General features: G+C 54.3%; 104 protein-coding genes and 5 pseudogenes (1 of these 109 cut by a window edge). 55 read left to right on the top strand and 54 right to left on the bottom strand.

Features of this window, described 5'->3' with window-relative positions; translation table 11 throughout:
- The first annotated feature begins 155 nt into the window (after window positions 1-155).
- Entirely contained in the window at window positions 156-3032 is a 2877-nt protein-coding gene (locus tag AC2FLB_RS09305; protein ID WP_496709123.1) for an autotransporter family protein, read from the top strand.
- 119 nt (window positions 3033-3151) lie between these two features.
- Here the strand turns inward: AC2FLB_RS09305 and AC2FLB_RS09300 are convergent.
- The 5 genes and pseudogenes from AC2FLB_RS09300 to AC2FLB_RS09280 form a co-directional block, all read right to left on the bottom strand.
- Window positions 3152-3259, bottom strand: a pseudogene (locus AC2FLB_RS09300) (IS6 family transposase); the annotation flags it as partial.
- 7 nt (window positions 3260-3266) lie between these two features.
- Window positions 3267-4256 carry a HupE/UreJ family protein gene (locus tag AC2FLB_RS09295; protein WP_496709122.1) on the bottom strand — a complete coding sequence of 330 codons (990 nt, stop codon included), beginning with the start codon at window positions 4254-4256 and terminating at the stop codon, window positions 3267-3269.
- The gene (locus AC2FLB_RS09290; RefSeq protein WP_496709121.1) at window positions 4253-5083 is read right to left on the bottom strand and encodes a peptidyl-prolyl cis-trans isomerase; all 831 of its coding nucleotides are present in this window, start codon (window positions 5081-5083) and stop codon (window positions 4253-4255) included. Before AC2FLB_RS09290 ends, AC2FLB_RS09295 begins: the two co-directional genes overlap by 4 nt.
- A 160-nt stretch (window positions 5084-5243) precedes the next feature.
- Window positions 5244-7166 (bottom strand): DUF3604 domain-containing protein, encoded by a 1923-nt coding sequence (locus AC2FLB_RS09285; protein ID WP_142640387.1) that lies wholly within the window; start codon window positions 7164-7166, stop codon window positions 5244-5246.
- Between the two features lie 476 nt (window positions 7167-7642).
- Window positions 7643-7903: pseudogene (locus AC2FLB_RS09280) on the bottom strand (IS110 family transposase); the annotation flags it as partial.
- A gap of 5 nt (window positions 7904-7908) precedes the next feature.
- On the opposite strand from AC2FLB_RS09280, the gene AC2FLB_RS09275 reads away from it, so the two are divergent.
- From AC2FLB_RS09275 to AC2FLB_RS09235, 9 genes are all read left to right on the top strand, one after another.
- The gene (locus AC2FLB_RS09275; protein ID WP_425595932.1) at window positions 7909-8193 is read left to right on the top strand and encodes a transposase; all 285 of its coding nucleotides are present in this window, start codon (window positions 7909-7911) and stop codon (window positions 8191-8193) included.
- Between the two features lie 117 nt (window positions 8194-8310).
- Window positions 8311-8826 (top strand): ferredoxin-type protein NapF, encoded by a 516-nt coding sequence (gene napF / locus AC2FLB_RS09270; protein WP_496702283.1) that lies wholly within the window; start codon window positions 8311-8313, stop codon window positions 8824-8826.
- Window positions 8823-9116 (top strand): chaperone NapD, encoded by a 294-nt coding sequence (locus AC2FLB_RS09265; RefSeq protein WP_282027935.1) that lies wholly within the window; start codon window positions 8823-8825, stop codon window positions 9114-9116. The genes napF and AC2FLB_RS09265 overlap by 4 nt, the downstream gene beginning before the upstream one ends.
- Window positions 9113-11605, top strand: a complete 2493-nt coding sequence (gene napA / locus AC2FLB_RS09260) for a nitrate reductase catalytic subunit NapA (RefSeq protein WP_496709120.1) — start codon at window positions 9113-9115, stop codon at window positions 11603-11605. Before AC2FLB_RS09265 ends, napA begins: the two co-directional genes overlap by 4 nt.
- A gap of 27 nt (window positions 11606-11632) precedes the next feature.
- Complete coding sequence (gene napG / locus AC2FLB_RS09255; protein ID WP_496709119.1) at window positions 11633-12451, top strand: ferredoxin-type protein NapG; 819 nt, start codon at window positions 11633-11635, stop codon at window positions 12449-12451.
- Window positions 12448-13365, top strand: coding sequence for a quinol dehydrogenase ferredoxin subunit NapH (gene napH / locus AC2FLB_RS09250; protein WP_496709118.1), 918 nt, complete (start codon window positions 12448-12450; stop codon window positions 13363-13365). Before napG ends, napH begins: the two co-directional genes overlap by 4 nt.
- 12 nt (window positions 13366-13377) lie before the next feature.
- Window positions 13378-13815 carry a nitrate reductase cytochrome c-type subunit gene (locus AC2FLB_RS09245; protein ID WP_496702553.1) on the top strand — a complete coding sequence of 146 codons (438 nt, stop codon included), beginning with the start codon at window positions 13378-13380 and terminating at the stop codon, window positions 13813-13815.
- A gap of 29 nt (window positions 13816-13844) precedes the next feature.
- Window positions 13845-14546, top strand: coding sequence for a NapC/NirT family cytochrome c (locus tag AC2FLB_RS09240; protein ID WP_496702551.1), 702 nt, complete (start codon window positions 13845-13847; stop codon window positions 14544-14546).
- 13 nt (window positions 14547-14559) lie between these two features.
- Window positions 14560-14817, top strand: a complete 258-nt coding sequence (locus tag AC2FLB_RS09235) for a hypothetical protein (RefSeq protein ID WP_496691457.1) — start codon at window positions 14560-14562, stop codon at window positions 14815-14817.
- A 1002-nt stretch (window positions 14818-15819) separates the two neighbouring features.
- Here the strand turns inward: AC2FLB_RS09235 and AC2FLB_RS09230 are convergent.
- Window positions 15820-16491, bottom strand: coding sequence for a GntR family transcriptional regulator (locus tag AC2FLB_RS09230; protein WP_496691456.1), 672 nt, complete (start codon window positions 16489-16491; stop codon window positions 15820-15822).
- A gap of 117 nt (window positions 16492-16608) precedes the next feature.
- Here AC2FLB_RS09230 and AC2FLB_RS09225 point away from each other — a divergent pair, with 117 nt between their 5' ends.
- The 4 genes from AC2FLB_RS09225 (at window position 16609) to AC2FLB_RS09210 (ending at window position 20658) form a co-directional block, all read left to right on the top strand.
- Entirely contained in the window at window positions 16609-17607 is a 999-nt protein-coding gene (locus AC2FLB_RS09225; RefSeq protein WP_496691455.1) for a TRAP transporter substrate-binding protein, read from the top strand.
- Between the two features lie 78 nt (window positions 17608-17685).
- Window positions 17686-18171, top strand: coding sequence for a TRAP transporter small permease (locus AC2FLB_RS09220; RefSeq protein ID WP_496691454.1), 486 nt, complete (start codon window positions 17686-17688; stop codon window positions 18169-18171).
- A gap of 10 nt (window positions 18172-18181) precedes the next feature.
- Entirely contained in the window at window positions 18182-19465 is a 1284-nt protein-coding gene (locus AC2FLB_RS09215) for a TRAP transporter large permease (RefSeq protein ID WP_496702296.1), read from the top strand.
- A 47-nt stretch (window positions 19466-19512) separates the two neighbouring features.
- Window positions 19513-20658, top strand: coding sequence for an alpha-hydroxy acid oxidase (locus AC2FLB_RS09210; protein WP_496709117.1), 1146 nt, complete (start codon window positions 19513-19515; stop codon window positions 20656-20658).
- A 24-nt stretch (window positions 20659-20682) separates the two neighbouring features.
- Here AC2FLB_RS09210 and AC2FLB_RS09205 read toward each other — a convergent pair whose 3' ends face one another.
- From AC2FLB_RS09205 to AC2FLB_RS09145, 13 genes are all read right to left on the bottom strand, one after another.
- Complete coding sequence (locus tag AC2FLB_RS09205) at window positions 20683-21096, bottom strand: methylglyoxal synthase (RefSeq protein WP_496691451.1); 414 nt, start codon at window positions 21094-21096, stop codon at window positions 20683-20685.
- Window positions 21077-21595 (bottom strand): 2,4'-dihydroxyacetophenone dioxygenase family protein, encoded by a 519-nt coding sequence (locus AC2FLB_RS09200; RefSeq protein WP_050606110.1) that lies wholly within the window; start codon window positions 21593-21595, stop codon window positions 21077-21079. Before AC2FLB_RS09200 ends, AC2FLB_RS09205 begins: the two co-directional genes overlap by 20 nt.
- Before the next feature lie 9 nt (window positions 21596-21604).
- Complete coding sequence (locus AC2FLB_RS09195; RefSeq protein ID WP_496691449.1) at window positions 21605-22306, bottom strand: SDR family NAD(P)-dependent oxidoreductase; 702 nt, start codon at window positions 22304-22306, stop codon at window positions 21605-21607.
- Complete coding sequence (locus tag AC2FLB_RS09190; RefSeq protein ID WP_496709116.1) at window positions 22303-22929, bottom strand: 2-dehydro-3-deoxy-6-phosphogalactonate aldolase; 627 nt, start codon at window positions 22927-22929, stop codon at window positions 22303-22305. The genes AC2FLB_RS09195 and AC2FLB_RS09190 overlap by 4 nt, the downstream gene beginning before the upstream one ends.
- Window positions 22926-23846, bottom strand: coding sequence for a 2-dehydro-3-deoxygalactonokinase (locus AC2FLB_RS09185; protein ID WP_496709115.1), 921 nt, complete (start codon window positions 23844-23846; stop codon window positions 22926-22928). Before AC2FLB_RS09185 ends, AC2FLB_RS09190 begins: the two co-directional genes overlap by 4 nt.
- Complete coding sequence (locus tag AC2FLB_RS09180; protein WP_496691446.1) at window positions 23827-24516, bottom strand: RraA family protein; 690 nt, start codon at window positions 24514-24516, stop codon at window positions 23827-23829. Before AC2FLB_RS09180 ends, AC2FLB_RS09185 begins: the two co-directional genes overlap by 20 nt.
- A 12-nt stretch (window positions 24517-24528) precedes the next feature.
- Window positions 24529-25560, bottom strand: a complete 1032-nt coding sequence (locus tag AC2FLB_RS09175) for a C-terminal binding protein (RefSeq protein WP_496709114.1) — start codon at window positions 25558-25560, stop codon at window positions 24529-24531.
- Window positions 25553-26047, bottom strand: a complete 495-nt coding sequence (locus AC2FLB_RS09170) for a lactoylglutathione lyase family protein (protein ID WP_496702311.1) — start codon at window positions 26045-26047, stop codon at window positions 25553-25555. The genes AC2FLB_RS09175 and AC2FLB_RS09170 overlap by 8 nt, the downstream gene beginning before the upstream one ends.
- 22 nt (window positions 26048-26069) lie before the next feature.
- Window positions 26070-26858 (bottom strand): SDR family NAD(P)-dependent oxidoreductase, encoded by a 789-nt coding sequence (locus tag AC2FLB_RS09165; protein ID WP_496709113.1) that lies wholly within the window; start codon window positions 26856-26858, stop codon window positions 26070-26072.
- Window position 26859: 1 nt separating this feature from the next.
- On the bottom strand, window positions 26860-27861 hold the full coding sequence (locus tag AC2FLB_RS09160) for an ABC transporter permease (protein ID WP_496709112.1): 1002 nt from the start codon (window positions 27859-27861) through the stop codon (window positions 26860-26862).
- Window positions 27858-29381, bottom strand: coding sequence for a sugar ABC transporter ATP-binding protein (locus AC2FLB_RS09155; protein WP_496709111.1), 1524 nt, complete (start codon window positions 29379-29381; stop codon window positions 27858-27860). Before AC2FLB_RS09155 ends, AC2FLB_RS09160 begins: the two co-directional genes overlap by 4 nt.
- An 84-nt stretch (window positions 29382-29465) precedes the next feature.
- Window positions 29466-30500, bottom strand: a complete 1035-nt coding sequence (locus tag AC2FLB_RS09150) for a sugar ABC transporter substrate-binding protein (RefSeq protein ID WP_058276292.1) — start codon at window positions 30498-30500, stop codon at window positions 29466-29468.
- Window positions 30501-30526: 26 nt separating this feature from the next.
- The gene (locus tag AC2FLB_RS09145; RefSeq protein WP_496709110.1) at window positions 30527-31411 is read right to left on the bottom strand and encodes an SMP-30/gluconolactonase/LRE family protein; all 885 of its coding nucleotides are present in this window, start codon (window positions 31409-31411) and stop codon (window positions 30527-30529) included.
- 92 nt (window positions 31412-31503) lie between these two features.
- Between AC2FLB_RS09145 and AC2FLB_RS09140 the strand changes: the two genes are divergently transcribed.
- The 8 genes from AC2FLB_RS09140 to AC2FLB_RS09105 all read left to right on the top strand — a co-directional run bounded on the left by AC2FLB_RS09140 (window position 31504) and on the right by AC2FLB_RS09105 (window position 39245).
- A complete protein-coding gene (locus AC2FLB_RS09140) occupies window positions 31504-32175 on the top strand; it encodes a GntR family transcriptional regulator (RefSeq protein WP_496691439.1) in 672 nt (223 codons plus the stop codon).
- 136 nt (window positions 32176-32311) lie between these two features.
- Entirely contained in the window at window positions 32312-33877 is a 1566-nt protein-coding gene (locus AC2FLB_RS09135; RefSeq protein ID WP_496691438.1) for a sugar ABC transporter ATP-binding protein, read from the top strand.
- Between the two features lie 26 nt (window positions 33878-33903).
- Window positions 33904-34866, top strand: coding sequence for an ABC transporter permease (locus AC2FLB_RS09130; RefSeq protein WP_496691437.1), 963 nt, complete (start codon window positions 33904-33906; stop codon window positions 34864-34866).
- A 56-nt stretch (window positions 34867-34922) separates the two neighbouring features.
- Window positions 34923-35918, top strand: coding sequence for a substrate-binding domain-containing protein (locus AC2FLB_RS09125; protein WP_496691436.1), 996 nt, complete (start codon window positions 34923-34925; stop codon window positions 35916-35918).
- Between the two features lie 52 nt (window positions 35919-35970).
- Window positions 35971-36873, top strand: a complete 903-nt coding sequence (locus AC2FLB_RS09120) for a hypothetical protein (RefSeq protein WP_496702345.1) — start codon at window positions 35971-35973, stop codon at window positions 36871-36873.
- Complete coding sequence (locus AC2FLB_RS09115) at window positions 36861-37670, top strand: NAD-dependent epimerase/dehydratase family protein (RefSeq protein WP_496709109.1); 810 nt, start codon at window positions 36861-36863, stop codon at window positions 37668-37670. The genes AC2FLB_RS09120 and AC2FLB_RS09115 overlap by 13 nt, the downstream gene beginning before the upstream one ends.
- 346 nt (window positions 37671-38016) lie before the next feature.
- Window positions 38017-38721 carry an ArsR/SmtB family transcription factor gene (locus AC2FLB_RS09110; RefSeq protein ID WP_496702349.1) on the top strand — a complete coding sequence of 235 codons (705 nt, stop codon included), beginning with the start codon at window positions 38017-38019 and terminating at the stop codon, window positions 38719-38721.
- An 80-nt stretch (window positions 38722-38801) separates the two neighbouring features.
- Window positions 38802-39245: a YqfO family protein gene (locus AC2FLB_RS09105; RefSeq protein ID WP_496702351.1), complete on the top strand. Its 444-nt coding sequence runs from the start codon at window positions 38802-38804 to the stop codon at window positions 39243-39245.
- A 188-nt stretch (window positions 39246-39433) separates the two neighbouring features.
- Here the strand turns inward: AC2FLB_RS09105 and AC2FLB_RS09100 are convergent, their stop codons facing one another.
- A complete protein-coding gene (locus AC2FLB_RS09100; protein ID WP_496702353.1) occupies window positions 39434-39721 on the bottom strand; it encodes a hypothetical protein in 288 nt (95 codons plus the stop codon).
- A 356-nt stretch (window positions 39722-40077) separates the two neighbouring features.
- Between AC2FLB_RS09100 and AC2FLB_RS09095 the strand changes: the two genes are divergently transcribed.
- From AC2FLB_RS09095 to AC2FLB_RS09075, 5 genes are read left to right on the top strand one after another with little or no spacing between them, the layout of a single operon-like run.
- A complete protein-coding gene (locus AC2FLB_RS09095; protein ID WP_085822351.1) occupies window positions 40078-40698 on the top strand; it encodes a glutathione S-transferase family protein in 621 nt (206 codons plus the stop codon).
- Window positions 40699-40731: 33 nt separating this feature from the next.
- Window positions 40732-41400, top strand: a complete 669-nt coding sequence (locus tag AC2FLB_RS09090) for a cupin domain-containing protein (RefSeq protein ID WP_271952720.1) — start codon at window positions 40732-40734, stop codon at window positions 41398-41400.
- The gene (locus AC2FLB_RS09085; RefSeq protein WP_496709108.1) at window positions 41400-42083 is read left to right on the top strand and encodes an SDR family NAD(P)-dependent oxidoreductase; all 684 of its coding nucleotides are present in this window, start codon (window positions 41400-41402) and stop codon (window positions 42081-42083) included. The genes AC2FLB_RS09090 and AC2FLB_RS09085 overlap by 1 nt, the downstream gene beginning before the upstream one ends.
- Window positions 42084-42086: 3 nt before the next feature.
- A complete protein-coding gene (locus AC2FLB_RS09080; RefSeq protein WP_496709107.1) occupies window positions 42087-43145 on the top strand; it encodes a flavin monoamine oxidase family protein in 1059 nt (352 codons plus the stop codon).
- A 3-nt stretch (window positions 43146-43148) separates the two neighbouring features.
- Window positions 43149-43718, top strand: coding sequence for a TetR/AcrR family transcriptional regulator (locus tag AC2FLB_RS09075; RefSeq protein ID WP_142640372.1), 570 nt, complete (start codon window positions 43149-43151; stop codon window positions 43716-43718).
- Between the two features lie 509 nt (window positions 43719-44227).
- On the opposite strand, the gene AC2FLB_RS09070 is transcribed toward AC2FLB_RS09075, so the two are convergent.
- The 5 genes from AC2FLB_RS09070 to AC2FLB_RS09050 all read right to left on the bottom strand — a co-directional run bounded on the left by AC2FLB_RS09070 (window position 44228) and on the right by AC2FLB_RS09050 (window position 50043).
- Entirely contained in the window at window positions 44228-44980 is a 753-nt protein-coding gene (locus AC2FLB_RS09070) for an outer membrane protein (protein WP_496709106.1), read from the bottom strand.
- Window positions 44981-45050: 70 nt separating this feature from the next.
- On the bottom strand, window positions 45051-46295 hold the full coding sequence (locus AC2FLB_RS09065) for a DUF3179 domain-containing (seleno)protein (protein WP_496702510.1): 1245 nt from the start codon (window positions 46293-46295) through the stop codon (window positions 45051-45053).
- A gap of 60 nt (window positions 46296-46355) precedes the next feature.
- Window positions 46356-48023, bottom strand: a complete 1668-nt coding sequence (locus AC2FLB_RS09060) for a sulfatase-like hydrolase/transferase (protein ID WP_142639690.1) — start codon at window positions 48021-48023, stop codon at window positions 46356-46358.
- 102 nt (window positions 48024-48125) lie between these two features.
- The gene (locus AC2FLB_RS09055) at window positions 48126-49763 is read right to left on the bottom strand and encodes a sulfatase-like hydrolase/transferase (RefSeq protein ID WP_142639693.1); all 1638 of its coding nucleotides are present in this window, start codon (window positions 49761-49763) and stop codon (window positions 48126-48128) included.
- A 1-nt stretch (window position 49764) separates the two neighbouring features.
- A complete protein-coding gene (locus AC2FLB_RS09050) occupies window positions 49765-50043 on the bottom strand; it encodes a hypothetical protein (protein ID WP_142639695.1) in 279 nt (92 codons plus the stop codon).
- A 135-nt stretch (window positions 50044-50178) separates the two neighbouring features.
- On the opposite strand from AC2FLB_RS09050, the gene AC2FLB_RS09045 reads away from it, so the two are divergent.
- Window positions 50179-51483 (top strand): tetratricopeptide repeat protein, encoded by a 1305-nt coding sequence (locus AC2FLB_RS09045; RefSeq protein WP_496709105.1) that lies wholly within the window; start codon window positions 50179-50181, stop codon window positions 51481-51483.
- A 900-nt stretch (window positions 51484-52383) separates the two neighbouring features.
- On the opposite strand, the pseudogene AC2FLB_RS09040 reads toward AC2FLB_RS09045, so the two are convergent.
- Window positions 52384-52590 (bottom strand): annotated as a pseudogene (locus AC2FLB_RS09040) (isochorismatase family protein); the annotation flags it as partial.
- A 145-nt stretch (window positions 52591-52735) separates the two neighbouring features.
- On the opposite strand from AC2FLB_RS09040, the gene AC2FLB_RS09035 reads away from it, so the two are divergent.
- Window positions 52736-53959 (top strand): YbfB/YjiJ family MFS transporter, encoded by a 1224-nt coding sequence (locus tag AC2FLB_RS09035; RefSeq protein ID WP_496709104.1) that lies wholly within the window; start codon window positions 52736-52738, stop codon window positions 53957-53959.
- Between the two features lie 97 nt (window positions 53960-54056).
- Here the strand turns inward: AC2FLB_RS09035 and AC2FLB_RS09030 are convergent, their stop codons facing one another.
- Window positions 54057-55709, bottom strand: a complete 1653-nt coding sequence (locus AC2FLB_RS09030) for an NAD-dependent malic enzyme (protein ID WP_496709103.1) — start codon at window positions 55707-55709, stop codon at window positions 54057-54059.
- A gap of 123 nt (window positions 55710-55832) precedes the next feature.
- Window positions 55833-56627, bottom strand: a complete 795-nt coding sequence (budA, locus tag AC2FLB_RS09025) for an acetolactate decarboxylase (protein WP_496709102.1) — start codon at window positions 56625-56627, stop codon at window positions 55833-55835.
- 178 nt (window positions 56628-56805) lie between these two features.
- Here budA and AC2FLB_RS09020 point away from each other — a divergent pair.
- Window positions 56806-57283, top strand: a pseudogene (locus AC2FLB_RS09020) (IS6 family transposase); the annotation flags it as partial.
- 454 nt (window positions 57284-57737) lie between these two features.
- Entirely contained in the window at window positions 57738-58691 is a 954-nt protein-coding gene (locus AC2FLB_RS09015; protein ID WP_496709101.1) for a helix-turn-helix transcriptional regulator, read from the top strand.
- 46 nt (window positions 58692-58737) lie between these two features.
- Here AC2FLB_RS09015 and AC2FLB_RS09010 read toward each other — a convergent pair whose 3' ends face one another.
- Window positions 58738-59304: a recombinase family protein gene (locus AC2FLB_RS09010; protein WP_496691418.1), complete on the bottom strand. Its 567-nt coding sequence runs from the start codon at window positions 59302-59304 to the stop codon at window positions 58738-58740.
- Window positions 59305-59413: 109 nt separating this feature from the next.
- Here AC2FLB_RS09010 and AC2FLB_RS09005 point away from each other — a divergent pair, with 109 nt between their 5' ends.
- The 5 genes from AC2FLB_RS09005 to AC2FLB_RS08985 all read left to right on the top strand — a co-directional run bounded on the left by AC2FLB_RS09005 (window position 59414) and on the right by AC2FLB_RS08985 (window position 64941).
- The gene (locus AC2FLB_RS09005) at window positions 59414-60871 is read left to right on the top strand and encodes an NCS1 family nucleobase:cation symporter-1 (RefSeq protein WP_496709100.1); all 1458 of its coding nucleotides are present in this window, start codon (window positions 59414-59416) and stop codon (window positions 60869-60871) included.
- A gap of 222 nt (window positions 60872-61093) precedes the next feature.
- Entirely contained in the window at window positions 61094-62527 is a 1434-nt protein-coding gene (locus AC2FLB_RS09000) for an NCS1 family nucleobase:cation symporter-1 (protein WP_496691416.1), read from the top strand.
- Window positions 62528-62874: 347 nt separating this feature from the next.
- A complete protein-coding gene (locus AC2FLB_RS08995) occupies window positions 62875-63549 on the top strand; it encodes a phosphatidylserine decarboxylase (protein WP_496709099.1) in 675 nt (224 codons plus the stop codon).
- Window positions 63550-63561: 12 nt separating this feature from the next.
- Window positions 63562-64308, top strand: coding sequence for a CDP-diacylglycerol--serine O-phosphatidyltransferase (pssA, locus tag AC2FLB_RS08990; protein WP_496709098.1), 747 nt, complete (start codon window positions 63562-63564; stop codon window positions 64306-64308).
- Window positions 64309-64317: 9 nt separating this feature from the next.
- A complete protein-coding gene (locus AC2FLB_RS08985) occupies window positions 64318-64941 on the top strand; it encodes a class I SAM-dependent methyltransferase (protein ID WP_496709097.1) in 624 nt (207 codons plus the stop codon).
- 149 nt (window positions 64942-65090) lie between these two features.
- On the opposite strand, the gene AC2FLB_RS08980 is transcribed toward AC2FLB_RS08985, so the two are convergent.
- On the bottom strand, window positions 65091-65387 hold the full coding sequence (locus AC2FLB_RS08980) for a hypothetical protein (RefSeq protein WP_496709096.1): 297 nt from the start codon (window positions 65385-65387) through the stop codon (window positions 65091-65093).
- 441 nt (window positions 65388-65828) lie between these two features.
- Here AC2FLB_RS08980 and AC2FLB_RS08975 point away from each other — a divergent pair, with 441 nt between their 5' ends.
- Window positions 65829-66341, top strand: a complete 513-nt coding sequence (locus tag AC2FLB_RS08975; protein WP_496705331.1) for a cold shock domain-containing protein — start codon at window positions 65829-65831, stop codon at window positions 66339-66341.
- Window positions 66342-66441: 100 nt separating this feature from the next.
- On the opposite strand, the gene AC2FLB_RS08970 is transcribed toward AC2FLB_RS08975, so the two are convergent.
- From AC2FLB_RS08970 to AC2FLB_RS08905, 14 genes are all read right to left on the bottom strand, one after another.
- Complete coding sequence (locus AC2FLB_RS08970; RefSeq protein WP_496709095.1) at window positions 66442-67263, bottom strand: PP2C family protein-serine/threonine phosphatase; 822 nt, start codon at window positions 67261-67263, stop codon at window positions 66442-66444.
- 175 nt (window positions 67264-67438) lie between these two features.
- A complete protein-coding gene (locus AC2FLB_RS08965; protein WP_496691409.1) occupies window positions 67439-69259 on the bottom strand; it encodes a serine/threonine protein kinase in 1821 nt (606 codons plus the stop codon).
- Window positions 69260-69360: 101 nt separating this feature from the next.
- On the bottom strand, window positions 69361-70998 hold the full coding sequence (locus AC2FLB_RS08960) for an OmpA family protein (protein WP_496709094.1): 1638 nt from the start codon (window positions 70996-70998) through the stop codon (window positions 69361-69363).
- 82 nt (window positions 70999-71080) lie between these two features.
- Window positions 71081-72694 carry a phosphate ABC transporter substrate-binding/OmpA family protein gene (locus AC2FLB_RS08955; protein ID WP_496702397.1) on the bottom strand — a complete coding sequence of 538 codons (1614 nt, stop codon included), beginning with the start codon at window positions 72692-72694 and terminating at the stop codon, window positions 71081-71083.
- Window positions 72695-72910: 216 nt separating this feature from the next.
- Window positions 72911-73744, bottom strand: a complete 834-nt coding sequence (locus AC2FLB_RS08950) for a type IV pili methyl-accepting chemotaxis transducer N-terminal domain-containing protein (RefSeq protein ID WP_496709093.1) — start codon at window positions 73742-73744, stop codon at window positions 72911-72913.
- Between the two features lie 370 nt (window positions 73745-74114).
- A complete protein-coding gene (locus AC2FLB_RS08945; RefSeq protein WP_496709092.1) occupies window positions 74115-74831 on the bottom strand; it encodes a glycoside hydrolase family 25 protein in 717 nt (238 codons plus the stop codon).
- A gap of 21 nt (window positions 74832-74852) precedes the next feature.
- Window positions 74853-75491 (bottom strand): tail fiber protein, encoded by a 639-nt coding sequence (locus AC2FLB_RS08940; protein WP_496702479.1) that lies wholly within the window; start codon window positions 75489-75491, stop codon window positions 74853-74855.
- Window positions 75488-78784, bottom strand: coding sequence for a hypothetical protein (locus tag AC2FLB_RS08935; RefSeq protein WP_496709091.1), 3297 nt, complete (start codon window positions 78782-78784; stop codon window positions 75488-75490). Before AC2FLB_RS08935 ends, AC2FLB_RS08940 begins: the two co-directional genes overlap by 4 nt.
- Window positions 78785-78789: 5 nt before the next feature.
- The gene (locus AC2FLB_RS08930) at window positions 78790-79470 is read right to left on the bottom strand and encodes a hypothetical protein (protein ID WP_496691403.1); all 681 of its coding nucleotides are present in this window, start codon (window positions 79468-79470) and stop codon (window positions 78790-78792) included.
- 41 nt (window positions 79471-79511) lie between these two features.
- Entirely contained in the window at window positions 79512-80819 is a 1308-nt protein-coding gene (locus AC2FLB_RS08925; RefSeq protein WP_496709090.1) for a hypothetical protein, read from the bottom strand.
- A 36-nt stretch (window positions 80820-80855) separates the two neighbouring features.
- Window positions 80856-81449: a hypothetical protein gene (locus AC2FLB_RS08920; RefSeq protein WP_496709089.1), complete on the bottom strand. Its 594-nt coding sequence runs from the start codon at window positions 81447-81449 to the stop codon at window positions 80856-80858.
- Window positions 81450-81472: 23 nt separating this feature from the next.
- Complete coding sequence (locus AC2FLB_RS08915; protein ID WP_496709088.1) at window positions 81473-82072, bottom strand: hypothetical protein; 600 nt, start codon at window positions 82070-82072, stop codon at window positions 81473-81475.
- A 73-nt stretch (window positions 82073-82145) separates the two neighbouring features.
- Window positions 82146-82772: a hypothetical protein gene (locus AC2FLB_RS08910; RefSeq protein WP_142640307.1), complete on the bottom strand. Its 627-nt coding sequence runs from the start codon at window positions 82770-82772 to the stop codon at window positions 82146-82148.
- 210 nt (window positions 82773-82982) lie between these two features.
- Window positions 82983-83603 carry a helix-turn-helix transcriptional regulator gene (locus tag AC2FLB_RS08905; RefSeq protein ID WP_282021703.1) on the bottom strand — a complete coding sequence of 207 codons (621 nt, stop codon included), beginning with the start codon at window positions 83601-83603 and terminating at the stop codon, window positions 82983-82985.
- Between the two features lie 382 nt (window positions 83604-83985).
- Here AC2FLB_RS08905 and AC2FLB_RS08900 point away from each other — a divergent pair, with 382 nt between their 5' ends.
- Window positions 83986-85008, top strand: a complete 1023-nt coding sequence (locus tag AC2FLB_RS08900; protein ID WP_496702413.1) for an Ldh family oxidoreductase — start codon at window positions 83986-83988, stop codon at window positions 85006-85008.
- Between the two features lie 64 nt (window positions 85009-85072).
- Complete coding sequence (locus AC2FLB_RS08895; protein ID WP_496709087.1) at window positions 85073-87379, top strand: Tex family protein; 2307 nt, start codon at window positions 85073-85075, stop codon at window positions 87377-87379.
- A gap of 38 nt (window positions 87380-87417) precedes the next feature.
- On the opposite strand, the gene AC2FLB_RS08890 is transcribed toward AC2FLB_RS08895, so the two are convergent.
- The gene (locus AC2FLB_RS08890; RefSeq protein ID WP_496691398.1) at window positions 87418-88677 is read right to left on the bottom strand and encodes a replication initiation protein; all 1260 of its coding nucleotides are present in this window, start codon (window positions 88675-88677) and stop codon (window positions 87418-87420) included.
- A 580-nt stretch (window positions 88678-89257) separates the two neighbouring features.
- Between AC2FLB_RS08890 and AC2FLB_RS08885 the strand changes: the two genes are divergently transcribed.
- From AC2FLB_RS08885 to AC2FLB_RS08865, 5 genes and pseudogenes are all read left to right on the top strand, one after another.
- Complete coding sequence (locus AC2FLB_RS08885) at window positions 89258-90643, top strand: AAA family ATPase (RefSeq protein WP_496709086.1); 1386 nt, start codon at window positions 89258-89260, stop codon at window positions 90641-90643.
- Window positions 90636-91703 carry a ParB/RepB/Spo0J family partition protein gene (locus AC2FLB_RS08880; protein WP_496709085.1) on the top strand — a complete coding sequence of 356 codons (1068 nt, stop codon included), beginning with the start codon at window positions 90636-90638 and terminating at the stop codon, window positions 91701-91703. Before AC2FLB_RS08885 ends, AC2FLB_RS08880 begins: the two co-directional genes overlap by 8 nt.
- Before the next feature lie 288 nt (window positions 91704-91991).
- Window positions 91992-92674 (top strand): IS6 family transposase gene (locus tag AC2FLB_RS08875; RefSeq protein WP_496709084.1). Its coding sequence is split into 2 segments (ribosomal slippage): window positions 91992-92277 and window positions 92277-92674, totalling 684 coding nucleotides; the frame shifts between segments, so codons are not numbered across the junction.
- 201 nt (window positions 92675-92875) lie between these two features.
- Window positions 92876-93064: pseudogene (locus tag AC2FLB_RS08870) on the top strand (LysR family transcriptional regulator); the annotation flags it as partial.
- 54 nt (window positions 93065-93118) lie between these two features.
- Window positions 93119-93763: a LysR substrate-binding domain-containing protein gene (locus AC2FLB_RS08865; RefSeq protein ID WP_496691631.1), complete on the top strand. Its 645-nt coding sequence runs from the start codon at window positions 93119-93121 to the stop codon at window positions 93761-93763.
- On the opposite strand, the gene AC2FLB_RS08860 is transcribed toward AC2FLB_RS08865, so the two are convergent.
- From AC2FLB_RS08860 to AC2FLB_RS08845, 4 genes are all read right to left on the bottom strand, one after another.
- Window positions 93674-93982, bottom strand: coding sequence for a DDE-type integrase/transposase/recombinase (locus AC2FLB_RS08860; protein WP_496709083.1), 309 nt, complete (start codon window positions 93980-93982; stop codon window positions 93674-93676). The two genes, AC2FLB_RS08865 and AC2FLB_RS08860, sit on opposite strands and share 90 nt — an antisense overlap.
- A 446-nt stretch (window positions 93983-94428) precedes the next feature.
- A complete protein-coding gene (locus tag AC2FLB_RS08855) occupies window positions 94429-95097 on the bottom strand; it encodes a hypothetical protein (RefSeq protein ID WP_496689454.1) in 669 nt (222 codons plus the stop codon).
- A gap of 3 nt (window positions 95098-95100) precedes the next feature.
- Window positions 95101-96501, bottom strand: a complete 1401-nt coding sequence (locus tag AC2FLB_RS08850; protein WP_281995033.1) for a selenium-binding protein SBP56-related protein — start codon at window positions 96499-96501, stop codon at window positions 95101-95103.
- An 81-nt stretch (window positions 96502-96582) separates the two neighbouring features.
- The gene (locus AC2FLB_RS08845; RefSeq protein ID WP_282021716.1) at window positions 96583-97341 is read right to left on the bottom strand and encodes an IclR family transcriptional regulator; all 759 of its coding nucleotides are present in this window, start codon (window positions 97339-97341) and stop codon (window positions 96583-96585) included.
- Window positions 97342-97428: 87 nt separating this feature from the next.
- On the opposite strand from AC2FLB_RS08845, the gene AC2FLB_RS08840 reads away from it, so the two are divergent.
- Window positions 97429-97584, top strand: coding sequence for a hypothetical protein (locus AC2FLB_RS08840; protein ID WP_496703007.1), 156 nt, complete (start codon window positions 97429-97431; stop codon window positions 97582-97584).
- Between the two features lie 485 nt (window positions 97585-98069).
- Window positions 98070-99896 (top strand): BCCT family transporter, encoded by a 1827-nt coding sequence (locus tag AC2FLB_RS08835; RefSeq protein ID WP_496709082.1) that lies wholly within the window; start codon window positions 98070-98072, stop codon window positions 99894-99896.
- A gap of 69 nt (window positions 99897-99965) precedes the next feature.
- On the opposite strand, the gene AC2FLB_RS08830 is transcribed toward AC2FLB_RS08835, so the two are convergent.
- Together AC2FLB_RS08830 and AC2FLB_RS08825 are read right to left on the bottom strand one after the other, a co-directional pair.
- Window positions 99966-100115: a hypothetical protein gene (locus AC2FLB_RS08830; RefSeq protein ID WP_496709081.1), complete on the bottom strand. Its 150-nt coding sequence runs from the start codon at window positions 100113-100115 to the stop codon at window positions 99966-99968.
- 151 nt (window positions 100116-100266) lie between these two features.
- Window positions 100267-101028: a helix-turn-helix transcriptional regulator gene (locus AC2FLB_RS08825; RefSeq protein WP_281972993.1), complete on the bottom strand. Its 762-nt coding sequence runs from the start codon at window positions 101026-101028 to the stop codon at window positions 100267-100269.
- A gap of 128 nt (window positions 101029-101156) precedes the next feature.
- On the opposite strand from AC2FLB_RS08825, the gene AC2FLB_RS08820 reads away from it, so the two are divergent.
- The 8 genes from AC2FLB_RS08820 to AC2FLB_RS08785 all read left to right on the top strand — a co-directional run bounded on the left by AC2FLB_RS08820 (window position 101157) and on the right by AC2FLB_RS08785 (window position 111681).
- Window positions 101157-103133: a CocE/NonD family hydrolase gene (locus AC2FLB_RS08820; protein ID WP_496709080.1), complete on the top strand. Its 1977-nt coding sequence runs from the start codon at window positions 101157-101159 to the stop codon at window positions 103131-103133.
- 21 nt (window positions 103134-103154) lie between these two features.
- Window positions 103155-104720, top strand: a complete 1566-nt coding sequence (locus AC2FLB_RS08815) for an ABC transporter substrate-binding protein (RefSeq protein WP_282021720.1) — start codon at window positions 103155-103157, stop codon at window positions 104718-104720.
- 86 nt (window positions 104721-104806) lie between these two features.
- The gene (locus AC2FLB_RS08810) at window positions 104807-105745 is read left to right on the top strand and encodes an ABC transporter permease (protein WP_271948705.1); all 939 of its coding nucleotides are present in this window, start codon (window positions 104807-104809) and stop codon (window positions 105743-105745) included.
- Window positions 105746-105757: 12 nt separating this feature from the next.
- A complete protein-coding gene (locus tag AC2FLB_RS08805; RefSeq protein ID WP_496703015.1) occupies window positions 105758-106615 on the top strand; it encodes an ABC transporter permease in 858 nt (285 codons plus the stop codon).
- Window positions 106612-107592 carry an ABC transporter ATP-binding protein gene (locus AC2FLB_RS08800; protein WP_496709079.1) on the top strand — a complete coding sequence of 327 codons (981 nt, stop codon included), beginning with the start codon at window positions 106612-106614 and terminating at the stop codon, window positions 107590-107592. The genes AC2FLB_RS08805 and AC2FLB_RS08800 overlap by 4 nt, the downstream gene beginning before the upstream one ends.
- Window positions 107589-108512, top strand: a complete 924-nt coding sequence (locus AC2FLB_RS08795; protein WP_142636099.1) for an oligopeptide/dipeptide ABC transporter ATP-binding protein — start codon at window positions 107589-107591, stop codon at window positions 108510-108512. The genes AC2FLB_RS08800 and AC2FLB_RS08795 overlap by 4 nt, the downstream gene beginning before the upstream one ends.
- An 11-nt stretch (window positions 108513-108523) precedes the next feature.
- The gene (locus AC2FLB_RS08790; protein WP_496709078.1) at window positions 108524-110170 is read left to right on the top strand and encodes an amidohydrolase; all 1647 of its coding nucleotides are present in this window, start codon (window positions 108524-108526) and stop codon (window positions 110168-110170) included.
- Complete coding sequence (locus AC2FLB_RS08785; RefSeq protein ID WP_496709077.1) at window positions 110167-111681, top strand: M81 family metallopeptidase; 1515 nt, start codon at window positions 110167-110169, stop codon at window positions 111679-111681. Before AC2FLB_RS08790 ends, AC2FLB_RS08785 begins: the two co-directional genes overlap by 4 nt.
- 151 nt (window positions 111682-111832) lie before the next feature.
- On the opposite strand, the gene AC2FLB_RS08780 is transcribed toward AC2FLB_RS08785, so the two are convergent.
- From AC2FLB_RS08780 to rpoN, 3 genes are all read right to left on the bottom strand, one after another.
- Entirely contained in the window at window positions 111833-112720 is an 888-nt protein-coding gene (locus AC2FLB_RS08780; protein ID WP_496709076.1) for an MBL fold metallo-hydrolase, read from the bottom strand.
- Window positions 112721-113034: 314 nt separating this feature from the next.
- Window positions 113035-113508, bottom strand: a complete 474-nt coding sequence (locus AC2FLB_RS08775) for a GNAT family N-acetyltransferase (protein WP_496709138.1) — start codon at window positions 113506-113508, stop codon at window positions 113035-113037.
- A 115-nt stretch (window positions 113509-113623) separates the two neighbouring features.
- Window positions 113624-114982: an RNA polymerase factor sigma-54 gene (gene rpoN, locus AC2FLB_RS08770; protein WP_496709075.1), complete on the bottom strand. Its 1359-nt coding sequence runs from the start codon at window positions 114980-114982 to the stop codon at window positions 113624-113626.
- 125 nt (window positions 114983-115107) lie between these two features.
- Here rpoN and AC2FLB_RS08765 point away from each other — a divergent pair, with 125 nt between their 5' ends.
- Window positions 115108-115343: the 5' end (the start) of a hypothetical protein gene (locus AC2FLB_RS08765; RefSeq protein ID WP_496705258.1), read on the top strand. The gene runs 733 nt beyond the window's last position; 236 of the gene's 969 nt are visible here — the first part of the coding sequence; the start codon lies at window positions 115108-115110; its stop codon lies off the right edge, out of view.

Below are 115343 nucleotides of genomic sequence, written 5' to 3'. Positions count from 1 at the left end.
TCCTACGAATTTCCAACAGCAATAGGTCATCCTATGCAATGGAAAATTGGTAGATTGCATACATGTTAACGATTTATTAACGGTTCGTAAGCGGAGCCGATTGCAAAAACGCGACGAGTTTCGAGAAAAAACAAGATAATCTAACGGGATAGTAAATGACTAATAATGAGTCGAGGGCGAACGCCCCCAAGCTCCGTGGCGGGCGTATTTTCAAGTGGAAAGGCCAAATTGTCAGCGCGGCTCCAGCGGCGTTGCTGGCGCAAGTATCAATGGTTGCCCTGATGGCCGGGGACGTACATGCGGATACGATCTCGAATGTGGTGACGACACCCCAGGTTTTCTCGACCGATGCGGATCACAAAGTAACGGCAAGCGGCGCGATCGAGATAACTTCTTCCACCGCTGCAGCTTTGACGATCACGACCGATTACTCAAGCACGTTCACGAATAACGGGACAATCTCGGTCACGGCAACGGATACCGATACTGCGACGGCACTTTTGCTGGACGGAAATTTGCAGCAATCCGGTGCTTTGGTGAACAATGGCACCATTTCTGTAGATGTCACCGGGTCTGATCCTCAGGATATCTATGGCTTGCTGGTGAACGGTGACGCCGACGGGGTAATCCAAAACACCGGAACGATTGATGTCGACGTGTTGTCCACGGATGGCGATATCGAGGCCTGGGGTATCTACGTTGACGGTGACGTTTCTGAAACAGGTAAGATCGTCAACACCGGGACGATCAAGGTTGATGGGCTGATCACCGACGGAAGCACCGCATCAATCTACGGTATTGCGGTCGACCGCGACGTCGCGGGTGTGATCAGAAACAGCGGCACGATTGATGTCCGCGCCAGATCATTCGCCGATGATTATGCCTATGCCTGGGGCATTTACGTGCAAAGTGACCTGGAAGAAACCGGTCAGATCGTGAACTCGGGAACAATCAAATCGGTTGCCATATCGACCAGTGACAGTACCGCGTCTGCCTATGGGATCGAAGTCAATGGCAATGCGCACGGTGTGATCCGCAATACCGGCACATTGGAGGTTCTGGCCTCTGCCCCGTCGACCTATGAGGCGATTGCCTATGGAATTTTGGTCGATCGTGACCTGTCCGGTCAGATCGATAACAGCGGTACCATCGAGGTAACCGCAATCGGTGTTGAATCCGACGCTTCTGCTTTCGGCATTTACGTCGATGATGACGTATTGTCCGGCGCGTCCGTACATAACAGCGGTACAATTGAGGCCTTTGCCAGCGCGGATACCGATGACGTAGCATATGCGGGCGGGCTTTACCTTGAGGACCTTGTTGACGGGATCGTGGTAAACTCGGGCACGATTACGGCCACTGCTTTGTCTCTCAACACCGCGGACGAGGCGACCGCGACGGGCATTTATGCCGGGGATGACGTTTCCGGTGCAATTCGTAACTCGGGCACTATGACGCTTTTCGCAGAAGCTGCCGAAGATTCTGCAGAAGCCTCGGGGTTTTATCTTACCGATGACCTAAGCGGCTCTCTGGCAAACTCGGGTGAGATTACAGCGACTGCGATTTCGCATGACACCTCTGCCGAGGCCTATGGGATTTATGTTGATGAAATCGTAACCGGTGACATCAAGAACACCGGAAGCATCACCGTCACCGCCAATGGTGCGCAACAGAATGGTGGGCCACCGCCAAACGCATCCGAGGCATTCGGCGTGTACGCCGGCGACATGCAGGGAACGTTCTCGAACACGGGCCCGATTACCGTGCACGCGACCGGCAGTTCCGGCACCCGTGCAGCCGGTATTCAGTTCGACAATTTCGACGGAACGATTCATGATCTGGGGACCATCAGGGTTTCGGGGAATGATGAGGTCTACGCTGTCTACCTTGGAACCGGCACGGGGACGCTGAATGTCGATACAATGGACGACGTTGAGGGTCTGATCCGCGTTCAGGACCATGACGTGAACCTAGAAGCCAAAGGCGGCAGTGGCGTGTTTGCGTTCGAAGATGCCGCGCCGGGTACGGGTACCTTCAAGACCACCGTGTCTGACGGGCAATCCGCTTGGTTCGTGCAGGACAAGGGCGGCGCGGCCCCGATCTATTCTGTGGTCGACGGCAATGACATTGCACCATCGGGCGATGTCGCGGCCTTCTTCGGCAGCATTGTCGGCGGCAGTGGCAATGCGCTTAGCTATGGTCAGGGACCGCAGGTCGCGCAGGGCGCAACTTTCGCTGGTTTCCGGCCCTTCGCAATGATCGACGCCCAGTATCGAGAGTTCGAGAGCGGCTCGAACGATGACACCGACGTGACGATGTTCAGCGGAAGCGCCGGGTATACGGGGCAGATGGACAACGGAGTGTCTCTGGCTGTTGCCATGGGCGTGTTCACTTCGGATGGTGACAACAGCACCACCGACTTTGACACAAATGGCTTCTATCTTGATGCCGCAGTGGGTCGTCAGTTTGGTGCCTACACGCTGGATGCCGGATTCGGCATTGGTTGGCTCACGACTGATCGTAGCCGGTCGATCTCGGGCAGCTCTGATGCTAAGGCCGATTATAACAGCAGGCTGTTGACGGCGAATATCGGGGTCGAGCGAGCATTCGACGTCAGTGAGGATTTCGGTTTGCTTGGTTTTGCCAGCGCCCGTTACACCAACCAAAAGGATGACGGCTATACCGAGACGGGGTCATCTGCGAATGCCACCGTCGGCGATATCACCACCGAAGTTGTCGAGGCCCGTTTGGGGGTTGAGGCATCAAAGGACCTTGAAAACGGCGGTGTTCTCAGCGGTCAGCTTGGCGGCGTGTTGCGGCGCGACCTAGGCAGTTCCGAGGGCGACGTAACCGTCTTCTCTCAGACCGAGTCTCTGGCCTTTGCGTCCACCGACTTTACCGGCGCCAGTGTCGTGGTCGGATACGAGCAAGATCTCATTCAGGACATGCGGCTTGAACTGACGGCGGAACAGGAAATCGGCAGCGACGCTCAGGGGCCATTCCTGCGCGCCGGACTTCGCTGGTCGTTCTAGATCTAAAGAGCACTGCGGCACCCAGAGCGGTGCCGCAGAAATCGGCTCCAAGCTGAACTATGTCGGGCTCTGTTGCAAACTTTTGAGCATGGTGAGCTGATTGAGCGATCGCATCGGTGTTAACCGGCTAGTTCGGCGCATTGTTTGAATGGACAGACTCCTGGCGTGAGTTGACCTTTCCGGATCATGTGCGCAGTTTCGATTCCAGCTGGAGTTGCTGATGCTGAAAGCGCTTCAGAAACCACTTATGCGTTCTATGAGCCAGTACATCGATACCGAACCGATGCCATAGGCTGTAATCACAGTCGCCCTTTGGCTAACTGGACGTGCCATCAACCGCCAGATCGCGACAAGAAGTGCCAAGGCCCCGACAAAACTCAACTGGCCGGCCTCGACGCCCAGGTTGAAGGCAAGCAAGGCCGCAGGAATATCGTTTGAGGGTAGTCCGATATCGGCCAAAGCGCCTGCAAAACCAAGGCCATGCAAAAGCCCAAACCCGAAACAAACGATCCAGGGCTTCTGCTTTGAAAGTCGGAAACGCCCGTCGCCACCCTTAACAATTTCCATCGCCAGAAAAACAATAGAAAGCGCTATGATGGCCTCAACCGGCGGACCGGGGACATTCAGAAAACCTAGCGTTGCCAATGCCAGTGTTATTGAATGCGCCAGTGTGAATGCTGTGACTGCTCCCACCAGTTTCCACGGATCACGGACCAAAATAAACAACGCGAAGACAAACAGCAGATGATCCCAACCTTCCAGGATGTGTTCAAAACCCAACTGGAAATACGCGGTGAAAACAGACCATGTGGTCTGTTCAGAAGGTATGTTCTGAACGGCCGTCTCTGGTGTGAACCGAAGCGTCGTGGGCACAGCCTGCAGGGGCTGCACACGGACCAATACGTCGTTCTTTTGAACCTCCAGACCTTCTATCTGGATGGGTTGGCCCGCAATATCCCCGCGGCACTCGATAACCCAGGAAGAAACCCATGCTCTGCCATCGGAAATTGGGGTAGGGCCGCGCGCCGGGGTGCAACCATCCGGCGCCATGACATCGATCGCCATGGCTTGACCATTCACATCGGGTTTTCGCCAATGAACGCTCCAGGTGTCCGATGTGATTTGGCGAATTTCCAAGTACCCCGGATCAAGCGCATGCGCCGAGGCATTTCCTGCGACCCACGCAATCAGCAACGCAATCAGTAGGCCAAATACAGCTTTCATTTGGTTTGACCTGAGAGAGCGGGCACTATGATCTCATAGTTGGCAGCAAGAATCCCATATTGCGCTTGCGCCAGATCTTCGCTCATCACGCGACGCCAATCCCGCAGCACGGCATCGTGAATTTCTGATAATGGGGGTATTTGACTAGGTTCGATGTCTTGCACCTGAACTAGATGGACTCCGTAACCCGACTGGATCGGGCCAGCCCACTGACCTTTATCCAATGTTGTAAGACCCTTGGAAAAGCCAGATCCAAAGACCGAGTCTATCACTCTGGTCGCAGTCAAGGGCATAGATGCGGGCAGCAGTGTCGAGCCGCCCAGGTCGGAAACCTCATCTCCCGCGCGCAGGGCGGCCAATACCCCCTCGACTTCAGCTTTGTTTGGCTCCTCACCAATAAAGACCTGAATGAAGGCCAGCTTGCTGGGCGTCGCATAGCGCTCCGAGTTGTTTTGCAAAAAGGCCTCTAAATCTTCGTCTTCCGGAACAACAGACGTGGCGATCGCTTCGGTCAGGAAATCCATTTTTTGACTGAGACGAGACCGGATCACAGAGTCTCCGCGATCAAGGCCAAGCTTTCTTGCTTCTCTGACCAGTACCTCTTCGCGAATTGTTGCATCGGTCAAAGCTTGCAGCTCGGCACCGCTTGGGCGCCGTTTCCACCGTGCTTCAAACTGATCAGACAAAAGCGCGATATCGTTTTCGTCGATTGTTATTGTCCCAAAATCTTCGACAGTCTCGTTTTCCGGCGCAACCATTTGGAACCAAATGAAAATAGCTGCTCCAATCAGGAAGAAATGGAACAGGGGTTCTTTCAATATTCGCATGAAAGCTCCTGCATGAAACGGGCTCCGGTTTTACATATCGATGCTGACATCAGTCGATTGAGCATTGCAAGAAAATCAACGCGACGCACAAATCAATCGTCTGGTGAATGGGCCGAGGTAAAGGCTTCTACCTCGGTTGCCAACGCCGTGATCGGCAGTGTTACTCTGCCGGTGTGTACCAAATCGGGGAAGAGTAAGCGCGTTCCTGATGTGTGAGCACCGCGTCTTCGGGCAATTCGGCGCCAAATCTCAGCTTATCGTAAAGAATCCAACGCGGTGTTGGAATTTCGATCGCACGTACGTAATAAAATGCGCGTGCATTTGGATCGAATTCAGGATCAGACCAAACGGTTACAAGTTCGGCAGTTCCAATCGTGTTGGTCCAACTGGCGGTTTCAACATCAACTGTGTTTCCAACCGCAGGGATCTTGCCGTTTTGGTCAGCAACACGGTTGTCCGACCACGCCACATCGTAAACCTTTTCCTGCAAGGCCCCTTCAGAATCCAGCCAACCCTTTACCACCTGCACGCGATCCAGATTGGCACCAACCGGGTCACGTAGTGCAGCGATCAGGAATGCGGGCGCACCTTCACCCTCGCGAGGTCGCAGATCCGAGCCCATCGGAACACCTTTGGTGTAGCCCACATCTGCAAGGAAGCGTGTTTCAACATCCGCGTCACTGAAACCCCAACCGCCAAAGAACCGCAGGCCGATCCGAGGTCCGGTGGTTGCATAGGTTTCGCGTCGCTTGAACGCATCGAAGATTGCAGCGCGAGTATTATCGGTCGCCCAAACTGCCGTGTATCCCGATGCGACAAGAAGGTCGCCAGGAATTTCGCCAAGGTCATTGGCGATGAAAGGATGCTTTATTCTCGTGGCCGATGGTTCAACGCTGACGGATTTTCCAAAGAAGTTGTCTTCTTCGGCAGTTGCCAGAGACGTATGGCTGTCCGTTGCGCCACCCATGCCGAACTTATATGGGTTAACGCCGAACTTTTCTTCTAACAACAAACCGCGCTTCAAAGCTTCTCGGGCGTATTCTCCAGCCAGCATGTCATCGGTTTTCAGCTCGGTTATGTCGAGGTTGCCGACGTCCCAGTTTTCGTAATCCGCGAATTCATCATCGGGGCTCAGGAAGGGGTGCGCTTCGCCGTCGCCCTTGATCTGCGTGACTTCATAGTGGGGTTCCCATTTCGCGCGGGCGGCCACATATTCCTCGTCTACCTTGCCACCGTGATAGGTGTCTTCGGTCGGGAACATCCATCCGTTCGAAAGGTTGCCGTTATGGGCGAAAGCTACCGCCCGACCGCCCGTTTTTTCTTGATAGTCTTCCAGCCACGCATATAGCGCCTTTGGGTCGGTATCACCAAAGGGTGGTTGCGTGACCGGCGGCACCATCTGAAGCGCCCTGATCGGCCCATCACGCAGCATGACGTTTCGGTGCAGGTTGAAACCCTTGGGTACAGAGGTCCATTCGAATCCGATGAACGCTGTGAAATTGCCGGGGTCGTTATGTTCTTCCGCAGCCAGAACGATTTGCTCCCATGTAAAAGCAAAAGCGTCAGCGCCCGGGCTGTAAGATTCCAGAAGAACTTCTGGCAGGGTCATTTGCGAAAAGTTGGTGATGATGTCGAACGCCGCTTTGCCGGCCTCTTCGCCACCTGCCTTGTAACCTTCGTACCATTCCAAACCTTTTGGATCGGCAAGGACGCCCGGCTTACCAGCCTGAAGGTCCGGGGCAAATCCCATCAGGTCAGTGTGATCCGTGAGAACCATCCAGTCGAGAGGCCGGGCCAGTCTTACTGGTTGACCCGTGGATGAAATGACCTGCTCACCTTTTGCAAAGCGCCAAGCTTCATCAGGTAACAGTGTGTTCCCGAAAGCACCTGCATCCAGCGAAAGTCCGGTGTGAAGATGCGAGTCTCCCCACAGCGGGCGCTCAGGGAAAGTCCGGTTCGCATATGGAGAATACGGCTGCTTTGAGAACAAGCCTTCCGCCGCTTCTTCGCTAGGAACAGCGTCGGCAAAGACCGTCGATGATGCCAGCCCCAGTGAGATAGAATAAACAAAAGCTCGAAGCATATTGACCTCCCAACTCAAGATCGCCCGGTGGTGCCGGTGACTTACATCTCAAGAATTAATATTCCTATTTCTCTATATAACATCAATTTTCCATTTGTGGGAATACTCAGCTCTTGGCTTTGTCACGATGATGCAAGTAGGAGTGTGGCTGCCGAAGTTGGTCTGAAAATGACTCGATAAGTCATAGCCTCGATTGTTGGGCTCAACATTGAGAACGGAAGCTTTGGAGAAATTGCGGATTGAATTGGCGAATGTCTATCGTGAGCCATGTATGCACTTTAGCAAAGTCGGCATAGCTGCGCTTAGATGACATTCTTGGCTATCGCGGCATGGATCATTTTGGGCTCAAACTCGACGTCGGATGCGATGCAGCATCCAGTGATATGCTGCACCGGTCAACGTCGGGCTGTCGAAGTGGGATGGAATGGCGGTTCGGAGGATCAGTCATGGAAACACCAAACTTACCCGCCATTCGCGCGCTTCGCCCAGCCTGAAACAAGGGCCGGATGGAACAGCCTGACTTCGTGACCCAAACGGCCGATCTCGCGCCCCCAATAATGCGCACTGGCGCAGGCCCCCATTGCAACCACGCAACACGGCAATTTGGCAAAGTACTCGAGGACCCGGCCCCTGCGCAGTTTCTTCTGAAGAACCGGGTGACCTGTTCTAGCCGCTCCGTGCACCTGGAACACATTCTTCGCCAAATTCAGGCCAATCTCTTCCAGTGACGCCTCCATTCAGGATGTTTGCAAACCCACAATGGCACACCGAGGCCAGCCGGGGCGTCTACACCTTCAGAACCGTTCAAGGGTCGTGTTGTGGCCAAGTCGTTGGTCCTGGGTTTGAGGTCAATGAAGTTGCGCGACGACATGATCTACGGCCCAATCACCTGTCGACGTGGCAACGGTTGGCAATGGACGGCTATACGTCATCAGATGTTTTGAGACAGATGGCGGTTTGGCTTTGTTGTGTCATCGCTCATCTGGTTTCAAGCAGTACGGATGGTGGCATTCCAGACGTCAAATAGCTCAAAACGTTTAAGAACGATGCGCTCAAATAATGATCTGGATCAAAATGTACCAGCCTCAGAACGATTATGCAGTAAACTCAGAAAAGGAATCAGAGATAGCCAGGTCAAAGCGATATGAGTCAACTGACCAGCCGACGCGCATTTTTGGGCGTCACCGCATTCCGGGAGGACAGTAATCTTGTTCGACCTCCGGGTTCGGTTGTGCCTGGTTTTGCAGATCAATGCAGTAAATGTGGCGACTGTGTCGAAGCTTGCCCCGAAAGTGTGATTGCCATTGGTCAGGATGGGTATCCGGTGTTTCAACCCACCGAGGGTCCCTGCACTTTTTGTGGGAGTTGCGCTCAATCCTGTCCCACGGATGCCCTGGACATAGAACGCCTGCAAGATTGGCCGTGGCGCGCGTCGGTCGAAGCTGCGTCCTGCCTGTCTGTCAACGGTGTCAGCTGCCGAGTGTGTCAGGATAATTGCGATCAGAACGCCATCAGCTTCAGGCTGCAAATGGGTGGCCGCGCGGATCCATCTTTAGACCTCGACGCCTGCACTGGCTGTGGGTCGTGTATGGTGTCATGCCCGGTCGATGCCGTCACATTGAAACGCAAAACCATATCTCAAACGGAAGTCAGCCAATGAATATCTGCGGATGCCTTTTACATATCGCACCAGCGCAGGCACTGGCGGCGTCCGAGGCAATGAAAGGCACGGTCGGTGTCGAAATTCACGCCGAGGCCGAAGACGGCCGTTTCGTAATTGTTGTCGAAGACACGCCGACACGCCTTGCGTCCGAGATCATCATGGACCTGCACCAGATCCCCGGGGTGATTTCTCTGACGTTAACGTACCACCATTTCGAGGACACTGCGGACAGCCATCCGCATCCCGATGCCCCAAGCCAAACCACCAGCCGGAGGCCCACGCTATGACCATATCAGAAAATCGTCGGACATTCCTCAAGGCCTCAGCGGCCGCAGCGACGGCCTCTGCCGCAGGTATTCCTCTGGCCACTGGTCAGGCCGCCGCGCAGGTGGGCACTCCTGACATTCGCTGGGACAAGGCCGCCTGCCGGTTCTGTGGCACCGGCTGTTCTGTGCTGGTAGGTACCAAGGACGGGCGTGTTGTCGCCACTCAGGGTGACCCTGACGCGCCGGTCAATCGCGGGCTGAACTGCATCAAGGGCTATTTCCTGTCCAAGATCATGTATGGCAAGGATCGCCTGACCACCCCATTGCTGCGCAAGACCAACGGCGAATATGACAAGAACGGTGAGTTTGAGCCGGTCAGTTGGGACGAAGCCTTTGACGTCATGGCTGCCAAATGGAAAGAGGCGCTGGCCAAGAAGGGCCCGACCAGTGTCGGCATGTTCGGGTCAGGCCAGTGGACGGTTTGGGAAGGCTATGCTGCTTCGAAATTGATGAAAGCCGGGTTCCGGTCCAACAATATCGACCCCAACGCGCGGCACTGTATGGCGTCCGCGGTCGTGGGCTTTATGCGTACCTTCGGAATTGACGAGCCGATGGGTTGCTATGACGACCTGGAACACGCGGATACTTTCGTGCTGTGGGGATCGAACATGGCCGAAATGCACCCGATCCTGTGGTCGCGCCTGACCGACACGCGCCTGACCAAGCCGGGATGCGAAGTGCATGTTCTATCGACATTCGAACATCGCTCGTTCGAGCTTGCCGATAATGGCCTAGTGTTTAACCCGCAGACCGATCTGGCGATCCTGAATTACATCGCCAATTACATCATTCAGAACGGCGCGGTGAACGAAGAGTTTGTCAACAAACACGTCAACATCACCAAGACCGCCACCGATATCGGTTATGGTCTGCGCGATACAAACACGCTGCAGCAAGAGGCAGAGAACCCAAACTCGGGCAAGCTCGAGACGATCAGCTTTGAAGAATACGCCGAGGCGGTCGCGCCTTATACGTTGGAATACACAGCCGAACTGTCTGGCGTGCCCGCCGATAAACTTGGGAAGCTGGCGCAACAATATGCAGACCCGAACCGCAAAGTGATGAGCTTGTGGACCATGGGCTTCAACCAGCACACCCGCGGATCGTGGGTGAATTCGCTGATGTATAATGTACACCTGCTGGTTGGTAAGATCTCAGAACCCGGCAACTCGCCTTTCTCGCTGACCGGTCAGCCCTCGGCCTGTGGAACCGCGCGTGAGGTGGGCACGTTCGCCCACCGCCTGCCTGCTGACATGGTGGTGGCAAATGACGAACACCGTCAGATTTGCGAAACCGCCTGGAATATCCCGGCAGGTACTATTCCACCTAAGCCCGGGTTCCATGCTGTCTTGCAGCACCGGAAGCTGAAGGATGGTGAACTGAATGCCTATTGGGTGCAGTGCAACAACAACATGCAAGCGGCACCCAATATCAATGAGGAAGGTTACCCGGGCTATCGCAACCCGGAAAACTTCATCGCAGTCTCTGACCCTTATCCAACGGTCACGGCTGTCTCTGCCGATTTGATCCTGCCCACCGCCATGTGGGTCGAAAAGGAAGGCGCCTATGGCAATGCGGAACGCCGTACGCAGTTCTGGCGTCAGCAGGTGAAAGCGCCAGGTGAAGCAAAATCGGACCTGTGGCAATTGATGGAGTTTTCGAAGCGCTTCACCGTTGAAGAGGTTTGGGATGAAGAGCTGCTGGCCAAGATGCCCGAACACCGCGGCAAGACGATGTATGATGTGCTTTACGCCAACGGATCGGTGGATAAGTACCCCCTAGCCGAAACTGCGGAAGGCTTTGACAACGACGAATCCGAGCATTTTGGGTTCTACGTTCAGAAAGGCCTGTTTGAGGAATATGCCGAATTTGGCCGTGGCCACGCACATGACCTTGCGCCGTTCGAAACCTATCACCAGGCGCGTGGGTTGCGCTGGCCGGTCGTAGACGGGCAAGAAACCCTTTACCGCTTCCGCGAAGGGTACGATCCGTATGTGCCCGAAGGCGCGGATGTTAAATTCTACGGTCACAAGGACGGCAAGGCAAAAATCATCTTTGCCCCCTACGAACCCGCCGCAGAAGAGCCGGACGAAGAATATGATCTGTGGCTGTCGACCGGTCGCGTGCTGGAACATTGGCATTCAGGCTCGATGACACGCAGGGTGCCGGAACTGCACCGGGCCTTCCCGTCGGCAGTTGTCTATATGCATCCACAAGACGCCAAGGATCGCGGCCTGCGCCGCGGGCAGGAAATCGTGTTGTCGACCCGCCGTGGCGAGGTCACCAGTCGGGTTGAGACACGCGGGCGCAACAAGGTGCCGCGCGGCTTGGTCTTTATGCCGTGGTTTGATGAACACCAGTTGACCAACAAGCTGACGCTGGATGCAACCTGTCCGCTGTCGAAGGAAACCGACTACAAGAAATGCGCTTGTAAGGTCGAGCGCGCGTAATCGGCACGGATCGCAAAGGTAATCCCCATGCCACTCGCCGAGACACCTCTTTCGCCGAAACGTCGCCGCTTCCTTCAGGATACGGCTCGTGCGGCAGGCGGCTGTATGGTCGCCGGATCACTGCTGGCCTGGCTGGCCCGCGACGCCCGTGCATTGTCGGCCGAGGCTTTGCGCCCCCCCGGTGCGCTGCCAGAGCGGGAGTTCTTGTCGGCCTGCATTCGCTGCGGGCTGTGTGTGCGAGACTGCCCCTATGATACCTTGAAACTGGCCGAGCTTGGGTCGGATGCCGGGGCGACGGGCACGCCATATTTTACCGCTCGCGATGTGCCTTGTGAAATGTGCGACGACATCCCTTGTGTTGCCGCCTGCCCGACCGGTGCGCTAGATCCCAAGTTGGATAACATTGACGATGCCAAAATGGGCGTCGCGGTTTTGGTCGATCAGGAAAACTGCCTGAACTTCCTGGGATTGCGGTGTGACGTTTGTTACCGTGTCTGCCCCGTGATAGACGAAGCGATCACGCTGGAAACAGCGCATAACGCCCGCTCGGGCCACCATGCGATGTTTATCCCAACCGTACATGCCGACCGCTGCACCGGCTGTGGCATGTGCGAAAAAAGCTGTGTTCTGCCAGAAGCCGCAATCAAGGTATTGCCGGCACGTCTTGCGCGGGGCAGCAGCGCGGATCATTACCGCAAAGGTTGGGAAGAAAAAGATGCCAAGGGCGCGCCGGTTGTTGAAGGCATAATCGACCTGCCCGACCGCCTGCCCGGCCCGGGGGTCGACAACCTGATCGCACCGGGTGGTTTTGAACCCGGCTATGATCTTCCAGGGGTGGGACAATGACCATCCGCACACATATGCCCATAGGCCAAGAAACCGTGGCGGTCAAAGGCTGGGTCGGCGCGCATAAATACCTGATACTGCGCCGTATCAGTCAGCTGTTCTTTCTGGTCCTGTTCCTGTTGGGACCCTGGTTCGGCATCTGGGTCGTAAAAGGTACCTTGGCAGGATCGCAGACCCTGGGTGTACTGCCGCTGACGGACCCATTCATACTATTGCAAAGCATCATCGCCGGGCATTGGCCGGCGATGACCGCTTTTATTGGCGGCTTGATCGTCGTGGTGGCCTATGCGCTGGTCGGAGGCCGCGTCTATTGCTCGTGGGTCTGTCCGATCAACCCAGTGACCGACGCCGCCAACTGGTTGCACAGGCGGTTGGATTTGCCGAAAGGTTGGCAACCTAAACGGCGCACGCGGTTGTGGATATTGGCCACCGTGCTGATCGTCTCGGGTCTCACCGGCGTGATCGCATGGGAGATTATCAACCCAATCACCATGCTGCATCGCGGACTGATCTTTGGGGCCGGTTTTGTCTGGGCCATGGTCGTTGCGATCTTTGTCTTTGATGTGCTTGTCGCCCGTCACGGCTGGTGCGGCCACATATGCCCGGTCGGTGCGTTTTATGGCCTGATCGGCACCAAAAGCCTGTTACGGGTCAGCGCGGTTAACCGCTCGGCCTGTGACGATTGCATGGCTTGCTACGCCGTCTGCCCCGAAAACCACATCATTTCGCCCGCGCTGAAGGGCAAGCCGGGTGCCACGCCGCTGATCCTGTCAACCGACTGCTCAAACTGCGGTCGCTGTATCGATGTCTGTGCAGTTGATGTCTTCAAATTTACTCACCGGTTCGACGACCAAGTCGCCGCACCTTCCGATCCAGTTCCCGCGCCTGAACCGAGCGTAGCCAGACCTATTTAAGGGAGTGCCGAGATGAACAAGCCAATCCTCACAGGTGTCGTCGCCCTGATCCCCGTTATATTCCTGAGCGGGTTCGTCCTTGCGCAATCTGCGCCGGTGCAAACCCTGCGTGGCGCCGAGGTGGATGAACCCATTCCGTTGGACCGGATTCACAAGAACGTGGAAGGACGGATGCAGCGCAACTATCGCCAGCAACCACCGCTTGTCCCCCACTCGATCGAGCAATACCAGATTGACGTGCGCACCAATCAATGCCTGTCCTGCCATGACTGGACCAAAGCCGGGGAACGCAATGCGCCGACCCTGTCGATGACCCATTATCTGGATCGTGACGGCAATGAGTTGGATCACATCGCCGGGACCCGTTATTTCTGCAACCAGTGCCACGTGCCTCAGGCAGATGCGCCTGCGTTGGTCGACAACGTGTTTGAACCCTCGTCCGGCAATTAATCCAACGCATGTCTGAAAGGAGCACCAAGATGGCAGACTCCCCCGAAAACCGCGGTTGGATCCGCCGCCTCTGGAACGCGATCTGGACCCCGGCTGTTATGTTCAGCTCGGGCTTTCTGATCCTCGCCGGGTTTCTGGCCGGTATTCTGTTCTGGGGTGGGTTCCACTGGACATTGGAACTGACCAATACCGAGGAATTCTGTACCTCGTGCCACACGATGGAAACCAATCTGGGCGAATACCGCGAGACGATCCACTATAACAACCACTCCGGTGTCCGCGCGATCTGTTCTGACTGCCACGTGCCACATGAATGGAACCACAAGATCAAGGCCAAAATCATGGCTGTTAAAGATGTCTATCACGAGCTTGCCGGAACCATCAGCACGCCTGAGAAATACGAAGCGCATCGGCTAAGTATGGCTTCGGCGGTCTGGAAAAAGATGAAGGCCTCTGATAGCCGCGAGTGCCGCAACTGCCATAACTTTGACTATATGGATTTCACCATTCAAGAAGCACGCGCTGCATCGGAACATCAGCGGGCAATTGACAACAACATGACCTGCATCGACTGCCACCAAGGCATCGCACACAGCCTGCCGCAGGGTTATCAGGAAGAATACCAGAAAATCACCGATGCGTTGGCTAATAAATCTGCAGGTAACTTGCAACAACAGGTTGCTGACGGCAGCACAGAAATCCGGTCATACCTGACCATACAGTCGGACTGAAAAGGGGTAAGTTATGCTGGAACTTCTGGGAACAATCGGAGGCAACATCATCGGCCTTCCAGGCATTCTGGGCATTGCGCTTGGCATGATGACGCGCCGCCTCTGGTTGGGGGCCATGATGGGCGGTTTGATCGGCATTGTTGGGACGCTGCTGTTTGCCCATTGGGACTTTGCCAATGTTGCAACGACCGAACTTCTGATCGCCATTGTTGTGGGTCTGTGTGCTGGAACACTGGGTTCTGCGATCCGTATCAAAGGGGCAACGGTCTAACAGAAAGACCGGAGCGTGCTGGGCAATGGCGGCTTAGTGATTGGTCCTTTACCCGACGCTCTGGGGTAGATAGCGGCTAGGTGCAGAAGGGATCTGATGGAATGGACATCCCCTGATTTCTCATCTGATAAGATTTGGAGATGGAAGCCGTCAGAACCATCGAGCAATCCGTGCCGAGGGACCATTGCTCGCGTTGGTGTAGATTTTCAGCTGCAGCCCACGCGCCACTGGAGCATTCGACCACGCCTTGCAATGGACCGGTATTACGACATCTAGCTGCAATAAAATAGATATCATATCAAACCCTTAAAGATAGTGTTTCAGCCAAATTGATTCAGGCAAGTAGGCCTCAATGAGTCCACTGCAGATTGATTCCATATCTTATTGCGCACAATGGCGCCCCTAAGCGCGTAATCCTAGGAACCATGATTGGCCTGGCAAGATCCGGGCTCTGCTTGTACTACTCCCACCATTTTGTACTGCGCAAAAAAACAACCTGTTCTGGCGCAAAAAGTAACAGCGCAGCCCGCACCGCCGCACTTGTTTTAGGGCCAGCAGGATTTGGACAAGCCAAACGCCTCTGGCCATCTGGGGTGAGACGCTGCCTTTCCCCTCGGGCAACCCTATTAGACAACACCGTGTCCTCGGCTGCGCCTGCGGGCCGCACCACTATTGTCGAATAGCATTGCCTCGCCTCCATCCGCGTTCGCCACTTGGCAGATCAGCAGGAACAGCCGCCTTCGTTGTCTGATCTGCAAATCAGCCCTGATTTTCCCAAATGGGAAATCAGGATCAATGAAATCGGTCTTAGTGCTGGATGAAGGAAGTGAACCGAAAATTGCATGGTTCTGCCACCAGCGACAGCTAAGCTATTGATTTTGAATCAACTGGATTTTCTGAAACGCACAAGTTTTACCATTTACGACTCAAAGTATTGCCATCAAATCAGAGTAGTCAGAGTGCCTCCACCAGTCTTCAGTGCGACTTCTATAGGTGAGGCACCTATCTTTGATCGACTCCCACCAAATCGGAATAGGAACGCTCGCCGCGAGTGATTTGTCGTTTGAGGATGTTCTTTGCAGCTTTTACTTTACCCTCGCTCAGAAGCGCCGTGATCGCTTGATGCTCCTGGAACGACTTCTTCGTTCGATCAGAACGCTTGGACAGATGAGTCCGCATGGTTTGGACGATGTCGCCGACTTTTTGGTAACCATCACTCAAATAGCTGTTTTTGCAGTACCTGAAAAAGGCGTGGTGAAATTCTGCATCTAGTTCCAAGTACTGCTCGAATTCATCTGCTTCCCGCGCTTCAGACATCTTCGATACAGTATCTGCAAGTTCATCAAGCAGAGCGTTACCATTTTCTTTGACTGCCTGCTCCATAGCAGCAGCTTCGAGGATGAGTCTGTATTGGCAAAGCTGCACCACATCCTCTTGAGAAAGAGAGAATACAAAAGCTCCTCGATGAGGAAAGATCTGAACGAGCCCCTGAAGATTCAAAGCCGATAGCGCTTCGCGAATCGGAGTTTTGCTGATGCCCATGGCATTTGACAGCTTCACTTCCGGCAACGATTCACCCAATTGAAACGTGCCATTGATAATGCCTTTTCGGATGTGCTCTTCAGCAGTTTTACTCAACGAATCCGGTCGCTTAATCTGCAAAATCTCGGTCATTTTCACTTCGTCCTATTTCGTCTCTCTAACACAATAGCACATGTACGCTTGATTTCTATATTATATCTGATATCTCAGATAATAGATATAAAATAACCAAATCCGTGGGAGGATACCTTGTTCAAGAAATCAACATTGGCGCTTGGCGTCGTCATGTCAGCCGGGCTTGCTTTTGCAGCATCCGCTGAAACAGTCATTAAGGTTGGGCACGGCGCAGCAGAAGCGTTTCATATGCATCGCGCGCTACTGAAATTTGAAGAACTGGTCGAAGCTGGCTCGAATGGTGAGATCGACGTACAGATTTTCCCCTCGTCGCAGATGGGCCCGGACCGCGAGATGATCGAAGGTGTTCAAACCGGTGTTCTTGAAATGGCCATTCCCCCGTCTTCGTTCTTCGCAGGTTGGGATCCGGCCTTTGCAGTGATCGAACTTCCCTACATGTATGCTTCCAAAGACATCGCCTTTGATGTTCTTGATGGTGAGGCCGGTGAAGGCATGCTTGCACGTGTCGAAAACCAGGGATTGGTCGGTCTTGGCTGGCTTGAATTGGGAGTACGCAATGTGACCAACAATGTCCGCCCAGTTGCAACCCCCGCAGATCTCGAGGGTGTCAAGCTGCGCACGATGAAAGTTCCAGCACATGTGGCAACCTTCGAAACTCTCGGCGCCAACCCAACGCCGATGAACTTTGGCGAGGTTTATTCTGCCCTCCAGCAAGGCGTGATCGACGGGCAGGAAAACCCCCTGGCGATCATTACTTCGCAGCGTTTTTACGAAGTGCAGAAATACCTTTCGACCACGGGCCATGTCTTTGCGGTCTACATGCCGGTCGTCTCCAAGCCATTTTTTGACTCGCTGCCTGCGGAGCATCAGCAACTAATCCGGGACTCGATGGCTGCCGCACGTGACTATCAGGCTGAACTGGTCGCCAGCGAAGATGCGGAGCAGTTGGAACAGATCCGTGCCGCTGGTGTCGAGATTCTGGAGCTGACTGCAGAGCAGAGACAAGCCTTTGCCGACAAAACAGAAAGCGTTCGTCTTCAATATCGCGACGAAGTTGGCGCCGAAGCCTACGACGCTTGGGTCGCGGCGGTGTCCGCAGCAAGCGGAAGCTGACCCACGGTTTACTCAGCCAATCCGGGCACCCGTGCCAAGCAGGTTCGGGCGCCCCTTTCGTTCAAGGGGAGGTGAACGATGTCGGTGATCAAATGGATCGATATGAACGCGGAAAAGGTCCTAGCCAGTGCGCTACTAGCCGCGATTGTCGTGTTGATTTTTGGCAACGTGTTCATGCGCTACATCATGAATGCCTCTCTTTCATGGGGAGAAGAGCTAACGCTTTGGCTGTTTGTCTGGTTCGTCTGGCTTGGCGTCAGCTATGCCTTCCACACCGGCGATCATGTGCGCATTACAGTCCTGCGCGATGTCCTGAGCGAGCGGGCAAGGCTATACGCGGATGTTGTGATCGCGCTTCTTGTCCTTGGATTCCTGATCGTTCTGACAATTGAATCTATCAAGCTGATCCGGCAACCCTTTGTGGCCAGCCAAACCTCAGTTGTTTTGGGGCTGCCAATCCCGATCCTGTATGCCTCAGCGCCGGTCGGTGCAGGCTTATCCGCGATCCGCGTCACTCAACATTTGATCCGAACCCTGCGTCTGATCGCAGGAACCAAAGCGTGAGGAACCCGGCATGCTTGCAACAACGCTTTTCCTGACGCTTTTCGCTCTTCTGCTCTTCAGCGTACCAATTGGCATCTGCCTAGGTCTTGCGACCATGACCGTAATGGTCTTCGTGGATGGCACGCCACCCATGGTTTTGCTGGCACGATCAGTGGTGACAGGCGCGGACTCGTTTCCCCTGATAGCTGTTCCTCTATTCATTCTGGCAGGCGACCTGATGCAGCACGGTGGAATGTCGCGCCGTCTGGTTGGGTTCGCCAATGCACTGATAGGTCATATCCGGGGCGGGCTGGCTTATGTGAACGTGCTCGCCTGTGTGTTCTTTGCCGCCATATCCGGGTCGTCCCCTGCAACCGTCGCCGCCATCGGATCAAACATGATCCCCGAGATGGAAAAGGTCGGCTATACGCGCAAATTCAGCGGCGCATTGACGGCGTCCTCGGGGATGATCGGCGTGATGATCCCTCCAAGCATCCCCTTCATCATCTATGGCGTTACTGCTGAGGTTTCGATCGGCAAGCTGTTCCTTGCGGGTGTTGTTCCCGGCATCCTCTTTGCCCTCATGTTCATGTTGGTCGCCCGTGTCCTGCTGCGAAAGGATGAGGTTGTTCAGCAATCGACAACCACGTTCTCAGGCCCGGGTGTTTGGCAGAGCTTCCGGTCTTCGATCTGGGCACTTCTGGTGCCTGTAATCATCCTCGGCGGCATCTACAGCGGTATCTTCACCCCGACCGAAGCCGGTGCGGTGGCCGTGGTTTATGCCGCCTTCATCGGCATCGTCGTCTATGGCGACATCACCCTGAAGGACCTGCCAGAGGTTTTGGCGGGCAGTGCAAAGACGAGCGGCACAATTCTGATATTGGTGATCATGGCGACCGCCTTTGGCAGACTGATCACGCTTGCAAGAATCCCGACAGAACTCGCCACAACGATCACCAGCCTGTCCGACAATCCGATCATTATTCTGTTGTTGATCAATCTGCTTTTGCTGGTGATCGGCATGTTCATGGAGACGATATCGTCGATCATCATCATGACGCCGATCCTGTTGCCGGTTGCAACCGCGCTGGGTGTCGATCCGATCGTCTTTGGCGTCATTCTGACGGTCAATCTGGCCATCGGATTCTGCACGCCACCTTTGGGCGTAAACCTGTTCGTGGCCAGCAGCATTTCAAAGGTTTCCATCGAAAGCCTCAGCCGGGCAATCCTGCCATTCTTTGCCGGCATGCTGATACTGTTGATGTTCATCACCTATGTGCCGGCAATTTCCCTAGCCTTGCCATCCCTTTGGTGACCGGCTGCGGCGCTTCAAACGTTAGACAACAAAACCAGAGGACCCGGATGGATCTGGACCTATCCCACCCGTCGATAGAAGACCTTCGGAAAACCGCGCGAAAGCGCATCCCGAAGTTTGCCTTCGAATACCTCGACAGCGCGACCGGCCGGGAGCTGGGGTTGAAGGTCAACCGGGACGCACTTGATGCCATCGGATTCATGCCGCGTGTTCTATGCGGCCGAACAAAGGCCGATCTGCAGACTACACTGATGGATAAAACATATGATCTGCCTTTCGGAATAGCGCCTGTGGGCATGTCCGGCCTGATGTGGGCGGGTGCAGAGCGGATGCTTGCAAAGGCGGCGGTCGCTCACAACATTCCGTTTTCGTTGTCCAGCGTGGCAGTAGCATCGCCGGAAGATGTGGCGCCCCACATTGGCCACAATGGATGGTTTCAGCATTACCCGGTGAACTCCGGTGAATTGCGCCGCGCCATGCTGCCGAGGATTAAGGCAGCGGGATTTCATACGCTGATTATCACGGTGGACGTTCCAGAAGAGAGTCGGCGCGAACGACAACGCCGCGCCAATCTGACGGTGCCTCCAAAAGCTGACTTACGCACTCTGTTAGAAATGGCTTCACGTCCCGCATGGTGCCTCGCACATCTGCGCGAGGGCATCATGCCACGTATGCGGTTCTTTGACGATTATGTCCCCACACGCGGGCGCGAAAGCTTTACCCACGCGGGCGCCTTGATCCGTGGGATTCCGGATTGGGAGTACCTGCGCGAGTTACGACAGGAGTGGGAAGGCAATTTGATCGTCAAGGGTGTCCTGCGGCCTGAAGATGCTCAAAAAATGGTAACCGAGGGCGTGGACTGCATTTGGGTATCCAACCACTCTGGGCGGCAATTCGAAGCCGGGCCCGCCGTGATTGATCAATTGCCGGGTATTCGCGAAGCGGTCGGTACAGACATGCCACTTATCTACGATTCCGGCATTGCCTGGGGGTTGGACATAATGCGCGCCCTGGCGAAAGGTGCAGATTTCGTCATGGTCGGACGCGCCTTTCAATATGCTGTCGCAGCGTTTGGAGCGCGAGGGGTCGACCATCTCGTTCACATCCTGAAAGCAGACATTGAGGCCAATATGAGTCAGTTGGGCGCTGAAAACCTCGACAACTTGGCCGAGCACCTTCTCAAGAGTGGCTAATCACCCTTCGCTAAGCACCGCGTATCACACACACCCGCTCGTCGCCTCGTCAAGCAATCCATTAACGATCAGATCCGCAGTTGAACGCGAACAAGCCATCGGCAGGTTATAGACCGTCGCCAGGCGGGTCAGAGCTTTAACATCAACATCGTGCGGCATTGGTGACAAAGGGTCGACAAAGAAAATCAATGCATCCAGTTTCTCTTCACAGATCATAGCGCCGATCTGTTGATCACCCCCGAGCGGTCCACTTTTCAGGCAAGTCACATTCAGCTCTGGAAAGGCCTCTTTTAGTCGACCGCCGGTTGTCCCTGTCGAAAAGATTTGCACGCCGAACAGGCGAGACTGTTGTAGACCCACCCATTCAACGATTTCGTCCTTTCGCGCATCATGAGCCACTAGCGCGAAACGCGGCGCATCACCGGATGAATTGTTCAACGTAGTCTTCTCCAAGTCCTACTTCCGCAAAGTGTTTTCGGCACAGATCAATCTTGGTAAAGACATCTTCGTAGCCAGTAACCTTGCCCCACGGATCAACATAGCACATCACGCCATTGACCTGAAAATATGTGACCATCTCTTCGACATCGTCCGGGACGACCAAAGTATGCGTCTCACCCGGCGGCTCAAAGACATAACCCCCTTCTTCCGCCACCCAATCGTGTTCCAGGTAATGCCAACGCCCTTTCAAGACAAAGCCGTGGACAGGTTGCGGATGGCGGTGCCGTGAAAGAACACCAGCTTTGCGCACTTTGAGAAGGTTCATCCAATAGCCTTGCGAGCGGTTCAGACAGAGCGGCCGGAACCAGACGTTTTCAGCCTGCGGAACCCATAGCCTGTCGTCTTCGCTCATCGCGTTCGGGATCACGATCTCTTCTTGCGCATCCTTGGGGAACGGCAATTGATAAGGCATTCGGGCGGTGTCGTCGTCATTCATTGATATTCCTCACATAGCGAGATAGCCGCCATCGACCGGATAGATCGATCCGGTCACAAAGCTGGCATTTTCACTTAAAAGCCATTGCACAAGCGCGCCGACCTCTTCGGGTTTTCCCCAGCGTTTCATCGGCGTGCGCGCCATGATTCCGGCTGTTCGCGCGGAATCTTCCCGCAGACCTTGGGTCATCTCTGTTTCGATCCACCCCGGCGCGATGGCGTTGACCCGGATGCCGTCTTCGGCCCAGCGACCTGCAAGCGCCTTGGTTAATTGTGCAACGCCGCCCTTGGAAGCGGAATAGGCTGGAACCAAAGGCCCACCAAAGATGCTGAGCATGGAGGCGGTATTGACGATGGCCCCATCTGTTTCCGCCAGCAAAGGATGTACGGCGAGGCAGCAGCGCATCGTACCGGTCAAGTTCACATCAAGCACCTTGGCAAATACGTCGATGTTGTATTCTTCTTCACGCATAAGAATACCTGCGCAGTTCACCAAAGCATCAAGACGCGTAAGATCGCTAAACACCGTATCGACGGAGACCTGATCAGTCACATCCAGGGTCTGTACCTTGATCCCGTTCTGGGGCACGAACGCATCCAACTCGGATTGGGACGCAGATGCAGCGATGACGGACCAGCCTGCCTCAGCCAGCGATCGCGCGACACCCGCACCGATCCCTCGTGTACCGCCCGTAACAAGGGCCTGTTTCATCCAAGTTCCTCCAATACACTGGTGAAGGCGCGCGCGCGCCTGTCGATATCATCCAATGTATAGCTCGGTTTGAACAGTGCGGAGCCCAGCCCATATCCATCTGCACCCGCAGCATGATACGACGCCATCGTATCCGGCGTTATGCCACCTACCGCAGCGACGACTGCGTCTGCAGGCAATACGGCGCGCATAGCCGCTATGGCAGCGGGGGGCACCATTTCCGCCGGAAAGAATTTGAGCACCGAGGCTCCGATTTCCAATGCCGCAAAGGCCTCGGACGGGGTCATGACGCCCGGACACCAAATCAGACCCCGTGCGACAGCCGCGCGCCCGACGTCCGGATTCATATTGGGTGATACGATGATGCGCCCGCCCGCATCTGCGGCCGCCGCGACCTGATCCGTGGTCAACACTGTGCCAGCGCCGACTATGGCTTGAGCGCCATGTTTCGCAACGATCTGCGATATCGAGTCCAGCGAGTCCGGTGAGTTGAGCGGCACTTCAATAATCCGAAACCCGGCATTGAAGAGCACATCAGACACCGGGCGCGCATTTTCTGGTGCCAGCCCCCGCAAAATCGCAATCAGCGGATTTGCCGCAAGCGCTGCAGTAAGGTCAATCATCCGAGTAACCCCGCAGCGCGTGCGATCAGGAAATGCCCCTTTGCCACTATATCAACTGGCGCGCGACGACTTTCGAAACCGGCTATTCGAAGAGCAATTTCGTAGCGGTCTGACAAATCGCTACGTCCTACAACAGTGATTGTCCCAACTTCGTTCAATTCACCCGTTGCAGCAGCTACTTCGGTACCGATCAACAAACCTGACATGTAGTCAGCCGTTGCAACCTTTGGAATTTTGCCCATGAGAGGAAGAGTCCGGACATGGAAAAGGCTGTGCAGCAGGTTCGACGTTCCATCGAGGCCGGCTTTTACACCCATTGTGAACGCCTCCTCACTGAAGGTATCGTCCTTCATCAATGTCCCGAGGATTGTGTGCCCTTTCAGCGCAGAGAAGATCTCACCCGTCATGTAAGTCGAAAAATCCACGATTTTCCCGCCTGCAACCTGAACCCATTTGCTGTGAGTTCCCGGCATCACAAACGTACCTTCGCTTAAGCCCAGCGAAGAGGCCCCAATGATCTGGGTTTCTTCGCCGCGCATGACGTCCGGACATCCGGCATGTTCGGTCGAAGCACCCGTTACAAAGTGAATGCGTGCTCCACTGGTTGCGTCATGAGGGACCAGAGCCCGTGCAAGACCGCCCGCGCCGAGCGGCATTTCGGCATAGCGCGTTTCAACCCAGCCATTGCGGCTGGTAATCATGCCAGATGCCAGGATAGGCAGGTTTGCCTTGGCAACCCAAGGGCCGATAAGACGATCAAGAACCGACTCAAAGGTTTGACCCGCAACCTGCATTATGCCTTCAGGCGACGAGACCCCGTCGATCACCTCGCCCTCTGCTCCAATGAGAAAAGCACGGAACGATGAAGTGCCCCAATCGACGCCGATCAGCGCTGGCTCAGATGCGACCGAATTCATTCAGCAGATCCTCGACGGTTTTGCCTTGGGCCACCCATTTACGGGTTTCCTCCTCACGGTCAGCTTGCTCTTGAGCAAGGCGCACGGTTTCTTCGGCGATTTCCTGTGGAATCACGACGACACCCATCAGATCAGCTACGATGAAATCGCCAGGATTCACGACGACGCCTCCGCAGGCAATTGGCACATTGATCGAAAGCTCTTCTTTACGTTCTGAGAACATCGTGTGCGTCCCACGCGGCGTGATCGCACGCGTCCAGATTGGCCAGTTGATGTCTTCCAGTTCGTCTGTGTCGCGCCCGGTGCCATCAACGATCATGCCGCGGATGCCACGGTTCTTGGCGAGACCGCCCATTAAACCGCCGCAAACTGACGTTTGACGATCACCACCCGCGTCCACGACGATCACATCCCCGGGTTGTCCCATTTCAAGCGCTTTCAAAGGGTCCACCAGATCGCCTTTTGAAAGCTGAACCGTCACGGCTTGGCCTGTCACCTTGGCGCGGAAAGCTGGCTTGATGGCGCTATCCATCACACCAGTTCGGTATTGCACATCCGCGAAAATGGCTGCGGCAGAGTACGCCTCTAACACCTTGTCGAATTTCTTGAGCAGTTCCGGGCTTCTTTCAAAATCATTGAAAACCCTAAGGTCCGTGCTGACTTCTGGCATTCTATTCTCCTATTATGCGGTAGATACAGCCAATGCGTCAGCATTGACGGTGTAGTCGGGTTTTTGCCCTGTCAGGACCTTGGCCACTTGCGTGGCCGCGGTGACCCGCGCTGCGTGTATGGATTCCTCGGAATAGTAGGCTGAATGCGGCGTCACGAGGACGTTGGGCAATGTGAACAGCGGGTTGTCATTGGGCGTCCAATTTGCACGCTTGGCGGGTTCTTCTTCGGGGTCGTCGAGCCCCGCTGCGGCCAGACGACCCTCTGTCAGCGCCCGGAACAGCGCCTTGTTGTCAACTGTGGGCCCGCGCCCGGTGTTCACAAGTATCGCGCCCGGTTTCATGGCGGAGAATTCGGCGTCAGACAGAAAGTGATGCGTATCCGGCGTCATCGGTGCCTGCATCAGGACATAGTCAGATCGTGCCAGCAACTCGGGTTTGCTCACCAACTCGACCCCAAACTTCGCGGCTACTTCTCGGGGTAAAAACGGATCAAATGCAATGACGGTAACCCCGAAGGATTGCGCCCGCGCGACGATGGCTTGCCCGATTTTACCCAGCGAAACAACACCCATCGTGCGTCCGCGCAGACGGTAAACAGGCTGCCCACTTTGCCATTTCCAAACCCCCGCATGCGTGGCCCGATCATAGTCCGGCAGCTTGCGAGCCAAGGTGAGCCAAAGGGCAATCGCGTGATCGGCGACTTCCTCGGTACAGTAGTTTTGCACGTTGGTGACCAGAATGCCTTTGTCCGTCGCCGTGCCGACATCAACGATATCCACGCCAACACCATATCGCGCGATGACCTCGCACTTTTGCATCCGCGTGATTGTTTCTTTCCCGATCCGAGCGTATTGATTCATCATCGCAGCGCAATGCGGCGCGACATCGAACAGGTCTTCCTGACGCTTGGCCTGAAGCGCGATCACTTCGGCACCGGCGGCTTCCAGGATTTCCTTCTCAACGGAGACGTCACCAAAATCGTAATCGGTGATCACGACCTTGGGTTTGTCCGTTTTAGGAGCAATGCTAGCGAGATCAGTCATAGGCACCCGCCGAATAGGTCAATTCGTACGAGTGACTGTAGAGCTCAAAGATATTCCCAAACGGATCTTCCATATAGACCATGCGATAGGGCTTTTCGCCGGGGTAATACTTACGCACCTGTTCCATGCGCTGGCGGCCCCCCAGATCTTCAATGATCTTGATGCGACCTTCCAAATCCTCGTCCTGCACGCAGAAATGGAACAAGCCTCGCCGCCAGTATTCAAACGGGCGCTCCTCTTCGACAGTTTTCGGGAATTCGAACAACTCGATGCCGACACCATCCCCCATCGACAAATGGGCGATGCGAAAACTTCCCCAGCCTTCTCCGAACACATCATCGCACATCTGACCGATGGCGCTTTCGTCGTGTAGTACTTCGGTTGGCTCCATCAACACGTAGAGACCAAATGCTTTGGAATAGAACTCCACGGCTTTTTCCAGGTCTGGAACCGTGATGCCGATATGAGAGAATGTAAGAGCGGCCATGGCAGGCTCCTTCTGTTAGCAGTTAAAGAATGTTACGTACGATGCCGCCTTCGATCCGGTGCGCAGAACCATTGGAGGCAGTGCTGGCCGAGATTGTGACGATCATGCGGGCGACCTCGTCTGGCTGGACGAAGCGTTGAATAAGGGAGGTTGGCTCATCCGATTTGAAGTAATTGTCGACGATCGTGTCGAGCGGATCACCTTTTTGATCGGCGAGGCCGTCAAAGTAGGCCTCGACACCTTCGGTCCAGGTTGGACCGGGCAGGATTGAGTTAACCCGGACTTTCGTCCCTTTTGTCAACTCTGCCATGCCACGCGTGAGACCTAACATGGCAGTTTTAGTAACGGAGTAATGCACCATCTGGGGTAGAGGTTTGACCGCTGCTTCGCTGGCCATGTTTATGATGGACCCTTCCCCCCGGCGTAGCATCTCGGGCAGGAAAATCCGGCTCATCCGAACGGCGGACAGGACGTTGATGTTGAAGTAATGCATCCAGTCGTCATCGGTCAGATCCTCAAACGGTTTGACCGAAAAGATGCCGACATTGTTGACCAGCACATCAACTGTACCGCGCGCTTGCGCGAAATCCGCCAGAGTATCCGCATCAGCGGTTTTTGTTAGGTCGGCCGCAATGCCTTCAACCTCGCCCAGAGATGACAGGTCATCGACGCAGGCGGACACTTCCGCCTCGGTTAGGCCATGCACGATGACCCGGGCGCCTTCTTCCAGGTAAAGCCGGGCAGTGGCTTTGCCGATACCGGAACCTGAACCGGTCACCAGGACCAGCTTATCCTTGAGACCTAGATCCATCTCAAGCCTCCTTCTTAACGTTTGATGATTGCTGCGATGACGAGCGGCCGAACATGCGCCCCATCAACGTAGAGATTTCCGCGCGCCACATATCTATTCCAACGGCCATCAAGATGATCAGGCCCAGCACGATGTTCTGAACAGAAGATGGTGCGGCGTTCAGGTTCAGACCATTCTGGACGATAACGATTGTCATCGCTCCCATCAGCGTGGCGAGGATGTTGCCACGCCCGCCTGCAAGACTGGCGCCCCCAACTACAGCAGCAGCAATGGCCTGCAGTTCCAGCGTCTGGCCATAGTTGGGCGAACCCGAGTTGAGGCGTGCTGACATCAGGATGGCCCCGACAGCCGTCATGAAACCCGCGATGACAAATGTCGTGGTCTGAACCTTACGGACGTTGATGCCCGTCAGAACGGCAGCGGCTGGGTTGCCACCCACGGCATAGATCTCGCGGCCGAGTTTTGTGAAGTTCATCGTGAACGCGGCAAGGGCATAGAAGAACACGAGGTAGAAGAACGGCAACGGAACGCCGAACAGCTTACCGTAAAAGATCGGCTCTAGCGCTGGATCCAGCGAAAAGATCGGCGAGCCGTTGTTGAAGGTCAGCGCAAGGCCTCGAAAGGCAATCAATGCCGCCAGTGTGGTGATGAACGACGGAATGCGCCCGTAGGCGGTTATCAATCCGATGAAAAGACCGAGCAACCCGCCAATAAAGAGAATGAGTGGCAGCGCCAAAACCAACGGAATACCGATGAATTTCAACAACTGCGCAAGGATCATGGTTAGCAAGGCCACCATCGACCCTGAACTCAGGTCAATGCCCGCCGCGAAAATCACGATGGTAGATCCAATTGCGATCAACGCCACAATGCTCACCTGCAAGGACAGGTTCGACAGGTTGCCTGGGTTCAGAAAGCGCTCTGTCGTAAGGGCGACAATCAGGGCGACGATCACCATGGCTGCAAATGGCCCAATCAATTGAGTGTCAAAAATCCGCTTCATGCGAAAGCCTCCTCAGGCTTGGAATGGGGAATGTCGGCGGAAGCGCGCACTAGATCGTCATGAGTAAGCTCAGATGCATCGACCGTGCGCGCGATTGTGCCATGTTGTACAACGGCAATCCGGTCACTCATCGCCAGCAGCTCGTCATGGTCCGAACTGATCAGGATGATCGATTTTCCCGCACGGGTGAGCCTGTTGATCAGCTTGTAGACGGCGATCTTGGCGCCAATATCGATCCCCTGTGTCGGCTCATCGAGGATCAGGATGTCCGAGGCAGAGAACAGCCAGCGCGCGATCACGATCTTCTGCTGATTGCCACCAGACAGGAAATTGACCGTTTTTTCTTCGGCCTGGGTCGAGATTTCTAGATCGCGGATCAGATCATGGGTGGCTTGATCTTCCACCTTAAGGTTCAAGACTCCGAACCGGCTTAGCTCGCCTAAAGACGCTGCAGTGACGTTCCCGCTTGCGCGGAAGTTGAAGAACAACCCGTCAAACTTGCGGTTTTCCGGAACGAGGGCCAATCCAGCACGGATCGCATCGATTTCCCGGCGGAAGTGAACCGGTTTGCCGTTCAGCGTTACTTGCCCGGCAATCAATTCGTCGGTCCCGAACAGCGCGCGCGCAATTTCTGTGCGGCCACTGCCCAAGACGCCACCCAAGCCTAAAACCTCGCCTCGGCACAGTGAAAACGAAACATCTTTCACACCTGATTTTGTGGCCAGACCGGACGCCTCCAGCACAATATCATCGGTGGCGTTCTGCTCTTTGGGATAATGCTCACCAATGTCTTCACCAACCATGGCGCTGACAATCTCAGAGACAGTGATCTTGGTCTCACCACTTGCGCGCACAACGCATCCGTTGCGTAAGATCGTCACTTCATCGACGATCCGCTCAACCTCATCCAGCCTATGAGAAACATAGAGGATGGCGGTGCCGCGTTCGCGCATATTTCGCAAAAGCTGGTGCAGGCGCTCAATCTCATCTTCGCCCAATGCCGCAGTTGGCTCATCAAGGATGATCATGCGGGCATCCATCGCGATGGCTTTCGCGATCTCGACCAACTGTTGCTCGCCTACCGACAGCGTACCGGTGATAGTTTCGGGTGAAACATCGACATCCATTTCCGCCAACACGCGGGCGGCTTCATCGTAGACCCTGGCCCAATCGATCACACCAAAGCGAGACCGAGGCATATTGCCAAGGAAGATGTTTTCGCCAACCGATAAGGTCGGCACGATCGAGAATTCCTGAAAAACTGTCGCGATGCCCAAATCGCGCGCCGCCTGCGGGTCGCTGATTGTGACAGACTTTCCATTGTACAGGATTTGGCCGCTATCTGGTTGCTGTACGCCGGACAAGGTTTTGATCATCGTGGACTTGCCACAGCCGTTTTCGCCCAGCAGCCCATGAATGGAACCGGGCATAAGCCGGATGCAGACCTTGTCGTTCGCCAAGACGCCGGGATAGGCCTTGGTAATATCGACAAACTCCCAAAGGGGCGTTGCGGGTGTCATTGCGATTGCCTCGACAAAAATGAAATTCGGCTGGTTTGCAACCCGGCAGCACGCACGCGCGCCACCGGGATGCGGGGAGATGGCTCAGTATTCTTTGGACGGTTGTGGGAAGAGCTTTTCAGGCTCTTGCAGCACACTGATCGCGCCATCCTTGTCCTCAATCGATGTGGGCGTTTCGATCCAGCCACCGGGATAAGACCCGTTAAGCGCATCAATAGTGGCGTGCATTGCCGCTTTACCCATCAGGAATGGTGAAGTGTTGACGGTTGCCGTGATGTTGCCCGCCGCGATCTCTTCAAGGCCGGACGTGTCGCCATCATTGCCCAATAGAACGATGTCATTACGGCCGAGTGCTTTCGCAGCAAAGGATGCTCCAATGATCATGTAGTCATTCGCAGCAAAGATCATGTCGAGATCGGGGTTCGACTGCAGGATATCCATGCCAGCTGTGTTGCCGCCTTCGACGTTCCATTTGCCATCGATGGATACAACGACTTCAAAGTTGTCGTTGCCCTCAATTCCGTCGAGAAAGCCACCGACCCGCTCGGTTGAGTGATACCCTGGCTGCCCTTCGATGATGCCGACCTTCAATGGTTGATCGCCATAGGTCTCGATGGCCCAATCAGCGATGGCCTGAGTACCATTGCGCTGAGAATACCCGACCACACCGTGGATTGGAGTCGGAAAGTTCGGGATGTCCGAGTTGATCATCAAAACAGCCATGCCCTTGTCAACGGCCTGCTTAAGTAGCGGCGCCGCAGCAAATTCATCATGCGTTCCAAAGATGATCGCATCCACATCCTGTGTCAGTACATCCTGGATCATACCCATCTGACCGTTGATATCCGCGCCAGACTGAGGCGCGAGCATGAAGACTTCGACCCCGGCCTCCGCAGCGACCGCTTTGATGCCCTCACCAATGGCGATGTAGTAGTTGAACTCGGTAGCCGGTGGCATATACGCGATCCGGAACGTGTCATTCTTGGGTTCAATCGCATCAATCGCAGCCTGTGCCCCGTCCTGCAACGGCACCGGTGTCGGATAGTTCTCGGCCATTGCGACCGTTGCCAGCGTGACGAACCCCGCGGCAAGCGTAGTGCTCATAAGCGTTTTCAACATTGTTTTCTCCTCCAGAAATTCGTTGGTTATCCGTTGAACGGCGTGTCGATCACGCCACGAATGCCGGGTTTCACGGCGAAGAGACCGCCGGATTCCGGTTCTTTTGATAAAGCGGCTTCGTCACTCATTAACCGCGATGTCGTGATGAAAAGCGTGTCCAGGTCTGGACCGCCGAATGCGCAACAGGTGGGCTTCCAGACCGGCACCTCAATCACGCGATTGATCGTGCCGTCGGGTGCAACGCGCACAACGCGATGGCCTTCCCATTCAGCATTCCAGACGCCGCCTTCTGCATCCACGCAGGACCCATCGGGCAGACCGGGTTCATCCTCGAAAGAAACATGCATCCGACGGTTCGAAACAGATCCACTATCAGTGTCGTAGTCGAACGCCACGATTTCCCGATCCGGGGTATCGGCAAAGAACATTGTAGATCCATCCGCCGTGAAGCAGGTCGAATTGGCGCAAGACACCCCTTCGATGATTGTGCGCACGTTCAGATCCGTGTCGACGCAAATAACCGACGAATCGGCATTACCCGAGACTTCGTTCATCCCACCGACAATCAACCGCCCCTGACGATCAGTCCGCCCGTCATTCAACCGCGTCTCCGCGTTATTCGACTCGAATCGGGTGACGAGGGATTCTTCTTTCATGGCTTGATCGAGCAAAACGACACGATCTGCATAAGCAACGATCAGCCCTCCAGAGATCCGCGGAGCAAAGCAACACACGCGTTCCGGCATCTTATGAGACGTGCTTTTCAAAGCTACAGGATCAAATGACCAAAGCGCGCTGCCTTCGATGTCGGTCCACCAGACAAGCCCATCGATGGGGTTCCAGAAAATCCCTTCCCCGTGCTGGTTCTTGCAGTCGACCACCAACTCTGCGCGCAATTTTTTGACCTCCACTATCGCTTTCTGATATCTGATATACCAGCTTGCCTAATCTGGTGTATCAGATATCTTGCATCTGGCAACACCTTTTTTGGAGATATCCCCAGATGGCCCTTGAGAGACCCAAATCATTGCGTGAACTCGCACTGGAGCATTTGCGGAACAGCATTATCGATGGCTCCCTGAAGATGGGTCAGGTTTTGTCGGAGCGAAAAATCTCCGAAGAACTGGGCGTGTCTAAGTCACCGGTCCGCGAGGCGCTCGCTCAACTGCGTGACGAAGGGTTGGTCAGTATCGAACCGCAAAAAGGCGCACGCGTGTTTTCTTTGTCTGAACCGGAAGTCACCCAAATCTGCGACTTTAGACAAGCGATCGAAACAGCCGCCTTCGAACTGGCATTGTCGCGTGACCCGGAAGGACTGGCCAGTGAAATGCAACGCGTCGTGACGGAAATGGAGCGAGAACGCAGGCGAGGCAACGAGAAAGGCTACCTTTCACTAGATACCACGTTTCATCAGTTGATCTTCGAACATGCCGGGAACGATTATTTGACGGCTAGCTATACCCGATACATCGGTAAGATTGCAGCACTACGAACCCACCTGGCGAAGCTGCCGCAGCACACCGAACTCTCTTTTGATGAACATGCGAAGATTGCGATTGCAGTGCGCGAAGGGGACATGGCCAAGATCAAGTCTCTTCTTACGGCACATATTGATCGCACGCGGCAGGCCTACAAGAGCGCTGCAATTGTTCTCGAAGGAGCCGCTGCGCCCTGACGCATAGAACAGCTGAGTTTTTGAAGGGGGGCGGGCCATATCGGCACCGCCCCTTTCTTGTTCCGCTTCACCGCTATCTCTTTTTGATTGACATCTGAGATATCAGATGCCAATCAAAAAGCGGGAGGAGCTTTGTATGACACCTGCAATGGAACATGGCGCACTGAGGTCACAGCCACTGATTCAACTGGAAGCGGCTGGCAAAAGCTTCGGAACGAATATTGTTTTGGACGGTGTCGACTTCGAGTTGAGACCCGGTGAAGTTCACGCGCTTTGTGGTGAAAACGGTGCTGGGAAATCCACCTGCCTCGGTCTTCTTTATGGACTTCACCAGCCTTCAGCCGGGCGAATCCTGTGCGATGGCAACGAGCAGCTGATTGAAAGCCCATCACATGCGCAATCACTCGGTATTGGCTGTGTCTTTCAGGAACTCAGCCTCGCCGGTGTCCTCTCCGTAGCGGAAAACATCTTCGCAGGCCGCGTACCCACCCGGTTGGGTGTCGTCAACTGGCCTGAATTGCGTCGTCGGGCGGAAGCGTTGTTGGCGGAGTTCGGTCTGGATATTGATGTTTCCATGCCGGTTGACGGCCTTCCGATTAGCTCCCGCCAGATCGTAGAAATTGCCAAGGCGTTGTCACTGAACTCCCGCGTCCTGCTTTTGGATGAGCCAACTTCAGCATTGGCACCCGATGAAGTGGACGCACTATTCGACGTCTTAAAGTCCCTTACAAAGAAGGGGATTGGCATCGTGTATGTCAGTCACCACATGGCCGAGATCTTCCAGATTTCAGACCGCATCACTGTTCTGCGCGACGGACACCGCATCAGCACATTGCCCGTGTCAGAAACCTCACAGGAAAAGGTCGTTGCCGAGATGATCGGCGGCGCACATCCCGGTGATGTCACCCGTTCGGATCAAGGCGGCGGCAACGAAGTTTTGAATGTAAAGAACCTGACGCACCCCGGCGAGTTTGAAGACATTTCGTTTTCCATAAAAGCCGGAGAGATCGTTGGTATGGCCGGTCTAATGGGCGCCCGCCGCAGCGAGATTGTCCGGTCCATCGCTGGACTGATGCATGGCGCGACAGGCGAAATCAGATTGCATGGCAAGCCAGTCAGCTTTGCGTCCTTGCGGCAAGCGATGCGCGCTGGTGTCGGGTTTGTCCCCGAGGAACGCAAGACCGAAGGTCTATTTCTGGAACAATCGCTCAGCGACAACCTGATTGCAGCCAGTCTTTCCGAACACACGTCTGTCGGTTTCATACGTGCCAGCACAATCAAAGCTGCGAGCCAGGCCGCCATTGACGCCTTCAGTGTCAAAACCAGCGGGATTACCGAACTTGTTGGCGATCTGTCAGGGGGCAACCAGCAAAAGATCATGCTGGCCAAATGGCTCAAACGTTCTCCAGCTCTTCTGATCATCGAGGAGCCCACAAAAGGTGTTGATGTCGGGGCTAAATTTCAGATTCACACAGAGCTTTTACGTCGAGCCGCCGAAGGTATGGCCATCCTCGTGGTGTCATCCGATTTCCCTGAACTTGTCTCTCTCTCTACGCGCATTCTTGTGGTTCACGACGGTCGCCTCATGGGCGATGTTGCGGCGGTTGACGCAACCGAGACCACGCTCCTTCAATTGGCCGCCGGAAACTCTGTTCCATCGGTGGATGCAACCCAAACCAATCAATCAGGAGTCGCGACTTGACTATGACAGCTCAAGCCAATTTGCCCATGAAACCACCCCTGTTGCGCCGTGTCCTGCAAGCCTTTGTTGATATTCGTGAGCTGACGCTGATCGTCCTGATCGCCGCCATCATCATCGTGATGTCCAACATCAACCCCTACTTCCTGAGTTTCTCGAATTTTCGCGCGGTGGCCGTGGGCATGGCACCGACCGCGATCATTGTGATCGGCATGGCAATCCTGCTTGCATCCGGTGGTTTCGATCTGTCGGTTGGTTCGGTGATGGCCCTGTCTTCCACCGTCGTCGCCATGCTGCTTTTGACCGGTATGGCAATCCCGCTCGCCGTAGCATGCGGGCTCATTCTAGGTGGCATGGTGGGCGTGGTGAACGGAGTGCTGGTGACCGGCCTCGGGATCAATCCGTTGATCGCAACGCTCGGAACGATGTCGATCGCACGCGGTATTGCCCTCGTATTGACCGAGGGGTTTTCAGTATCCAGCCTGCCGGCGTCCTTCGCCTGGATCGGCAAAGCTGACATCGGCGGCTTTCCGGTGATTGTCTTGTTCACCATTCTGCTGGTGATCCTGTTTGACCTGGCCGTCCGCCATACGCGTTTCTTCCGTCAGGTCTATTTCATTGGTGCCAATGAAAAAGCCGCGATGCTATCGGGCATCCACGTCACACGCGTGCGCATCATTCTGTACGCACTGACCGGTATTCTGGCTGCTCTGGCGGGTGTCTTGCTGGCCTCCCGCTTGATGAGCGGTACGCCCACGGCCGGCAATGGCATCGAACTGCAAGTTCTGGCGGCTGCCGTCATCGGCGGCGCATCATTACGAGGAGGAGAAGGCACTATCCTCGGAGCTTTCCTTGGCGTCGTTTTCGTCGCGTTAATCAACAACACCATGACGATGCTGGCCGTATCGATCTACTGGCAGATGATCGTCATCGGCGGTGTACTCGTTACAGCAGTCGCCTTGGACATGCTGATCCGAAGCAAACGGGGTTAGGCCCGAAGCTCTCCAAAACTCAACAACAACCAAAGATCCAAAACAGGGAGACTACGATGACCGAATTGAAAGTAAATCGGCGCAAGCTGCTGACAGCGGGCACGACTGCGGGACTGGCCGCCGCTTTCGGACTGCCCATGCTGTCCACGGAAGCCATGGCGCAAGCCGCTGGCAAGGAATACGTTTTTCTGTCCATCGTCACACAAGTGCCGTTCTGGGTGGATTATCGCAACGCGATGGAAGATCTTGAGGAGTTGATGGGCATCAAGGCCACGTTCACGGGCCCCCTAGATTTTGACACTGCAGCGCAAGCACGCCAACTGGACGAATTGATCGCCAGACGCCCCGCAGGTATCCTCATATTCCCCGGTGATCCGGCTACTTTGGCACCCGGCGTTGAACGCGCGGTCGAGGCCGGGATTCCAATCACGTGCTGTATAGGTGACATCCCCGACAGCCCCCGATCCACGTTCCTTGGCATCAACGGCGTTCAGGCAGGACGTGTCGGCGGCGAGATGCTGGCGCAAGCGATTGGCGGCCAGGGGAAGGTCATCCTCGGCACGTTTCCCGCTCCTTCCACGCTGGAACGGGTCGAGGGTTACAAACAAATCTTCGCTGAGAAATACCCGGATATCGAAGTCGTCGATGTTGTGAACGACAAGGCCGACCCGTCCTATGCTCCGACAGCCTATCTTCAAGCCATTCAGGCAAACCCCGATATTGTTGGCATTGGCGGCACAGACGGCGACAGCGGCAAAGGCGCTGCGATTGCGGTCAACGAGGCGGGTCGCAAGGACATCAAGATCGTCGCGATGGATCGTAATGACGACATGCTGCCCTACATCGAAGACGGCACCATACACGGTGCTGTGGCTCAGAAGTCCTATTTGGAGATATTCCTCGCCTTCCACATGATGCATTGGCAAAATACCGATGCGTTGAAGGTCTTGCCGGATTGGAAGGCCGCCGGGATCAACCCGCTGCCTGAACGCGTCGAAACCGGGGTGATGCCGATCACGTCCGAGAATGTCGCACAGTTTAAGCACGTCTAAATTTTCATCCCGGCGCGGCCATGTCGCGCCGGAACACCGTCAGGGAGCAAACATGCCGGACAGATGGAGTGTTCTTCAGCTACAGCAGTGTGATCTGCGACTGACACTCCTGCCAGGCATCGGCGGCCGTCTGTGGGACGTGAGTTTTCAAGGGAGCTCACTCCTCTTTCAAAACCCAGATCTTGACGGAGTGGAGATCGACGACACCCGGCTCGCCGATTTGCCTACACGCTCTCCACAATTTGGCTTTCCACTTTGGGGAGGCGAGAAGACATGGATCGCCCCGGACTCGTCTTGGGAAAACGGCGCTCCGTTTCCCGTGCTGGACAGCGGCTCCTATCAGATCACTTCTAGAACCAGCACTCGCATCGACATGACCAGCGCCGTCTGTCCCATATCTCACTTATCTGTTTCGCGTCGCATCACACTGACTTCTGAGAAGAGCTGGGACATTGAACATATCGTTGCCAATCATGGAACTTCCTCGCGTTTGACTGGCATTTGGTCGGTCATGATGCTTAACACCCCAACCAAGATCGGCGCCGAAATGGATCATCCTGCGTTTTATCCTGTTTTCGGCTCTGCCGAACAGATGGTTGCAACGCACAGCAGAAGCACTGTCGTGGATTGTAGCAGACTGCAGGAATTCAAGATCGGACTTCCGAACCCCAACAGCCGGACGCTGATAAAGTGCGGAACGGATGGACCTTTGTTGATGTGCTCAGTACCGGAACCTCGGCAAGGTGACCGATTTGCGCATCACTATCCATTCGAGGTCTTCAATTCAGGCGATTACGCCTACTGTGAAGCAGAGTGGCACTCCCCCGTGCGCAACCTCGCCCCAAATGAAACGCTGAGTTTTAGGCAGATGTTCCGCGTCTTGACGGACGAGGACCAGCCACAAATGCCAGCGGGTCTTACAAGCAACAAGGAATTCCTGTTATGCATGTCCTGATCACAGGCGCTGGTGGACATCTTGGGCGCAAACTGTTCGACACGCTCGAAAGTGATCCCGACTACACGGTTTCCGGCATCGACATCCGACCCGCCGATCATCCCAATATTCACACTGCGGATCTATCTGATGATAGCAGTTGGATCAGCTTGCTCGAGGACGTGGACGTAGTCGTGCATCTTGCCGGTGACAGAGAGCCGGCCGCCACTTGGCCCTCAGCGATCAAGCACAATATGGATGCAACCCTTACACTCTATCACCATGCGGTCGCCATGGGTGTCAGTCGCGTGGTACTTGCCAGTTCCAATTGGATCCATGGCGACAAGAGGTTCACGCATGAAGCGCTCAACAGTAAGACACCACCTGGCCCGGTGAACGCCTACGGAATGTCAAAACTGTTCTGTGAACAGACAGGGACTTACTTCGCCGAGCATCACGGACTGTCTGTCATTTGCCTGCGTATTGGCTGGACGCAATGGACCCACGACAACCTACCCGGCACGCATATGGCGATGGGCCGATGGGGCCAGGAAATGTGGTTGAGCGATCGGGATTTCCTAAGCGGCATGCGCGCCGCAATTGATGCAAAAGACGTTTCCTTTGCAGCACTGAACTTGATGTCGAATAACCCGGGCATGCGTTGGGATATCACCGAAACGCAGAAAGTGATCGGCTATTCTCCGAAAGATGGGAGCCCGGCAAAAGTTACCACAGGCATTGCCTTTAGGTCTGCGCTGAAGTGCCTGTTTTCAGTCCGTATCCCAAATTATTTCACCACACGTTTTCCGGATTGGTAAAGTACAAGGCCCAGCCATTGTTGTTGCTTTGGGCATTCAGTTTCCGAAACCTAGCCTTGAGGTAAGCGTTGTTCGCATTGCGGTTGTCGACGCCCCACGTCATGAGCGGCAGATTTCGCAATCTTCGGCTGAATCGCTGCGCTTTAACAAACTGCGAACATCGCTGAACCGGTGTTATGTGAAGCGATCTCTGGTTGAGTAGTGGCGATTCAGTGGGACTAATGCCAGTGGCTCTCTAGCGGGACAAACACAGACACATGATCAGCGTCCGCTTTAAAGCTCATTTCGTTCACCATCGAACAGTTATTACTGGCTGCATTCATTTTCTGTCTTTAATCTGTCTTGCATGGCAATCGAACCGAGACTGGATATAATCGGGGCCGCGCTCGCCGATCCCAGCCGATCCCGCATACTGTGCGAACTGATGGACGGGCGCGCATTCACCAACAAAGAGCTGGCTTGTGCGGCCAAGATAAGCCCGCAGACCGCGAGTGCCCATTTGAAGCAACTCGAAATTGCCGGTCTGACCGCTTCTTTGCGAAGCGGTCGGCATGTTTATCACTGGGTGGCAAGCGCTGACGTTGCCCAGGTGCTGGAAGGATTGGCTACCCTGTCACCGACCGACCACCTGTCTCGGCCCGGCCGGATCGCGACAGACACACAACGCGCACGCAGTTGCTACAATCATATCGCTGGTAAGCTCGGCGTCCTGATGACGAAGCGCCTTGTTGCCCTTAATGTGCTGAATCTCAAAGATGGCGCTTTGACATCCGGACCTCGCTATCAGGATTTCCTCGATGATATCGGTATCGAGCCGCCACCTGTTTCATCGGGGAAACCTCCGGCAAAACTCTGCCTTGACTGGACAGAGCGTCGGCACCACATTTCCGGCCCGCTGGCCACAGCGATCATGCAGAAGTCACTGACAGCGAACTGGCTGGAGCGCAGGACCGGTAGTCGCGCTCTTACCATTTCCGACGACGGGTTCGATGCGCTCGAACGCTGGTTTGGCCTGAGCAAAAAGACTCTGGACGGCTCGGACGACAATTGACAGTTCGGCCGATAACGAACCGTCATTTTCCACAGCATCGCCAATACGAGCTATTTCGGCAGAAGCTGCTGGAGATAAACATGACATTGCCCAAACTCGAAAATGACAGGTTCGTTCCCGAAAACGGTCTGCGGATCGTTGTCCAGGTGCCAGATACGCATGCGCAAAAGATCATTGACGCGGTTCTGGTCGATGACGTTCTGAAATATGGCGACTACGATTGCGTCACCTATCAGACCGCGCCGGGAATGCAAAAATTCAGATCCCTGGGGAGTGGGCGCAACATGGCAACCTCAAAGGTTGTCGAGGTACCCTGTGTGGAACTGTCATTCTTTCTGGACAGTAACGAAGCCAAAACCGTGCAGGTTCTAAGAAACATCTATTCATCACACCCCTACGAAGAGCCGGTGATCTTCGTAGAACCGTGCATGCGGACGCTTCATATCCGGGGAATGGACGAGGACAATCCTAACAGGTTCTGGAACAACGAGACCGAAGATTGGGTGCCAAAAGAGCACTGGTAAGTGAGGTTGAACTCAGCAATCTCCGAACCCCAACGAATAAGTAGGAAGGGCTCCTTTGGAACCTTCGCCGCACGCTGTACTAGGGTCCGGTTTTGATTTCCTGGAAACAAGGCAATAGCGGAAAGCTCCTGCACATCGCGGTTCGGGTGTTATATGCACCGGTCTCTCGTTGAATGCCCGATCTGCTGTCACATGCCTTCGATAATGGCAATTCTGGCCGTGGCATTTTCCCTAACGATGTACCGCAGCAAGTTATTACCCTCGGCCATGAGGTCGAGGCGATCTTCGTTCTTTTTCACCACGGCTGCCCACGCCATTTGATCGTGTATTAAATCGTCAAGGATCGCTATGCGTTGTCCACGGCCCATTTCCTTGGTTTTGCTTTTTAACACCAAAAGTCCATCAATATGCCCGATGAGGTCGGGTGCCAGGTCCTGATCTTTAATGAGCTCATGCAGGTTCATCAGCTGTGGCATATCGGGTACCGTAGGTTTTTCGTATGCGTCTCAGGGGGCATTCTAGCAGACCGAGAAAACTCTTGGTTCGGCCCATAAGAGACATTCGGCACCCTGCTGGCATTCTGCGGTCGCAGCCCGCATTCCGGTCATTCGCTGCAAGTGCAAACTTTGGCGCTGCTCGAACTCACACATTGAGGGACTTTATTGTCATTCTTTAGGACGACACAAATGACCGCTCGAAGGAAGCTGGCATCAAACCCAGAGGCTGCTGAACTTATCATCGTAACAACTTTGTGATCGCAACGACCAAAGTATATCTTGTCCAAGATGTCTACCAACTAGTAGGTTGGTATTTGTTCCCAAGGAGAGACAACATGAAAATCTATGATACTGAGGGTTTCCCAAACCCCGCACGTGTGCGCATTGCGCTTGCTGAAAAAGGCGCAACAGACCAGGTCCAATTCGTTCCGGTTGACGTGATGGGTGGCGAACATCGCACCGAGGCCTTCAAAGCCAAGAACCCCGATGCCGTTGTGCCCTGCCTTGAGCTGGCGGACGGTACACATATTTCGCAGTGCAATGCGATTACAGAATATATCGACAATCATTTCGAAGGCCCGTCGCTGACCGGAGAGACACCAAAACAACGTGCGCAAATTTCGATGATGAACCTGCGTGCAGAAAATGGTCTGCTGAATGCTGTGGGAACCTACTTTCACCATGCCACACCAGGTCTTGGTCCAGACCTTGAGACCTATCAATGTGCTGAATGGGGTAACAAGCAAAAGCAAGTTGCTGGTCAGACAATGGCTTACTTGGATGAAGTTCTGGCTGACAATGAATATCTGGCAGGTTCTGAGTTTTCGGTTGCTGATATCACGGCGTTTGCCGGTCTTGCCTTTGCGGACTTTGCCAAGGTCGACATTCCAGAAACACTCTCCAATCTGACGGCATGGCGGGCAAAGGTCTCGGCACGGCCCAGCATCGCAGGTTAAAGACGCGATACCACTCAAGCCGAAAGGAAAAACATGGAACTGAACGCAGACTTTAAAACACGCGTGGTTGTTCACTCTGAACAGCTTGAGTGGAACGCTTCGCCTATGCCCGGTGTGGATCGGCGTATGCTGGACCGCATCGGCGGCGAAGTTGCCCGTGCCACGACGATTGTGCGCTATGCGCCGGGCAGCAAATTTTCGGAACACACCCATACAGGTGGCGAAGAATTCATCGTGCTTGATGGTGTATTTCAGGACGAACATGGCGACTTCCCCGAAGGGACATATGTGCGCAATCCTCCCACCACTGCACATACGCCGGGGTCAGAGCCGGGCTGCACGATCTTTGTAAAGCTGTGGCAGTTCGACATGGCCGACCGCAATCAGTTTCGCAAAACCATGGCCGAAGAACTGACCGATCCTGTGGATGGTGTCGCAACGGCTGAACTACACCGTGATGCGCGTGAAACAGTGACCTACAGCCACCTTGATGCAGGCGCGACACTGGAAAATACCGATGTGGGTGGGATCGAAATGCTGGTGATTGCCGGTTCCGTCACCGAAGGCAGCGATACGCTTGAAAAAGGAGCATGGCTGCGACTGCCGGAAGGCGATCAACTGTCTGCAACGGCTGGCCCTGATGGGGCAAAGCTGTGGATCAAGACGGGTCATTTGCCCCACGCCAAACCGCCTGCCGTCTGATGAGTGTTGAAAAACCTTTGGTCCTTGTGGCCGGCGCGGGGGCTGGCCTTGGTCAGTCCCTGTTGTCCCGTTTCACAAAAGATGGTTTTGCTGCCGTTGGATTGGGACGCACCCAACCTGAAACGGTGATTGGCCAGTTCTTTGAGATGGACCTGACGGACGAGAGTGCCGTTCCCAGCATCCTGGCACAGGTTATTGCAGAACATGGCCCGCCCAAGGTTGTGATCCACAACACGAGCGAACTGATCATCGCGCCTTTCGCAGAAACCCGGCTTGCTGACTATCAACGCACATGGGGATCCATGGTGCAGTCTGCCATTTTGCTTGCCCAATCGACACTGCAACCGATGGTCCGCGCTGGCGGTGGCACGTTCATTGTATCTGGCGCCACAGCGTCTTTGCGGGGTGGTACAAGACTCTCGGCCTTTGCCAGCGCAAAATTCGCCTTGCGCGGCCTGACGCAATCGCTTGCACGGGAGTATCAACCAGCAGGTGTTCATGTCTGCCACGCGATTCTGGACGGTATCATTGATACAGCGCGATCTCGGGACCTGCACAACCTTGATCCGGGCAAGATGATGAAGCCCGAGGACATCGCAGAGGCCTACTGTAGCCTCGCCCACCAACCCAAATCCACATGGACGCACGAGCTAGATCTGCGCCCAGCATCCGAAGGGTTCTAGCGCATGCAAACGCTGATTGTCGGCGGCGGGTTGTCAGGACTTGTCTTAGCCGAACGTCTTGAGGCGCAAGGGCGCGACTATATGCTGATTGAGGCCCGCCCGCGGTTTGGCGGGCGAATCATGACGCAGCATCTGGAGGCAGGCTACTTTGACATGGGGCCTGCCTGGTTCTGGCCGGGCCAGCCACGTATTGCAGCTCTGATTGATCGGTTTGGTCTGACAAAGTTCGACCAATTCGCCGATGGCGCTCAGACCTTTGAGGATGAACATGGCAACGTGCAACGCGGGCAGGGTTTTTCATCAATAGAAGTGTCATGGCGGCTAAGGGGAGGGTTGGCTGCTCTGACAGACGCATTGGCCAACTGCCTGCCGGATCATCGCAAACAGCTAAACGCGCCGGTTGTTAAACTTGACATGTCCGGCGATCAATTCATTGCAACAACGGCAAAGGGCGAACAGATCCACGCGGATCAAGCTGTCCTCGCTGTGCCCCCACGTGTTGCGGCCGAAATCGCATTTTCGCCCGCATTGTCTGCCGAAGCCGCCCAAACCATGAAAGGCATCGCGACATGGATGGCAGGTCAGGCCAAGGCTGTTGCGGTGTACGACAAACCATTCTGGCGCAAACAAGGACTGTCCGGTGATGCAATGAGCCGGAAAGGACCGATGGTCGAAATCCATGATGCATCCCCCCCTGAGGGTGGACCATACGCGCTATTTGGCTTCATCGGTGTACCGCTCCAAGGTCGCGCGGACGAACAACTGCTGCGTCAGCACCTGCACGCTCAATTAACACGGTTGTTCGGGCCTGAAGCCGCCGAGCCCCAAAAGCTCTACTTGAAAGACTGGGCCATTGATCCCTACACTGCAACTGAGGCGGATAAGGCACCGCTATATGCCCATCCGACATACGGTCTACCGAAGGCGATGAGCAATCTGTGGAACGGAAAGCTGCATTTCGCAGGAACAGAGGTCGCCCCGGTTTTCGGCGGCTATATCGAAGGTGCTTTGGAAGCGGCAGAGAATGTCCTACACAGCCTAAACGCCCAAAATCTTGGATAACACATGGCGACCGACACCAAGACAACTCTGCTCAATTCGGCTGAACGGGCCGCGCGCAGGCGTGGCTTTGATGGGTTCAGCTATGCCGACCTGGCCGCCGACGTCGGAATCACAAAGGCCAGCATTCACCATCATTTCGCCAGCAAGGCAGCTTTGGCCGTCGCGCTGATGCAGCGGTATTATTCAGATTTGGAAACCGCCTGTGGCGAGATTGATCAAGACCATGCAACAGGGGCGACGCGCTTGGCCGCTTTGATCAAGCGGTATCGTGGCGCACTTGAAGGTGGTCAAAGCTTGTGCCTGTGCGTGTCTTTTTCGACCAGCACAGAAAATCTATCAGCAGACACGATTGCCGAGATGAACCGTTTTCGCACAATGATGACCGAATGGCTTGCGAGGGTATTTTCACTGGGTCAGGGCGATGGAACGATCCTACATGTTGCCGATCCGGCAGCAGAAGCCGCCGCAACACTGCCTTTGCTCGAGGGCGCACAACTGGCAGCCCGAGTGGCACAGGACCCGCAAAGGTTTGAAGCGGCAGTCCAGATTTTGTCCAAGCGATTGGTTCAATAAACCAATGCGCAACCCTTCGTCCTGACGCTGGCTTTTGTCCGTTAGGACTTGAGCACGTTCAAAAACAGACATTGCTGCGCTCTGCAGCATTGGTCGTTTTGGGCTCTTTCAAGACCTTGGGTGCAGCGCAGCATTTCGGTTCAAGAACCACTAGCCATCGATTTGAACGGCCCATAGCCGACATCCATCAGCCCTTTGAAATATTGCGTTAGCAACCCGCATTTCAGACATTCGCTGCGATTGCGAAAGCTAGCCTAGGTGAATTCTCACTCCGCGGTCGAAAGTGGAATCGCTACCTCAGACTTGTCTCATTCATTGCTAGATTTCTATGGCTACAACAAACTCCAGCCAGCTATCGATGCCGGGGGTCAAGATCTGGGGCCAGGCACGAAAACAAATCTGAGGACACATACGAATTTGATTCTCTAAACCTTTTTACAATCGAATCGCGCCAATCAAACGACGTTCGTAACATCACAACCTTGTCTCGGGTTCGCCAACAAAGAATTTTAGAACCGATAAGTCGCGCCTAGCACAGGCCCCGACTGATCAAATGTAAAATCGTTGCCGTCGATTTCATGATCGAATGAGATATAGCGATAACCACCGCGGATCAGCCACCTGTCGTTGATTGCGTAATCTGCCGTCAGCAGAATCTGCCAGGTTTCACTGTCGCTGCGGAAGCCTCCGTAGTCGACAAAACCGGAGCCCGACCACTTGTCCGAGAACTGTACCCGTGCTCTGGCGCCGATGACAGGGTCGGTCCAGCTATCGTCTGCCGTTGTTGTGCGCCCCGGTGCCGCGCCGGGTAGAAGGGTAAATTCCGTTTCGGTGCTGAACCACCGGAAACCCCCGGCGACGTCAACGGTGATAGTTGGCGCTTCATACACTCTGTAGCCAACATAGCCACTCAGGTATTGTGTGGTAAATGATGTCTCCAGACCCGGGCCGACAGGTCCAGGAGCGCTGTTGCTGAACGATAAGTCTGTGTAATTGTAATCTGCAAGTATCAGCCAACGTCCGTTGGTGGCCGAGAACGCACTCATAAAGGCAAAATCGAGGTTTTCCAACGCATCCGAAAAGCTGAGCGTACCGTCCAGAGTGCCCAAAGGTGTGTCCAATGTAGTCTCTGTTTCCGGCATGAACAGGTAGATTGTGGCCTCATATGACCAATCGGATTGTTGAGCCGAAGCCGCTGTGGCCACAGATGCAAAAAAAGCTACTCCGCAAGTGCAGCTTTTCACCCAAATTGACGAAATCATTCTGTCCCTCCCGTCAAACAATCAAGTTTGAATAAATGGTCTTTGGTTTGTGGTTGTTTGGCCCTAGGCCTCATTCTACAGCTCCTTCGGTTGCCATCGAACCGCTGCCGACACGATTAATATCTGTGTTCGGGAAAAACTCGGACCAGACATGCCAGAATGCGCCTGCGCGCAGGGTTTCGACACGTTTTAGCTGACCCTGATCTGAATGGCCCCAAAAATCGCAATGGCTCACAGGTTGACCAAAGTCGTTGTACCAAACGCCTAGGCTTTCATACTTTGGATCCAAGCTGACCACGACATCTCGTCCGCCGACATTGGCATTCACGATCCACTCGTTCTCGACGATGAAATCATCAGTCCAGCAAACCGCATCCTTACCGATCGTAATTCCCCAAACGTAGGTTTTATTTGGTAACCGATCGTCTGAACGATCCATGTTGTCCATCACAGGCGCGTCTTCCTGATGCTGGCGTCCGATGCCCCAGCCAAACGTGATCTCGGTCATCATATCCAGCAGGCGCAAAAATGGGTTCGGGGATGGCTTGTTCAGAAATACCTCACCGTCAGGATAGGCCTTCTGAAACCCGCGGAACGTCATTCGAAAGGTTGGCCAGGGCTCCATTTGCGCTTCGGGTCGAAGGGGGCAGGCAGGACCGTCGGAGTTAGGGTCGCGGTCCGCCTCGCGGAAACCATAGATGTGCTGGATCGGCTCGCCCGTGTCGTTATCGCGCAGGATTAGGTTATTGCCATGCTGGGCCAAAACCTCGAGATTCAACCGTCGTCCTTCTATTCGCGGAATGTAACCCTGACCCAGATTGGCCATAGCGCAGTAGGTCATGACCACGTCTTCGCCACCCAAGCCATCTACATTCCCGGCCAGATGAGGGCGCATAATCTGCGCATCCGGGTGCGCGCGCGCTTGGCCGTTGTTTTCGATGACTATGACAGGCGCAGTTGGTCCGACATATTTGCGGGCTTCTTCAATTGGAAAGTACTGTGCGTCATTGAGCTGGTTCCTTAGACCCAAATGCACCCAAACGTAGGGAAACCCATAAAGAAGAAGAGTAAGCACAGCCGCTATGAGCCAAAGCCAGAAAGGGCCACCGCCCAAAAGGAAATGCGCAAGTGTTGCCGCTGCAAACCCGCCAAGTCCGATACCGATCAGGCGATATTCATTGCGGATAAAGCGCACCATATTCTCGCGCTTTACCTTCAGCAGCATTTGAGAGACGTCGCCCAGATCGCGAAAATAGACAAACCCGATGCCGAGAGACACAATCAATCCCAGTGCGAATATTATGCTACCAAACATGCTGTGACCCTCGACCTTGATTAACACAGTCCTTCACAGGTTTATTGCGAAGGATTAGGCTTACTTCTGTGGTGACGCGCGCTTGATCATGAAAGCCTCAACTGCCTGTTGGGTTTCGGGGCGGATGTTCTCGATCCCTTCATAGGGCACGCCATAGGCGGGCGCGGTATCGGGGAATTTTTCTTTGCGGGCCATGTGGCGGCCCAAAATCCGTGCGAACTCCTGCCCTCCCCAGGCGCCAACCTCGGTCGAGACCGAGTATTCTTCGCGCGTGTCCCGATAGAGATCAAAGAACTTTGCAAGAATGGCGCTTTCGCCTGGTCCCGGCAGTTTCAGCTTTAGCTGGTCTTTCACGACCGCCTCGGGCTTGTTCACCGAATAGACGATGACGTGATCGCGGCGAGATTTGGATTCATCGGTGAACAACAAGGCGGCCGACTGGTCCACCCCATCCACAAGGCGATCCCGCGGAATATACTGATCTGCTCCGGCAAAGCGCGACAAAGTGGTATAGAGGTCCGAGACATGGATGATGCTGTTAAGCAACCCGTCAGCCTCGATCATACCGGGCCAGCGGATGAAGGCGTCAACTCGGATACCGCCTTCGGTCGTGTCACCTTTGCCGCCAGCATAGATCAGCGGGGTGAACCCGGATTGCGGCGCGTATTTGGTGAAATGGCCATTGTCACCCATGACCACAACCACAGTGTTTTCCGTCAAGCCCAACTCTTCCAGCCGCGCGAACAAGTCGCCCAACCACTGATCGAGCAACTGCATTTTGTCCACATACAGGCCACCATTAACGCTCTCTGGCCCCGACCGCCCGGCACGGGTGTTGTCCAGCGGGATCATCGGCCAGTATTGTAAGAAAAACGGGTCTTCACCACTTGCTAGGCGATCCAATTCTTCCATCGTCTTGTCCTGAAACCCCTGGTTCATCTCATCGTACTTCGCAGCGTTCCAGCGTTCGCCGGTTTCCATGCGAATTTCGCGGATGGGCCCGCCGGTTTCCCCTTCGATGACTGTCATCATCGCGGCAGAGTCCGGCCGGAACCAGCCGTCCAGCGTATATTTGTCGTCATAGTCACGGATCGCGACCGAGACCTGTTCTTTGATCGCATCATCATTGAAGATCGTCAGCTGGCCCTGTTGGTGGATGGCGTGCTGGGCATAGTCAAAACCCTGATTCATCGCCCAGCTTTCGGCGATATCGCCCATGTGCCATTTGCCGACATGGCTGGTCGCATAACCCGCCTGTTTCAGAATTTCGGCCAAGGTGACCTCGTTTTCCGGTAAGCCAAACCCGGCAATGTCCACCGTTGTGTCGCCCATACCCATGCGTACGGGCAACCGCCCGGTCATTTGTGCCACGCGGGTCGGCGTGCACGAAGGTTCAGTATACATGCGCACCATTCGCATCGCCTGATCGGAAAAGTCGTTGATATTCGGCGTTTCATAACCTCGCACAGCGTTTAGCTCGGGGATGCCCATGTCGCCGAAGCCCATATCGTCGATCAGAACGCTGACTATGTTTGGGGGCTGCCCATTGTTACCGTCACGAAAAGCGGCCAGAGCATCATCAACAGCGGTATCATCCTGTGCCCATTGTTCTGCATGTTGTGCCTGCAGAATATAGAATTCGGCATCGTGTTGAATTGGGTCTTCCTGCGCTTGCAAAGGTGGTGCCGTAACGCCTGCACAAAAAACCAGAAGCCATTGTAGTTTCATTCCGTCTCCCCCAGGTTTGAAGCCGAGCTTCGGTGTTTGATCTTTGATGCGTTAACCAATTGTAACATCGTTATATTCAGATATTTATTTAAATTTGCGACGTCACTGCCAGCTCATGAATACATCACGGGTCAGTTCAGTTTCCGGACGCAGGTTTTCGATGCCCTCATAGGGGGTACCTTTGCCGATCTCTGAATGTGGATATTTGGCGATCATCTTCTGGTGGCGCTTTATCATATCCTGAAAAGATGCACCGGCCCAAAGCGAGTAGCCAACCAACGGGTGTTCCTCACGAGGGTCCCGATAGATGTTATAGGTTGGAGCAGCCGCGCCGGGTTGACCAGGGGCAGGAAGGTGCATCTTGAATTCTTGTTTAACGACCGAGCGCAAGACAGGGCCTTCGTAGACATAGACATAGTCACGCCGACCGTTCCCCTCGCCGTTCAACAGTAACGCCGTCTGGTCAATGCCGTCTATCACACGGTCCCTTGGGATAAAGGCGGTGGCTCCGGCAATTCGCGCCATTGTGGTGAAGATATCTGAAACATGAACGATGTCGCCAGCTGCAGTGTTGGGTTCGATCACACCGGGCCAGCGAATGAACGCATCGGTTCTTACTCCGCCTTCAAGATGCTGAGTTTTGCCTCCGCGATAGATTAGTTGGTTCAGGCCGGATGAGCCTTCATAGTGATACATCAGACCATTATCTGCCATCAGAACAACAATTGTGTTGTCTGCCGTGCCGGTTTCTTCAAGCTTGGCCAAGAGATCTCCAATCCATCCATCAAGCAGTTGCAGCTTGTCGGCATGAAACCCGCCATTTCGTGAAATTGCCTGATCCGGGTAGACGAAGTTCAACGGGTACAGCGGCCAGTATTGTAAGAAGAACGGCGCATCCTCGGAGGCTACACGTTCGAGTTGCTCCAGCGCCTGCCGTTGATATCGTTCGTTCATCTCTTCATATTTGGCCTGCGTCCAAACCTCACCGGCTGACATGTCTACTTCCAGGGCGGGCCCACCGGCTTCGGCCTCGACACCGGTGACAAGACCATATGGCTTGAAGCGCTCATCCAGCAGGAACTGATTGTTCTGCCCCTCGGGCACGTAGCCGAGCATGGCGTTGGACCTCATTGCCTCGGGGATCATGAGGCTCAGCTGCACTTGCTGGTGTAGTGGAAATGCGGCCCAGTCGAATCCCTGATTGTGTGGGTACGATTGCTCAATGTCACCTTGGTGCCATTTGCCGATATGCGCCGTATTGTAGCCGACTTGTTTCAGTATCTCCGGCAGTGTCACTTCGCTGGTCGGAAGACCTTCTCCGACCAAAGCCACTTTGACCTCTTCGACACCGGCGCGTATTGGGTGGCGCCCCGTCAGCATGGCGGTACGTGTGGGAGTACAAGAGGGTTCGGTATACATGCGCATCAGCGACATGCCTTCGGTAGCCAACTGATTGATGCTGGGTGTCTCGATCCCCATGACGTAATTCATCTTGCGGTCACCCATCTGACCAAAGCTTACATCATCGATCAAGATGTAGAGGAAATTAGGAGGCTTGCCGCCATTGGCCGCACGAATTTCGGTCAGTTTGGCGTCGACTTCAACGTCTTGCGCATCCCATGCCTCACCAAACTGCGCGCGAAGGAATTCGAACTCGCCGTCATGAACAATCGGGGTTTCCTGAGCAAGCGCGGAGCCGGCACCAATCAACAACGCAGGCAAAATGTATCTAAGTCTCATGTCAAACCTCCAAATCTTTGTTCCGTACCGATTCCGAATCAAGGCCATGCGCCTGCAACCGTCCGTCAATACTGCTGCGCAGGTCCGAAAGGCTTTCTGCCAGATCGGCGAGATAGCGCATCTGAAGAACAGACTGCGACCTTGGCGGCACCGCCAGTTCGGCGAAGACCTCTTTGTAGTCGCGGCAAATTCGATCAAACTCTTGGTCTTTTGCCCGCAGGTCCTGCAGCAGGCGACCCGCTTCGGGAAATTGGGATTCAAAGAACTCATCATCCGTCATTGGCAGCGCCCTTCAGGCATTCGTTTGCCAAGCATGCATCCAACAGAATATGTATTGAACGTATAAAGCCGCATGCTACCGTAGCACCATGGCGACAAACCCTTATTGCGAAAGGATAGTTCTTTGACCGTCAGCATGGACGATCAGGAACAGAATGACACTCAACAGTTCTCGGCCGAGCAGGTGCGCGATGCGTTGGATAGGGTTCAGAAGTCAGATGAATTCAAAGGGTCCGCCCGCATGCGATCTTTTCTGTCTTATGTTGTGATGGAATCGCTCGAGGGTCGTTCCAACGAGATACGCGCCAAAACCATTGCGATGGATGTTTATGGATACGACGCGGATGAGCTATTGAAACGCGAAGGCGTCGTACGCGTGGATGCGGGACGTGTTCGGCGAAAACTCCAAGCTTATTATGAAAGTAATGGGATCGCTGACGAATTGGTAATCTCATTGCCTGTCGGAAGTTACGCACCCGAGTTTTTGCCGGGCTCCAATCGAAGCAGACAACCATTACGCGGAAGGCGACAGGCTTACGCAGTCGTTATCTCGCTTTCACTTCTAGTAGCCGGTATTCTAGTCGGTGTTCTGATCGGCCGCGGTTCGAAATCTGTTGCTCCAATAACTGGCAAAACTGCGATCTACGACGTGTCGCCAGCCCGCGTCGAAGCAATGAACCTAAGCAACGCTGGCCGGGATCTGATTTTTCCGGTTACAGATTTGGCACGCCTTCAACCTGCGTTGTTGATATTCCAAACAGCAATTGAACGAGATCCGTTTTATTACGGGGGGTATGCTGGCGCTTCTCAGGTCGAAACCATGTTCGCCATCATGAAATCTGGCGATCCAGGTTCTGATGAGTTTTTGCACGCGGCCGACAAGAATAGTGCTTATGCTTTGGAATTGGCTCCGGATGCAGCATGGCCGCTTTCAGCGCGAGCCTGGTTTGAATTTGGGGTGGGCAATTACGATAGCGCAGTTCGATTATCCCAACGGGCCGTAGGTTTGGCACCCGATGATTCTCATGTTGCTGAATTCGATGCCTTGATTTCCCTTTATATATCTGATTTTGAACGAGTTTTGTCTCAATCAGCGCGATATAGAGTCCTGGCCCCACAAGGAGGGGGACTTGTATTTGACAATGCATTGGGTGCGGCTCAGTTCCATACGGGAGACTATGCTGCCGCAATCAGGACGTTTGATGAAACAATATCGCGTGGTGGGCCGTTCGGACCAATTTCCGCAGCTTACCTTATGGCAGCCCACTGGAGGAACGGAGAACAAGCAGAGGCACAGCGGCTTGCAAAAGTATTTTCGGACACTTGGCCAAGCTTCCCTCTCGAAGCACTGAAGGCTCGAGTGTTTGTAGACCCACAGCCAGTTCAAGAGCTGATCAGTGCAATGAAGGCTGCGGGTTGGTCAGGAACCATCAGACCCTGATTCTCAAGCAGTAGGATGTGTCACAATCAATTTGCTCAGATTGGAATGACATAAAGACCAGCGTAAAAATGCCAGCGCCATGCCGCGAAGTAGAGTTTGTTTGCGCCGCCCCCGGACTGCGCAGGTGTATCGGTAATAGTCATTTAACGGCCTCCAAGCACAATCGCGCCGCATCCAGAGGGATACGGGCATCTTTGATTTCAATAAAAGGTAATGAAATCAGGCGTGAGGCAGGGCGCGGGTCAAACGCGTGGGATCGAGATCATTGCGCTCGGCAACGCGTTTGGCGATAAATTCGAAAGTTCGCGTTGCTGTGGTCTGTACGAAGCGTGGACAACTGTCTTGAAGCAGAACGGACGTGTTGCTGATGCGGCAAGCTTCGCAATCAACGGTCACTGGTGCGCTGTCACCATCTATATTTCCGCAGATGCCGCTCAACTGCCCGCCTGCTGCGATATAGGCGGTGAGTTCCGGGGTCGTAGACGTGGGAGCTGTCCGATGCGCAAAGCCCTCAGCTATGAGTGCGACTGTCAAAGCAGTCACAATACACCACAGAGAGTTTGGAAGAGAATCCGCACATAACCGTCCCGTAGCCGATCCAACATCGCGATGCCAGTTGGAAGATTTGTATTTCTGTAGTTCTGCTTCTTGGACAACCGGTGAAAAGCGGACGCTCGCGCAAAGCGCAGCATTCGTGACGTTGGGCTCAGAGCGGCCGTCACAGCCGGTGCAGCATTATCCCCTGCCCCACCTCAAACAGAATTCCCGGACGGGCACATACCTGGCGTTCGTGAGCTTGGTTAGCGCCGCAGTGCAGCTTCCCCAAAGCGGTCGTTGACGACCGATCGCAGCATTCGCAAGGTTTGCGTTTCTCGAGCGGTTCCCGGTCGTGGTGGCGTGCTATTGTAAGAGATTGTTGATAGATTCGCCCGCAATGGCCGTCGACGACACGCATATGCTCGTCGAAATGCCACAAACGTACAGCGTTTCACCAGGAGTCAGGTGACTCGGAGGTGCCGACTGAAAAGCCGACAGACGATTGCGACGAAGCAGAATGTCGTCTCGCAGTCGAGCGACCTCTGAAGCAAGCTCAACACCCGGCCATCCAAACTGGCAGGTCGTTGCTCAGTTGAACTCACATAGCGTAGACGAAAGCAGCGCGGCAGCTTGTTGAGAATATTTAATCTGCTGTTTCTCAGGTTAAGCCGCACGGGGCTGACTAGGATCTGTTGAGATTGCACAGCCACCCACAATGGGGCACGGTGTTGTTCAACCTGGAAGAATATTCATGACTTCGGCAAAAACTACTAACCCTTGGCTCATATTGCTGGGCCTTGCGCTTGGCGTCAGCATATCCAACGCCTTTGGCCGCTTTGCATACGGCCTAATTCTACCATCAATGAAAAGTAGCCTCGGCTGGAACCTCACTCAATCTGGTTGGCTAAACACCGCCAATTCGATTGGCTACATAATGGGTGCAATCCTAACACTTTTCCTGATCCGCCATATTTCGCCGTCACGGCTGTTTGCTGGCGGCACTGTGGCGACCGCACTGTGTCTGTTAATAACCGGGTTAAATGAGGACCTCGTATTTCAAACCGCTTGTCGTACATTGGTCGGGTTGTTCGGCGCTCTTTCCTTTGTATCAGGCGGCGTTCTGGCGGCATCGCTGTTCCAGAACTGCGCCCGAAGGAATGCACTGGCTATCGCCTTGTACTTTGGCGGCGGCGGTGGGTTTGGTATCGCCTTATGTGGCGCAACCCTTCCGACTATGCTGGACGTTTTCGGGCCGCAATTCTGGGACTGGGCGTGGATCGGAGTTGGGATTGCAGCTCTGATCATTTGTCCATTTTCCGTTTGGGCGTCCACAAAGCTAAACAAAGCCGAGCACGACGCAGCGCTTCCTTCCATTCCTCCGGTGCGCAGGATGTTAGGCGAACTCGGCGGATACGCGCTGTTTGGGTTGGGTTACATAGTCTACGTAACTTTTATCGCTGTCTGGATGAAGGAGCAGCATTCCAGTGTCCTGTTGACCACGGCAACGTGGATGATCCTTGGATTCAGCATTATGGCGTCGCCATTTGTTTGGCGTGGGATATTAGCCCGCTTCGCTTCTGGGACGCCATTGGCGTTGATCTTAGCCGGCGTCGCTTGTGGTTCAGCCCTGCCGATCCTTGTTCCAAACGGATATGGATTGATCATGTCGGCGCTCGTGTTTGGGCTGTCGGTCTTTATGCCGCCCAGTGCTGTCACCAGCTTTGTCCGCCAGAATCTGGATCAGCAGGATTGGGGTGCAACCGTAAGCTTTTTTACAGTTGTTTTCGCTATCTCACAAACACTCGGACCGATCGGAGCCGGCGTCATCGGAGACATAACCGGAGAAATTGGAGATAGCCTTGTAGTGGCCTCTGCCGTCCTGCTGGTGGGTGCCCTTTGTGCTGCGATGCAAAAACCACTCGGGCGTGCGGTGGCGTAACCGTCCTGTTCCGAACTGCGCTCATTCACTACAACAGACTAGGTGGGTTCTGACTGCGCGAAGAATAGCGCTCTGGTCACTCCAGCGCGGGTCTGCTTCAGGCCATTGCCTCATAGTGCGGGATCCAGAACTTCGTCTCTATCGCCGCTTTCAGGTCATTTTCTGAGGATTTATGCGCAACCCCGTCCGATTGCGCCTGTTGACCAACGGCAAATGCAATAGCTTTGCTGACCTGGCGAATGTCCTCCACATCGGGCAGCAGGCTTGCGGTGCGATCGGACTTCGCAGGCGATAATGCAGCCAAGGCCTCGGCGGCGGCCATGAACATTCCATCAGTGACTCGGCGCGCTCCTGCCGCCAGCACACCCAAGCCCATACCCGGGAAAATGTAAGAATTATTGCATTGCGCGACATGGTGCGTCTTGCCGTTGTAGACAACGGGATCAAACGGGCTTCCGGTGGCGACTATTGCAAGGCCACCTGACCAGTCGATAATATCTGCGGGCGCGGCCTCAATTCGTGATGTCGGGTTCGACAGCGGCAGCACGACAGGATGATCAGTCTGAGCCGCCATTGCACGGATGATTTCTTCAGAGAACAAGCCTGCCTGACCGCTGACACCCACCAAAATATTGGGTTTGGCCTGATTAATCACATCCAGCAGGGAAATTTCACCATTGGACCAGCTCCCCACTTTGTTGAGGGGTTGGACAACCTGCTTCTGGAACGGCAGAAGATCTGTCATCGCATCGGTTAACAGGCCATTCCGATCCACCATGTAGACGCGCTCACGCGCCTCGGTTTCGGATAGTCCTTGCCGGATCATGAGTTGAACTAATTGTTCTGCGATACCCACTCCCGCTGATCCCGCTCCAAGAAACGCGATGGTAGCGTCCTTTAGCGGAATGCCGGTGACATCTGAGGCAGCCAGCAAAGTGCCTGCCGTTACCGCAGCCGTGCCCTGGATATCATCATTGAATGTACAGAGCTGATCGCGATACCGCGCAAGCAGGGGTGCCGCATGTTGCTGTGCAAAATCCTCGAATTGCAGCAACACATCCGGCCACTTGCGCTTTACCGCCTGCACAAAAAGATCGACGAACTCGAAATAGTCATCCCCGGTGATGCGCTCATGACGCCAGCCGATATAAAGGGGATCTTCCAGCCGTTCCTGATTGTTGGTGCCGACGTCCAATACCACCGGGAGCGTTACAGACGGGCTTATCCCGCCTGCAGCGGTATAAAGCGAGAGCTTTCCGATCGGAATTCCCATACCGCCCGCGCCTTGATCACCCAAACCCAAAATCCGCTCTCCGTCGGTAACGACGATGGCTTCGACAGAGGGCAGGATGGCGTTCTCAAGTATGTCATCGATTCGGTCACGCTCTGGGTACGAAATGATAAATCCGCGTGGGTGATCATAGATTTCACTGAACTGTTTGCAGGCGTCACCCACAACGGGTGTGTAAATTATCGGCATCATCTCGGTCAGATGCCGCACCAACAGAGCGTAGAACAGAACCTCGTTGTCATCCTGCAGGCCACGCAGATAGACATGCTTGTCCAGCGGTGTCTCTTCGCGCTCAAAGGCGGCATAGGCACGATCTACCTGGGCTTCGAGCGTTTCGATGTGTGGCGGAAGAAGGCCTAGCAATCCGAGCTTATCTCGTTCGTGTAGAGAAAAGGCAGTACCTTTGTTCAAGAGTGGGTTTGTCAAATACTGTAAATTTACAGGACCGGAATCGACCATAGGTTACCCTTTCGGATCGGCACGCACTGTTTGCACGCGACGTCCAGTAAAGTCAGCATTATAAGACGGCAATTGCAACGAACTTAGAGCACGGTTGCATTTAATCATCCTGCATAGAAGTGCCTAAGTATTGTTACTCTCTGCACTTAGGATGCTGTCGGCCGAAGCGCCTGCAGACAGATTGGCGTCTGAAAATGATCTGGTTTCTGGAAGTTCAAGATGCAGAGAAGACGTATGATCAATTTCTATTCGACCGTTGGTCAGAGTGTAATCCAGGACGTGTCCTCCTTTGTTCAGATCGCTGGAAATAAAGTGTAGGTGGTAACCCGGGACGCCGATCCCGACGGCATAATCCGGGCATCGAAAACCCAGAATTGTCCCCTCGACGTTGTTCAGCTCAAACTCAGCCTGCGTATTTACAACCTCCAGCAGAGGTTTGTATGGTTTCTCCTGCCGTAGGACGTTTCTGTATTTTATGTGTTTAATGTTGCCGGTAAATCGAACGGCATAGAACAGGTTTCTTGCCTCTGCCAAAGCATCAAGCTGGGCCTCAAGAGCATCCTTTTGTGTTTCTCTGTCCAAAGATCGATAAACCGCTGGTTCGAAATTGATGACGGCAGCATAAGGTGTCAGAGCCTTATCGCTTGCGACCGAAGCATTGCCATTCCCGTCGAGGCGATAGGCAACGCCATCCAACACGATCATTTCTCCGTCGAGCGCATTGAACGTACCCAGGCCGAAGTTTCCATGTTCCAGCAGCTGTTCGATGGAAACGGTCCCGTCGTAAACGCCCTGCATGACTGCGCTCAGCAACGAAGCCTGATAATACTCATGTGCATGTCTTTCCGATTGGAAACCCAGTTCTCTGGAGTGACTAGCCAGAGCCGTTGCAAAAGTAAGCTCTTTATCTTGTCGCATGCTGTTTCACCAATCTATCTGCCTGGCGTCTATACATTTTCGACCATTCGAAACTGTCTTGCTTTCAAGTATCGCGGGCCTCTCGAGATCGGGCAACACAAGAGATTATTTGATAGTTTACAGCTTCATAGGGCATTACAAAGATGATCGTGGGATTGCGCCGGGATAACCGATCATCATGAGAACGCCACGGACAATGCCGCGCCGGAAGGGCTTTCACTTTCCCTGCGAGATCATCGCCTAAGCCGTATGGGCTTATCTCCGTTTCGCCCACAGCACGGCCACTGTCGAGTATTTGCTTGCTGAGCGCAGTGTAATCGTCAGCCCGGAAACTGCCCGGCAATGGGTTTACCGCTTTGGCCGTCATTTCGCCGACTGCATCAAGCGGGACCGGCCAAAGGCGACCGACAAATGGCATTTACAAGGAGTTGTTTACCGATTAACGGTTGGAAATGCTGGCTCTGGCGGGCAGTGGATGCGAATGGGAATACCCTTGATATTCTTGTCTAACCACAGCGAAACGCCAAGGCGGCAAGGCGTTTTAAAAGCGATTGATCTCGCAGTTCGGCAAACCCCGTGTCGTGATCACGGATAAGTTGAGAAGCTATTTCAGGCCAATCTACGATCTTGCGCCGCACGCGGATCACCATCGACATGATCTCACCATCTGCGTTCCGTCTCAGGAACCTTTTTGCTGCGCGGTGATCGCTCACGGCTTTATCGCTATCTGACACATAGCCCTAGCGGCGCTTTTTGCGCTCCCCTGCCCTGCTGCAGATGTCGACGAAATGAAGGCTGAATTTCGTTCCTGGCCGCTTGCTGACAAGATGAAATACATGACGCCGGATGGGCTTAGATCACACGCTCAAGATGCCCACGACCTACGGAAACTGAACCGCGCAAGACCACAAAATCGGTTATTGCCGTGACGAGTTTTGCGCTGCCAGCTAGTCAATTTCATGTGTCTCATCAGCGGGTTTCCGCTCTGTTACCGTCCCCATAACAGACCCGTATTCAAATGTTCGGTTGGCTACGGGAATTCCCGAATAGTTAGTTCAGTTTTAGGTTGCTACTCCGCCCCGACGGCAACGCAGGACAGAAAGACGATCTATGAAAATTGCAGATATTGGCAATTCTGAACTGGATCTCTGGCAATCTGGGGAAGCTCTTCTTCTGGAAATTTGCCAAAAGTTTGGATTTGAAAACGCCTCCTACGCCCACATCGACAAGCATCATAATGTCGTTCATGGCTGCACTACATTTCCAGAGGAATGGGCCAAGTATTACGTCGACAACAATCTCGTTTTGGCCGATCCCCTCATTCGTTTCGGCGCCCAAATTATCGCACCAATCGACTGGGCAGTGTTCGACGACCAAGCCGACTATGCAGCGCTTTTTCAAGCGGCCAGAAGGTTTGGAGTGGGGCAAAACGGTCTTTCCATTCCAGTGATCAACCCTTTTGGCGAGCGCGGCGTGTTTACCGTCACGTCCAATATGGCTCGTCCTGAGTGGAGCGCCTTGATCGCGAAAAAGCTCCCTGCCCTACGCCAGGAAGCGCAGGTCCTGCATCTGCTTGCCCTCGATGTCATAGAAACCGTATTCAACTTTCCATCGGATTCACTGTCTGCGGATGAACTGGATGTGTTGAAGATGTTCGCGTCGGGTTTGAAACCGACTGTCATTGCCAGGAAAACGCGGCACGCTTCGAGAACGATCAATGTTCTGATTGCCTCCATCACTACCAAGCTCAAGAGTCGGACGATCGAACAGGCGGTTGCCCGAGCTGTCAGTACCGGTATCCTCAAATGGAGCGATTTCTTTGCCGACCCCGTGGCAGAAATAGTCAATCCAGAACGTCAGCGGCTGTGCGGTGGGATCGTCCGTTGGGGCGGCAGGTCCCATGAGTTGATCGCCTTTGACGACGGCAGACTCGCTCGAAACACTGATAGTTTTCGGTCCGCCCAAATCACAGACCTCGCGAGAGAGTTCAACTTGAGTTCAAAAAAGATGGTCGAAGAACTTGGGTGTAACCGTGATCAAAGGTTGTGGGTCAGGTATCTTTGAATTCGCATTGAAAAAGCGCAGAGGCGCAAATTACACATAATTTCTCTTACCCGGGTTCGGCTTGCGCAGTCTTGAGCCGAGAGATTGTGGATCTGCTCACACCCAGCATACGACCGATCTCTGCCGCAGTCTTGCCCATCGATAGCAGGGAAATCGCCTCTTCGCGTTCCGTTGCGCTCAGTTTTTGCGGTCGTCCTTTACTCAGGCCGAAGGATTTGGGCCGATCTTCCACTGCACGGCTTTCCAGGTCAGCCAACCCAAGCTCATAGTCGATGACTCCGCCTAGTACTTCCAAGACCATACTCGCGCGCCCGTCTGCGGTATTGATCCAGGGTTCAGACATTGACCGAAATGCCGCTCCTTTTTCGTGAAGCCGTTCTAACAGATTGAATAGCTCTGCGATCGAGTCAGCAATCGCAGACAGACGAGACACGACGATTACGTCACCAGCCGAAACATCCGCCAGAAATTCCTCCAGCGTTTCGCCTCGGTTGGTCCCGTCCTGCGCGGTATCGCTCCATATGCGGTCGCATCCCTGACGCTTGAGCTCGCTGAGTTGAACCTCACTTCGGTACCATTTCGATGATACCCGCGCATATCCGATTTTTACCATTTTAAATCAGTCTCGTAGGATTGGATCACAGTAGTTCTTGACTTTTGCACGCATTTATGACCGTTTTATTGCACGCAGTTCTGCACGACAATAGCGCTGAATCTGTGCAATGACAATCGCCGCAGCGAATGACCGGGACGAAATGCAGCATTCTCTTACAGAAGCTACAAAGGATTCCAGCCTCTACAACGAGGACCTGGCCCCCGTTCCTATCGAGAAGCGCGATTGGGGTTGGTTTGAGCTCTTCAATGTCTGGGCCAACGATGTTCAATCGCTGTTTGGGTATACATTGGCGGCGTCGCTGTTCCTGACTTACGGGCTGAATGGCTGGGCGGTGTTTGCGGGTATCGTGTTGGCGGGATTCATTGTCATGGGGCTCGTCAACCTGATCGGCAAACCCAGTGTCAAATATGGAATTCCATTTGCTGTAATGGCACGAGCCAGCATGGGTGTTCGCGGGGCGAATTTCCCTGCCCTCATCCGGGCTGTCGTGGCTATCTTCTGGTACGGTGTACAAACATATTTTGCATCGACTGCACTTGCCTTGGCCATGGTCGCACTGATCGGGGAAAATGGCCCTGCAATCTTTCTGGGCCTCAGCGTCATCGAGTGGGGTGCCTTTCTGGCAGTCTGGGCCTTTCAGATTGCACTTTTCTGGAACGGTATCGATCCGATTGTCGGTTTTCTCAATTTCGCTGGCCCATTTGTGTATGCGGTGATGGTGGCGCTGGCGATCATGATCTGGGTCGAAGTCGGCAACGATCTCTGGCTGGAGGTCGGCACTATTTTCCGCGGAACCGGCGACTACAAGGGCAACTCACTTGGCGCATTCACTGCAGTCGTGGGCACAATGACCGCCTATTTTTCGGCCGTGGTGATCAATTTCGGCGATTTTTCCAGGTTCGTACGGTCAGAAGATGAAATGCGAAAGGGTAACCTGATCGGTCTACCGATCAATATCGCCTTCTTTTCCCTGATTGCTTTGATTGTAACGGCAGGTACTGTCGCAATCTGGGGCGAGGCGTTAACCAACCCGACCGCTATAATTGCAAGGGTCGATTCCTTGCCACTAACACTCCTGGCGGCGGCGACATTTCTGGCCGCCACGGTCGGCATCAACCTCGTCGCCAACTTCATACCACCCGCATACGATCTGGCGAACCTTATGCCCAGTCGGATCAATTTCCGCGTTGCCGGGATAATTACCTCGGCCTACGCGCTGGTGATTGGCGGGCTTTGGGTATCGACGATCAGCCAGATCGGTATCTTGGGGTTTGTGAACACATTAGGCGCCGTTCTGGCACCTGTTTATGGGATCATCATCGCAGATTTTTATCTGGTGAAATCCGGTGAGCTGGACGTTGATCAGCTTTTTTCGGCGGCCCGCGACGGCCCCTATTTCTACAGTAACGGATGGAATATGGCCGCGATCGTGTCGTTCATCCTTCCGGCTACATTTTCGGTACTCACAGTCTGGGTTCCCATGCTGAATACGCTGTCAGGCTTTGCATGGGTGATTGGCGCAGGATTTGGAGGTGTTTTCTACTGGGCAATTGCAAAGCGCTGATAGGCTGAGACATCCACCAGTTTGATGCCTACGGGCAAATCAACCGATTGCAGATACATGCAATCGGACTGGATTGATTTGTCTCTGACAACAAGCCGACACGGGAACGAACGTCGCAACCCTGCGACGGAAACGGTTCAGGCCACAAACCCTGAATCGATGGGCGGCTATTGCCGCAAATCTTGGGGGCTTTCCCCCCGAAAGCAAAATGGGAGGACCATTATGGTAACCGCAGAAACAACTGCAAAAAATGCAAGTACTACAGATCCGGAAGGTGACACGCTAAATCCGGTCACGCCCAATGAAAAAACCTGGGGCGCGTTTGCAATTTTCAACATCTGGGCCAACGATGTTCAATCACTGTTTGGCTATTCGCTAGTTGCGTCGCTCTTTATATCCTACGGCGTTGGGGGTTGGACAGCTTTCCTGGCACTCATCTTCGCGGGGCTGTTCGTTATGTGGATGGTGAACCTATCCGGCGCGCCCGGAGAAAAATACGGTATCCCCTATCCGGTTCTGGCGCGCGCCAGTATGGGCACAACCGGATCCAAGCTACCGGCAGTATTGCGGGCCACAGTCGCTGTCTTCTGGTATGGCGTTCAGGTCTATTTCGCTTCGACCGCCCTTTCATTGTTGATCCGTTCGATAACAGGCATCAGCGGTGGTGCAGAGATGTTAGGGTTGACGGGCATCGACTGGCTTGCCTTTCTCCTCGTTTGGGTGTTCCATATCGTCATTTTCTGGCGCGGCATGGGTTGGGTCGAGACATTCCTGAACTTTGCCGGACCATTCGTCTATGCGGTGATGATAGGCTTGGTCATCGTGCTATGGCAGCGCGCGGACGGGCAGCTTCTGAGCGCAACCGCGACCATCTTCGCCAACCCAGAAGGAACCTTTGGATCTGAAGTTAAAGGCTTCATCGCCATATTCGGAACTATGGTTGCCTATTTCTCAGCCGTGATGATCAACTTCTCGGACTTTTCGCGCTATTCCCGCGACAAGGCATCCATGAAGGCCGGTAATCTTGCCGGTTTGCCGCTGAACATGATCCTTTTTTCGGCATTGGCGCTTTTGACGACTGGCGGTGCCGCCGTGGTCTTTGGTGAAGAAATCATCAACCCGACCGAGATCGTCGAGAAGACCGACAGCGTTCTGCTGGCCATCATCGCAGCGATTACCTTCTTCGCTGCAACCGTTGGCATCAATCTGGTCGCGAACTTCATTCCGGCGGTGAATGGCATAGCCAACCTGGCCCCTGGTAAGATCAGCTTCCGTCAGGCAGGTCTGGCCACTTCAGTCTTTGCCTTGGTAATTGGCGGTCTTTGGACGGCCATTATCTCGAATATCGGCATTGCTGGGTTCGTGAACACGCTCGGTGCGACGCTGGCTCCGATCTTTGGGATCATGATCGTAGATTACTACAAGATTCGGAAGGAAGAGCTGAATGTGGACGACCTCTACAACATGGAAGGCGGTGCCTACCATTATGGTAACGGTTGGAATGACTCGGCACTAATTGCCTTTGGTTTTGCTTCAGTATTCTCGGTGGCTACTGTTTGGGTGCCAGCACTGGGGATTCTGTCAGGATATGCTTGGATCATCGGTGCGATACTTGGCGGTGTTATCTATAATGCTATGGCCAAGAAGAACACTTAGTATTTGAGAAAATAGATGGCGGGCGGCGCGCCGCCTGCCATCAGGTATTGAGGTTGTTGACAGTGGCTCTGACCAAAAGCTGCCTGCAATGGAGTGCTAAAGAGATCGCAGTATGGCGCATTTGGAGCTTTTTGCATGGATCAGGGATCTATAACGGTGCGGAATGCCACAACGAAAATCTGGCGCCTGGTCCAACCCCCGATACCTGGGCATCAAAAAAGCTGTCAGTAGAACCCATCAAATTGTAACACCCCGCCATCAATCGTTGCCCACCGCAATAGTCCCACTTGCCTTCCCTACCAATCCACTTATGAAGTTCAATCAGTTGACCTAGGGGAAAGATTGCAATGCGCATGCGCGATACGTTCATCAAACCGATGCACCCGGAAGGTATTCGGTTTGTCGCGATCTTTGCCGCCATTACTTTCGGTCTGTTTATCCTGTCTAACATTCTGGGCTGGATTGGTGTCGGCCTCACGATCTGGTGCTACTATTTCTTTCGCGACCCGGAACGCGTGCCACCCACAGGAGAAGGGTTGATCGTCAGCCCAGCGGACGGGGTGGTTTCGCTGATCGAAGCGGCGGTGCCGCCGAACGAGCTTGGGATGCCTGACACGCCTCTCACCCGTGTCAGTGTGTTCATGAGTGTCTTCAACTGTCATGTGAACCGCACGCCAATTGAAGGTGAGATTACCGCTGTTGCATATCGCCCCGGCAAATTTTTCAACGCATCCCTGGACAAGGCCAGTGCTGATAATGAGCGCAACAGCCTGCGCATTCGTATGAAAAACGGTCAGAATCTGGCTGTTGTCCAGATTGCCGGCCTAGTGGCCAGACGGATCGTCTGCTTTGTGAAGCCAGGCGCAGCGATGCAAACTGGAGAACGATTTGGATTGATCCGCTTCGGGTCGCGGCTGGATGTTTATCTTCCTGATGGCATGGTCCTACAAGTGCGTGTAGGGCAAACGATGATTGCGGGCGAAACCGTCCTTGCCAGTTTGCCCACGCCTGAAGAAAAGTAGGTAACTGGATCAGTGGAAAAACCACCCAAACAGGAAGAGACCGAGTTTGCGCTGATCCATTTGTTGCCGAATGCATTGACCATAACGGCCATATGCGCGGGCCTGTCAGCAATCAGATTTGGCGTTCAGGGCAATTACGTGCTCGCTGTCCAGTTGATAATTGCCGCCTGTGTGCTGGATGGGCTGGATGGCCGTATTGCGCGCCTTCTCAGCAGTGACAGCAAACTGGGGGCCGAACTGGACTCACTTGCAGATTTCTTGAACTTCGGGGTCGCCCCACCGCTCGTTCTTTATTTCTGGGCCTTGCAGGATATACGCAGTGCGGCTTGGATTGCGGTTCTGTTTTTTGTGGTGTGCTGCGTCATGAGACTTGCCCGGTTCAATGTGGGCAGCAAATCCGAAACCTGCGATCTTGATGGGGCCTATTTCGAGGGAGTACCCGCCCCTGCAGGGGCGCTGCTTGTCATGTTGCCAATGTATCTGTCCTTCGCCTTCGCCGATGCCCCTTTGCTGCCCAGTATATTGATTTGCCTTTATATGGTGATCATCGGTCTTCTGCTTATCAGCCAAATACCGACCTGGTCATTCAAGACGACGCGAATCTCGCGCGAGAACGCAAAGTTTTTTCTCATCGGTGTCGCTGTTGCGGGGGCCGCATTGCTGACTTTCGCCTGGGCTACGTTGATTGTGCTTTGTTTCGGATATGTGGGCACGGTCGCCTGGGCGTGGCTCGACAGGGGAATACCTTCTAACCGTTAAGGACTCGATATGGACATCAAAGCCGTTCAAACTTCCTATGCTCGCTGGGCCCCCATCTACGACAAGACGTTTGGGGCAGTTACCAATGTCGGGCGGCAGCAGGCGGTTGATTTTATCAATAGACGTCCAGGCAAAGTTCTGGAGGTTGGCGTCGGCACCGGACTTTCGCTGGAACATTACGGGCCCGAAACGCAAGTGACCGGAATCGATTTCAGTGAGGACATGCTGCAAAAGGCGCGCGACAAAGCAAAAGACCTATCGCTGAACCATGTTGTCGAGCTGAGGCAAATGGATGCCCGCACGCTTGATTTTCCCGACAACTATTTCGATACGGTTGCGGCAATGCACGTGCTATCCGTCGTACCGGAACCGGAAAGGGTAATGGCGGAAATAGCGCGGGTCTGTAAACCGGGTGGAAAAGTAGTGATTACCAACCATTTCCAACGAAAGCGGGGGTTGCTCGCATCCTTGGAACGCGCGATTGCTCCGGTCGCAAATACGATTGGCTGGCATTCTGATTTCGATATTGAAACAGTTCTGCAAGAGGATGCGCTTGCCGTAGAGGAGCAAAGAACCCTTCCACCTCTGGGGATGATGACATTTTTGGTACTGAAAAAATCAGTTCTCACGTAACGGTTCGGTGAAAGAACTTGGTACGGCTGCAAACAGGAAACTGAGAAACACCAGCTTTCCTCGATATTTAAACAAAATTTAGCTTACGATGCTTCTTCGTGTAGCCACAACGCTTTGCTACCAAACCGTTTTGCGGTGTCTTCAGCTTTTTACGGTGTGTTTTCATTGCTGTTGCTCAATTTCTTCGCGAATTTCGATGCAGGGGTTGCTACTGTCCTCGGATCTCCATGGCCGTCGTAGGCACAACCCGCCAGAAACCGGCTCACATCGGCATCAACATCGGTGAGCAGATCTGGCCGCAGTTTCTCGCCCACATGTTCCGTGGCCACCTCCGCTGCGGGGATATCGCCGGTTTCCGGATCAAGCCCGATATGCAGCTTGCGCCAGGCTTTGCGGGCTTTCCTGATGCCGTGCTTTTCTTCATGCCAACCGTCGCCGCTACGCATTTTCAGACCCGTGATGTCCACTATGAGGGTGATCGGCTTACTTGCGTCGAGGTGACGCCCAGTTCTGCACAACACCTTCAGAAATCCAGACCCTCACGCCACCTCGACGCCGGAGACTTTCGTTGTAACCCGAGCAATGGGGTCGTTCTCAATTACCTATACACAGCGGTTTTCAGAGAAACCGCCGCTAGTTTCTATGACCTTGCGTGTCCCGGGAGCGAGAGAGTCATTTGAAACCCGCGAGGAATCGGATTGAGCCAATTAGAGCGGTATATCTGCACGCTTACTCTGACCCTCAGATCACACGCGGCTCGGCGCCCGGGAATAGCAACTGCAAATTTGACTTTGCGTCAGGCAGATATTTTTAAACATGACTAATAAATACCACATTTACTGATCAGGTTTGCAGGCGAAGGTTGTGACGCTTAATGGTAAACGGTTATGGACGGATCAAGACTAGGTGATGTTTCACTGGGGCACATCACAGGAACATTGAAGTGGTTTTCGGCTAAAAAAGGCTATGGCTTTTTAACCTGCTCTGTGACCGGCAAGGATGCTTTGCTGCATCAAAGTGCGCTGCACGATTTCGGCCAGACCTCAATCGCCACTGGATGCACGGTAGAGGCACTGACACGCGAAGCGACAAAGGGGTTCCAAATTGTCGAAATCCTGCGCATCCAGTCAGAAGCCGCCCCCGCAGCGACGAAGCAGAATGGCAATGCCTCCCGGCAGATAGCCTCGACCTCGGTTCTGCCGGCCAGGGTCAAGTGGTTTAGTCAGGAAAAGAACTATGGGTTCGTCAATGTTTTCAATGACGGCAGGGACTGTTTTTTGCACGCAAACACACTAGCAGAAGCCGGTCTTGGATTGGTGAGCGTCGGAGAGGCATTGGGCGTTGAGGTGAGCGATGAACCCGGCGGCAGAGTTGTGGTTTCGGTTCAGGCCTGGACATGAAATAGTCCCGAGGATAGTCGGCAGCCAAAGTGCATCGCAAACACGGATTTAGCGCCCGAAAATTGCCCAGGCCCATCTTCACCGCCAAAGCTGTGGGGCCTTACGGCGCGCCGAACTTCACCACCGAAATCACCACGTTGTCCTGATCAGGATGGTTCAACTTTGTCAAAGCCCCCATCAGGTTTTGCGCGATAGCAGCGCTGTGCTTTTCGCAATCTTGCGTGACAACATCCAAAATTTCATCATTGCGTAGAAATTGAAGGCCATCGGAGGCGACGATCAGAATATCGTCGGCACAAAGTATCATCGGATCAGCGGGGCAATCCAATTTGGCAATATCCCCGCCATATACGACAGATATAAGCGTGTTCCGATCGGGATGGCAGCGCGCGGCTTCTGGGTCCATCATTCCCAGTTTCGCCATCATATCTATCTGAGGCGCCATCGAGTGATCCTCATTCAGCTGCATCAGCTTTTGGTCACGCCAGAGATAGAGCGGCGAGTCCCCAATCGAAAGCCAAAACACACGATCTTGGATGCAGACCAGCGCAACCAAAGTCGCCCCCATGCCTTTGGTTTTTTGCTCTTTGATGCTGGCGAGGCGAACTTGGCTATTTGCCTCTTGGGTCGCGCGATGAAGGAAATCTGTCACCTCAGCATTCGATGACTCACAGCTCAGGCCGGCGGATCTCCAGCAGTTCATCACCGCATGGACGATGAGGTTCGATGCAACATCACCTGCTGCGTGCCCCCCCATACCGTCGGACAGAACAATAATTCCGAAATCGGATCCGGCCGGGATTTCGGTCAGAATGGCATCTTCCTGATAGTCACGTGCGCCCTGGTTGATCGCTATCGCAACGTCAAACAATTCGACAGCACGTTCCCGTGCCAGATGTTTTAAGGCATTTCCAATCTGCATAAGAAATCTCTCCGAAAGTGAAAGAAGAAAACCCTTCCAAATAAATTCTGTACTTTCCTGCAGTGCTGGGGCTTCTCAATGATCTGGACCAAAACATGAAAGGCGACAATCAAAGCTCCAGTGCGACCGCTACTGGCGGTTCAGGCGCCACCCTATACCACAGGTCATGAAGGCATCAGGGATTGAGCGGCAGATCCACAGCCTGCAATTCTCCATCTCGGGCAATTGTCAGCTGCGCAAGTTCCACACCATTTTTGGTCAGTTCCTCAAATACGCGCGCAATGTCGTTTTCACCTTCAACCGCGATTTGCGAAGCGGCTTCGGACACAACAATGTCGCCGACGCGGACAGGCACGACGGATGATGGTGCGCGCAGAACCTTGGTGATCCACTTCCCATTTCCCTGACTGACGGTAATGAACTGAGTGCCATTGGCCAGTTCGACCACATGTCCGATCTGGACGTTTAAGGTCTGTTCGGTAACCGGACTGTCCGCGTCGGTTCTAATCCGCAAGTCCACAGATATTTGACCGCTATCCGATGCGGTCTGACTGGACTGGATCGCACGAATAATTGAGGCGTCATCCACTACCAGATTGCCATTTACCACATAAATGATTGTTCCGGATTTCAGCCATTCCGTTGCCGCTTGATCAAGATCAGAGCGCACAAGTGTGACCATGGAAAAGCTGCCCTGTGGCTGCGCAGTTGTGACAGTCGTGAAAGGCAAATCAACGGCGGGGCCGGTCCAACTGATCCAATTTACGCCGGGCGAAGCCGGGGCAGGAGTTTCAACTTCTGCCACGGGCTCGACAGCGGCAGGCGTGGCCTCGACCGCCGTCGCAACCACAGTTTCTTTGGCCTGTTCGGCGACTACTGGCACATTGGTTTCAGCAACCATCGTTTCACCCTGCCCGGATTCTCCACTCTGACTGAAATAATAGCCGGCGCCTCCGACCAGTCCGATGGCGATAAGCGCGACCAGGGCAATGGGACCCGACCGACCACGCGATGGTTTCTTGTTGACTGAGACCGTATCGTTGAATTCGACAGCAGATTCCAAAACGGGCTTTGCTTCGATCGGCATCTTTTCTTCCATCGCGTCCTGCCATTCCTGCACGGACTTGAATCTGTCTTCGGGCGGGATGCTGAGAGCGCGATCTATCGCCCTAAGGAAAGCGGGGCGATAACCTTCTACAGCGCCTTCTAGTGGATCGTAACAATCCGTTCCGTTCTGGGCCAAGGCAGCAAGACGGGTTTGGCTATCCTGCGGAGCGGACCCTTTGATGACATGGTAAAATGTAGCGGCCAAAGCGTAAAGATCGCTGGATTGATCCTGCTCACCGCCCTGCAGATAGAACTCCTGTGGTGAATACCCTTCTTTGACGACACGCAACATCGACATGGCCCGGTCGGATTTAGCTGCACTTTCGCGCGCGGCACCAAAGTCGATCACCACGGGCTCGCCATCCTTGTCGATTAAGATATTATCCGGGGAGATATCCCGGTGAAGCATGCCCTTACTGTGTATGAATCCAATCGCCTTGAGCGTGGTGCGCAGCAGGTTTTTCACTTCTTCCGGAGGTAGGATGCCGCGCTCTTCGATCGTATCCAGAAGGTCTTTGCCTTCGATGAAATCGATCGCCATATAGGCGGTTTCGTTGTCCCGGAACACCTGGTGCACACCCGCGATGTTCGGATGCACAAGCTTCGACTGATTGCGCGCTTCTGTTTCGAACGACCTGACAAGTGCCTCATAGGAAGACGTATGAGACTGTGAACGGGGACGAACGGCCGTTTGACTCCGTCTGCAGATTGCCTCGGGAAAGCACTCTTTGATCACGACCGTGCGCTCAAGGCTGTCTTTGGCCAAGTAGGTGATGCCAAAACCGCCGCTGTTGAGAAATCGAATAATCGTGTATTGGCCGGCCAATAGCCGGGTGCCCGGAGCGAGTTCGTCCGGGAAATGTTCGTTTGAGTGGACTGGTTGTACCATTGGAAATATTTACCCTACCTTGGTCAGCTGGTTCCGGTGCCGGCCTATTGTTGCTCACAAAATCTGTACAAAAGTGGTGTCAGGAACCTGGGGATGATGCTTTACTCTCCCCATGCGGTTACTCCGGCATCGGGCCGTTCTAGTTCGCTCCAAACTTCGACACGGCGGTTTTTAGCACGGCCAATCGAGTTGGTGTTGCACGCGACCGGGGCCATTTCCCCGTAACCACGCACCTCGACCAAAGTGCCATTTGGTTCGATGGTTTTGTTCAGCTCTTGGAGCACCTTTTTGGCGCGCGCCAACGAAAGCTGACGGTTTTTGCCAAAGCTGCCGCCGGCATCGGCAAAACCGGCCAAAACGATCTTATAGGGTTCGACATCCCGGATATATTCAGCAATTCGGGCGATATCCCGCTTCGCCTTGTTGTCCAGGCTGGACGAGCTGGGCGCAAAACGGAACGTCGTTGAAAGGCGCCTGGTCGCTAATTTTTCCGCAACATAGGACCGTATCTCAGCCGAATTTGCCGAAACCGCCATGGCTTCGATGCTCGCCTTCAGCTGTTCGAACTTTGCGTCCTCTTCCTGTTCGACAACAGACAGGCTTGTGACCCCGGACTTTGAAACCAGCCCGTCAATTTCAGGACTATCCAAAAAGGACACCAAAGCTGTGGTAAAGCTTCCGGAATCGCGACCGTTATAGGCGGTCACCCGATTTTGTAGCCCATATTCTTCGGTTTTCATCGAAAACTGGTTTGGCAGATGGACAATGCCACATTCGCTGAGCAGAGGCACCGCCCTCGCATCGCGGATCGTAGAATACCGCATGACACCAAAGCCATACAGGTCGGATTCGATTGCACGGGAAAGTGCGCGATCAGAATTTACGATTTCGGCACCGGGGGACAACTCACGCCCAAATGGTGACAGGATCAAACCCTCAATTCGGTGAAACGCCCCAGAGGATTTGGGCAGCGAGTAGACGTTGATATTTTGATCTGGGCCGCCGAGCTGTTTCCAGTTGGTAATTTCACCGGACAATATCTGCGAAATCTGATCAACCGTCAGAGCCTTCGTGCCATTTCCAGGATTGACCGAAGCCGTATAGCCATCAACCGCCAGCACATGCTCTTGCTGCAAAGCTGTAAGATCGCCAAGACCACTCTTCCTGGCCTTTCGGTACAATTCAGCTGAAACCGGCTCTTCGCTGATAATCAAATCGCTCTGACCGGCAATGAGAGACTCGAACAAGTCCTGCCCGGTTGCTTCTTTGACAAGGATATTGTGAACCGGTTCAGCCGCGTCATCGGTGATCAGGATATCAAAGGCCTTTCGTCCTCCGATCGTCGAAACCTTGCCGGCATCTGTGTCAAATCCGTGCTGCTCTCCCAATGGTACACCCTGCAGATCAAAGGTGTCCGAGAACAGTTCCCGCTCGGAGGCAAACCCATCTACGACAAGAGGAAGGAGGATATCCGCCAGACCTCCTGCGCCAGAAACCACCATGTCGGTATCCGAAGGCAAACTTTTCGGGCAGCCTGAACCCTGACAAAGAAATTCAGACGCGTTCAGAGAAAGCACACCAACATTGGAACGGACAATGAATTTCCCTGGCTGGATATCTACCAGCTCACCTGTCACCGACCTGGACCCGTTTTTCGCGGTCAGCGTGACATTCTGCGCATGCCCCAAAGAAGCAATGACCACAAAGCCTGCTGCAGCTGCGTATTTGGACAAACTCATCATACTCGTCTAAAACCCCGGATAAATTTTAACGCGTGACGCGGAAGCCGCAGCACAATGGCCGCGGCTTCCAATCATGTGATTATTCTTTGATCCACACTTCAACACGGCGGTTGATTGCGCGGCCACGCGGGCTGTCATTGCAGGCCACGGGTTCCAGCTCGCCGTATCCGGATGCCTTCAGCGTTATGCCTTCAAGCTCGCCACCCGTTGCCACTTCGATCAGATGATCCAATGCGGCTTCGGCGCGCTCCTGCGAAATCAGCAGGTTCGAGTCAAAGGGGCCTTTGTTATCTGTAAACCCAACGATAACAACCTCGGTTGGTTTGCTCTCACCCAAGTATTTGATCATCCGTGCCAAATCCCGCTCGGCCTTGTTGTCAAAACGCTTAGAGCCGGGCGCAAAACGGAACGTTGTCGAAAGACGATCATGGGTATTCATGTTTTTCAGAAGGCTCTCGACCAGTTCGGCCTCGTATTCATTTTCACCTTCTTCAAGCTCGGCCGCCAGCCGTTCAGAAGCTCGCTCCTGACTGTCCGCTGTGATCGACAGGTCGATATATCCAGCCTTTGCAACCAGTCCATCCAGCCCGTCAGTGTCCAGAAAATCAACCAATTCACGCGCATAGCCGTCGATATCCGCGCGGTTGTAGACCACAACCCGTTCCTGCAGATAGTATTCTTCGGTCTTGAGGTTAAAGGTGCTCGGGTCCTGAATGATCCCGCAGGTTGTGCGCAGCGGAACAGCGCGCGCCGAGCGCTTGGCCGCATAGTTCACGATACCAAAGCCAGCGACATCTTCCATGATCGCGGTCGTCAATTCGGTTCTGTCATGGACGATACTGGATTCAGTTGTCAGAGATTTGTCCGACTTTTTGAACAGAAGCTTTTCAATGTGGTGATAAGCCTCGGTGTCAGGGTCGAAGGAATACACGTGAATGGGCGCATCGGACCCGCCAACCTCGGACCAGTTTGTAATGTCGCCGGACATGATATCGCGCGCCTGCTTAACGCTCAGATCAGGGATCTGGTTCAAAGGGTTCACGATCATCGCAAATCCGTCCACGGCAATGACGCGTTCCTGATCGAAATCGCGCAGATTTCCACCACCGCCTTCGGATACGATTGAACGATCCGCTTTACCGGCCGGCGTTTCCGAAAAGATGATCGACGCGTCTTTCTTGGCCATCCGCTCGAACAAGCGCGCACCATTCGCCGTATGAATGCCGAACGTGGCAACGTCGTCGCCTTCAAGATCGCTCAGCACCAAGGCAAAGTCATGTTCTTCGCCAAACTTGTGGTCGCCCACATCGACAGTCTCGGTATCAACCGGTTCACCGTTTTCGTCATACAGCTGGGCTTCGGCTTCCAACGCGACCGCGGCATAGCCCTCGGCAATAATCGGAACCAGAACTTCGGCGATTTCGTCCGGTGCGGAAATCTCAAGATCATAGACGTATGTCTGTTCGGTCGGACAGGCTTCGCCCTCACAGGTCACAAGATCTTGGTTGATCACAAACTCGCCAATATCGGTTTCGACCAGATATTTCCCGTCTTTCGACGACAAAAGATTGCCAATAACATCGATATTGCTGTCTTTCCCGACCAGACGCACCTCTTGCGCGAGTGAGCCTGTGGTGATACAACCTGTGATTACAGAGGCGGCGAACAGCCGCTGGAATGTCGAATTTAACATCTTAACTCCTCGAGTTAGCACTCATTTGGTGTTTTTTTGATGCATGTTTTTGTGCATCAAAAGACGCGAATGTGGCTGCACTGCGGTTTGTGGATATGCGTTGCAGAGGTGAATGAGCCAAATCGCGCGATTTACAGTTTCTCGGTGATTGCAATGCCTTGGATTGCAAATATCCCCGAACTCAGGCCCAGGCGTTGCCCAAGCCGCTGATGGTGATCAGGAATCGAGCTTGATTGCCTCTTCGTACAGAAGCGCGGCCCTTTCGGCTTCGATTTCAAGAACGTCCATCTCGGCGCAGAAATGGGTTACATCTGCGACATTCGGAACATCAACACCGTCCAGCTGTTCGACGACGGGCTGCAACTTGACCCAATGCGTCTGCACTTCGGTCAATGCTTCACGCGCAGCTTTGCTTGGCGGTTTGGCGATTGTTATCGAACTGCTACCACCTTCGATCAGCACATCCACGATCTTACCAAACTTCTTGGCGTTCTTTTTGAACTTCTCGTGGTGCTCAACAGTGTCTTTGCCTGTGGCAGCCAGAGCGATCTCTTTGCAGATTTTCTGCGTCAGCATTCGTTGGCGACCCGCAAAGTCCAGCGCAATCGCAAGCGCCAGATCAATGTCCACGTCCCCGTAAGCTTCTTCCAGCTTGCGAACAACATGGTGACAGGCCTTTTCCAGAACCTCGTCATTGTCGACAATCATATGAAGATGTTCGTCATCAACAGACCCGGCCGCGATGATTTCTTCAACCGCTGTGCGATAGGGCGCCCAAAGCGTCTCTACCTCTTTCAGAGCATTGTTGACGGACACAAACCTTTCGCGATCCACACCCGAAGACCCTTTGCCTTCGCGGAACCCCAAAAGGATGTTGTCGAACTCATCATGAGCATGTTGCAGCTCTGCAAGATCTTTTTCCACCTCAGCACCGAGGCTCAAAAGCACAACGGCTTTGGCGACCTTCTCTGTGAGGAAACTCAGCTTATCCGCGGCCAGTATACGGTGTGCTACCTGACCTGCGGCCATTGCCAGTGCATTTCCCCCCACTGGCAATAATGTCGCAACTGTCGCGACTGATGCGCAGTTAACGAAGACTCGTCGATTCATTCTCATTGCAGTTAACCTTACCCCTGTTCACATTTAACCCACCACATTCGAACGTGACCTCTTCTTTCGGGTGGCAATGTGGAACGCCCAAGATCAAATTGTGTTGATTTCGGGACTTACGCCACGTCACCCAAACCGAGCCAAGACTGGTGATTCATAAGGTAGATGGGCCATTTTGTTCGACGCATACGACAGGTCAAAAACAATCCTAACCAACCGGGATCACACAAATCCTTTGTGGAATTGCACCACCGTTTTTGGGTTTGCCCAAGTTAGCAACTGAACATTTTGGTTAATCGAACTGTGACAATTATAAGTTTCGACTTTGCACCCCGTACTGCGCCTTCAGTTGCTGAACCGATCCGCAATACACGTCCAAATCAACCTCTGGGGCAATACCGGACACTCGCTCGTTTGTAGAGTGCTGCCAAAACTCCCATTGCGGAGCATTCGGTGCGGGTCTGGCTGCGTATTCTGCCAGCCAGACCGGGTAGTTCCCGAAACCCGATGTCAGCTCGGTCTCCCAGGTGTTCAGATTGGCATATACCATCGGAACCGTTCCGAAAGCCCTCTGAACGCTGGTAAGCCATTCCAGCGCGAGGCTTCGATAGGCCGCCCCCTGTGCCGTCGGGACGCCTTCAAGATCGAGTGTAAATGGCAGGTGCAGAAGGCCGGATTTTCCAACCGGGCCTTTCGAAAGAACTGCCTGCACTGCATCGACAAAATTCCTGACCTGTGGCTTGGCCGGGTGGCTGATGTGAAGCAGGTGGTAGGCGCCGCACAGGATACCCACCTCATTCGCGCCCAGTACATTTGGCTGAAAATACGCATCCTTGATGCTGACGCTTTCGGTCGCCTTTATCAGCGCAAAAGAAACACCCGAGGCTGCGACTTGCGGCCAGTTGATATCCCGCTGATGATCACTGACATCTATCCCTTTTGCCTGCGCCTTATCTGGCGCCGCTTTGGGAATCTGACCCGATGGTTTGCGAAACGACCTTACAATTTTGCCCAGCCTACATGCCATCAGATCGGCCTTTTCTATCTGTCATAACACCGCATCCAACCGACATTTGATCAGCCAATAGACCGAGATGTTGATTGCGCGGGTCTCGGTCTCGCTGGTCAGGGCCGACCCTTTAACGACGTTGCCCGAATTGGATTGGGGTGTGGGGGCGATAACCGGTTCCGGGCCTAACACTCCGTTTGAAACCGTGCTGTCGCTTTGTTCCAGCACATGTTGGTGTTGCTGGAGCGCAGACAGTTGCAGCGACCCTACCCCGGTATATTTCTGGTTCTTTTTGTCGGTTCGGTACCTCTGGTCCTGATCCTTATCGACTTTCCCGCCGGGGTCGACCCCGCGCAGAAAATAGCCCTGGTAATCAGGCAGTCGAAACTCTCCGTCCTTGCCTTTACCAAACAGATATCCGATGGCGGCAAACAATTCCGGATAAGCGGAAATCAACAGAGGTGAGCCGTCGCAAACCTTCCAGCCATAATGTTGCAGATCAGTGGTCCCGCCCGCCAGCTTTTTGGATTGTCCCAGAAGCTCCCCGGAAAAAGCGATCACCGCGCCAACCGGCATCCCCAATACCCGGCCCGGAGACGGACCCCAGCCTTGTTGCGGCTCAAGCGGTCCGCCAGGAGCATTTGGTCGGGGCGGGGTCGGAAAGCCTGGCGGTCTCATTCTGAATCCGCCTGACCTGGCAGATCACTATCCGCACTCAGCATGCACATATGCGTGGGCACCTGAACCGTCCAGGATTGCGCATTGCCTTCATCGTCTTGTGTATGTTCCGATTTTATCCGGGCCACAATCTCGGCGTCTTCGGGCAAGCAAGGGGCAAGATGGTCTGCATCCGGCCAGATCCGACCGGTGCGCAGGAAATACAGGAAACTGCGCGCGTGCTTTCTGTCGACCGGTGCCAGAATGCGCACACGGTCAGCGCGCAGAAAATCCCGGAACCGCAGGTCGGGTACGGTCTCACGCAGGGCAAGATCCGCGGGGTCGCCTGTCAGATCGCTGACTTCGTCCTCGATATCCATGAATGTGGCGATGTCGGACCACCCGACCGTTTGTTGCAGATAGTGCCGGATACGCGGCTTGGCATAATCCGGGGCCACGGCATCTTTCTCGGACCCGCTGAGGGTCAAGATTTGCTCCTGAGCCGCGGACAGGATTTCCGTCGTCACCGCCTTGTTCAGGAACGCAGGGTTCTGAGCCTCAATCGCAGCCACCTGTTGTTCCAGTTTGCGACGGTATCCCTCTAGCTGCCGCGCATACGCTTCCTTGATCAGCCTATAGGTTTCGAATTGCCAATCGGAATAAGTCTGCGCCGACCGTTGGCACGTCACTTCAAGAGTTGCCGCAAAGAAACCGGTCAATTCGGAATGCAGATGCATTGGTGCAGGATCGGGAACCGGCATATCCGGCGGAGAGTTGGGCTCGGACGATTGTGTGGCTGCGGTTTGCTTGGGGCTGCACAGAATGGTGAACCCAAGCGGATGGCCTTCATCCGCCGGAGAGGTTCCGGTTCCGAACCCTTTATCCAGCTGGGCGCTCAGCACCTGCGCGCCCGAGGCTTGGCTGACAGGCAGGCGCAGTGGCTGCGGTGACTTGTCCGCATGGCCATTTGCACCAGAAGGAGCGGTTTTGCCCCCCGCTTGCTGAGGTTGCAGGGCGACCGACCCCACGATGACATGGGTTTCCGCCGGGGTTCCGACACTCATCACCGAGGCTGTTGCACTGATCGGCTCAAAGCCGCCTGGGATCAACAGGGCGCCTTCTGCCACTGGCGTGTGGCTTTGCACCGTTTGGCTCACCACAAGCTGGGATGGCGGCGCCATGCGGGTCGCCTCCACCCCGAATTCCTGAAAGGCATCAAGGTAAAAAACCTTGCCATCGTCAGTCGAGCCTGCCGTGTCCGTCAGATTCTGAAACCCGGCAATCCCGAACTCAGCTGGCGATTTCGGTGGGCGCAGATCAAGCTGCCAGGACCGGCGGATGTGCCTGACCAGATTCTCGCCTGGGCTGGGGACCATGATCTCAAAAATCAGAACCTCGCCCAGGCTTTTCGTGCGCAGGCGGAAGCTTCTGTTCACCCAGCGATAGATGCCGCGGATATCCGTGCCGTTCCGCCGATTGTCAAAGCGAGTCACATCCGAGTATTCGGTTTCTTCAACTTCGGATACCTCGCGCGTATGGCGCATTTCGCGTGACAGGTTTCGCACCGTTTTCTCGACGATGTCGCGAGCGAATTTCAGGTCGTTTTTCGCAAAGCCTCCGGCTGGCTGCTCTTGCACCCACCAATTCCCGGTAACACTCATCTTATTGCCATCTGTCGGCATTCCGTACTGGGTGTCGTAGGAGTTGACATGCGTGGTCGAGACATGGTCGGCCAACGTCTTTTGCACCTGGTTGATTAGGTCCGAGACCGAGGTATCCTCGTCCCGCCGTGCAATTTTGGTGGTCACATCGGAATGTGCCTCATGGCTTTCGCGGCGCTGCAACCTCCGGTTTCGCGTCTCGCGCATTTCACCGCGCAAGACATTTTCGATACGCTGCACGTCGCCCAATTCATACCCAAGTGGCTGATACCGGATCGAACGGGCAAGCCCGTATGAATAGGCGCGCACCCAGCCGGGCTTTGTCAATTTCAAAGGGATCTGATGATCTGTATCCTTTGCCGCAACCGGCGCAGGCTTTTTCGGCTCGAATATGGAGCCAGGCAAAACCAGCGTCGCATGCATCCAAGCTTTGATCTGTTGCCCGGTGACCGGATCGGTCATCAAACTGGCCTGCCCTCCTTCGGTTGCAGCCAGTGCACGGGTCAGAACGTGATGGGTAGTCAACACCTGAATCAGAACTGCAAGTTCGTCTTTTTGCCAGCCAGCCAGAAGGTTCAGCGCAATAGTGCTTTCCCAGATGCGGGCCAGTTCCTTTTGCGCATCCGGTGCATTTGCCAGAACCTTGAATGCGGCCCATCCGCCCAGACGGGCCTTGATCAGATCTGTGATCTGGGCCAGCGAAAATTCCGGCAGCTCTCGCAGAGCCGGCCACAGTTCAGGGTAAGAACTGAATGGCGGGCCAAGCGTTTCATTCGAGGAGATGTACCCTTTGGGTTTGTTCGGTTCAGCCGCAGGCTGAGCCTTGCCGGATTGCCCCGCATCCGATGCCGGATGGGGCGAACTATCCCCACCTGGTGTTTTGTCGGTGTTCGAGCTTGGATCCACGTAAGTAACCGCCAAAGCCTCCTGCCCTGACCTGTCCCGGGATTTTGAAACAAGGCTTTGCAGGAACACGCTGTTCGCCAGGATCTTTTGCGGAACCTCCATGAAACCCGCATCCAGCGCGCCCGGCGCTATCGACGGCCAGTGTTTCATATAGATGAAGGGGAACAGCTCATCCCAGTGCAGGTTGGCCCCTTGGGTGATCGGGCTCAGCCCTTCGGAATCTGGATCATCGCTGAAAGGATCACTGCCATCTCCTGCGTGATTGTCGCTTGGCTGATCTGGGTCATGCCCGTCATGTCCGCCTGAACCGTTTTGCCCGGTGCCAGAGTTCCCACCATCATCGGCCCCACCCCCTGCCCCGGAATCGGGCGATGGAACATGGCTTGGCTTGCCAAATTCAGACATGAAACCCTGAAAGCGCCAGACACGACCGGTCTCGGGTTCTTGCAGAGCCAAAGCCCCAAGGACCTGCTGGGACAACGGCGTACTCAACCCGCTTTGCCAAGTCAGGGTACCGGTCAACCGCTCACCGGTTTCGAACAGCACATTCAGCGGCGTTCTTTCCTTGTACCTCAGAACAGGGCCGCGCACGGCCTTGCCCGGTGTCTTGGTGAAAAAGAACTGGACGGTCACGAATTCCGGGGGATCGGCACCATGCGGATGGGTTTCGAAATTGGCCACCAACTGGTTACGCAGATCCTCGAACGGCGCATCCATCCAAATGAGTTTAGGGTCCTGGCTGGTCATGCCCGTTAAGCGTCTTCCACCGCTAACACGACCTCAAGCTCGCTGATCGCCTGCAGTGAACCCTTGGTCAGCTTGCTGGATTTCAGGCCACTGATTTCCAGACGTTCGATATCCAGTTGCCAGACATCAACACCGGTATGGATATTGTCAAAAGGCGCGTGCGGAAAGAATGCCTCGATCTCGGTGTATTCATACAGGTTGTCCTGAATCACGGCCAACATCGCCGCTCGAGCCTCGGCCAACACCTCAACCATATAGTCGCGAATGCGGTCCAGATCCGCGTCGGACACTTCGGCGAAATAAACCGCGGATCGCGTGCCATCTTCATCGAAACGGGTCACGACTTCGGTCGCCGGGGCGAGCAATATCTCATGCTCGCCCTCGATTGACACTGGCCCCTTGTCTGCCGCTTCTGGTGGAAGGAACTCGATCAGCGCACCGCAACAATCAATCAGAATTTGTTGGCCGGCTTCGGCAATGAAATTATCATCCTCCCAAAGCTCAATCGCGATTTCAGGATCAACCTGAGCGTATGGCAGAGCATAGCGCCCGCCGCCCTGCAGTTTCTGACCTTCGGGGAAAATTTGCCCCCCATTTCCACGCTGGAAAAAGGTCAGGATAGGTCGACGAAACATCAGAAACCGACCAGAGCGGGTATGTACGAGTGCATAAACCTGAAAGGCCATGTGTCTTCTCCTCCGATATGTTAATTCGGGCTGTCGGTGACTTAGTCCAAACCCAATACGCGACGGACGCGGCTCAGCTCGCGGTCATGAACAGTCAGGGCATCCAGAAACAGAGAGACCGCAACCCGGTTATCCGCAGAATAATGCCCGCCCAGAACATGCTCCAGCGCAGCCGGGCAGTGGTCATAGGCACCCGCGATATTGTCGACGCTCAGCGCGCGCATCCCAGTACGCAGAACCTTGTCGCAATAGGCAGCAAAGCTGGCGTTCAGGTCGTTGATCACGATCCGCTCGGTTTTGGGTGAGGTCGACGGCTTGTACGGCTCGTAAAGTGGCACCCAGCTTTCGGCGCGCCCCAGATGGGTCGAGGTGGGCGGATAGCCATTGGCGGTCATGAACATCGTACAGCCAAAACACGAGGCCAGCTTGGTGGTACAGTCACCAACCGTAATTTCATAAGGCGTGCAATGCGGGCCCAGATGATAGGCCTTGTAGATCGCCTGGATCATACCGTGGGTATAGCCCTTAACGCCTTCGTCCCCGCTTTCATCGACGAAATTCATACCCTGATCAAAGCGCATGATATTGGTGATCTGGTCCGACCGGTTTGTCGCCCCGTGATCGGGTTCCCCTTCCTTCGGAGCATCCTGCGCCAGATCGCCGCCAATGATGCCCCAACCAACGCAGTCATGGTCATGGGTATCGCGACGAACGCGCGGGTTCCACAGGGCAGAATCCTCGGGCGGCAACCACCGAGGGTACCATCCCTCGAAAATATTGTCGTCATGATCGCCCGCATCCAGATCAGGGATATGGAACCGCGCGCTTGGCATCGGACCGACCGGATCGGTGTCGCCTTCGACATTTCCGTTATCGACAAACCCGGTATAGGCCCCCAGCCCGATATACTGATAAGCGGGGTCGCGATCCCTTTGCTTGATCTCATCATATAGCACCTGCCCCTTGTCACTGAGGTGGTGTTCGGGGTGGCGGATATCGCCCTCGGTCGGAGGCTCATGCCCGGCCAAACCATAAACCCCAACGATCACAGCGCCGGTTTTATGATCGACGGCCGTCCCTGCCCTGACCGAATGGCCCTGCATGTCGATTTCCAAAGCGGCCAGCTGTCCGATTTTCTGGGCGGCTTGCTGAAGCTGATCCCATTCGCGGGACCATTTGTCGGGCCTGGGCATCTCGTCAGAAGGTTCCATTGAAAACTGCACATCGACATTGGCGCGGATCTGTTCGATCGAATGACCTACGATGGCGGCGGCAACAATATAGTCCGCCTCACGCTTGGGATCGGCACCGCCGTCGGTCAGAATTCCGGATGTACGTCTGTAAACCATCAATTCACTCCTCCAAAGTTTCGCCCGCTTTGGGCGTCATGAATATTGAATGTCGTAACCAACAAAATTGATCGGATCGGAATTCGGACCCGGCGTGCCGCCATACATGGCGACGCGCATTGCCTGGACCTGGTGCAGATTAAAACTGGCCACACCCGGACCTATTTCCCGGCGGTCGATCCGAAAACCCTGCCGCGTTGTCATATCGGCCGCAAAGTTCAGCCGGTCCGGAGCCCGGAGCACGCATTCTCCCTGCAAAGGCAGGCGGGTTTCGGTCAGGGGAAAGCCGCAGCGCACGACCTGCACCTTGTGCAACCGATGCCCTTTTGGAACCGTGATGGTCAGGTCAATCCCGTCGCCTTTGCGCCGGGGTTCGATCGTTGCCTCGCCACAGACAACTTTGCGATCCACCAGAACATCGGGCGAGATATTGCCCTCGCGAGTGACGAACCTGACCGACAGGGCCAGGTCAATCTGAAAGCTTCGGTACCAGCGATACGGGCATTGCAGAACAACCTGCCAGGTTAACGGCCTAATGTGCTGGTCGTGATCCAAACAGTCCCAGAACAGGCCAACCCTGCGCACATTGGGGTTTAATGATCGGTTCTCAAATACGAGTTGGGTTGTCATCGCGCCACCCTGACGAATCTGTGTTATGAACTCGACGGCGGCGGCGACAGCCTCATGATAAAACCAAGCTGTTGAAACCCCGGCTCCAGGCCGGATTTCAGACGCAACCTCAAGAACTTTCCGTCCGGCTCGCCACTGATTTTGACGTGGCCGACCACTGTGAAATCTGTTTTGCCCTTATCGCCCTTGGACGTTGACGCCTTGGTATCACTGCTGGACTTGGGTTTGGCGGGTTTGGGAACTTCAACCCAGCCATCACTGACCGCAAGAGCCTGAATTTTGGATGAAACCCCGTCCTTAGAATATGTGTAGTCAGTGAAGGTGACGGTTACGTCCTCAAATTTCCCGGCATCGTCCACCTTGTACTGGACCGAAATCTGAAGCCCGTTATAGGGGGGCTTGTTGCGCCCGGTCTTATGGAAATCGCCAGATTGCCAAACCTGTTTGATGGGCTTCAAACTGTCTTTCTTGTCCGCGTCATCCTTGGGTTTCGAATCCGGCTTTTTGGGATTCGCGGGCTTTACCGGCGTCGGGGTATCAGCGGCAGCCTTCTGATCGCTGTCTTCGTCGCCCTTAGACCGTTTGCGTTTTAGGGCGATTGTTGTGTCGGCAGTTTTGGTCATGACACACCTCCTCTTTCCATAGCTCCGTCAAGCGGTGTGCATCCTGCGGCGCGTGATTCGCCGCAGGGCGCGTTTACGCATTGATGTTTGCCAGCTGGAAATCGAAGGGGGTAGAGTTTTTGCCAGGCCCGCCGCCCGACATCACGATATCAGCGCTTTGGATGCCGAACAGATTGATCTCGGTGTTGATCTGACTGATGATCGCCGAGTCCATGACCTGGCCCTCTTCGATCTGCGACACCACGCCGATATAGATGGTCGGGTGGAACTGAAAGACGCCCTTCTGCCCCGGCGCAAGGTTGGTCTTGGCGGCCAGAAGTTTACCTTCGCGATAGATATTCGCGTTGATCGATCCCATGGTCAGGTTGTTGCGCAGCTCGACCTCATTCGGCGACGTTGCCGGGGTCTTGGCTAGGCGCAAGATATCCCCGCTGGTGTCTTTGACCATTTCGTAGGCCTGACCGTCATAGGCCGTCATCTGCGGCGTATAGTTCCCATAGCTGTCCGAGGCCGAAACCTGAAACTTCAGCGGGTATTTGAAGGGGTGATAATCCAGACGCCCCAGGTTTTTGATGACTTTCCACGCGATAGCGAGTTCGCCGAAATCTTCGGCCACGTTTTGCTGGAAAATAACGATCGATGAATTATTGGCATCATCCGAGTGATTGACCAATCTGAGTTGAATATTTTCGGTAACCAATTTCAGATTCCTTCCATTAGCGGTTCTTGTCGAGAACGACGAAATCGTGAATCAATGCTAGCTGAGAACTCTGTAATTCGATCTTTGCAGGAATCATCATTTCCTTTGATCTTTGCACTGTTAGACCCCTGCCCGCGGTAACCGGTGCACACTTTGGCCAGCCTCGCGCGCGCAGGAGCATGCTCATCCAGGACGTGTTTTGGGTGAGGCTTAGTTCATCGAATTGCGATAGCGCCGATACTCCGACGGCGAGACGTCGAATTCCCGTTTGAACGCGGTCGAAAAGTTATTCGCATCCTCGTAGCCAACCTTGAAGGCGATGTCCTGAATGCTGTGCTGCCCCTCAAGAACCAGGGCCGCTGCATAGTTCAACCTGTAGCGCCGAAACCAAGCCATGGGGCCAACACCGAACTCTTCCTTGAACCGCTTGGACAAGGTGTTCCGGTTTGACCCGACCACTTGCGCCAAGGCGTCAATGCCGCCGGCAAATTCGGGCTCGGTAGAAAGGAAATTACAAGCAGCATTGACCAACGTATCTTTTGAAAAGTACTCGGCAGAGACATCCTGTTTCATCAATGCTTGCGCCGCACTGAATCTGTGCTGGATTTCGCTGGTGACAAATGGATAGGCAATATAGTCGCTGTATCCTTGCGAATATACTTCGGCACGTGCCGTCGACAAACCCAGGTTGATCAGTGCAAAACTGTGCTGGCGCTTATGCGACCCGGCAGGTTTTGGGGCATTGGCCGGCACAAAACGCTTCAGGCACTGACGTACAACGATTGCTTTTTCATGGTAAGAAATGCCTGTGCTTTCTGCATCGTTCGACACGCGGTATCCCATAGACCTTTCAACTATGCTGCGAAATTCGGACAAAAGGCGCGGTGTAAACTCCAAGCAGATCACTCGGTCACGATCATAAGGACTATGCATAAAATTCCCCATCCAAAAAACTTCTGAAAATTTTGTAGGGCGCCACGCAGAGTGCGACCTCTGCTGATCTGAAAAATCAACTTGAGTCGCTGAGCCGCCACCACAACTTTTGATTGAGTACAAAAGGTCTGGGAACTTCTGTTAACTTATTCACATATTGCATTATTAGACCAATCCAATACGGCATTAACCATAAATGAATGGCAAATTGCCAAGGGTTCTCCTTGCTAGCCAGACCAAGCTATGCCTTCTTCTGCCAACGCAATGGGAGACATGGCAGATGAGCGAAGCGGTCAATCTGACACTGGATGAAATACGAAACCTAAGCCTGAACATCCTGTCCGGATCCGGATACGGGCCGGACCATGCAGCGGCCATCGCGGATATGCTGGTCACCTGTCAGATTGATGATTGCCAGTCGCACGGCCTGTTCCGACTGTTCATGTGCAATGACACCATGAAGGCAGGCAAGATTGACGGAAATGTCTCGCCAGCCATTACCCAATCGGATAACGCCATCGTTCGGGTCGATGCTCGCGGAGGTATGTCCCTGCTGGCATTTCATGAGGCACTTCCAATTCTGATCGAGAAAACCCGAACCCATGGTATTGCAGCCATGGCCATCAATCGCTGTTTTCATTTCTCTGCCCTCTGGCCCGAAGTGGAGCGGCTATCTGCTGCCGGCCTTGCGGCGATGGCGATGGTACCAAGCCATTCCTGGGTTGCCCCTGCCGGCGGCACCCGCGGTTCGTTGGGCACCAACCCGCTGGCCTTCAGCTGGCCGCGACAGGGCAAGGATCCCTTCACCTTTGACTTCGCAACAAGCGCCTTTGCCCGTGGCGAAATCGAACTCTATCGCCGCGCAGGCAAGCCCCTGCCCGATGGCGTAGCAATCGATAAGGACGGCAACCCAACCAACGATCCGCAGGCTGCGATGGAGGGTGCGATGTTGACCTTCGGCAGCTACAAGGGTTCGGCCCTGTCCATCATGATCGAACTCTTGGCCGGTCCGTTGATCGACGACCTGACCAGTCTGGAGAGCATGGAGTTTGCCGGCAACTCAGGCGGCGCCCCCTATCATGGTGAAATCCTTCTGGCCTTCGATCCGAGGCATTTCAGCGGTGGCCGCATAGACCCGAATGATGCAAGGGCAGAACGCCTGTTCGCTGACATCACCGATCAGGGCGCGCGCCTGCCATCGCAACGCCGGTTTGCCGCCCGGGCCCGCAACATCGAACGCGGATATGTTGAGATTGCCAAAACCCTCTATGACGATCTGCAAGAGTTGGCCCAACAGATTTAGCCCCCTTCCCCTCAGCAAAGCAGCTGGCTAAGAAGTCTCTCCGAACGACTGTCAGGAGGCCCCATTGGACCGCATCGCCCGCACCATCGCCACCGAGATCAACGCCCGACCCGATCAGGTAGGGGCCGCAGTAAAATTGTTGGACGAAGGCGCGACTGTGCCCTTTGTTGCGCGCTACCGCAAAGAAGCGACAGGTGGTTTGGACGATACCCAACTGCGCACCCTGTCAGAACGCCTGACCTATCTGCGCGAATTGGACGCCCGTCGCGCAACCATCCTGAATTCGATCAAGGATCAAGGCAAGCTGACAGTCGATCTTGCAAATTCCATTGCGCTGGCTGACACCAAAGCACAGCTGGAAGACATCTACCTGCCCTACAAACCCAAGCGGCGCACCAAGGCAATGATCGCACGCGAGAACGGGTTGGAACCTCTGGCTGACGCAATTCTTGCAGACCGGTCTGTCGATCCCGATACCCTTGCCCAATCCTACCTGTCCGAGGCCGTTCCGACCGGCAAGGATGCCCTGAACGGTGCTCGCGACATTGTCACCGAACGACTAACCGAAAACGCCACCCTGTTAGGCGAACTGCGCAGCTTCATGCAGCGCGAGGCGCTGCTGACCTCGAAGGTGATTGATGGCAAACAACAGGATGGCGCGAAATTCAGCGACTATTTCGACCATTCCGAGCTGTGGGCCAAAACGCCGTCTCATCGGGCTTTGGCGATGCTTCGCGCGTCAAAAGAGGGCATCGTGACATTGGACATCGCGCCGGACCCCGAGACCGGCGCTGCTCGGGCGGAAGCGATCGTCGCATCACATCTGCTAACCCGCACGGATTCAACTGCCGATACTTGGTTACGCAAGGTGGCCGGTTGGACCTGGAGGGTAAAGCTCTCGCTGACGATGATGGTTGACCTGATGGCCGACCTTCGCAGCCGTGCCCAGGACGAGGCGATTTCCGTTTTCTCTCGCAATCTCAAAGACTTACTATTCTCTGCGCCAGCTGGCGCCCGCCCAACCTTGGGGCTGGACCCTGGAATACGAACAGGTGTCAAAGCAGCGGTTGTCGATGCAACTGGCAAAGTGGTTGCAACTGAAACAATTTACCCGTTCCAACCCAAGAATGACCTTCGAGGCGCGCAGGCCACAATCCTGCGCCTGATCGCCCAGCACGGCATTGAGCTTGTTGCAATCGGCAACGGAACAGCCAGCCGCGAAACCGAAAAGCTGGTCGGCGACACGCTCGGAGATTTGCCCAAAACCGTCACTCCTCCCACCAAAGTCGTGGTCTCGGAAGCCGGAGCATCGGTCTATTCCGCATCCGAACTGGCCGCCCGAGAGTTCCCGGACCTGGATGTTTCCCTTAGGGGCGCAGTTTCAATCGCCCGTCGTTTACAGGACCCCTTGGCGGAACTGGTCAAGATCGAACCCAAATCCATCGGGGTCGGGCAATATCAGCACGATGTGGATCAATATAAGCTTTCGCAATCATTGGCATCTGTCATTGAAGACGTTGTGAACGCCGTTGGCGTTGATCTGAATACTGCTTCTGCCCCATTGCTGTCGCATGTGTCCGGGTTGGGCCCGGGGCTGGCAGAATCCATCGTGTTGCACCGCGACATGAATGGTGCCTTTCAATCTCGTTCAGAGTTGCTGAAGGTGGCGCGCCTTGGTCCCCGCGCGTTCGAACAATGCGCGGGTTTTTTGAGAATACGCGATGGGGCCGAGCCCCTTGATGCGTCTTCCGTGCACCCCGAGGCTTATTCCGTGGCCCGACGCGTTGTCGCCGCATGTGGGCGGGATATTCGGCAAATCCTGGGGAATGAAGGCGCCCTGAAAGGCCTGCGCGCCGAACAGTTTGTTAACGACAGTTTTGGCCTGCCCACGGTTCAGGACATATTCTCCGAGCTTGAAAAACCCGGTCGTGATCCCCGGCCACATTTCAAAACTGCCTCGTTCGCTGATGGCGTGGAAGAGATCAGCGATTTGAAACCTGGAATGACCCTGGAGGGCACAGTTACCAATGTTGCGGCATTCGGTGCTTTTGTTGATATCGGTGTTCATCAGGACGGGTTGGTGCATATCAGCCAACTGGCAGATCGGTTTGTCAAAGATCCCCATGATGTCGTCAAAGCGGGCCAGGTAGTTAAGGTACGGGTCGTCGAGGTGGATGCGCCGCGAAAACGCATCGGTCTGACGATGCGCAAGGATGGTGGCATTGAAACCCGGCAAAAGCGCGTTCAAGACAGCGACCAAACGCGGCAAAGCCATACAAAACAAAAAGAATCACAACGCGCAAAAAATGGCAATAATGCGCAGCAGGGGGCACTTGCAGATGCACTGAAATCTGCGTTCAAAAAACAATAATCTGCTAAAGGGTGTGCACCCCCCTGCCCTTACCGCGATCAGTCGAAAGCGTCTGGCTCTAGTTCTTGCCAGAATTCGAAGATTGCGGTTGCGTTCAGCCCCGAGCGCCACGCATGCGCTCGGAAATGCTCGCGGTCAAGGTCGTTGTCTAGACCGGCAAGAAACAGTCTTTTATCTGCGTCCCTCTGTGTCGGGTTTCGCCGCGAAACCAGCTCTTCTACGATCGAGAGTTTCCGCGCCCGCTCCTCCCGCTCGGCTACCCGTTCGGCATAGGCTTTGTCTTCAACCGCCACTTGGGCCTGCCTCGCCTGCGCTTCTTCCAGTGCTTCGGGGCTGGGCTTCGCTGGCTGTTCCGGTTCAGGTGGCTGATAGTCATCGCGCAATGCGGCCGACAGATAGCCCAATGTGGATTTCACTCCGCCCTTTTGCCTTACGTAATCAAGTTTCTGCGCAACGTAGTCTTCACCATGTTCGGAAATCCACTGTCGGGCCAAACGGTCCGAGACCCCTTGATCACGTAGCTTCGTGTACACCTGCATATTCCGAGCACCGTCGCTGTCATCAATTTCGAACATCGCCTTTTGCGGGTTTCCCTTAATCCGAAAGCGAATATCGGTGACCGTCCGGCCTTTCTTTTGGAACTCGGGTTCGATCAGAATGTCCGAGCTTTTGTTCACCTCGGCAACCGCCGGCTTGATGATCTTGGCGTTGAGATGTTTGAAGCTGGTATAATAGTCGCTGCCATCTACCCCCATGAGCTTTCGGAAAACGTCCAAGGCCCACCAACCGGTCGAACCGATGCGCACAAAGCGATAGCAGTTTTCATACAGTGCCAATCCGTGCCCGGAACTAAAGTTGCGCTGAATCTGAACGTTGATCAGCGCATAGATTTTGGGATCATACAGCTTCTGCGCCAGCGCCGGTGAGTAGGCATATTCACAAACACCATTCTTGAGCTTGGCAAAACTCAGCAGAGAGGAAACACCCCATTCCTGACGCCCCTGCTCATCCAACATGTCCCATTCAGCGACAGTCTCGGCCAGGGCGCGCAGGCTTGCACGCAAGGTATCAAAATCGTTCGAGTTATAGCCGACCATCATCGCCAGAGTTCGTGCATCGATGGTATGGGTCTGTGCAGATGTCAGCGCATCATAGGCATTGAGAAGCAGGACATTCGACAGCTTGCGCTGAAGCAATGTCAACTTACCGCTGATGTGAATCGCGGCGACGTTCTTTTTCACCGTTTCCCTTCGCAAGGCTCCGGATAGGTGATCCATGTCTATTTGTGTTTCCGGCATGATTCTGCCTGACTGCTCTTTTTTGCATTTCTGCCATGAAAGGTACCTATCAATCAACTTCTATTAGGTGCCCAAATACAGGATCAGGCTCATCCCGAAAACGGGTACCCTAAACAGATATACCGAAACTTATCCCCAGACCCATCATCGCGAGCCCGTCATAAGAACGACTCAGACAGGATCGAACGTACTAGAAACGGCTTTGTAAGTGTCTAATAGCGTCGAAGATCCACGTCCCTGCGAATCGGTGCCCTTGTTCCTGTCGAATGGTTCCCTTGGTCCCGTATCTGGGCACCTTTGATCCCGGAATCGGATACCCTAGGAACTGTAAATGGGTCCCTAAGGTGATCTAACTTGTTGTTATAATTATCATATTCTTAATCTAAATCTCTTAAAGACTCTATAAATAATAAACTCTTTGTTGGCGTGCTCTCTCATTTTTCTAGAGTTTCGTGGCGAAACCCAGCCTTGCGCGCAAAAACTGTGGAAAACTTCCGATCGCAGGATAGCTTTAGAAGATAATGTTCGCTACATTCCTAAATATACGCCGCTAAGGCGAACATCTTCTGAGGCAACGACAGTGAACAAATCAAACCAACCTCCGCTACCGCCATATCTGAATCTTGATCCCGCAACAGCGGCCGGGAAGTTACCTGATCCTATAGGAACCTCTCGATTCGCAAAAGCAGCGGCATTCTGCGCCAAAGGCCGTGAGGATCTTGCTCGCCGAGGTTATGCTCCTGATGGGGAAAAGCGGCTGCGTAGGTTTTCAATTTGGGAAATAACTAAGTACCTAATTCCGGTTGCACCTGCGCATCTCCGCCGTGTCCTCAAAGCACATCCTGATCTTCCTCAAGGCGAGGGTGAAGCCGGTTCAAAATGGTTCACTTTGGAAGAGGTCCTGACCTTGCGCCAGCATTTTGCGGCTGAAGGCGTCAGCACGAAGGAGTATCTCCCCTACCGGCCTGAAGGGCTTCCGGCAAAGGTTGTTTCCGTTGCAAATTTCAAAGGCGGTGTTGGAAAAACCTCGACCGCCGCCCATCTGGCCATGTCCGCCGCCTTGGACGGATACAAAGTTCTGGTCATCGACCTCGACAGCCAAGGATCCATGACGTCGATCCTTGGCGGGTCCGTCGCAGATGAATGGCAAACTGTGTTCCCCTTGATCGCGAAGGACTATGCTCGGGCGGTGCAGGAGGAAAACCGCGTGCGCAATGCGGCAGGTCAACCTAAAATTCCATTGGATGAGACCTTGCAAGAGGCGCTTAAAACGACCCCTGGCGATGTAATTCAGAACACCCATTGGCCAAATATTGATCTGATAGGTGCGCAGTTGAACCTTTACTGGGCCGAGTTCCAGATCCCAGTGTGGAGGATGGGGCTGAGAAGTTGGCCTTTGTGGGACGGCCTGACCAATTTCCTCGAGGATGAAGGTATCCTCAACGATTATGACATCGTCTTTCTCGATACGCCTCCTGCACTTGGGTACCTTACGATCAATGCACTGGCTGCAGCAGATATCCTTCTGGTTCCGCTTGGAGCTTCGTTTCTGGAGTTTGATTCAACGGGTCGGTTCTTTGACATGCTCTATACGACCTTTGCCAGTATCGAGGATGGTGAAAACACGGCACAACGCGCAGCTGGCTTGCCTGAGCTCAAGTTCGAATGGGATGTTGTACGCGCAATCATCACCCGGTTTGATGCCAGTCAGCAAACAGACATGGCGAACGTAATTCAGGCCTATTTCGGGGATTTCATGAATGCCTACCGGCAGGACTATACTGCTTTGGTCGGGCAGGCTGGTGAGCAGGTGAATGGGATCTACGAAGCCGACTACCGTGATTTTAACCGGGATACGTATGTTCGGGGTCGGGAAACGTTTGACCGGACTTACGCAGAATTCAAAGAGGTTCTGATCGGTTGCTGGTGGCGCGACGCTCAGATGGGAGGAGAGGCAGATGGCTAAACGCAGAAGACTGACCGCACCGGACACAACAGAGCTCGAACAGCTTGAAGCGGGTTTCGCCGCGAAACCGTCGATCAGCCCGTTTGAAGCAAGCTCGTCCGCACCTCCAATAGCTCAGGTTGCGGCGGAGGCCGCTACCTTGGGTGGCATGGCGTCCGTGACAGACAGAGTCGCTTTGGCCCAGGACCAAGGTGATGCAGCTCGATGGCGCGATGCACAAACCGCCGGTTTGATTGCGGAAAAAATATCGCTGGATCAGATTGATCCGGATTTCATCCGCCGTGACCGGATGGTTGAAGACGAAGAAGCCATGGCGGAACTGTTGGAATCGCTGCGCGTTCACGGCTTGAGAACGCCAATCGAGGTGAGCCGGGTCGGTGACAGTTTTGGCCTGATCTCGGGCTATCGGCGTCTGGAGGCCTTCAAGCGGCTGTCCCAAAGTGATGCTCGGTTCATCGAGATTCCTGCATTTGTCCGTGAGGCTGGAACAGGGCAGGGCGCTTACGTCTCGATGGTGGAAGAGAATGAGCTGCGCTCGAACCTCAGCCCTTATGAACGCGGGCGCGTCGCGGTTCTGGCGGCGGGGCAGGGGGTTTTTGCTTCAACCGAGGCCGCTGTCGATGTGCTTTTTGCTGCAGCGTCCAAAGCCAAACGGTCCAAGGTCCGTAGCTTTGCTATGGTGCATGAAGCGTTGGGGGATTTGCTGCAACATCCCGTGTCGTTGTCAGAAAAGGCCGGGCTCAAGCTTGCTTCGGCATTGCGGGACGGGGCACAAACCAGATTGCGCCAGGCATTGGCTGGCGCCGGCCCGTTGGATTCCAAATCCGAATGGGGTCTGCTTGAAGCTGCGATCAAGGGCGTGCCGGACGCGGAAAAAGCAAAATCGCGCGGCGGGCGCCCGCAGCAGGTGCAACGCTTGACACCGGTTATCATTCCCACAGGCGGCACAATTCAGGCCGAGGTGACATCTGGGGAACTCCGCCTCAGGATACGCGGGAGGGAAATTTCAGTTGATGAGGCTCAAAACCTGATCGACCAGATTGGCAACCATCTGGGTTAGTCCTGTGACGAGACCGGGATAGGTCGGTCTCGTCGTCAAAAAAATCAAAGAGCTGACTGGATTGGTTCGCAGAGGCGAATTCTACTACTGTCAAGGTAATGATCAAAATGAGGAATAAATGATCATTATGGATTCAAGATCCTTTGGAGGTGCTCGCTAGAGGAATTTGGGTAAATGCTAATGTCGCTGAGGCAAACGTTTACGTGGGTTCTGCCGCAAACTTCGCCCCCACCTGTCAGTTCGACTGCATTTCTGGTAGCGCGTGCTGGAACACGACAGGAGCAGGCCGTGAAGATCTCATTTAAGGGCGCGCATTTTCCGAAAGACGTGATCCTTCACGCGGTTTTCTTCTATCTCCGCTACGGTGTTTCATACCGGGATCTGGAAGAAATCGTGGCGGAACGTGGCGTTGATCTGGATCATACGACGCTAAACCGTTGGGTCAGTCGATATGCAGGTCCCCTTGCTGAAACAGGGCGGTATAGAAAGCGTCCCGCAGACCGTTCGTGGCGCATGGATGAAACCTATGTGAAAGTAAAAGGCGAATGGGTTTATCTTTACCGAGCGATCGACAAACACGGCAAGACCTGGATTTCATGTTGTCCGAGCGCCGGAACAAAGCCGCTGCGACGAGGTTCTTCGCCCGCGCTCTCGAGTTGAACGGATTGCCACGCAAGATCGTCATCGACAAAAGTGGTGCCAATACTGCTGGCATCAAGGCGATCAACAAGATGTTGAAAGGCTTTGGTTGTCCGATCCCGATCGATATGGTCAGGCGGAAATACCTCAACAACATCATTGAACAGGATCACCGCTTCATCAAACGAAGGATCAGACCCATGCTGGGCTTCAAATCTTTCGCTTCAGCCGCATCTGTCCTGGCAGGCATAGAACTGGTCAACATGATCCGCAAAGGTCAATTCACACCCAAACTCCGTCCGTTTCAGCAGTTCGCCCAACTGGCGGGGTAAACTGCTAATCAATTCCACTGATGTTCTGCCATCCAAAAAGTTTGCGACAGAACCCCAATTACCTGCTGATTTATGTTTTTTTCAGTCATGCCCGTATCTCCTGGTCGAGTGAAAGAACAAAACAAGATCAAATTTGGGAACTTGCTGATAGAAGAAAATTGATAGATAAAACGATCTATCGTAAATTTTTCGTGGTGGTAAATGCCGTCCAACCAGATAAGTCTAACCTGGCTGCGTAGCTTTGAAGCCGCGGCCCGACATCTGAATTTTACCAGTGCAAGCGTCGAATTGGGGCTGACGCAGGCTGCCGTCAGCCTGCACATCCGATCATTGGAACAGCAGTTGCAGCACAAGTTATTTGTGAGGCGCGCAAGACACCTCTCTCTCACAGAGCTTGGTCAGGCTTATTGCTCAACTGTCCGGCAGGCGCTTGCTGATATCGATATGGCCTCGGCAAACCTTTTCGGGTCGATGGCGACGAAGACAGTTACGATCAAGGCGCCGATATCGACCGCTTCACTTTGGCTTGCGCCCCGTCTTCCGTCATTCAAGAAAGACCACCCGACGATAGATCTTCGCCTTGTGACAAATATCTGGACAGAGACCACCAATTTAGAAGAGATCGACGTAGAGCTGCGCTTGGGTCGTGGCAACTGGACCGACGCACTCTCCGAGAAACTCTCTGATGAAGCGATCGTCCCGATATGCGCCAAAGGCCGGAAGAACAGTGCAAAGCAAGTGCAGGATCTGCTGTCTGGTCCATTTGTTCACATATTAGGCCATGAAGGCCATTGGGAACGATACTTGAGCGCATATGACTGCACCAAGCCGCAAGACGCCCCGCAATACCTGGTAGACACAACCATTTCGGCGCTGCAACTTGTCGCGAGTGGCGGTGGCTATGCCCTAGTGTTCTCGCGACTGGTCAATGCCGAAAATGGGCTCGCCTCGGGCGTTCGATTTGCCGGCAAACCGCTGCCACACCCGGATGCACATTTCCTAATGCAACCTGTTTCCAAAAAAGCTGTACGACCAGAGGTCGAGATCTTTGTGGACTGGTTGCGTAAGCAGTTTAAAGAAGATGTTTGATCTTGGGATGAAAACAGATTTTGCAGCGAGAGGGACGGTTTTGTCGACCACGATCTGCAACGGTATGCCTTTGTTGGCCAATGCCTCGGCGAAGAATTGCTTGGCCGCCGCGGTATCACGACTTTCAGACGGCATAAAGTCAAGGGTTTCGCCGTCGCGATCAACCGCCCGATACCGATACTTCCAATGGCCGCGCACTTTGAGATAGGTTTCGTCCATGTGCCATGAAACTGCACTAGGGCGCTTGCATTTGTGCGTCTCAATCTTGACTTGGGGCGAGAATTTCACCACCCAATCTGCTGATTGTCACATGATCAACCGCAACGCCCCGCTCAGCCAATATCTGCTCCAGGTCGCGTTAAGGCACTGAGTATCGTGAGTAAAAGTAGATTGCGTGGACAACGATGTGCTTTGGAAAATGGCATCCTTTGAACGAGAGCGTGTTGAGCATCCGCTTTGCAGATTGACTCACGCATCATGCCGGTCGGGGTTATTCCAGGCAATCAAGTTGAAAAGTTTGCGGCAGAGCCTGCAGGAGAAATTCCACCTGACTAAACCGGCAACGCGGTGCTTCAGGTGCCACTAGATGCGTTGAAAGATTAACTGCCGGGATTGCTGGTTTCTGCCAGCTCGTGAACAGGTGGCATTTGGTCGGGTAACCGATTTCAATGGCCAAAAAGTGCTGCATAGAGTCCGAATGCTCCGACGGCGATGAGGCTGAGTGCCCAAACGACATCAAGATTGAACCATGTCTTTGAGAGGAACCTGAGCCCCAGCCAAAGGTAGATCACAACTGCGATGGTGCCGCCAGCAATTGTCATCGACAACGTGTGTACTGCTGCAACAAGAAACGCAGTCGTCACGTTGCTGCTCATAAGTGTTTGTGCTGCGGCATGACCGGTTTCGTTCGCTCCAATCGCACAGATGCCCAGAAAAATCGGCACCAGCATCAAACCAGCCCCATGCGCCATCGCAGCGAGGAATGACCAGAGCGCCAACCGGGCAGGATGCACGCGCGCCAGAATTTTCGGATGTCTTCGGTTGATCAGCAGATAGAGGCCCATGGCGATAACCAAAAGCCCGGCGACCACGCGGATTTGAACTTCCCACTGAACAAGGAACATCATCAGTGAGAGCGGCAACAAGATGCCAATCATCGCGAGGAAATGCCCCGTGGCCAGCATTGCCAGCGCTTTTGGCAGGGCGCTGTGCTTTCGCTCCATCAACGCCGCCGAAACGGCCAGCGGCCAACCCATGCCAGGGTTGATACCGTGGTAGAGTCCAGAAAAAATGACAGCCCACCAAAGGGCTGTCATTGTTGTTATGTCGCCCATTTCTTAGACGGACGGATAGCAGAAGCTGTCGGTCGAACAGTCACCGCCTTCCAGGCGAATTTGGTGACTGCGCAGACCTTTGGGGAAGTCGACATAAAAGTCATTGTTCAGCGTCAGCCCCCCGTTTTCGCCCACATCGGCCATCACCATTTGTCCGCCTTCGTCGTCGGGATAGAACTGGTTGTCCCAGGTGGAATAAAGCGAGTTGGTCCAGTAGACGCGCTTGCCGTCGCGGCTGATTTCTACCATTTGCGGGCCATAGGCAAAATCCTTGCCGTTGGAGTGCTTGGTGCCGCGGGCGATGCCGCCCAGCTCGACTTTTCCGGTCAGCTTCGGGTTCATCGGGTCGCTGACATCGTATTGATGCATCTCGCCCAGCCCCCAGCACGCAACATAGAGGTATTTGTCGTCTAGGCTCAGGTCGATATCGGTGACCAGCGGCGGCACGGCCTCGAACCCTTGCAACAGTGGCGGCAGGTTCTCGGGCTTTTCGGGACGCGGGTCGATGGTGATCGTTTTCTTGGACTGCCATTTGCCGTCGTCACCGCGCCACCATGTGAAAATTGCGCCTTGCAGGTTGGTGGTGTCCACCACGACACCACAGAAACCATAAGATTTTGTCGGGTCATGCGCAGGGCGAATTTCCAGTGCCATCTGGTAATTGTCGCCGAAATCCATCGTCTGGATATTCTTGCGCGCGCGCAAGTCCCAGAAGTGGATCGAATGGCCATACTTGTTCGACAACAGGTCCTCGGGCACCACGCCGTTTTCAAACTGCGGCGGCAAACCCCATTCGGAACTAACCATGTAGTCCTGCGGCAGATTCCACCAGAAATCATAGTGCTTGTCCTGCTTGCCGCGATCCATCTCGTATTGCCCGATTATTTCGAACGTCTCGCAATCCATGATGAAGATGCCCGGAGGTCCGTCTGTACCGTCTTCGCCGCCACCTCCAAGGCAGGAAACATAGATCCCTTCGGGACCGCAATGGATGGTGTGCGGGCGCGAATAACCGGTTTTTGCAAATAGTTCTTCGGGTTCGATCGTCTTGTGGATCTTGGCCTTCAACGGGTCTTTCACGTCGATGATGTAAATACGTGAGGATCGGATTCCAGGTACGATCAGATAACGTCGTTCCAGAAAGGCGTGCCCGGTCAGAGGAGACAGAGATGACGAACAGGCGTTCCAGCCGAAATGGTGAAATTCGTCGCCTTTGTTGGGAACAATGACCTGATGTACGATCTGGCCATAGGTGTCTGAGTCCGGTTTGAGGTCAATGACCGCGATGCCATCAGATTGCGATCCGTCCGGGCTGAGCATTACAGTGAAGGCGTAGTTTTCCACCGGTGCCTGCATTGCAAGCTTAGGCGAGGCGTGAAACGTTGGATCTGGTCTCAGGTTCATTTGGTTTCCTCCGGTTTGTTGAATTTTTCCTATTCTCAGTGTCATCCTTTTGGCCAAAATGGCCGGTAGTTGTTCGTTTCCTTATGTGTCCGTTACGTTGCACAGCTGGATTGCGCCACTGACCTTCTTGGACAAGCCTTTCAGTTTCTCGCCGATCTCGATGCGGTATTCGGTGCGGAACCGGCGAATGGGGCCAACCGCACCAATACTGAACGTAGCTCCGATGTTGCCGATCGATACCGGTGCCGCAACGCTGGCAATTCCGATGTCGATTTCCTGATCACAATCGGCAAAGCCGCGTTCGCTAATTATCTCGAATTCGCGGCGTAGCTCATCTTCGGACGTCTTGGTGTGTTCAGTATACGCCTTCAGGCTCCCTGACATGATGCTTTCGCGAAATTCCGGTTCCGCAAAAGCGGCAATGGCTTTCGAGCACGAGCAGGCATGCATGGGACGTACGCCCAAGCCCGGATGAATGAAGGCACGAGCGGGATCATCGGGTGTTTCTACGTGGATGATTTCAACTTTGTTGTCGCGAAAGCGCGCAAGAAAAACCGTTTCATTAAAATTTGTCGCTGCGAGGCGCATGAGGGGGGCTGCACAGCGTCGGACATCGGCATCGGACTTTCCAAGCAAGGCAATCCTGATCATCCGCTCGCCAATGATGTATTTTCCGTCATCAGAGGGTTCGTCGAGGAGATTTTGTTCAACAAGTGACTGAATGAGCCGGTAACATGTGGGCTTGGGCAGATCGGTTGCACGTTGAACCTCTGCCACCGAAACAGGGCGTCCGACGACTGCGATGATTTCAAGTATCTGGATCAGACGTTCTAGGTGCATGTTAATGAAATTCTCACAATACGAGACTGCATATCGAATGATGGGAATCTTTCGCCCAAACGCAAGTATAATCTTTGGGAAATCTATATGCGGACAGTGGCGGCGGCTGCGATTGAGACCGAAAAATTCCTTGAGATCATTGAGGTTGAGCTAGAAGGATCACAGACTGGCGAAGCCCTGATAGAGATCTATGCGACGGGGACTGTAGCTGTTACCAACCCGGCCGAGGCCGAAATTGACTGAACCGGTTTCGCGTCGGATAGGGCGGGATAGGCCCAACGCTATTCAAAGGTTACGACCTGTTGGCGCGGGTCAGATCATTAGTGTCGACCCTATGCATGCACCTAAGTAGATCCGTGCGGTTGTTGAATTCTGGCAAGGAAAGTTACCGACTTCATCTTTACTGAAGTTAATTAAAGCTAATTGAGTTTGACTGATATCGCCCTCTAGCTGCATTCTGCTCTGAATCGGAATTGCCGAATTTGGAGCCAGACGTGACCACTTCTGAACCTGATCGCGTCGTTTCAGTCGGCGAGCAATGCTCGCCTGCCAGATGTGAGCCGTCGGTAATCCTTGAATGTGCCGCTACCGGAGACGTAGCGCTAACCGCCACGCTGCATGAGAAGATCGGCACGTGTGTTCGAACCAAAGGCCCGTCGGGTTCATGGTACAAAGCCAACTAACCTGTGCGGAAAAATAATGAAAAAGTGACAACTGGGAGGAACCTTATGTCATTACCTGAACCATTTACGGATCTAGAGATAGAAACGGCGGATGCCGGTTTCTATGAGAATTACAGCGTACCGATTGCGCTGATCAGCAAGGGCATCATGGTTGCCCTTGTACTGTGGGCGCTTGTCTTCCCAGCCAATGCCAACAGCACCCTCGGTAGCTGGAATGGCAAGCTGCTGGAAATCTTCAACAGCTTCTACATTGTTATTGTCGGCCTGTTTGCCATCTTTCTGGTGATTGTGGCGATCCTGCCGTCGACAGGGAAGCGGGTCATGGGAACACCTGGCGAAAAGCCCGAGTTCTCGAACTTCTCGTGGTTCTCGATGATGTTTGGTGCCGGTCTGGGTGTCGGCCTGATGGTCTTTGCGACCGCTGAACCGCTGGGCCTGTGGGGATCAAACCCCGAGGTCGTGTCCGGTGCAGTTGCTGGCAACGATCCCGACTCCGTTCAGTCGGCCTATCGGTATACCTTCCTGCACTATGGCTTCCACGCCTGGGCAATCTATGTGGTGACTGGCCTGTCGCTGGCCTATTACGCCTATACCCGTGACATGCCTCTGACCATCCGTGCGGCTCTGACCCCGCTGTTCGGTCGTTTGATGAACGGATTCCTTGGCCATGTGGTCGACGTTCTGGGCGTTGTTGCAACGATCCTGGGTGTGTCCGTGACCATCGGTTTTGGCGTCAGCCAGTTCATCGACGGTCTCTATGCCATCACCGGCATGGAATGGATCATGGACTTTGGCGGAGATGTTCCGACGCCAAGCAAAGTTGGTCTGATTGCTGGTCTGGTCGTTATCATGGGCTTGTCCATCATTTCGGCGGTGTCGGGTGTTGGCCGGGGTGTTAAATACCTGTCGAACCTGAACCTTGTCCTGTCGATCATCCTGCTGGGCACGTTTGTGATCTTCGGGTCCTTTGTCTTTGCTATGACCACCTATGGTACAGCCCTGGTTGATTACCTTCTGAACTTCCTCTCGCTGAGCTTTGGTGCCTATGGCCCGCTGTCAGCCGAGGCCTTTGCGGCGGCTCTGCCTGCCGAAGCGCAGGCACATGCGGATGCCCTGATGGGTGGCGCAACCAACGCCTGGGGCAGCTTTGATGGCTTCAAGAGCGGTCTGGAGGGCGCAGCAGCTGAACTGGACGAGGCCACGCTGGCCGCGGCATATGCCGCTGGTGAGCAGGGCCGTCAATTCGGCTGGCAGGCCGGTTGGACCACGTTCTACTGGGCCTGGTGGATTGCGTTCTCGCCGTTTGTGGGCCTGTTCCTGGCGCGTATCTCCAAAGGTCGCTCCGTGCGTGAGTTCATTCTGGGCTGCGTGCTTGCACCGGCACTGGTGTGCTTCGCCTGGATGACTGTACTGGGTGGCACCGCGATTGATCTTGAACTGGCCGGTGCCGCAGAAGGCGCGATCATTGGTGCCTCGAACACAAACAAGCTGTTCGTGACCCTGTCCTACATGATCGACGGAGGGCTGCTGTCCGTGCTGAACGTCATGTGCGTGATCCTGATCATGACCTTCCTGGTGACCTCAGCTGACTCGGGCATTCTGGTGATGAACACCATCATGTCCGGCGGCAGCCAGGAGACCGGCATCAAGCACCGCATCATCTGGGGGGTGATCCTGACGGCTGTGATCGGCGCGCTGATCCTTGCTGCAGGGGAAAACAACCCGATGGATGCGTTGCGCAACGCGATGATCATCGGTGCATTGCCATTTACCATGGTGATGGCGCTGATGATGGTCTCGCTGACCAAAGCGCTTTACCGCGACGGACAGCGTGACAAGCATGCTGACGCAAGCACACAGGCTGCCGAGTAATCAACCTATAGCGTTACGAACCTTGCGCCGCCCCTTTGATCGGGGGCGGCGTTTTCGTGCAGCGGTGGGTTAAGTTCTGACCAGTGTTTCGTGCCAGACGTCAGACAGGCAGCATGTTTGCAGAAGCAGCACAAATGCTACTGCGCGCACATGGTATGCCAGATCGGTGGTGATGCCTGGGCCATAGTCCGCCTCTTCGCAGCAATCAGTGACGAACATTACCCGTTGCACGAGCTAGACTTGCGGCATTGTCAGTGCTGTCTCGAAGAACTGGTACGAATTAATCTCGTACAGCTTGGACGAAAAATTGCTATCGGAATTGGAGTCGGCACCTAAAGAACGGAGCTGCCGCTTATGTGAATCCGGCGATTCAAACCTCGGTCAGGTGCTTTCTGACAGTTGGATCAATCCTATTACTTTGAATTGGGTAAATGCCACAAGCTGCGATCGCCTCGCGCGCAGTTACGCGTTCGTGCAGACGTTTCCAGATTGTTTTGGCTGCGTATGGATGGGGGTATGGGCGCCAAGCAACGCCCATGGTCATCCCTCGCAAATACTTCAGTTGCTGGCGATGCGCCGAGTACAAGATTGTATTTGAAACGCTGCCTTCGCGCGCGAGCTCGTGTTCGGTCACGAATATCCTGTTCCCGCGCATAGTTACAAAGCCAGCGTAGCGCGAAATCTGATGCATGCTCTTGTCTGGAGACGTGGCAATTTCACGGGACCGGATCGTGATTAGCCCTTCAACTTCCTGAATGCGGATCAATGAACAGAAGATTTTTCCTTCCCAAGATGGCGTGCAGAAATAGGAATGATAAAAACCTATGTAGCGCCTCAGGTTTTTCTGTTGCCCCCGGAAGGGTTCCAAAAACGCATCTGTGGGCGTTTTCCCAACTTGTGGCAGGACGCCTCTTAGCATTCGTTCGAAGCTTGCAGTTTCCTCGAAAAGCTGTGCTTCGGTCAGGTCGAAATGACGTGCAATGCGGCGCATGTTATGGGCAGAGGGCAGGCTGGAGCCATTCAAATAGCGATTGAATTGCTGTCTATTGACGCCGATTTCGCGGCAAATCTGCGAAATGTTTCCATGCTCTGCGCACAACGATCGTAAGTTGGCAGAAAAATACTCGGACACAAGAAAAACCTTTCGCGTTTTGACGCTATATCACTGCAAACTGCGTCAACTCGCATAAGATTGCACAATTTGATTTATCTGCAAATCGGTTTCTTCTTCAGCATCAGATCGTAACAGACAAGCTTCAGATGCCAATCGAAACAATCGAAAACACATGGATCACACTCGCCGATGGGCGACGGCTTGCGGCGCGCCTCTGGTTGCCCGAGACAGGCCCCACACCGGCCATTCTGGAATATCTGCCATATCGCAAACGTGACGGTACCGCGCCCAGAGACGAAACAACACACACGGTTTTTGCAAAGGCAGGCTATGCCTGTATTCGGGTCGACATAGCTGGCACCGGGGACAGCGAAGGGCAATTCGACGACGAGTACTCGGAACAGGAACTGCATGATGGTGAGCAAGTCATAGCCTGGATTGCCGCGCAGGATTGGTGTGACGGCAATGTCGGGATGATTGGGATATCTTGGGGCGGGTTTAATGGTCTGCAGCTGGCCTTCAGGCAACCACCTGCACTGATAGCCATCGTCAGTGTCGCTTCGACTGTGGATCGATATGCCGATGACATCCATTTCATGGGTGGGTGCCTGCTGAGTGACAACATGAATTGGGGCAGTCAGATGTTTGCCTATCTGACGCGCCCAGCTGATCCAGAGCTTCGAGCAGATTGGCGACAGGACTGGCTTGCCCGACTGCAAAACGTCCCATTCTCTTCTGCAGATTGGCTGCGACATCAGACGCGCGACCCATATTGGAAGCACGGCTCAGTTTGCGAGGATTGGACCGCGATCCAAACCCCTGTCTTGGCGATTACAGGCTGGGCAGATGCTTACGTCAATGCGCCTCCGGCTTTGGCAGCCAACCTGACGGCGCCAACCAAAGCTATCATTGGGCCGTGGGAACACCGCTATCCGCACATCTCAAAGCTTGATCCCGCAGATTTTCATTCCGAAGTCGTCGGATGGTTTGACCGCTGGCTGAAGGGACAACAAAATGGCGCCGAGGATTTGCCTGCCTATCGGACTTACATGCAGGAACACTTCAATCCGACTGCGCAAAACGGTCCTCGGAAAGGTCGTTGGATTGCAGAGACTGCATGGCCGTCACCTCATGTCTCGGAACGGGTCTGGCATCTGGTTCCTGGCGGGTTTTCGCGGGACCCGGTGGTTGGTGCGGTCGCTGTCGCATCGCCTTGCTATGTTGGTGAAGACAGCGGGTATTTTTGCGCGGGCATGCGTATCGACAATGAACTTGCAGGGGATCAGGCCGGTGATGATGCCTTATCGGTCTGTTTTGACAGCTCGCCGCTGCAAGCACCGCTCGAGCTGCTGGGTCGGGCAAAGCTAAAGTTTCAGTTTTCAGTGGATCAGCCTGTTGCCCAGCTTGTCGCGCGGCTGTGTGATGTTTCACCCGAAGGTGTGTCACAGCGGATCAGCTATCGTCCGTTGAACCTGTGTCACTACCACAGTCATGAGACGCCGCAGGTCCTGCAACCAGGTGAGCTCTACGAGGCTGAAATCACGCTGAACGAATGTGCGCACCATTTGCGCGAGGGCCACGTTTTGCGACTGGCGTTGACGACGTCTTACTGGCCGATTGTCTGGCCAGCACCTCAATCGGCCACGGTAACTTTACACTTGCTAGATTGTGCTCTGCATTTGCCAGTGCGTGAAGTTGCGCATGAAATTCAAGCCTCTGAACCCGGTCCGGCGCAGGCGTATCCGATTCTGGCAGCTGAGCAATTGCGTTTACCTTCAGCGCAATCAGAACGCACGGTGACCGAAAGCGGTTGCGTGGTTCTGGAAACGTTTGATGACTATGGTAAAACGCGCGATCCCTACCACGATCTGATTGTTGGTAGCGACGTACGCATGCTTTACCGCATTCACCCCGATGATCCGACAACCGCGTATTTCGAGACCGCTTGGAGCTTTTCGTTCGAGCGCGAAGAATGGCAGGTCGCCATCACGACCGAGTGCCGCATGAGCTGTGACACCGAGAATTTCTATCTCTACCGCAAACTACGCGCCACTGAAGGCGCAAATGAAATCGAAGTCCTAACAAGGGAATGGTCCGAAACCGTTCCACGCGGACTTCTCTGACTTAATCTAAGGGAGGATACTATGAAGATCGAATGGACAAAGGCCAATGTTGGTCGCCGGAGGTTTCTGAAAGGCGCAACTGCGCTAGGGGCCGCTACAGCGCTTCCGATGGGGTGGGCGAACCGCGCGTTTGCAGCAGATGACGGTGTTCTGCGGGTGCGGGCTTATGGTGATGCACAGAACATGGATCCAGCACATTCCGTTGGTGTCGTTGAAGAAGAAGTGCATGCCTCCATCTACAACAAGCTGATCCAATACAAGCCGGGCGAGGAATGGGGTTGGCAAATGGATGCGGCAACTATGATCGAGCAGGTTGACCCGACCCATATCAAGTTCGCATTGCGTGACGATATTGGATTCACCAACGGATTTGGCGCGATGACTGCTGAAGACGTCAAATTCAGCATGGAACGGATCGTGGACGACACGACCGACAGTCCGAATAAGCCCGACCTAGGGCCATTCAGCCATGTTGAAGTGACAGGAGACCGTGAAGGGACAATCGTTCTGAACAGCCCGTTTGCCCCGATCTGGTCGATTGCCCTGCCGTATATTACTGGAAACATCGTCTCGAAGGCAGCGGTCGAAGCCGCCGGTGGCCGGATCGGTGCTGATCCGGTTGCGGAATCCGGCCCGTATCTGCGAGACAGTTGGTCGCCCAAAGAAAAGACCGTTCTAAAGCGCAACCCTGACTGGAAAGGGGATGCCCCCGCTTGGGATACCGTCGAGATCTATCCGATCGATGATGAAAACACGGCCGAGATTGCGTTCGAGGCAGGCGAGTTGGACGTAACTCGCGTGTCGCTGGGCTCGGTTGAGCGGTATCGCGCCGGGGTTCCCAATGGTGGGTCGCTGGTTGAGAAACCCTCGCTTTACTATGTCTGGATGGGAATGAACGTCGAGCATCCAAAGCTGCAAAATCAAAAACTGCGGCAGGCAATTCAGCACGCAGTGGATGTTCCGAGCATCCTGGAGGCAGCATATTTTGGAGCTGCTGAACCGGCTACCGGCATCATCGCACCGGGCCTTGCTGGCCATCGGCCATCTTCGCTTGTACCACCTGAGGCGAACTTCGAGAAAGCCGCGCAGTTGCTCGCGGAATCCGGTGAAACCAATGTCACGCTAACCCTCGATACGTTGAACAAGACGACCTTTACAACAACTGCACAGATTATTCAGGCGACGCTGGCGCAGATCGGAATCACGGTTGAGGTTAACGTTCTGGAATCTGGGGCATTCTGGGCGTCCGGTGACAATGAGAACCTACAGCTTGTTCTGAACCGTTTCTCGATGACGCCTGATCCGTATTATGCGACGTCGTGGTTCACACCAGAACAGATCGGGAAATGGAACTGGGAACGGTTTAACAGCCCGGAATTTAACGAAATCCATGAATCTGCGGCTGCTGAAACGGACATCGCAAAGCGAGCTGAAATGTATCAGCGTGCGCAGGATCTGATGGAAGAAAGCGGTGCTTATCGCTTTATCACTCACGAGGCGACACCGGTTATTCACAGCGCACGCGTCATTCCAGCGCTGCGGCCAGATGGCCTGTCCCTGCTTCGCTATTTTGGCAAGGCGACCTGATCTCCCCAGGTCGACCGGGTGCGGCGGGTGCGTAACGCTCGCCGTACCAACACCAACGCCATCAAGCCAAAAGGAGCCAGTTGGCCATGCTGAAATTCGCAACCCGTCGCTTCGGGCTGTCGCTGCTTATCCTGTTCGTGGCGGTCACCGTCATGTTCCTGATGATCCGCGCCGTGCCAGGCGACCCGGTCCAAATCATGCTCGGCCCACGCGCCACGCCCGAGCTTCAGGCCCAACTCACAGTAGCGTTGGGGCTGGACCAGCCAATCTGGAAACAGCTTTTGATTTTTTACGGAAACCTCTTGCAGGGTGACTTGGGAACCGATGTCTTTTCGGGTCGTTCCGTGACTGACATCGTGTTCCAGCAACTACCATTCACATTGGAACTGATTTTCGCGTCGATCCTGTGGTCAGCTACGCTGGGCATCGCACTCGGCGCCTATGCGGCTGCGCATCCCAATACGTTGATCGACCGGGTTGCCGCCGCGATATCTGTCAGTTTTGTGGCCGCTCCGGCCTTTGTTGTCGCGCTCTTGGCTCTTTTGGTTTTTGCAGTGCATCTACAGTGGTTTCCCGCGATCGGTGCCGGGGAAGGCTTCCTTGACCGTCTTGACCATTTGGTCCTGCCCGCCTTTGCCATCGGGCTCAGTTGGGTTGGCTATATTGCCCGGTTGGTACGCGCGTCGATGCTGGAGGTTATGGGTGAAAGCCATGTCCGCACGGCCCGAGCCTTTGGTATCGCCGAACGTCGCGTGGTCATGGTGTACGCGCTGCGGATCGCCATTTTGCCCGTGGTTACCGTAATCGGTGTTGGGATGGGTTTTCTTCTCAGCTCGGCGGTTTTCGCTGAAATCGTCTTTGCCCGACCTGGTTTGGGCAAACTGGTCATCGACAGCATTACGACCCGAAACTACCCGATTGTGATGGGCTCTGTCCTAGTATCAACAGCTTTGTTCGTGGTGTCGACCGCATTGGCCGATCTGATCAATGCGCTGCTTGATCCACGCGCGCGCACGGCTCATTGAGGAGGCAGGCACATGGAAAAATCTCGTTCCGAAATGGGCCAGATCATAGTCGGCGTTGCGCGCGACCCGCTTGGTCTCATGGGCTTAATCATCGTCGGTATCATCGTTTTCTGCGCAATCTTTGCGTATTGGATCGTACCCTATGATCCGATTGCGATGGATATCAAATCCCGCTTGCAGGGACCGTCCACAGCACACCTGCTGGGCACAGATCAGTTAGGGCGCGATACGTTTTCGCGGGTCATCGCGGGGGGCCAAGTTGCGCTCAAGGTGGCATTGCCCGCCGTGTTCGGAGCAATGGCGATTGGCCTGACACTGGGCATGATTGCAGGGTATGGGCCGAAATGGCTCGATAATCTTCTAATGCTGTTCTTCGATACCATCCGGTCCTTTCCGACAGTGATGTTCGCGCTGGCCGTTGTGGCCCTGATCGGGCCCAGTCTGCAGACGGTCGTGTTTGTCGTCATGGCGACCTCGATCCCAACATATGGGCGTGTGGCGCGGACCCAAACGCTGACACTCCGCAACTCTGAGTTCATCCTGGCTGAACGTTCAATGGGGGCCAGCATGGCGCGCATTCTAGGCGTTCATATGCTGCCCAACATCATTGGCGTTCTGGCTGTGTTGGCGGCAATGGATATCCCTACAGTCATCGCGCTTGAGGCCGGCCTGTCCTTCCTGGGTCTGGGCGTTAAGCCTCCGACCCCGAGCTGGGGTTCTTTGCTTAAGGATGGCTATTCCCTGATCCGCCAAACTCCTTGGTTGGTTGTTGGCGGAGGCCTGCCGATCATTCTGGCAACGCTTGGCTTCACGTTTCTGGGTGAAAGCCTGCGCGATGTAGTTGACCCGAAACTGAGGAAACAGCGATGACCGAGACACTTCTGGAAATCGACCAGCTTTGCGTCGATTACGAAACAGGCCGTGGCGACCTCAGGGCATTGAGGGACATCACATTCAACGTCAACAAAGGCGAAATCGTTGGCATCGTGGGAGAGTCCGGTTGTGGTAAATCCACATTGATCTCATCCATTCTGCGTTTGACCGCGCCCAATACCCGGTTCCGTGAAGGAGAAATTAGGTTCAAGGGGAAGGATTTGCTGCAAGCTTCTGAGCGGCAAATGCGGGACCTGCGCGGGGCGGATATATCCATCGTCTTTCAGGATCCGATGCAAACGCACAACCCGGTTCTGACTATCGGTCAGCAGATGCTGGATATTCAGCACCGATCCAGACAGTCCAAGGCTGACAAGTTGGCGCACGCGGCCAAATTGTTGGGCGCTGTTGGCATTCCTGACCCTGAGGCGCGTCTGGCGCAATATCCGCATGAATTCTCTGGCGGGATGCGTCAACGGATCGCCATCGCGATGGCGTTGATGTCCGAACCTGATCTTTTGATTGCGGATGAGCCGACAACTGCACTGGATGCGACGCTGGAGGTGCAGATCATTGAGCGCCTGCAAGAGCTGCAGCGCGAGTTTCACTGTGCCATCCTGTTCATCTCGCACCATTTGGGCGTGATCGCAGAACTCTGCGACAGGGTTGTTGTGATGTATGCTGGCGCAGTTGTTGAAAGCGGGGACGTGCGGGAGATTTTTCACAATCCTAAACACCCTTACACACGCCGACTGATCGAATGCGACCCCGGTCACATCAAAGAGCGTGCCCGTGTATTGCCAACCATCCCCGGCGAAGTGCCCGACTTGGCCAACCTGCCGGGTGGCTGCATTTTCAGGGATCGTTGTGATCAGGCCATGGCGCGCTGCGCCACCGAAGTGCCGCCACTGGATCAATTGAAAGAAGGCCATCACGCTGCGTGCTGGCTGAACCATCAGGAGGTCGCATCATGAGCTTGCTGAACGTTGTGGACCTCAATACCAGCTATGGCCCGGTCAATGTACTGGCGGGTGTCAGCTTTACCGTAGAACCCGGAGAGACTTACGCGCTTGTTGGTGAAAGTGGGTCTGGTAAAACCACGGTCATTCGCGCCATTGCCGGGCTAGCACCTGCGCAAGATGGCTCGGTCACCTTCGAAGGTCAGGAAATTCGGGGCGCACCCGAAAGTGTCATGCGCCCGTTGCGCAAAGACATGGCGATGATGTTTCAAGACCCGGTTGGAAGCCTGTCGCCGCGTCTGACCATCCGCAGTCTGATTACCGAGCCTTACCGCATTCAGGGCATGAAAGACCGTGACATGGACGCCGAAGCCAAGCGCCTGTTGGAAATGGTCAACTTGCCCACGCATTTCGCGGACCGCTATCCTTATCAGCTATCTGGTGGCCAAGCTCGGCGTGTGGGTGTGGCACGTGCACTGGCACTGGAACCCAAATTGATCCTTGCGGATGAGCCCACTGCAGGTCTCGATGTGTCGGTTCAGGGCGAGCTGCTGAACCTGCTCAACGACCTGCGCGAAAGGCTGGGGCTTGCGATGGTGATTATCACGCATAACCTTAGCGTCGTACGCCATGTGGCTGACAGAATGGGCATCATGTATTTGGGCCGATTGGTTGAAGAAGGTACAACCGAGGCCATCTTTAACGAGCCGCGCCATCCCTATACCCGCTGCCTGCTGAGTGCCAACCCAGAGCCGGACCCGGATGCGCGGTTGGAACGGATCGCTCTTAAAGGTGAGCCCCCCAGTTTGCTCAAACGCCCGTCCGGTTGTGAGTTCCGCGAGCGTTGTCCCTTTGCCAAGGATATCTGCACCCAGACTCCGGAATGGGAAGTAAATGGCGGCCACGGGCTGCGTTGTCTGGCCCCGCTGTCGTAGTAGGAAACCCAATGCCAAGCACACTATATTTTAACGGCACAATCCTGACTATGGATGCACAGAACTCCTCTCCAGAGGCTGTTCTGACCGAGGGCAAAAGAATTCAGGCCGTCGGTGCTGAAGCAGATCTGCGCGCACGCATGCCGGCTGACTCACATGAGTATAACCTACAAGGTCGTACACTGATGCCGGCGTTTATCGACCCGCACGGGCATTTCCCGGATCCAGGGTTCATACGGCTGTTCCGTGTCGACTTATCGTCGCCCCCTTTAGGGGACTGCAAGCACATGGCGCAGGCGTTGAACAGGATTCGGGAAAAGGCTGGCGAGACGCCCGAGGGTGAGTGGGTCATGGGCGTGTTGTTTGATAATACTGCCATTCGCGAAGGCCGCATGCCTACGCGGGCTGAGCTGGACGATGTATCACAGCGTCATCCAATCTGGGTTATTCATGCGTCGGGGCACTGTGGCGTGGCCAATTCTGTTGCCCTTCAGAGGCGCGGGTTAACCTGTCAAACACCTGATCCAGAAGGCGGCCGCTTTGGCCGTGATCCTGAAACCGGAGCCCTGACGGGATTGATCGAAGGATTATCGGCCATGGGCGAGATGGGCGATACTGATTTCCTGATCGACCGCGAAAGGTTCTGGCTAGGCTTTGAGGCCTGTCGTGACGAATACCTATCCTATGGTGTGACCTATGCCCAAAACGCCTGGGCGTCGCAAACCATGTTGGAACACTTTGCCAGCCAGCCCGCGGATCTGGATCCGGGAATAGACATTGAGCTCTTACCCGTCGGAAGTCTGGAACCCGAATTGTCCGAGCATTGGATCGGTACGAACTGGCCCGGCAACCCGCATTTCACACTGGGTCCGCGCAAATTGTTCACGGACGGGGCTTTTCAGTTGCAGACCGCGTTTTTGTCTACCCCGTATTTCAAGCCGTCCGATCCCTGCCACCCTTGTGGGATGGTTTACACCTCACAAGAACAGTTAGATGCCGACGTCAGAAAACTCCATGGCAAGGGCTTCCAAATGCATTGCCACTGCAATGGTGATGCCGGTGCCGAGATGTTCATAGATGCGGTGGAAAAGGCGCTTATTGCGCATCCTCGCCAAGATCATCGCCACACCATTATCCACGGTCAGGCTCTGCGGGATGATCAGTTGGAGCGTATGGCCCAGCTTGGACTTACCGTCAGTTTCTTTCCGGCTCATATACATTTTTGGGGTGATCGCCACTACGATACATTCTTGGGGCCGCAGCGCTCCGAGCGGATATCCCCTGCGGCGTCTGCTGAGCGGTTTGGCTTGCGATATACAATCCACAATGATGCCTCGGTCACTCCGACGCGTCCGATCCATCTGGCCCACTGTGCGGTAAATCGAAAATCCGTTTCTGGTCGCGTGCTCGGTGAAGATCAGAAGATCAGCGTTCTGTCAGCCTTACGCGCTCAGACCATCGACGCTGCTTGGCAAGTCTTCAAGGACGAGCAGCGCGGTTCTGTCGAACCGGGTAAAGTTGCTGACTTTGTTGTCCTTTCGCGTAATCCACTGCACGATCCGGACCGCCTGACAGATACGCGGGTGCTTGAAACGATCCGCAATGGCCAAAGTGTTTTTTCTGCACCCCATGCCGAACAAGAAATCGAGCACACATGATGGCGACCAAGCGTATTGCGATCGCGGGTTTTCAGCATGAAACTAATTGCTTTGGTGTGACGCAGGCCGGTCTGCACGAGTTTGAGATGGCCGATTCCTGGCCCAGCATGTTGCACGGTGCGCAGGTGATATCGGAAACGTTTGGCATGAACCTACCTATCGCCGGTTTTGCGAAGGCTGCAGCGGCAGCAGGATTTGAAGTCGCACCAACCCTGTGGTGTTCTGCCGAGCCGTCTGCACATGTAACCGATCACGCATTCGAAACAATTTGCGAGATGTTGTTGGATCGCATCCGGGATGTGGGCGACATTGATGGCGTTTATCTCGATCTCCATGGGGCAATGGTCACCGAAAGCCTCGCTGACGGTGAGGGAGAGCTTCTGCGTCGTGTACGTGAAGTTGTGGGCTTCGAAGTGCCAGTGGTCGCAAGTTTGGACCTTCACGCCAACATCTCGGCTGAGATGGTCGACAATGCAGACTATTTGTCTGTTTTTAGAACCTATCCCCACTTGGATATGGCGGAAACGGGCGCACGATGCGTTCCAGTCCTGCAGCGGTTACTAGCGGGCGAAACGCTCTACAAGGCTTTCCAACCGGTGCCTTACCTCATCCCTCTGCATGCGCAACATACGGGCTCCAAGCCATTCAGCGAGATCTATCAGTTGCCCGAGAGATTTGAGAAGCAGGAAATTCTGGCAGAAATCGCCCTCGGTTTCACCGCTGCGGACTTCTCAGACACAGGCCCATCATGTCTTGCCTACGCGGCCACAGCCCAGAATGCTGCTGCTGCCGCGGAAGAAGTCGTGCATTTGTTTGTATCTCGCGAAGCCGATCTTGATTGTTCGATGTTGTCTCTGGAGGAAACCGTTTCGATATGTCGCGAGAGGCGGGGAAAACCCATTGTTGTCGCAGATGTCCAGGACAACGCTGGTGCGGGCGGGACATCAGATACTACAGGCTTGCTGGCAGCACTGATTGAGGGCGGGACAAAGAGTGTCTTAATGGGTCTGTTCCATGACCCTGAAAGTGCAAAACATGCCCATGAGGCCGGAGAAGGTGCACGGATAAAACTTGCAGTCGGTGCAAAGTCCAACTTGGCTGGGCACGTTCCAGTCAAAGCAGAGTTTGAAGTTCTGGCTTTGGGTGATGGCGTTTGTCGCTATACCGGAAAAATGTATGGCGGTGGGGTAGCTACGTTGGGCGAGACAGCTGCCCTACGTTTGGTTGGGCACGAGGCAAGTATTGACCTTGTTGTCACAAGTATACGGAACCAATGTCTTGATCGCGCGCATTTTACTCATATCGGATTAGACCCAACGAACTACGCGGTTATCTGTGTAAAAAGCACCGTACATTTCCGAGCGGACTTCGAACCTATTGCAGGAGATATCTGTTCCGTTTCTTCGCCAGGTGCCTTTCTCTGCAACCTGGAAGAAATCCCCTACACATGTATCACCAGAAGGCTAGCTAACACTCGCTGCGCTACCGTTGCCTCAACTGGAACAGGTTAGCAAATTCCGCTGATCTTGCGGTTCCATTATCATCTGTGAAGCGCGCCTATTGCGGGCTGTATGGGGTTTTGAGCGAGGCAGTTAACTGCCTCGCATTGTGCCCTTATTCTCGACGGCCAAATTCTAGGTGGTGATTTCGGCCAAGAGAGTTTCAGCTCTCTGCCAGCAGACAATAGATGATCATCGTCATCCGCTCGGTTGGAATGTGAAACCAGGCGAACTTCTCAAAGACGGATAACGGATTTTGCGCTAGGACTTCATCCATGGACATGCCCTGATCGACGAGGGGTTTCATCGTGTCCTTGATCGCAAGCATCAAATCGACCGAAGCCTGCATGTCGAACTTGTTACCCGCAGGACCGTGCCCTGCTATGATAACAGTATCGTCGTTGGCCAAATCGATGATCTGTCTTTGAGCTGATATAAACCCGTCGATGCTGCCGCCATTCTCAAGATCGACGAACGGATAGATCTTGTTAAAGAACAGATCAGCAGCATGAATGACATTAGCCTCGACAAAATGGACGATTGTGTCGCTGACGGTGTGCGCATTAGCAAAGTGCATCAGTTCAATTGTCTGCCCATTCAGGTGGAACGTCATCCTGTCATTGAAAGTGATGACCGGCAGTCCGGCCTTGTCGAACTGATCATCTTCCAACAGCGCGCGGCGTGTTTCGTCATGGGCTAGAATAGTTGCGCCCCTTGCCGCGTAATTCGCATTACAGCCGACGTGATCGCCATGAAGGTGCGTACTGATAAGAAAATCTATCGGTCCGCCAGCCAGCTTCTCGGTTGTGGATACAGTGACATCGGCGGCTTTTTGCAAACCATTGTCGATCAGGACAGAACCTTCATCACCAACCAAAAGCCCGAGCGTCCCGCCGGGGTTCCCACTGCCGACTTCCAACATAAAAATCCCGTTCCCGAGATCAATCGGATCCCACCCATCTTCGCCCGTGGGAGCACCGGCCTTATCCCATACGCCTCCGTCAGCATGTCCGTGTAAGAATGATCTGTCTGACGAGCCTGCTTTTGTCATTTCAGTTGTTTCCTTTTCAAATTCTATCCTGCTGTGATCGTAGGGGCGTGATCAATAGACCGCTCAGGAAGATACCTGAACGCCCCTTGGCGCTCCGCTTGTTTTAGGCGCGCTGCTGGTGATTAATGAGCACGCTATTTTCACAAGGTCACCACAGTGCACATATGTAAGGACGTCCTCAGCTATTGGTTTCCTCGGCAAGGCTTTTCCCTACCGAGCTTCCGGAGTATCTCAACGCTATCAAAGTAATCCGCAGAGGTTGAGTATCAATAGCTGGCAATGTAAATTAGCAAGCGAAATTTGTGCTGGGATTCCTAAATTTCAGGGAACCGTTTCAGTGTGTGTCGCCACATCGGAACAGAGTGTTCGTGAACAAACGAAAATCGTCTTAACGGCAGGTTATCTCGCTGGAACCCGATTTGCCCCAGTACTGCCGAAGCCGCGAAATTGTCTATCATGCAGCAAGCAGTAATCGTGTGACAATGAGATGGAAGCCTCTCGATAAAAGTCGAGATAGCCCAATTTCCTAAGCCGCGACGGTGAAGGCGAGGTTCCAGCCAGAATGATAATTCAAGGCCATTGCTGACGGTTCCGACCAGTCGGTCACCTAAACAGATTGCCGCAGATTCCACTTCTGGGTCCAGGAGGAACTCAAGGTACTTCCGGGACGTTTCCCAATCGACATTCAATGGCAATGCCCCCAGCCAGCGGACCAGGTCGTGGTTTTGAAGGGCCGCGTGCACGGCCCCAAGGTCATCGAGCGAGACAGGGCGTAAGCTACGCAACATAACCGGCTCTACGAACTCGTTTGGTGTTCGGTTCATGGTTGTTTCGTTTCAGGCGTCGCCTGTTTCTCAGTTGACTGAATAATAGCGGGTTTCACTGGGGGTTACCTTGGGACATTCAGGTTCCCAGGTTCTGTTTCTCGCCAAATCCCCGCTGACCTAAGGTTCTTCCCTTTCTTGCGGTTATCGACAGCATTTCTATTTCGGCGTTTTTTCGTCTGACGCTGGGTGCGCTAAGTCCAAGTGATTGCCGGTACTTGGTAATTGTTCGCCTAGACAGAGCGAAACCAGATTTATTCACATGAACTGCGATGTCTCCATCACTGAGAGGAGCGAATTTGTCTTCGGACGCAATTAAACGCCTGATTTGATGCAACGCCACATGTTTGGTCTCGGACAGGGCACCCTGGGCAATTGGTGCACAAAAAAGCGATTTGGCCAAAATATTACCCAATGGGCATTGAATCGTCAGACCTGACACGACCCGACTTATCGTCGCTTCGCTGAAGCCAGTGTCTTCGGCAACATCACTCATGCGCATTGGGCGCAACGAATAGAATCCGCGTGCAAGAAACCTGCGTTGACGCATACATATCGCTGTAATTACTGCCATCGCAGTTGCGTTTCTGACCTCCAATGCTGAACGCAATGACTTGGCTTGTCGTATCATTGAAACGTGGTGATTTTGCAGTGCGGCTTTGGCAGGCTCGCTCGAGTTCAGCGCCTGCGATAGTCGAACAGTCGGAAAGCTTGACGAATTCAACGCTATCAACAGGTCGGAACCAACGATCTCTACTGTGGCGTCACTTTCCCGTGCCAGTGTTTCATCAATTTCGAAGTTAGCCCCTGGTTTTGGATTCATTTTGCGTATGTCATCCAGACATCGTGCAATATCTGCCAGATCCACCCCGAGTTTTCGTGCCAAACCTGGCAGATCGCAATCCATCAGTGCGTCGAGATTGTCGATCAGTTTCGACATAGCTCCGCTTAGAATTCCGCGGTCACTCGCCTGTAGGCGCAGGCATTCCTTGAGGTCGCGGGCAAACAGTCCAGCCGGTTCGACTGTTTGCAGCTTTGACAGGACTTCGGCGCAGATTTTGGGGCAATAGCCATAGGCAGCTGCGACGTCATCCACCGAAGCCCCAAGCCATCCGCTGGGTTCGATCTCGGCCAGGAATGCCAAAGCAATGCTGATATCGCTTTTTTTGTCGAAAATCAGTGGCAGTTGTTCAGCAATATTTTGGTAAAGGCTGGTCTTGGTGTCGGCAACAGTGTCGGACATGTCAGTCATGGGTGCAACTAACCCGCCTGATTGCTCTCCAAGGTCCTCAGAACCAGCTTCGAGAAACGGGTTTTCTTCTGTGACTTGCGCCAAATGGTTCAGTAGTTCGAACTTATGCATCCGCATCAACTTGATCGCTTGCGCCATCGAGTGGTTCAAAAGCCCGGTCTGACGTTGCGAATGTCGGAAACTCATAACCATTGGATTACCCCTCAGACCTCAAATGCCAAAGATCGGTCGAAATTACGTATCGTTTGGCGCGGATGCTTTGCATTGATGGTTTGTCGCGTCAGAGATCGTTGATAGACTGACGCAACCCAATGAGAGACAAATTCGACATGCAATCTGACACGTCTCATGTTTTCCCAGGCTCTTTTGAACGCAGCTATCCCGGTGTTTCCCCTCAACTTCTTGCGCGGACCCGGCAAATGTGGTCGGCAAAAGGTCTCGACCTGGATGACGTTTGGCGAAAGACGATTGTCCGATTTCGCGGCTTTAGCTTTCTTGAAGATTGGGACATTGGTACCGACAGCCATGCAGTCGATACGTTCTTTAT

This window comes from Ruegeria sp. CDSA236 (assembly GCF_059611285.1).
The sequence above is the reverse complement of the archived record's forward strand: the minus strand, read 5'-3'. Positions and strand labels throughout refer to the sequence as shown.

What these genes read in the sequence shown, in the direction of transcription:
- AC2FLB_RS09005 (WP_496709100.1), top strand. Translation starts at nt 59,414, where the DNA reads ATGACAATCGCCGCAGCGAATGACCGGGACGAAATGCAGCATTCTCTT.
- AC2FLB_RS08930 (WP_496691403.1), bottom strand. Translation starts at nt 79,470, where the DNA reads ATGGCCTTTCAGGTTTATGCACTCGTACATACCCGCTCTGGTCGGTTT.
- AC2FLB_RS08970 (WP_496709095.1), bottom strand. Translation starts at nt 67,263, where the DNA reads ATGCAGATTGGAAATGCCTTAAAACATCTGGCACGGGAACGTGCTGTC.
- AC2FLB_RS08815 (WP_282021720.1), top strand. Translation starts at nt 103,155, where the DNA reads ATGAAGATCGAATGGACAAAGGCCAATGTTGGTCGCCGGAGGTTTCTG.
- AC2FLB_RS08800 (WP_496709079.1), top strand. Translation starts at nt 106,612, where the DNA reads ATGACCGAGACACTTCTGGAAATCGACCAGCTTTGCGTCGATTACGAA.
- AC2FLB_RS09185 (WP_496709115.1), bottom strand. Translation starts at nt 23,846, where the DNA reads ATGAATTCGGTCGCATCTGAGCCAGCGCTGATCGGCGTCGATTGGGGC.
- AC2FLB_RS09015 (WP_496709101.1), top strand. Translation starts at nt 57,738, where the DNA reads ATGAAAATTGCAGATATTGGCAATTCTGAACTGGATCTCTGGCAATCT.
- napA (WP_496709120.1), top strand. Translation starts at nt 9,113, where the DNA reads ATGACCATATCAGAAAATCGTCGGACATTCCTCAAGGCCTCAGCGGCC.
- AC2FLB_RS08960 (WP_496709094.1), bottom strand. Translation starts at nt 70,998, where the DNA reads ATGAGTTTGTCCAAATACGCAGCTGCAGCAGGCTTTGTGGTCATTGCT.
- AC2FLB_RS09000 (WP_496691416.1), top strand. Translation starts at nt 61,094, where the DNA reads ATGGTAACCGCAGAAACAACTGCAAAAAATGCAAGTACTACAGATCCG.
- AC2FLB_RS08840 (WP_496703007.1), top strand. Translation starts at nt 97,429, where the DNA reads ATGCGGACAGTGGCGGCGGCTGCGATTGAGACCGAAAAATTCCTTGAG.
- AC2FLB_RS08880 (WP_496709085.1), top strand. Translation starts at nt 90,636, where the DNA reads ATGGCTAAACGCAGAAGACTGACCGCACCGGACACAACAGAGCTCGAA.
- AC2FLB_RS08780 (WP_496709076.1), bottom strand. Translation starts at nt 112,720, where the DNA reads ATGACAAAAGCAGGCTCGTCAGACAGATCATTCTTACACGGACATGCT.
- AC2FLB_RS08860 (WP_496709083.1), bottom strand. Translation starts at nt 93,982, where the DNA reads ATGGACGAAACCTATCTCAAAGTGCGCGGCCATTGGAAGTATCGGTAT.
- AC2FLB_RS08985 (WP_496709097.1), top strand. Translation starts at nt 64,318, where the DNA reads ATGGACATCAAAGCCGTTCAAACTTCCTATGCTCGCTGGGCCCCCATC.
- AC2FLB_RS09100 (WP_496702353.1), bottom strand. Translation starts at nt 39,721, where the DNA reads ATGCCACAGCTGATGAACCTGCATGAGCTCATTAAAGATCAGGACCTG.
- AC2FLB_RS09210 (WP_496709117.1), top strand. Translation starts at nt 19,513, where the DNA reads ATGGATCTGGACCTATCCCACCCGTCGATAGAAGACCTTCGGAAAACC.
- AC2FLB_RS09055 (WP_142639693.1), bottom strand. Translation starts at nt 49,763, where the DNA reads ATGAGACTTAGATACATTTTGCCTGCGTTGTTGATTGGTGCCGGCTCC.
- AC2FLB_RS08785 (WP_496709077.1), top strand. Translation starts at nt 110,167, where the DNA reads ATGATGGCGACCAAGCGTATTGCGATCGCGGGTTTTCAGCATGAAACT.
- AC2FLB_RS08995 (WP_496709099.1), top strand. Translation starts at nt 62,875, where the DNA reads ATGCGCATGCGCGATACGTTCATCAAACCGATGCACCCGGAAGGTATT.
- AC2FLB_RS08820 (WP_496709080.1), top strand. Translation starts at nt 101,157, where the DNA reads ATGCCAATCGAAACAATCGAAAACACATGGATCACACTCGCCGATGGG.
- AC2FLB_RS09265 (WP_282027935.1), top strand. Translation starts at nt 8,823, where the DNA reads ATGAATATCTGCGGATGCCTTTTACATATCGCACCAGCGCAGGCACTG.
- AC2FLB_RS09305 (WP_496709123.1), top strand. Translation starts at nt 156, where the DNA reads ATGACTAATAATGAGTCGAGGGCGAACGCCCCCAAGCTCCGTGGCGGG.
- AC2FLB_RS08965 (WP_496691409.1), bottom strand. Translation starts at nt 69,259, where the DNA reads ATGGTACAACCAGTCCACTCAAACGAACATTTCCCGGACGAACTCGCT.
- AC2FLB_RS09230 (WP_496691456.1), bottom strand. Translation starts at nt 16,491, where the DNA reads ATGACCGAGATTTTGCAGATTAAGCGACCGGATTCGTTGAGTAAAACT.
- AC2FLB_RS09060 (WP_142639690.1), bottom strand. Translation starts at nt 48,023, where the DNA reads ATGAAACTACAATGGCTTCTGGTTTTTTGTGCAGGCGTTACGGCACCA.
- AC2FLB_RS09065 (WP_496702510.1), bottom strand. Translation starts at nt 46,295, where the DNA reads ATGTTTGGTAGCATAATATTCGCACTGGGATTGATTGTGTCTCTCGGC.
- AC2FLB_RS08835 (WP_496709082.1), top strand. Translation starts at nt 98,070, where the DNA reads ATGTCATTACCTGAACCATTTACGGATCTAGAGATAGAAACGGCGGAT.
- AC2FLB_RS09240 (WP_496702551.1), top strand. Translation starts at nt 13,845, where the DNA reads ATGGCAGACTCCCCCGAAAACCGCGGTTGGATCCGCCGCCTCTGGAAC.
- AC2FLB_RS08805 (WP_496703015.1), top strand. Translation starts at nt 105,758, where the DNA reads ATGGAAAAATCTCGTTCCGAAATGGGCCAGATCATAGTCGGCGTTGCG.
- AC2FLB_RS09285 (WP_142640387.1), bottom strand. Translation starts at nt 7,166, where the DNA reads ATGCTTCGAGCTTTTGTTTATTCTATCTCACTGGGGCTGGCATCATCG.
- AC2FLB_RS09115 (WP_496709109.1), top strand. Translation starts at nt 36,861, where the DNA reads ATGCATGTCCTGATCACAGGCGCTGGTGGACATCTTGGGCGCAAACTG.
- AC2FLB_RS09290 (WP_496709121.1), bottom strand. Translation starts at nt 5,083, where the DNA reads ATGCGAATATTGAAAGAACCCCTGTTCCATTTCTTCCTGATTGGAGCA.
- AC2FLB_RS08900 (WP_496702413.1), top strand. Translation starts at nt 83,986, where the DNA reads ATGAGCGAAGCGGTCAATCTGACACTGGATGAAATACGAAACCTAAGC.
- AC2FLB_RS09110 (WP_496702349.1), top strand. Translation starts at nt 38,017, where the DNA reads ATGGCAATCGAACCGAGACTGGATATAATCGGGGCCGCGCTCGCCGAT.
- AC2FLB_RS09220 (WP_496691454.1), top strand. Translation starts at nt 17,686, where the DNA reads ATGTCGGTGATCAAATGGATCGATATGAACGCGGAAAAGGTCCTAGCC.
- AC2FLB_RS09155 (WP_496709111.1), bottom strand. Translation starts at nt 29,381, where the DNA reads ATGACACCCGCAACGCCCCTTTGGGAGTTTGTCGATATTACCAAGGCC.
- AC2FLB_RS09095 (WP_085822351.1), top strand. Translation starts at nt 40,078, where the DNA reads ATGAAAATCTATGATACTGAGGGTTTCCCAAACCCCGCACGTGTGCGC.
- AC2FLB_RS09080 (WP_496709107.1), top strand. Translation starts at nt 42,087, where the DNA reads ATGCAAACGCTGATTGTCGGCGGCGGGTTGTCAGGACTTGTCTTAGCC.
- AC2FLB_RS08975 (WP_496705331.1), top strand. Translation starts at nt 65,829, where the DNA reads ATGGACGGATCAAGACTAGGTGATGTTTCACTGGGGCACATCACAGGA.
- AC2FLB_RS08980 (WP_496709096.1), bottom strand. Translation starts at nt 65,387, where the DNA reads ATGCGTAGCGGCGACGGTTGGCATGAAGAAAAGCACGGCATCAGGAAA.
- AC2FLB_RS09245 (WP_496702553.1), top strand. Translation starts at nt 13,378, where the DNA reads ATGAACAAGCCAATCCTCACAGGTGTCGTCGCCCTGATCCCCGTTATA.
- AC2FLB_RS08915 (WP_496709088.1), bottom strand. Translation starts at nt 82,072, where the DNA reads ATGACCAAAACTGCCGACACAACAATCGCCCTAAAACGCAAACGGTCT.
- AC2FLB_RS08845 (WP_282021716.1), bottom strand. Translation starts at nt 97,341, where the DNA reads ATGCACCTAGAACGTCTGATCCAGATACTTGAAATCATCGCAGTCGTC.
- AC2FLB_RS09160 (WP_496709112.1), bottom strand. Translation starts at nt 27,861, where the DNA reads ATGAAGCGGATTTTTGACACTCAATTGATTGGGCCATTTGCAGCCATG.
- AC2FLB_RS08865 (WP_496691631.1), top strand. Translation starts at nt 93,119, where the DNA reads ATGGCCTCGGCAAACCTTTTCGGGTCGATGGCGACGAAGACAGTTACG.
- rpoN (WP_496709075.1), bottom strand. Translation starts at nt 114,982, where the DNA reads ATGAGTTTCCGACATTCGCAACGTCAGACCGGGCTTTTGAACCACTCG.
- AC2FLB_RS08940 (WP_496702479.1), bottom strand. Translation starts at nt 75,491, where the DNA reads ATGAGACCGCCAGGCTTTCCGACCCCGCCCCGACCAAATGCTCCTGGC.
- AC2FLB_RS09125 (WP_496691436.1), top strand. Translation starts at nt 34,923, where the DNA reads ATGACCGAATTGAAAGTAAATCGGCGCAAGCTGCTGACAGCGGGCACG.
- AC2FLB_RS08850 (WP_281995033.1), bottom strand. Translation starts at nt 96,501, where the DNA reads ATGAACCTGAGACCAGATCCAACGTTTCACGCCTCGCCTAAGCTTGCA.
- AC2FLB_RS08955 (WP_496702397.1), bottom strand. Translation starts at nt 72,694, where the DNA reads ATGTTAAATTCGACATTCCAGCGGCTGTTCGCCGCCTCTGTAATCACA.
- AC2FLB_RS08810 (WP_271948705.1), top strand. Translation starts at nt 104,807, where the DNA reads ATGCTGAAATTCGCAACCCGTCGCTTCGGGCTGTCGCTGCTTATCCTG.
- AC2FLB_RS08945 (WP_496709092.1), bottom strand. Translation starts at nt 74,831, where the DNA reads ATGGCATGTAGGCTGGGCAAAATTGTAAGGTCGTTTCGCAAACCATCG.
- AC2FLB_RS09090 (WP_271952720.1), top strand. Translation starts at nt 40,732, where the DNA reads ATGGAACTGAACGCAGACTTTAAAACACGCGTGGTTGTTCACTCTGAA.
- AC2FLB_RS09130 (WP_496691437.1), top strand. Translation starts at nt 33,904, where the DNA reads ATGAAACCACCCCTGTTGCGCCGTGTCCTGCAAGCCTTTGTTGATATT.
- AC2FLB_RS09120 (WP_496702345.1), top strand. Translation starts at nt 35,971, where the DNA reads ATGCCGGACAGATGGAGTGTTCTTCAGCTACAGCAGTGTGATCTGCGA.
- AC2FLB_RS08890 (WP_496691398.1), bottom strand. Translation starts at nt 88,677, where the DNA reads ATGCCGGAAACACAAATAGACATGGATCACCTATCCGGAGCCTTGCGA.
- AC2FLB_RS09085 (WP_496709108.1), top strand. Translation starts at nt 41,400, where the DNA reads ATGAGTGTTGAAAAACCTTTGGTCCTTGTGGCCGGCGCGGGGGCTGGC.
- AC2FLB_RS09030 (WP_496709103.1), bottom strand. Translation starts at nt 55,709, where the DNA reads ATGGTCGATTCCGGTCCTGTAAATTTACAGTATTTGACAAACCCACTC.
- AC2FLB_RS09195 (WP_496691449.1), bottom strand. Translation starts at nt 22,306, where the DNA reads ATGAAACAGGCCCTTGTTACGGGCGGTACACGAGGGATCGGTGCGGGT.
- napH (WP_496709118.1), top strand. Translation starts at nt 12,448, where the DNA reads ATGACCATCCGCACACATATGCCCATAGGCCAAGAAACCGTGGCGGTC.
- AC2FLB_RS09140 (WP_496691439.1), top strand. Translation starts at nt 31,504, where the DNA reads ATGGCCCTTGAGAGACCCAAATCATTGCGTGAACTCGCACTGGAGCAT.
- AC2FLB_RS09175 (WP_496709114.1), bottom strand. Translation starts at nt 25,560, where the DNA reads ATGACTGATCTCGCTAGCATTGCTCCTAAAACGGACAAACCCAAGGTC.
- AC2FLB_RS09215 (WP_496702296.1), top strand. Translation starts at nt 18,182, where the DNA reads ATGCTTGCAACAACGCTTTTCCTGACGCTTTTCGCTCTTCTGCTCTTC.
- AC2FLB_RS08775 (WP_496709138.1), bottom strand. Translation starts at nt 113,508, where the DNA reads ATGTTGCGTAGCTTACGCCCTGTCTCGCTCGATGACCTTGGGGCCGTG.
- AC2FLB_RS09235 (WP_496691457.1), top strand. Translation starts at nt 14,560, where the DNA reads ATGCTGGAACTTCTGGGAACAATCGGAGGCAACATCATCGGCCTTCCA.
- napG (WP_496709119.1), top strand. Translation starts at nt 11,633, where the DNA reads ATGCCACTCGCCGAGACACCTCTTTCGCCGAAACGTCGCCGCTTCCTT.
- AC2FLB_RS09135 (WP_496691438.1), top strand. Translation starts at nt 32,312, where the DNA reads ATGACACCTGCAATGGAACATGGCGCACTGAGGTCACAGCCACTGATT.
- AC2FLB_RS08935 (WP_496709091.1), bottom strand. Translation starts at nt 78,784, where the DNA reads ATGACCAGCCAGGACCCTAAACTCATTTGGATGGATGCGCCGTTCGAG.
- AC2FLB_RS09070 (WP_496709106.1), bottom strand. Translation starts at nt 44,980, where the DNA reads ATGATTTCGTCAATTTGGGTGAAAAGCTGCACTTGCGGAGTAGCTTTT.
- AC2FLB_RS08925 (WP_496709090.1), bottom strand. Translation starts at nt 80,819, where the DNA reads ATGGTTTACAGACGTACATCCGGAATTCTGACCGACGGCGGTGCCGAT.
- AC2FLB_RS09295 (WP_496709122.1), bottom strand. Translation starts at nt 4,256, where the DNA reads ATGAAAGCTGTATTTGGCCTACTGATTGCGTTGCTGATTGCGTGGGTC.
- AC2FLB_RS09170 (WP_496702311.1), bottom strand. Translation starts at nt 26,047, where the DNA reads ATGGCCGCTCTTACATTCTCTCATATCGGCATCACGGTTCCAGACCTG.
- AC2FLB_RS09010 (WP_496691418.1), bottom strand. Translation starts at nt 59,304, where the DNA reads ATGGTAAAAATCGGATATGCGCGGGTATCATCGAAATGGTACCGAAGT.
- AC2FLB_RS09105 (WP_496702351.1), top strand. Translation starts at nt 38,802, where the DNA reads ATGACATTGCCCAAACTCGAAAATGACAGGTTCGTTCCCGAAAACGGT.
- budA (WP_496709102.1), bottom strand. Translation starts at nt 56,627, where the DNA reads ATGCGACAAGATAAAGAGCTTACTTTTGCAACGGCTCTGGCTAGTCAC.
- AC2FLB_RS09180 (WP_496691446.1), bottom strand. Translation starts at nt 24,516, where the DNA reads ATGCCAGAAGTCAGCACGGACCTTAGGGTTTTCAATGATTTTGAAAGA.
- AC2FLB_RS08855 (WP_496689454.1), bottom strand. Translation starts at nt 95,097, where the DNA reads ATGGGCGACATAACAACAATGACAGCCCTTTGGTGGGCTGTCATTTTT.
- AC2FLB_RS09045 (WP_496709105.1), top strand. Translation starts at nt 50,179, where the DNA reads ATGGACGATCAGGAACAGAATGACACTCAACAGTTCTCGGCCGAGCAG.
- AC2FLB_RS08795 (WP_142636099.1), top strand. Translation starts at nt 107,589, where the DNA reads ATGAGCTTGCTGAACGTTGTGGACCTCAATACCAGCTATGGCCCGGTC.
- AC2FLB_RS09050 (WP_142639695.1), bottom strand. Translation starts at nt 50,043, where the DNA reads ATGACGGATGATGAGTTCTTTGAATCCCAATTTCCCGAAGCGGGTCGC.
- AC2FLB_RS09075 (WP_142640372.1), top strand. Translation starts at nt 43,149, where the DNA reads ATGGCGACCGACACCAAGACAACTCTGCTCAATTCGGCTGAACGGGCC.
- AC2FLB_RS08790 (WP_496709078.1), top strand. Translation starts at nt 108,524, where the DNA reads ATGCCAAGCACACTATATTTTAACGGCACAATCCTGACTATGGATGCA.
- AC2FLB_RS08830 (WP_496709081.1), bottom strand. Translation starts at nt 100,115, where the DNA reads ATGTTCGTCACTGATTGCTGCGAAGAGGCGGACTATGGCCCAGGCATC.
- AC2FLB_RS09165 (WP_496709113.1), bottom strand. Translation starts at nt 26,858, where the DNA reads ATGGATCTAGGTCTCAAGGATAAGCTGGTCCTGGTGACCGGTTCAGGT.
- AC2FLB_RS08920 (WP_496709089.1), bottom strand. Translation starts at nt 81,449, where the DNA reads ATGACAACCCAACTCGTATTTGAGAACCGATCATTAAACCCCAATGTG.
- AC2FLB_RS09150 (WP_058276292.1), bottom strand. Translation starts at nt 30,500, where the DNA reads ATGTTGAAAACGCTTATGAGCACTACGCTTGCCGCGGGGTTCGTCACG.
- AC2FLB_RS09190 (WP_496709116.1), bottom strand. Translation starts at nt 22,929, where the DNA reads ATGATTGACCTTACTGCAGCGCTTGCGGCAAATCCGCTGATTGCGATT.
- napF (WP_496702283.1), top strand. Translation starts at nt 8,311, where the DNA reads ATGAGTCAACTGACCAGCCGACGCGCATTTTTGGGCGTCACCGCATTC.
- AC2FLB_RS09200 (WP_050606110.1), bottom strand. Translation starts at nt 21,595, where the DNA reads ATGAATGACGACGACACCGCCCGAATGCCTTATCAATTGCCGTTCCCC.
- AC2FLB_RS09035 (WP_496709104.1), top strand. Translation starts at nt 52,736, where the DNA reads ATGGGGCACGGTGTTGTTCAACCTGGAAGAATATTCATGACTTCGGCA.
- AC2FLB_RS09275 (WP_425595932.1), top strand. Translation starts at nt 7,909, where the DNA reads ATGTTTGCAAACCCACAATGGCACACCGAGGCCAGCCGGGGCGTCTAC.